Source organism: Limnohabitans sp. WS1 (assembly GCF_003063265.1).
Classification (GTDB): Bacteria; Pseudomonadota; Gammaproteobacteria; order Burkholderiales; family Burkholderiaceae_C; genus Limnohabitans_A.
In genome coordinates, this window is record NZ_NERU01000007.1 from 57,672 (window position 1) to 170,052 (window position 112,381).

Sequence of the window (112,381 nt, forward strand, 5' to 3'; positions counted from 1 at the left end):
GGTTTACCCGTGGGAATGCGCACTTCCACGATTTGTTTGTCGGCAAATAGGCTGAGCGACCCGCCTGCAGCCAGCACCTCGCTCCAGTCAAAATGGGCCCCAGACACGGTGTGCACACTGCGCTCGGTATAGCCCTGAGCGCGGGCGGTGGCGCGAATGGCGTCGGCCGCCTCTTGTTGCATCAATGGCTCGTCGCCATGGAGCACATACAGGCTGCGCAAGCCTTTTTGCAAGTGCGCAGAAAGTTGGGAGTACGCCAGTTGCATGGGGTGCAAATCAGGGCTTGGACAAGGGGGTGGCGAGCGACTTGACAGCGGCCAATCGGCGCATGATTTGCTGCACGATGTCCGACTGCATGTCGCGGTACATCATGCCCTGTTCGATTTCCTTGGACAGTGCAGCGGTCTCGGTGAAGCTCAGGTCGCGCTGCTGGGCCAACTCCACCGGCTCAATGAGGCTCACCCCCTGGGGCGTGCGCAGGCGAAACTTCACTTTCAAACGCAATTGCAATTCACGCACTTGCCCCGAGGTGTTCACACCCACCACCACTTGTTGGCGGTCTTCGCTCAAGATGTCCAGCACCGCATCGGCCCGCAACATCTGGGGCGGATCATTCCACAGCTCAATGCGGCCTGTGCCCAGTAAATTTCGCCGCAACTCGACCCCCAAGGAGGAGGTGCTTGAAAAATTGGCATAAAGGGTTTTGAACGGGTAATCAGCGGCACCGCGCAGCTGAAACCCACACGCCGACAGGCCTGCCGTGAGGGGCAGTCCCAGCATGACCCGAAGGCAAAGTCGGCGCGAAGTGCTCATGGGGCGTGTGCATCCATCCGGTGCGTGCGCTCAAATCACCACGTTGACCAAGCGGCCCGGCACCACAATCACCTTTTTGGGCGCGGCACCTGCGGCCTGCTTGACAAAGGCTTCGTTGGCCAAGGCAGCGGCTTCGATCTGGGCCTTGTCGGCGCTGGCAGGCACCAGGATGGAACCGCGCAGCTTGCCGTTGATTTGCAGCATCAGCTCGATCTGGTCGCGCTCCAAAGCCGACTCGTCCACGGTGGGCCAAGGCGCATCGAGCAACTCGCCTGCAGCTTGGGCAAAACCCAGTTGCTGCCAGATTTCATCGGTGATGTGCGGGCAAGCGGGGTAGAGCATGCGCGTCAAGAGCGAGACGCCTTCGCACAGGGCGGCGGTATCTCCTGCACTGCCATCGGGCTTGAAGTCTTCCAGCGCGTTGAGCAGCTTCATGCAACCAGACACCACGGTGTTGTATTGCATGCGCTCGTAGTCATAACCCACTTGCTTGAGCACCAAGTGCATTTCGCGGCGCAAGGCCTTGGCCGAATCGCCCAAAGCGGCTTGGCTCAGGTCTTGGCTGGTGGCCGAGCGCAGCAATTCGTGGTGCTTGAACGCGAAGTTCCAGACCCGGCGCAAGAAACGGTAGCTGCCTTCGACGGCCGAGTCATTCCACTCCAGCGTGACTTCGGGCGGCGCGGTGAACATGGTGTACAGACGCGCCGTGTCAGCGCCGTAGCGCTCGATCAGGTCCTGCGGGTCCACGCCGTTGTTTTTCGACTTGGACATGGTGCCCACGCCCTCGTAGTCGATGGCCGTTCCCACGGGCAAGCGGCCATCGCCGCTGTCGGCTTCGTTCTTGAGCTTGGCGCCCACCACTTTGCCGGTCTCGTCGAGCACATGCTCGACATCGTGCGGCCAGAAGTAATCCTTGCCGCCTTTGGCGGTGCGGCGAGAGTAGATGTGGTTGAGCACCATACCCTGTGTGAGCAGCTTGCTGAAGGGCTCGTCCACCTTGACCAGGCCCAGGTCGCGCATGACCTTGGTCCAGAAGCGGGCGTACAAGAGGTGCAGGATGGCGTGCTCGATGCCGCCAATGTACTGGTCCATGCCGCTGCCACCAGTGGCATTGTTCTGGTCCCGCATCCAATAGTCCGCACCCTCTGCCACCATCTTCTCGGTGTTGGTCGGGTCGCAGTAGCGCATAAAGTACCAAGACGAATCCACAAAGGTGTCCATGGTGTCGGTCTCGCGGCGGGCCGCTTTGCCGCACACGGGGCAAGTTACGCCTGCGTGGAAACCTTCGTGCTTGTGCAGCGGGTTGCCCGAGCCGTCGGGAATGCAGTCTTGCGGCAGCACCACGGGCAGGTCTTTTTCGGGCACCGGCACCGCGCCGTGCTCCTCGCAATGGATGATCGGGATCGGCGTGCCCCAGTAGCGCTGACGGCTCACGCCCCAGTCGCGCAGACGCCAGGTGGTTTTTTTCTCGCCCAAGCCTTTGGCGGCGAGCAACTCGGCGACTTTGCTCACAGCGGTTTTTTGCGTCAAACCGTCGAGTTCGCCGGAGTTGATGCAGACGCAGCTTTGCTTGTCACCATACCAGTCCTGCCAGACGGTGGCGTCGAAGGCCTGGTCCTTGACGGACACGACCTGCTGTATCGGCAGCGCGTACTTGAGCGCAAACGCAAAGTCACGCTCGTCGTGCGCAGGCACGCCCATCACGGCGCCATCGCCGTAACTCATGAGCACGTAGTTGCCAACCCACACTTCAACTTGTGCACCGGTCAGTGGGTGCGTCACGAACAGACCCGTGGCCATGCCCTTTTTCTCTTGGGTGGCCATTTCGGCCTCGGTCGTGCCGCCGCTCTTGCACTCTTCCAAAAACGCTGCCAAAGCAGGGTTGCTGGCCGCGGCATGCAGCGCCAGCGGGTGTTCTGCAGCCACAGCGCAGAAGGTCACACCCATGATGGTGTCGGCGCGGGTGGTGAACACGTACATCTTGCCGTCGCCGATCAAAGCGCCATCGGCACCTGTGATGGTGTGCGGGAATGCAAAGCGCACGCCTTCGCTCTTGCCGATCCAGTTTTCCTGCATCAGGCGCACTTTGTCCGGCCAGCCGTTCAGCGTGGCTTTGTCGTTGCCGATCTGCACATGGTCCAACAGCTCTTGCGCGTAAGCGGTGATGTTCAGGTAATAACCGGGGATCTCGCGCTTTTCAACCGGAGCGCCCGTGCGCCAACCTTTGCCGTCAATGACCTGTTCGTTGGCCAGCACGGTCTGGTCCACCGGGTCCCAGTTCACGACTTGGGTCTTGCGGTAGGCGATGCCTTTTTCCAGCATCTTCAAGAACAGCCACTGGTTCCACTTGTAATAGGTCGGGTCGCAGGTGGCGACTTCGCGTGACCAGTCGATGGCCAGGCCCATGGCCTGCATCTGCTTTTTCATGTACGCGATGTTCTCGTACGTCCATTTGGCCGGGGGCACGCCGTTCTTCAAAGCAGCGTTTTCGGCGGGCAGACCAAACGCATCCCAGCCCATGGGCATCAGGACATTGAAACCCTTCATGCGCAGGCTGCGCGTGAGCATGTCGTTGATGGTGTAGTTGCGCACATGGCCCATGTGCAGCTTGCCGCTGGGGTAAGGCAACATGGAGCAGGCGTAGAACTTCTTTTTGCTGGCGTCTTCGGTGACGCGGTAGGCATCGCGGGCGGTCCAGCGGGATTGCGCAGCGGGTTCGACTTCGAGGTGGTTGTACTTGTCTTGCATAGGGCTAAATTGTAGGGCTTGGGCGGTGGCGATCCCGCACACCTGACCGTCAGGGTGACCCGGCAGCAAACTCAGGGTGAAACCACCTGGGCCACAAAGCCAATTCGGCTCAAGCCCGCTTTTTGGGCCAGCCCCATGGCCTCGACCACGCGGCCATAAGGCACGGATGCATCGGCCCGAAGCTCTAGCTCGGTCAGGGGATTGCGCTGCGCGGCTGCCCGCAGTTTCAGACGCAATGCGTCGGCAGTGATGACTTGGTCGTTCATGAACATCACCCCTTGGGCATTCACCACCAAGGCCATCGACTGTGGGGCAGCACCCGGCTCACCCGCTTCACTGCTGGGCAAGTCCAGTCGTATGGCACTGCTCATCAAAGGAGCCGTGACGATGAAAATCACCAGCAAAACCAACATCACGTCCACCAAAGGCGTGACATTGATCTCGCTCATGGGCTGATCGGCTTTGTGTGCAGACAGGCGACCAAATGCCATGTTTTCAGCCCGGGGCCTTGTCGGACAACAGTGCGCGAAGATCGTGCGCAAAACCTTCAAGCTCGGCCTCGATCTGACCAATGCGTCGGCCCAGCACGTTGTAGCCCAGCACGGCAGGAATGGCCACCGCCAGGCCGGCAGCGGTCATGATCAGGGCCTCGCCCACAGGGCCGGCCACTTTGTCAATGGTCAAAGCCCCTCCTTCGGCCATGCCGGTCAAGGCATTGAAGATGCCCCAAACCGTTCCCAGCAAGCCCATAAAAGGGGAAATGGACCCCGCTGTGGCCAACAACACCTGGCCCCATTGCAGACGACGCAACACCGTTTGCATGGCGTCCCGCAACACCCGGGTCAATTGGGGGTGGCGTTCGCCCGCCGAGGCCAAAGTTCCGCCCAAGGGCTCCAGGGTGGACTCGAGCAAGGGCAACACACAGGCGTCGCGGTCAAATTGAGCCACCCTTTGTCGGGCATCCTCAAAACCCGTGGACTGCCAAAACGCAGCCACACTGCGAGGAACATCCTGAGCTACTCGGGACAACAAGCGCCACTTCCAGACCATGACCACCCAACTGCCGACCGACAGCGCCAACAACAAAAGCGCCAACACCCGACTGAGCACATCGCTGTGCAACAAAAAGTCGTTCAGGTTCATGGCAACTTTTGATCTGACAGGCAGATCAACGCAGATTTAAGACGTCGAACATGTCAAACAAGCCCCGTTCCTGCCCTGCCAAAAAGCGAACGGCACGCAAACTGCCTTGCGCATAGGTCGATCGACTGGAGGATTTGTGCGTGACCTCAATGCGCTCACCAATGCCCGCAAAAAGCACCGTGTGGTCACCCACAATGTCCCCGCCGCGAATGGTGGAAAAACCGATGGTGGAAGGATCGCGCTCACCGGTATGGCCATAGCGCTCATAAACCGCGCACTCCTTGAGATCCCGGCCAATGGCTTGGGCAATCACCTCACCCATTTTGAGGGCTGTGCCCGAAGGGGCATCGACCTTGTGGCGATGGTGAGCTTCGATGATCTCGATGTCGTAACCGGTGGACATGGCCTGAGCGGCCATTTGCAGCAATTTCAAAGTCACGTTCACCCCCACGCTCATGTTGGGGGCCATGACAATGGCCATGTCTTTGGCCAATTCAGCGATCTCGGCCTTTTGTGCCTCACTGAAGCCTGTGGTTCCAATCACCGCCTTGACCCCGAGTTCACGACAAACCTGAAGGTGTGCCAGCGTGCCTTCGGGGCGTGTGAAATCAATCAAACAGGACGAGCCGCTCAGACCTTGGCGCAAATCAGCGGTCACGGCCGTGCCCGTGACCTGGCCCAAAGAGGCCCCTGCATCCAGACCCAAGGCGGGGCTTGACGCCATGTCCAGCGCACCGGCCAGCCGACAATCATCAGAGGCCAAGATGGCCTCGATCAGCATCTGCCCCATGCGGCCCGAAGCACCGGCAACCGTGATTGGCAATAAATTCAAAGAGGTCATGACTTCAAAACAAGTGAATCTGAAAAAAGAACCGCGCCCAAGCGGTGACTTGGGCTGCGCCACTCAGCGAAGAGCGGGCTCCAAAGGCGGGTATTGGCTGGGCAGAGCAGCTGGCGGCCGCACAGTGTCCATGACAGGCTTGGGTGCCTCAAACTTCTTCAAGGCCTCTTCTGTGGCTTCTAAAACGGGCACCTTGACATTGGCCCTGGGGCCGGCCAATCGACCTGCGAACTCCGACTCGCTGGGCAGCACATCGCTGTCCACTTGTTCAAGCACATCGCCTTTGAAATACACCGTCAGTCTGAAGTTTTGAGCAGGGACACCTTGGCGCTCAATGCTGAACGCATAGTCCCAACGGTCGGCATGAAACAAACTGGCGATCAATGGCGTGCCCAGAATGTCCCGCACCTGCGCACGCTGCATTCCGGGGCGCAGCGCCTGACGTTGCTCTTTGGAGACGAAATTGCCTTGCACCACCTCGGGCACATAAGGCTTGAAAGTGTCGCGGTTGATGTTGCCGGAAAGACCGCCACAAGCGCTCAAACCCACGCTCAAAAAAAGCGCAACAAGAAGAGCAGGTGTGCGAAATGTCATGGAGGCTGTCATGGTTGTGGGCGTACCGATATGATCAGATCATTGTAGCGGCAGCTTTGCACAGCCACGGCAAGCCCTGACCGAACCCTTGAAACCATGAGCCACATCGAAGAACTCAAAAGCAACGGCCTCAAAGCCACTCTGCCCCGCTTGAAAATTCTGGAAGTTTTTCAAAGCGCCCAAATGCGCCACATGACGGCCGAAGATGTGTTTCGTCATTTGCTCCAAGACAACGCCGATATTGGCTTGGCCACGGTTTACCGGGTATTGACCCAATTTGAGCAAGCAGGCATTTTGAGCCGGAACCACTTCGAAAGTGGCAAAGCTGTTTATGAACTCAATGAAGGACAACACCACGACCACATGGTGTGTCTTGATTGCGGTCGGGTTGAGGAGTTTTTTGACCCTGAAATCGAGTCGCGCCAACAAGCCGTTGCACAAGCCAAAGGTTTTGTGATTGCGGACCATGCACTGAGCCTGTATGCCCACTGCATTCAAAACCCCTGCCCTCACCGCAGCCCGGGATGATGAACAGTCAGCCGCCGGGACGCTTCATGTCATGGCGCGGCGTTGGCGTTCAATGAATTCTTGGTAGGTGTCAATACCCCGCATTTGCAAAATGGTATTGCGAACGGCAGCCTCGACCAAAACCGCAATGTTGCGACCTGCCACCACCTGAATCACCACCTTGCGCACCGGAATGCCCAGCACGTCCTGGGTCAAGGGCTCTGATGGCAAACGCTCATAGTCCCGCTCCAGGGTCTCCTTGCGCACCAAATGAACAATCAATTTGAGCCGCATCTTGCGACGCACAGCGGTTTCACCAAAAATGGCACGGATATCGAGCAGACCGATCCCTCGCACTTCCAACAGATTTTGGAGCAAATCAGGGCATCTCGCTTCGATGGTGGTCTGGTTGATGCGGTAAAGATCCACGGCATCGTCGGCCACCAAGCCATTGCCGCGCGAAATCAACTCCAGCCCCAACTCACTCTTGCCCAAACCGGACTCGCCGGTGATGAGCACACCCATGCCCAAAATGTCCATGAACACACCGTGCATGGTGGTGCGATCGGCAAAATGCTTGGACAAATAAGCCCGAAGAACATCGATCACGAACGCCGATGACTGGTCGGTCGAGAACATGGGAATTTGAGCCCGCTCGCACATGGACAGCAAGGCCTCAGGCGCTGACTGTCCATCGGCCAACACCAAGACAGGGGGCTCCAAGGTCACAATACGGGCAATGCGTCGGGCGCAATCTTCAGGGGTGGAGTTTGTCAGGTAGGCCACCTCACGCGGCCCCAAGATCTGCACCCTGTAGGGATGGATGTAATTGAGATAACCCACCAGATCGGCACCAGATCGGGCTTCTCGAACGGCCACATCGTCAAACCGACGCTCTGAAGCGCCCAGTCCCGCCAGCCATTGCCATTTCAACTTTCCCCGGTGATCTTCAAACAGAACATCGGCACTGATGACGGATGGCTTCATCGCAGCAATCTCCCTGGGGGTTGGCGCTTCAGACGGTTTGCGCTGAACGCCACTGGGCTATCAACTGGTGCAAGCCCTCTTGGGCTGAACTGTTCTTGATGTTTTCACGCAAGACAGTGTCGCTGAGCAATTCGGCGATTTCAGACAGAATTTCGAGGTGTTTTTGGGTCGCCGCTTCTGGGACCAACAAAAAAATCAACAAATTAACAGGCTGCTCGTCTGGCGCGTCAAAGCCAATGGGCTGGGCCAAACGGAACACGGCCGCCATGGGCGACTTCAGCCCCTTGATTCGACCGTGAGGAATGGCGACACCGTGACCCAAACCCGTCGAACCAAGCCGTTCACGAGCAAACAAGCTGTCGGTCACCAGTGCACGAGACAATCCATGCAGGTTCTCAAAGAGAAGTCCGGCTTCTTCAAATGCACGTTTCTTGCTGGTGGCTTCCACCCCGACAAGAACTTGGGCAACAGGCAATATGGAGGAAAGGCGATTCATGGTCGAGGCCGGATTATGCACCTGTTCAGCCCTGAGGGTCGGGATACCACGTGTCGCCGCAGTGTCTGAGTTGGACTATTCAGGCCAAAGTGGGGGCCCAAAAACAAAAAAGGGCCGCTTGCTGCGGCCCCTGTTGGCTCCAACTTCGCTTACATCATGCGCTTGGGTGCGCTGTGGTGATGCTCCGTGATGCGGTCCTTGTGCTTGACCACCTGTCGATCCAACTTGTCCACCAATTCATCAACGGCTGCATAAAGATCTTCGTGCGCACTTTCAGCAAACAAGTCGTTGCCTTTGACGTGAATATTGCATTCGGCACGTTGGCGTTTTTCTTTTTCTTTCTGATTCTCAATGCTCAGCAGCACTTTGACGTCGACCACCTGATCGAAATGCCGGGTGATGCGGTCGAGTTTGCCTGTGACGTACTGACGCAGCGCAGGGGTCACGTCCAGATGGTGTCCGCTGATGGTTAAATTCATAGTCGTCGCCTCCATAGATTCAGGATAGAAAAAACCCCATTGAAGCAGGGCTTCAGAACCACTTTTTCGGGTGGTTCGACTTCACTATGCGCCGCCCTGAAATGAAATGCAACAGCCTGAAAACTAAACCTGTAACGGCCGCTGGCAATGCGCCCAAAACCCCTTTTTGGTGCTATCGTTCTACTTGAAACGACACGCTCGTTTCTTCATCAAGCCCTTTGTCCTGCGCCTCATCTGGGCCCACTGCTGGCCACCAACAGCTCACACCATGGCTCTGGCTTGACTCTCGTGCAAGCGCAAGTGCCCTGCCAGCCAGGCACTCATCAAGCTGGCCAATACACCCAACAAACCTGCCATCCAATACCCGGTGAGCTGACCCAGTTCATCACGGCCGATGATCAGCCCCCCCACCAGTGCCGCCAAGCCCATAGAGGCCGATTGAACCGCTGAGTTGAGGGTCATGAAGGTCCCGCGCAAGCGTGGCTCAACAGCCGAAGAGATCATGGCCATGCCCGGAATCATGCGGCCACTCATCATGGCAAACAAGCCCGTGGAGATGGCCAACAAACCCCAAAGCGGCAAGCCCTGAGAGACGGTTGTGGCCATCAGGGGCAGCGTCACCGCCAAAGCCAAGCGTTGAAACACTTTCACCTTGCCCACCCGATCTGTCAGGCGTCCGAAATACCGGGCACTGAGCAAGGTGACCGTGCCACCACACAGGTAAATCCAAGGCACTTCGTGGCTTTGCATGCCCGCATTGGACTGCAGATAAATCGTGATGTAGGGGATGACCGTAAAACCGGCAAACATCATGAGGCCCGACACGCCAAAAGCCTTGAGGTGATTGGGATGCGCCAGGACCTGGCCGATGCCACGCCACACACTCACGCGCTCTGGGTGATGCAAGTGGGCATCCAATCGGGGCAAGCTTTGCCATGCCGCCAACGCCAACAAGCCCACCAACAAGGCAATCCCGAAAAAGGGGGCGTGCCAACTCAAGTGTGTCGCCAGAAACAGGCCCAGAGGAACACCTGCCACGGTCGACACAGAAAATGAGGTCATCACCACGCTCATGGCACGCCCACGGCGCTCAAAAGGAATCACATCGGCCACCACGGTCTGTGACAGCGCCGACAACACCCCACCAAACAAACCCGCAGCCACACGCGCCACCATCAGCCAAACGTAGTCGGGGGCCAGGCCGCAAGACAGTGTGGCCAATCCAAACAAGGTGTACATGGTCAACATCAAGCGCTTGCGGCTGAAGCGGTCAATGTAGGTCGACGCCATCAGGCCAGAAAAGCCTGCCGACAAGGTGTAGGCAGAAACCAGCAAACCAAATTGGGCATTGCTGATGCCAAACAAGGCCGTGAACTGCGGCCCCATCGGCATCATGATCATGAAATCGAGAATGTGGGTGAACTGGATGCCAGCCAGCGTCAAGAGCAACCAGCGCTCGCGCCGTGGGGTCAGGTGGGGGGTCATGAAACAATGCCGGTTAATCCTCTGAATCTAACACCCATCTTCCCCCCGGCCTTGACAGCCTTTTGCAGCCTTGTTCACTCACCCCTGTTGCCATGCCCATTGACAACCTGACCGCCCACTCAGCTTCGTCGCACGCCGATCGAGCACCCACACGTCCAGACCCACGGATTTCAGCCCATGTCAATGGCCTGGTGCTGATGGGGGGTGGCGCACGCACGGCTTACCAAGCAGGTGCTCTGCAGGCGATAGGCCAACTGCTGGACCGTCAAGAAGCCCACCTTCAACGGTTTCCGTTTCAGGTCTTGGCGGGGACATCGGCTGGGGCCTTGAACGCCACATTTCTGGCCAGCAAGGCCATGGATGGCCTGGCCGGTCTGAACGATTTGGCGAATTTTTGGGCCCATATTCGAACCAGCGACGTTTACCACTTGCCCCAGACCCCTTTGGACAAACTCAGCCGTTGGGCAACAGCGCTGGGCCTGCTCAGTTCGGCACGCGAACATGCCGCTGCCATGGACAGCCTGGCCTTGGTGAACACCTTGCACAGGGCGATTGCATTGGAGCGGATCGATCAAGCCTTGCAAAAAGGGGTGTTGCAAGCCTTGGCCGTCACAGCTTCGAGCTATTCCAGCGGGGTACACTGGACTTTTTGCCAAACCCGCGATGGCCAACCCATCCCGTGGAGTCGTCCTGGAAGGCGGGCCGAGCAGCAGCCCATCACCATCGAGCACCTGATGGCATCAAGCGCCATTCCTTTCATCTTTCCGTCCACCCCGCTGTGGGTGGACGGCGGTATGGAATTTTTTGGGGATGGCTCCATGCGCCAGATTTCACCTTTGTCGGCGGCCGTGCATCTGGGCGCTGACCGTATTTTGGCCATCGGTGTGAGCCAGCCCCAAAAGGCAGGGCCAGAGATGGCGCCCCGAAGTGCTGGCCGCCCGTCGCTGGGCACCATCGCAGGGCATGCCATGGCGAGTGTGTTCCATGACACCCTGGAAGCCGATGTGGAGCAAATCACCCACATCAACCGGACGCTGCGCGTTTTACCCGACGCCTTAAGGGCACAACTGCCCCTGCGTGCGGTCGATGTTTTGACCCTGCAACCCAGTGCCTCACTGGACGCCTTGGCCCAAAAGTTTGCTCACACCCTGCCCAAACCCATTCTTCGGGTGCTGCAAGGCTTGGGGGCACTTCAGGGCAGCGGAGCGGCATTGGCCAGTTACTTGCTGTTTGAACCGGAATTTGTGGGTGCACTCATGGCCTTGGGCCGGGCGGACGTCTCGGCCCGAGCGGAGGAAATCGTGACTTTTTTGAATCCAGCACCCCATCATCCGGTGCGATAATCCGCCGATTCATTCTGGAGACCCACTGCCGTGGAAACTACCCCGAGTCGGTAGCTTTCGAACGCGCTGAGCACCCTGCCCATCGTTCGAAAGCTGCTGAAAACCCCCTTCGCCGCCCCTTTGAACTTTTGGCACCTGGCCACTTTTCGGATTCGCCATGCTCAACATCTTCACACTCGCCAATGGCCGCCTCTTTCAGGAAGAGATCGAGTCATTGGAAGAACTCTCGCGCTTCCAACCCATCTGGGTCGACCTGGAGTCGCCCACGCTCGAAGAAAAACGCTGGATCAAGCAGTACTTCGGCCTGTCCATCCCGGAAGACGCGATGGACGAAGACATCGAGGAATCGGCCCGTTTTTACGAAGAAGACAACGGCGAGCTGCACATCCGATCTGACTTTTTGATCGCCGACGAAGACGAGCCGCGCACGGTGCGCTGCGCCTTTATCCTGAACCAGCACAACGCCGAGCTGAAAAGCCAAGGCGTGCTGTTTTCCATCCACGACGAAGATGTGCCGGTGTTTCGCCTGCTGCGCATGCGTGCACGCCGCGCACCTGGCCTGATTGAAGACGCCAAGGAAGTGCTGCTGAAATTGTTTGATGCCGACGCCGAATACTCAGCGGACACGCTTGAAGGCATTTATGACCAGTTGGAAATCGCTGGCAAAAAAGTGTTGTCAGGCGATGTGACAGACGCCATGGCCGGTGAGGTCTTGGGCGCGATTGCACGGCAGGAAGACTTGAACGGCCGCATCCGACGCAATGTGATGGACACCCGCCGCGCCGTGAGCTTCATGATGCGCTCCAAAATGCTCAACGCCGAGCAATTCGAAGAAGCCCGCCAAATTCTGCGCGACATCGACTCGCTCGACTCGCACACGGCCTTTTTGTTCGACAAGATCAACTTCTTGATGGATGCCACCGTCGGCTTCATCAACATCAACCAGAACAAGATCATCAAGATTTTCTCGGTGGCCAGCGTGGCCTTGCTGCCACCCACCTTGATCGCCAGCTTGTACGGCATGAACTTCCAGTACATGCCCGAGCTGTCGCAAAAATGGGGCTACCCCTACGCCCTGGCGCTGATGGCCGCCAGCGCCGTGGTGCCCATGTGGTATTTCCGCCGCCGGGGTTGGCTCAAATAAGGCCTGCTCAAGCGGGCTGGCGACCTGTCAGCCACTGGGACAAAATCGCCAAGCTGTAACGGCTGGCCACCTCTCGGATGAAGCGCTGGAAATCGGTGTGCGCCGTGTCATCCGCCCGGTCCGAGATGGTGCGCACCGCCGCAAAGGGCACGCCGTAATCGTGGCACACCTGCGCCACCGCCGCGCCCTCCATCTCCACTGCCAAGGCCTCGGGCAAGGCCTGCCGCAACGCGTGGCTTTCGGCCGAAGTCGAAACAAAACGGTCACCACTGAGGATCAGGCCCCGATGCACCCGAGGCGCATTCAATTGAAACTCGGTCAAGGTGTCTGTGCCCAAGTGCAAGGCAGCGTCGGCCAACACCTGCTCGCTCGCTTGTGCCAGTTGGAGAGCCAAGTCGACATCGGCCGCAAAACGGGCACGGCCATACAGGGGCACCTCATGGCGTGGGAACAACGGTGATGCGTCCATGTCGTGCTGCACCAAGCCATCGGCCACCACCACATCGCCCACCCGAACCCCGGAGCCAAGCCCACCCGCCACACCCGTAAAGACCAAGGTGTCGACGCCAAATCGCTCCAGCAGCACCGTGGCTGTGGTGGCTGCGGCCACCTTGCCGATGCGCGAGAGCACCGCCACCACCGAGTGGCCTTGCCAATGGCCCACCCAAAAGTCTCGCCCGGCCACCTGCACACCTTGCTCGTCGGGCATGGCAGCCAAGACGGCAGCCAGTTCTTCGTGCATGGCGCTCATGATACCGATCACTGCCATGGATCATCCTTGTTCTGTGTTTCAAAAAAGAAAACGGCCACCTTAAAACAGGTGGCCGCAGGTCTGTGCCCAGGGCTTCAGCCCAGCAGCTGCGCGATCAGACCTTGCTGCGCAATTCGCGCCGCAAAATTTTACCCACGGGCGTTTTGGGCAATTCGTCGCGGAATTCGATCACGCGGGGCTGCTTGTATGCGGTCATGTTCTCGCGGCAATAAGCGATGATCTGCGCCTCGGTCAAGGCCGGGTCTTTCTTGACCACCACCAGCTTCACGGTCTCGCCAGTTTTTTCGTCGGGTACACCGATAGCCGCGCATTCGAGCACGCCCGGGCAAGCCGAGGCCACTTCTTCGACCTCGTTGGGGTAGACGTTGAAGCCGCTGACCAAAATCATGTCTTTCTTGCGGTCCACGATTTTGAAGTAGCCACGCTCGTCCACCGTGCCCACATCACCCGATTTGAAATAACCATCGGCAGTCATGACCTTGGCGGTTTCGTCAGGGCGTTGCCAGTAACCGGCCATGACCTGCGGCCCCTTGATGGCGATCTCGCCAGGCGTGCCGGGGGCGGTGACTTCGTTGCCATCGTCGTCGAGCAGCTTCATCCAGGTGCCGGGGATGGGCACACCGATGGTGCCTGTGAATTCGGTGCTGGTGGTCGGGTTGCAGCTGGCCGACGGGCTGGTTTCGGACAAGCCATAACCTTCACAGATCGGGCAGCCTGTTTTTTCCAGCCAGAGCTTGGCCACGTTGGGCGTCACGGCCGTGCCCCCCCCCAAAGACACCTTCAAATTGGACCAATCCACCGTGCCGAAGTCCGGGTGGTTGGCCAGTCCATTGAACAAGGTGTTCACCGCCGGAAAGCTGTGGAAGGTGTGCTTGGACAACTCTTTGAGGACCGCAGGCAAGTCACGCGGGTTGGGGATCAAGATGGTTTTGCCGCCCATGCGCAGGCCCAGCATCATGTTCACCGTGAAGGCGAAGATGTGGTACAGCGGCAAAGCACACACCGAAGTGGGTTGCTGACCGGCGGGAATGCGCTTCATGACGGGCTCGTTCCAAGCTTCAGACTGCAACACATTGGCCAAGACGTTGCGGTGCAACAGCACGGCCCCTTTGGACACGCCTGTGGTGCCACCGGTGTACTGCAACACCGCAATGTCGTCGGCCGACAATTCGGGTTTGCGAAAAGCCTGCTGCCGCCCCTTGCTCAAGGCATCGTTGAAACGAACGGCTTGTGGCAAGTGAAACGCGGGCACCATTTTTTTGACATTGCGCACCACGTAATTGACCAAGCTGCCTTTGAGCAAGCCCAAACGGTCACCCATGGCCGCCAACACCACATGCTGCACAGGCGTTTGAGCAATGCATTTTTCCAGCGTTGCGGCAAAGTTTTCAATGATCACAATCGCTTTGGCACCTGAGTCCTTGAGCTGATGCTCCAACTCTCGGGCGGTGTACAAAGGATTCACATTGACCACCACAAAACCCGCACGCAAAACGGCCGCCACAGCCACCGGATACTGAGGCACATTGGGCATCATGATGGCGACGCGATCACCCTTGCTCAGACCCAAAGACTGCAAGTACGCCCCCATGGCCAGACTGTCTTGATCGGTCTGCGCAAAGCTCATGTCCTTGCCCATAAAACTGTAGGCGCAACGGTCGGCGTATTTGGCAAAACTCTCTTCAAGCAAACCGACCAAGGAGGTGTATTGGGTCGGATCAATATCGGCTGGGACGCCTTCGGGGTAACTCTTGAGCCAAATCGGATTCGCGTTCATGTGGTGTTCTCCTGCATTTCAGTCTAACCCACAACTGACGACAAACTGACTCTGGAAAATACTGGATTTCCCGAGTACACAGCCCCAAGACTGCGTCCAATGGACCTAGTCCTTTACACGGCGAAAGAACCAAGCATAAAAAATCAAGCCGCCCACCACAACGGACGCCAAAGAAAAGACCGGATCGTAAGTCGCTGAAGTGAAGATGGCCGAGGCGGGCAAAGGTGAGTCTTTGTAGCCAAAGCACATCACCAGAAAAAAGTTGTTGGCCGTGTGCAGGCCAATGGCCAGCTCAAGACCAGCATCTCGCAAAACCAAAAGCGCAAGCAAGAAACCCATGGTGAAGTAAGTGACTGCCAAGATGCCCAAGCCATGCGCCGCCGCTTCAGGGTTGAACAAGTGGGGGGCTGTGAACAAAAGGCTGCTCAGCACAGCGGGCACAAAGGGATGGCGAAAAATGCGTCCCATGGCCTGCAGAAAATAGCCCCTGAAAAACAACTCCTCCGCAGCACACTGCAGCGGCGTCAAGAGCAGCGCCAGCAACAGGAAAAAGAACCAGCTTTGAAACTCCAAACTCCAAACATAACGCCCAGGGTACAGCGCGCTTTCAAGCGACACCGTCGCAAGCATGATCACCCCCCACACGGCAGCCCCCTGAAAAACCCTGCCCCATGCGATCGTCTTGCGGGTGGTCACCAATGCACGCCAAGGCCTGCGGTGCAAAAAACCATGAACGATCAACACCACCAGCAACAACGTCATCAGGCTGGCGTTGGCGGCCAAATATTCACGCGCACTCCCCAAGGGCAGGCTAGCGACCATCCAATGCACCAAGCCGCCGCCCAACATGCCAACCAGCAAAACCAGGGCCACACCCAAGGTGTAGCGCCACCACCCATTGAGCCCACTGTCGGTCAGGGAAAAGAAAGCTGCGGCTGAAGCACGCAGTGTCACAGGATGATGAAACATGAATCAGGTTTCCATTCAAAAAGGTCAGTCGAAGGCGACGCGTCAGTCCGAGTCAACAACCGCCAATTTTATGATTCAAAAATACACACATTCATTGAATCACCTGATCAAACAAACGATTCACACCCTGTTTTTCCAATCCTCAAGTCCATCAAAAAAGGGGCCACAGGGCCCCTTGGTTCAGTCCGTCGAATACCTCAAGCCTTCAAAGCCAGCAAGACCTCGTCCAGCATCTTCTTGGCATCGCCAAACAACATGCGGTTGTTGTCTTTGTAGAAGAGGGGGTTGTCCACACCGGCGTAGCCGCTGGCCATGGAACGCTTCATGACGATGCTGGTGCGGGCCTTCCAGACTTCGAGCACCGGCATGCCGGCGATCGGGCTGGTGGGGTCGTCTTGCGCGGCGGGGTTCACGATGTCGTTGGCACCAATCACGATGGCCACATCGGTGTCCGGGAAGTCGTCGTTGAGTTCGTCCATCTCGAACACGATGTCGTAAGGCACTTTGGCCTCGGCCAACAAAACGTTCATGTGGCCGGGCATGCGGCCCGCCACGGGGTGGATGCCAAAGCGCACGTTCACACCTTTGTCGCGCAGTGTCTTGGTGATTTCAAACACCGTGTGCTGGGCTTGGGCCACGGCCATGCCGTAGCCGGGCACCACGATCACGTTTTTCGCGTCGCGCAGCAACTCGGCGGTCTCGGCCGCCAAGATGGGGCTGACCTCACCTTGCGGCTCGGCTGCTTCGCCCGTGGGCTTGGGCGCGGCGGCCGTGGTGCCAAAGCCCCCGGCGATCACGCTGATGAAGCTGCGGTTCATGGCGTTGCACATGATGTAGGACAAGATCGCACCGCTGGAGCCCACCAAGGCGCCGATCACGATCAGCAAGTCGTTGGAGAGCATGAAGCCCGTGGCCGCTGCGGCCCAGCCAGAGTAGCTGTTGAGCATGGACACCACCACCGGCATGTCGGCGCCGCCAATGGCCATGACCATGTGGATGCCGAACAGCAAGGCGATGACGGTCATGATGACCAAGGGCACCATGCCGTCTTGCACGGTGTGGGCGTTCATAAACTCACGGCCAAAGTAAATGACCGCAATCAAACCCACCAGGTTGAGCCAGTGGCGACCAGGCAGCAACAAGGGGCTGCCGCCAATGCGGCCGGACAACTTGCCAAACGCCGCCACCGAGCCGGAGAAGGTCACCGCGCCGATGAAGATGCCGATGTAGATTTCACCCGCGTGGATGGCGTGCGCCGCGCTGTCCAAATTCTTGGAGGCTTCTGGGTCCACATAGGTGGCGTAACCGACCAGCGCCGCGGCCATGCCGACCATGCTGTGCATGAGCGCCACGAGTTCGGGCATTTGGGTCATCTGCACTTTGCGCGCAGCGTACAGACCGATGAGCGCGCCCACCAGCACCGAGCCCACGATCATGGGAATGCCTTCGGCTGTGACTTGCGGACCAAAGATGGTGGCCAGCACGGCCAGGCTCATGCCGATCATGCCGTAGAGGTTGCCGCGCCGTGCGGTTTCCTGGTTGGACAAACCACCCAGGCTGAGGATGAAAAGAATGGTCGCGCCGATGTAGGCGACCGTGGCCAGACTTGAGTTCATGAGTGTCTCTTTAATCAGTTGGGGACAGAGCTGAAGATCTGTCCCCAAAGTTTTTACTTTCGGAACATGGCCAGCATGCGCTGGGTGACGGCAAAGCCGCCAAACATGTTGATGGCGGTGAGCACCAATGCCAAAGCGGCCAGGATGCCGATCAGGGTGTTGGGGCGTCCGGCTGCGGCCATGGGCGAAATCTGAACCAGCGCACCGATGGCGATGATGGAGCTGATCGCGTTGGTCACACTCATGAGCGGGGTGTGCAGCGCGGGCTTGACGTTCCAGACCACCATGTAGCCCACAAAACAGGCCAGCACAAACACGGTGAAGTGCGACAGGAAAGCAGCTGGCGCATACGCCCCCACCAGCACCAGCAACACAGCGGCCACCGCCGACACGATGAGCAACTGACCCACGGGCATGGGGCCAGACGGCTCGCCGTGGCCGTGGCCTTTTTTGGCGGCAGGGGCTGCGGCAGGCTTGGGTGCAGGCTTGGGGGCCACCACCAAAGGCGGCGCAGGCCAGGTGATTTCACCGTCCTTGATGACCGTCAGGCCCCGAATCGCGTCGTCTTCCATGTTGACGTTGATCACGCCGTCTTTGGTCTTGCACAGCTCTTCGGTCAGGCGGAACAAGTTGGTGCCGTACAGCGTGGACGACTGACGCGCCATGCGCGAAGCCAGATCGGTGTAACCGACGATGGTCACGCCGTGCTTGACCACCGCCTTGCCGGGTTCGGTCAACTCGCAGTTGCCGCCTTGCTCGGCGGCCATGTCCACGATCACGCTGCCGGGCTTCATGCTTTGCACCATCTCGGCGGTGATCAGCTTGGGCGCGGGTTTACCGGGAATGAGCGCGGTGGTGATGATGATGTCGCACTCTTTAGCTTGCTTGGCGTACATCTCACGCTGCGCGGCCTGGAAGCCTTCGCTCATGACTTTGGCGTAACCGCCGCCGCCCGAGCCTTCTTCTTCGTAATCCACCTTGACGAATTCACCGCCGAGCGACACGACCTGGTCGGCCACTTCGGCACGGGTGTCGTTGGCACGCACGATGGCGCCCAGGCTGGCGGCCGCGCCAATGGCGGCCAAACCTGCCACACCGGCACCTGCGATGAACACTTTGGCAGGGGGCACTTTGCCTGCAGCCGTGATCTGGCCGTTGAAGAAGCGGCCAAAGGCATTGGCCGACTCCACCACCGCGCGGTAGCCACTGACGCCAGCCATCGAGGTCAGCGCGTCCATCTTCTGGGCGCGGCTCAATGTGCGGGGCAGTGCGTCAATCGACAGAGCGGTGACCTTTTTGGCCGCCAGCTGCTGCATCAAATCGGGGTTTTGCGCAGGCCACAAGAAGCCAATCAGGGTCTGGCCTTCGTGCATCAGCGCCACTTCGTCGGGCGTAGGGGCACGGACTTTAAAGACGATGTCGCTGCCGCTCCACAGCGCCGCCGCGTTGGGGGCAATGCTCGCGCCAGCTTCCACAAAAGCCGCGTCGGACAGGTCGGCCAGCTCGCCAGCGCCCTGCTCGACCACCACGGCAAAGCCGAGCTTGACCAGTTTGGTCACGGCATCGGGGACTGTGGCCACCCGTTTTTCACCGGGAAAAATCTCTCGCGGCACGCCAATGCGCTGAGGCGTTGGGGCTGTATCGCCAGTTTGCATGTTTGTCTCCTCGCTCAATCCACAAAAAATAATCAATTATTCCAGCTTAACCGATGTCCACCTGAACTGACTCAGTCCAGAAGCGCGCAACACATGTCGCAGCATGAACATTCAAATATCAGCAAGTTCTGATATTAAACACGAACAGGCCTGCCGTTTGCTGACAAAAGAACCCGCATCACACAAACTGACGCACCAACATTGATAATCCAAAAGATGGATACACGCTGGAAACCCAATGTCACCGTCGCCGCCATCATTGAAAAAGAAGGCCGCTACTTGCTGATCGAAGAACAGACCCAAGAGGGCTTGCGACTGAACAACCCCGCAGGCCATTTGGACCCCGGGGAATCACCCGCTGAGGCATGCGCTCGAGAGACTTTGGAGGAGACTGCGCACCTTTTTAACCCCACGGCTTTAGTGGGTATTTACCTCTCCCGTTTTCATCGCCCGGCCACGTCAGAGGACGTGACTTATGTTCGCATGGCGTTTTGTGGTGAATTGGGTGACTTGCAAGAAGGGCGACAACTTGATGAAGGCATTGAACGCACCCTGTGGATGACGCCCGAGGAAATCAGGGCCAGCGCATCCCGTCACCGCAGTCCCCTGGTTTTGCAATGCATAGAAGACCATCTGGCCGGGCAACGCTATCCACTCGGGGTCATTTACACCGACCCGGCGGTCAAAGGCTTGCCGCACCTGAAGGCATGAATTCGGGCTGAGCCAATCGCTACTTGGGTGCAAAAACAGACGCATTCCAGCCCAAATCCTGGGCCATGGATTGGGCCAAGCGCTGGTAGCCCGGCACCGTGAAATGGATCAAATCCTTGGCCATCCAGGCGGGGTTTTGCTGGGCCCATCGGTAAGACCCGCCAGCCCCTCCCATGGCACTGAGCATGCTCCAAAAATAGCACCCATGGGCTTGGGCCACCTGCTTTTGGATGCGCCCAATTTCAGCGTGAACCCGGGTAAATTTGAGAAGATCTGGCAATTTTGCAGGCGCAGGCTTGGTGCCTTGAACTGCACCAGATCGGTTTTTTTGAGACCGCCGCACCAAAATGCCCCGATCCCCTGGTGCCACCAACAAGCAGGCGGCCTGAGGAAAGAGTTGTCGCCAAGCAGCGACCGATGAGCGCAAGCTCTGGGTGTAGGCCGCTGCATCGAAGGGTTGCACATTGCCCTCATTGGTGCCAAAGGCCATGACCACCACATCGTAAGAGGAGGCGCCCCACCACGGTGCCATCGCCGTTGTTTGCAACTGACGCCAGCCAGCCACAGTGGCCCCCGGGTAACCAAACACATCGAGTTGCAAACGGGTTTCCACGGGCAGGGGCAGCTCCAGACCATTCAGCCTGAACGGTCCTTCAAGCACGCGCAGCTCAATGGTGGACATCGCGTCGTCGCCCACAAAATCCAGCACAGCGGGGCCCTCGCGGCCCAGCAAATCCACACGTTTCGCCTCACCCCCATCGATGCGAATGGCCAAACTGATCGGATCCCGGGTTTGCTGATACAACAAGCGCAACTGAGACTTGTCCGCTTGAGCCGAGAGATTGCGCACGTCCAGCGACAGCCACGCATCTTGGCCTGGTGTCCACAAATTGACCAAACCAGGCCCAGGTTCACTGGCACCTGCGGGCACGGCATGCGCCGGCTCATACTGCCAACCCGGCCCCACACAGCTTTTGCGCAAGGGCAAGCGCACACCGGGCCGGTTCATGCTGGCTGGCAAAAAACGGCTGCTCACAGCTTCGGGGGGCAACTGAGACAAACGTGCCCATTCTTGGCTCCAAAAAGCAGCTGCCAAATGACTGTCGCCCCATATGCCCACACGCAAAGGCTGGCCCGACTGGGCTTGCCACAAAGGGCGCTTTTGGGCACGCCCCTCGGCCAATGGGCCGTTGGACAAAACATCGTGAAACTGCTTCAACTGGGTTTGAACGTCCACCTCATCGGGGACTTCTTGAGGGTCCATCTCACGAGGCGCTTTGCCACGAGGTGGGGCCGCTCGCTGAGAGCATTGCAAATCAGGCGCATCACGGCGTGCTTGAACGGGCAAGATGGTTTGCTGCACATCGGCACGCACTGAAGGCAGTGTTTGCGCCACCAAAGCATGGCTCCAAAAAAGCAGCGCCACAGGGGTCAACAAGCCTCCAAGCCAAGACTTTTTCATGGCTGCGCCGCCTTTTGGATGTGTTCGAGCAAGGCTTGCTTGACCAAGCGCAAGGCAGAGGGCGTCATGTGAATACCGTCTTCTGCCCTCAGGTTCATGGGCTGACCGTCTGCGCCCAATTTGAATTTTTGAAATGGCTCAGACAGCACGCCGATGAGAGGCTCAGTGGCCAGGTAATCGGTGCCCCAATTTTGAGCGCGAGCATGAAAAATGTGGTTTTGCAACACTGCGCCATCGCGCACTCGCCCCTCTCGCATCGAGGGCAAACCCATCCAAATCACCCGGACTTGGCGCTCAACCGCTGCGGCCACCACCTCATCCACGCGCAAAGCATAGTTCAGCGCCCAGCCCGGAGAGGGAAACCCGTGACGCTGGCCGTCCACCACCATGTCCCAAGGGTCATTGGGCCCCAAAAACACCACCACCAAGTTCAGACTTTTGGCGTCCATTTCTTCCACGATGCGTTGAGGCCAATCGAAATACCGCCTGACGGTCAGGCCAGTACTTTGACGACTCAGGTCATGCACTTCCCAATCGGGGTGCAAGCGGGCCAGATCACGCATGAGCAAGGGGGCCACACCCTGCATCATGGAATCTCCGGCCAGCAAAATGCGCTGTACACCGGGCTTGAGTTTTTGCTGCGCCAAGCTGGGCAAAAACTGCCCTTTGGGCAAAGGCGAGGGCAAGTCTTGTAACTGTGGCGGCTGAGGAGTCCGGGACACAACAGGTGTTTGTGCCGGGTCCTCGTCGGAAGATGGCCATGCCAAGCGAAACAAAGGCCTCGAACCACCGGCCCGCACCCGGTCATCGAGCCAACGCGAGGGAGCAAACAAGGCATTGGACAGCGCCTCAGGCAGCGCAGCTTCCAAGCTGACGTGGTACCTCACCCCCAAATACCTTTCAAGCGAGGTGAGCCAGCAAAGCGTCACCATCAGGGCGACCGCGGGAAGCATCCAGCTCAATTGACGTGCAGACAAACGATGGGCCATCTCAAAACCGGTAATAAATGAAATTGGGCACCCCTTCGGGCCCATAAAACAGCACCAAGCAAAGCAAGAGTGCCAACACCAACACGCCCCCCCAGAGGGGCAACCGTGCCAAATGCACCGTTGCCTTGTGTTCCCATTGAGCGGCCCATGGGCTGAGCCCGGCCACACACAGCGCGATCAACACCAGGCTCCAGGCCTGTGGGATGTCGTCTGCCCAAAAGCCTTTGGCGTTGAAAAACAAGCCCTGCAGCATTTGTAAAGCCTGAGGCACCGAGTCTGCCCTGAAAAAGACCCAAGCCAAGCTGACAAACACAAAAGTCATCATTTGTGCGGCCCAACGAGGCCAAACAGGCATGCCCAGGCGCTGAGCCCCGTTCACCACCACGACCCCCAAGCCATGCAACAGTCCCCACACCACAAAGGTCCAATTGGCCCCGTGCCACAAACCACTGATGAGCATGCCCAACAACACGTTGAGCTGGGTTCGGCCAAAGCCACGGCGATTGCCCCCCAGGGGAATGTAGATGTAATCGCGGATAAAACTGGACAAAGACACATGCCAGCGGGACCAGAAATCCGACAAATTCCGCGCCAGATAGGGTTGCCTGAAATTCACGGGCAAAGTGAAGCCCAACAACAAGGCCAGGCCAGTCACGATCGATGTGTAGCCTGCAAAATCGAGAAAAATTTGCAGGCTGTAACCCAGCATGGCGGCCATCAAAGCCAAGCTGCTGAATTGCTCGGGAAATTTGTAAACCGGATCGACCCACTGGGCTGACAAATATGAGGCCAACACCACTTTTTGCACCAAACCCAAACTGATGAGGTAGAAGGCCAACCAGGCTTGTTTGGGATGGCCCACCCGAGTTTGAGGATCGCGATCGTCGATTTGGTCGAAAAAATGATCGGCTCGCAAAATGGGGCCCGCAAACAAAGTGGGCCAAAAACTCAAAAACAGCAGCACATCGGCCCATGAGCGGGCCAATCTCGGCTGACGCCCGACCATCACCAAGTAAGTGACGGCCTGAAAAGTGAAAAAAGAAACCCCCACGGGGGCCACCACGTCCAGCACGGGCAACAGTGCGTCAAACCCCATGCCCTGCAACACGGCCTGAAAAGTCTCACGCACAAATTCATAATATTTGAGCGACAACAAAAAAGTACCTGCCAGCCACAATCCCAACCACAAGGGGCGACGGCAGGCGGGCACGCTTTGCATGCGTCTGCCCAGTGCCCACATGGCGGTGCTGTACACGCACAAAAAAACGGCAAACTTGGGCACCCACGTCGCGTAAAGGCCATAGCCCGTCAGGATGAGCAAACCCCGCTGCCAGCCTGGCCTGCTGGCCAATGCCCAATAAACGGGCAAAAACAAGAGGCAAAAAAGCCCGAACTCCGGCGACACAAAACTCATGAACTCAAGCTCATTGAATGGGCACGCTCACACCTGCAGCCACTTGATCAAGACGGGCCTGCTCAGCTTGGACTTTGGCCACATAACCACCATCTTCTGTGACAGCGTCGCCACCGAGATAAAACCGCAAACCATCTTCCAAAGAACCGCCCTTGAGTTTGATCGAATCGGCAAGCACCGACACGCCCACGCGCAAATTGGTGATCGGGTCGAAAGCGGCCAGTTTTCCCCCATAGGCTTCGTAGCGCTTGGCATGAATCGTGGTCATCACCTGCATCAGGCCCTGCGCCCCTGCATGACTTTGCACATAAGGGTGGAAGTTGGACTCGATCGCCATGACTGCCAAAATCAAATGAGGGGCTAATTTATGACGCTTGGCCAAGACATGGGCCTCGGCCACCAAGGCCGCCAAAGGCTCAGGTGCAATTTTGTATTTCTGCCCCAACCAGATCGCCACCGCCGCTTGCGAGCGAGGCAGGTCTTTCAAATCGACTGCCGTGGCACGATCGGCCGTGTTTTGAGGCAACCAGGTAATCAGCACTTGGCGATCACGCAGCCAATTGAACAAGGCTTCTTCGGCCATGTGCAGGCCTTGCGGGTGCCACCACAGGGCCATCACCACCGCAGCCGCACTCAAGCCCACCATGGCCAAACCACTGTGAGTGACAAGAAACAAGCCCTGCGCGATGTCACGCAAGACCGTTCGAATGGGGGGGCACCAAGTGCAGTGGAGGGGCATCAGAATAAGACCAGTCTGCCATTATAAATTTGTGGCCCTTGATGCGCGTCTGCCACCGCCCTTGGCCGCTCACGGGATAATGCCGGCATGTCTCATCTCACCCGTGTGGTCGTCGGTTTGTCCGGCGGCGTCGATTCCGCTGTCACCGCTCACCTGCTCAAGCAACAAGGCCATGAGGTGATCGGCATTTTCATGAAAAACTGGGAAGACGACGATGACAGCGAATACTGCTCGTCCAATGTCGACTTCGTTGATGCAGCGGCCGTGGCCGATGTGCTGGGCATCGAGATCGAGCATGTCAACTTCGCAGCCGATTACAAGGACCGGGTTTTTTCCGAGTTTGTGCGTGAATACCAGGCCGGACGCACGCCCAACCCGGACATCTTGTGCAACGCCGAGATCAAGTTCAAGTCGTTTTTGGACCACGCCATGCGGCTGGGTGCTGAAAAAATCGCCACAGGCCACTATGCCCGCGTGCGACTGAACGCCACTACAGGCCGCCATGAACTACTCAAAGGTCTGGACCCCAGCAAAGATCAAAGCTACTTTTTGCACCGCCTGAACCAGGCGCAGCTGTCCAAAACCCTGTTTCCGGTGGGTGAGTTGCACAAGACCGAAGTGCGCCGCATCGCCGAAGAGATTGGTCTGCCCAATGCCAAAAAGAAAGACTCCACGGGCATTTGCTTCATCGGCGAACGCCCTTTCAGGGAGTTTTTAAACCGCTATATCAGCAAAGAACCCGGCCCCATCAAAGACCCGTCTGGCCGCACGATCGGTCGGCATGTGGGGCTGAGTTTTTACACCTTGGGGCAACGCCAGGGCTTAGGGATCGGCGGCATCAAGGCCAAAGGCGCTGAAATGAAAGCCCTGCAAGCCCAAGGTTTGCGCGGCGCAGGTGAGCACACACCTTGGTTTGTGGCCCGCAAGGACATCCCGAACAACACCTTGTGGGTGGTGCAAGGCCACGACCACCCTTGGCTGCTGTCGCCCCAGCTGCAAGCCACCGATGTGAGCTGGTGCTCAGGCCAGCCCCCTGCACCCGGGGCCTACGCCGCCAAGACGCGTTACCGACAAGCCGATGCGGCCTGCAGCTACCTCCCCCTGCCCATGGTAGAAAGTCAAGTGGGCACTGAACTGGGCTTTGAACTGAACTTTGCACAAGACCAATGGGCCGTCACACCCGGCCAAAGCGCCGTTCTGTATGACGGCGAGGTATGCCTGGGCGGCGGCGTCATTGCCAGCCGAGAAACCGCCCGGACTTGAGTCAGGTGCAGGTCTCCACAGCGGTGTGTCCCCTTTTGCAGGTTTACACCCAGGCCTGGATCACGTAGTCGTAAGCGGCCTGGCCGTTGGTCATGTCCACCCGCTGCAACTGGATCTTCCAGGCCCCCTCTTGCAGCACGAGGCTGTGCCGATAACTGCCCCCAAAATGGCGCACCTGATCACGGCGCATTTCCATCATCTGAAAGCGCGAATACACCTCCAGCGTGGTGGGCGTGGCCGCTTCAATCACGATGTTGCCTACCAGGTGATTGGTGCCCCATTGGGCCGCTTGTGACCAGGCGTTGGGGTGCAGCAACCGGCCCATGCGCACTTCCATCAACAAACGATCCTCTGCAAAAATCGATGCCTCACGTCGCCAATCGGTCTGCAAAGGGGTCGAAGGCATCCAGTAAACGCCTTCTTCGGTGAACAACTCGGTCCATTCACCCCAGGCCTTGTTGTCGAGCAAAGCCGCTTGATGGAACAGCAACTCTTCAACCTGGCGACGCAAGGCCGCATCCACGGCGATGGCTTTGGGAATGTAGCCCTGACTGGGCAGGCGACCACGCCCCATGTGGTCGGGTGCGATGGATTCGGCACCCGACATGGACTGGATGGCTTCGATCACCACGCCCGTGCCCAGGGCCTCTTTGACTTCTTTGGGTTGCATGAATCATGTCTCCTGTTCAGGCCTTGGCCGTGGGTTGAATGGCGGCGCGGATGTACGACTCCCAGGCCTTGAACTGGTTGCGCATCACCACTTCACTGGTGCCGTTGTTCGAATAGAGCACACCGTCTTTTTCGGTGTCGCCCCCGTAATTGCGGTGAAAGCTCACCCATTCACCACCTTTGGATTCGAGCCCCAGCTGGCCCTTGGTCCAGTTTTCGAGGTCATCGGCGTTGATCATGGTGGCGGGTGAATTGACCAGGTTGAAGTACCACAGCGAACGCTCGTAGATCGCCTCAGGTACACCCTTGAGGCGGAAATGCCAGATCTCGGACAGCGTCTTGTTGGGCGCCATCGGGCGCAGGCAGCGCAACTGCTGCAAGGGCGACTGCACCGACAAATAGGGGTAAATCAGCACATGGTGAATGCTGCGCGAGAGGTACTCTTCGCCCTTTTCTTCGCCATAGGCCTGTTTGATCAAGGCCTCGTATTCGACCGTGTCCGGGTCGGTAGGGCGCAGGCCCATATAGGCCTTCAAGATGCCATGGCCGTATTTGAAGTTGACCGTCTGCACCGAATCCCACTGGTCAAAGCTGGAGGCAAAAGTCGACAGGTAATGGAAAAACAAGGGGGCCGAGCCTGTGTCTTTCTTGAGGCGCTGCTCCACTCGGCGGGCCGAGACCCCGGTGGATTGGTGCGTGACGGAGGGGTGCAGGGCATCGAGCTGGTTTTCCATGAAGAACTTCCAGTTCGAATGCTGCACCACACGGTGACACACCGGCACGGCTTCCACCTCACCCACGGGCGAGCGGTCACACATGTCGTCAAACGCTATTTTTGCCTCGCCCAGAAAGTCGACCAAGCTCGGGCCTTCTTTGGACAGGCTGGCAAACACAAAGCCACGGTAGCTGTCCACACGGGCGGCAGGCACCATGCTGCAATCGGCATCGTCGGTGTGCATGCGGGTGCCGTCGTAGCCTTTGACCAGCGGGATGGCCTTGACCTTGCCATTGAGGTGAAAGCTCCAGGCATGGTACGAGCACACAAAACCCTTGCCCGTGTTGCCGCTTTGGTTGCCGCACAACTCCACACCCCGGTGAGGGCAGCGGTTGTAGAGCACGCGCACACTGCGGTCCACATCGCGCACCATGACCATGGGCTGACGCCCGATCTGCATGGTGAAGTAATCACCAACCTCCTTGACCTGCGATTCGTGGCCGCAGTAAACCCAGGCTTTCTCGAAAATATGTTCCATCTCCAGATCAAACAGCGCTTGATCCGTGTAGACACTCTTATGAACACGGTCCGGTTGAACCAGGTTCTCCAAAACGATCGGTTGCATGAAAACTCCTTGGCAGGCTTCAGGGGGGATGACAGGCCTCAAGTTAACAAAGGTCAAGTCCTTGACCTACAACCTGTCATGCTATTTCCATTACCATGGGTTATGGATTACCGAAAAGTTCAACTCTTCTTGGCGGCCGCCCGTTTGGGCAACATGACCGAAGCCGCTGCGTCGCTGGATATTTCCCAACCCGCCTTGTCCAAAAGCATCAAGTCGCTTGAAAAAACCCTGGGCGTGCGCCTGCTGGAACGTGGACGCTTCGGGGTGAGCGTCACCCCCTTTGGCCAGGCCCTGATGCAACACGGCCAGGTGATGGAGGCAGAAATGCGCAATGCGGTGGGCGAAATCCAGGCCATGCGCGGTGCTCAGCGTGGCCATGTGATGATGGGATGCGGGCCCACCGAAGCCACCCGTTTGTTGCCCTTGGCGCTGCAAGCTCTGACCCAAGACAACCCGGACATCAAGGTGACGGTGTTGTACGGTTTGAACGAAGCCCTGATGCCTTGGGTCAAGCAAGGCGAAGTGGACTTTGCCTTGTCATCGGTGCCCGCTCGCGCCACCGACCCTGACCTCAGCCATGAGCGTCTGTTGACCGAAAACGCCACCGTGGTGGCCCGGGCCGGGCACCCCTTGGCACAGCATAAAGTCGTCACGCCCGAGATGCTCACCCCATACCCTTGGGTACTGCCGCGACAGCGCGAACTGGAACGCCTGGCTTTTGACGATTATTTCGTGGCGCATGGACTGGAGCCGCCAACCGCCCAAGTCGAGACCACCTCCACGGTGCTGATGAAATCCATGGTGATGCAAAGCGATGCACTCACCTTCATCCCGGAAGAATTGATTTACTGGGAAGTCCGCGCGGGCCAACTGCAGCCTCTGCAAGCCACAGGCAACCCATGGGTCCGGCATGTGGGTGTCACGCGCAGATGCAAGGGCACCCTCAGCCCAGCCAGCCAGCGGCTGCTGGCGGCAATCAAGTCGGTGGCAAAAAAATTCTGACGCTCAAACACCGAGATAACGGGTCCACAGCTCACGCTGATCCTTGAGCGCTTGAGAATCCCCTGCCCACGCCACTTGCCCGCGCTCAACAATGACATGGTGGTCGGCAATGTCCACCAGGCGGTTGACGTATTTGTCGACCACGATCAGGGTCTGGCCTTCTTCGCGCAGCAAACGCAGGCAACGCCAGATCTCCTCGCGAATCAGCGGGGCCAGACCTTCGGTGGCCTCGTCCAGAATCATCAGCCTCGGGTTGGTGACCAACGCACGGCCAATGGCCAGCATTTGCTGCTCGCCGCCCGACAACTGCGAGCCCATGTTGGCGCGACGCTCGGCCAGGCGCGGAAACAGTTCATAAACCCGTGCAGGCGTCCAGGGCGTGCGGCTTTGGTGGCGGTTGCTGGCAAAAGCCGTCAAGTGCTCGTCCACCGACAAATTGGGAAAGACTTGTCGCCCCTCGGGCACCACGGCCAAGCCCAGCCGCGCCACCCGGTCGGCCGTTTGGTTGGTGATGTCGTGGCCATCAAAGACCACCTGTCCAGACTTGACCGACTTGAGCCCCAAAATGCTGCGGATCAGCGTGGTTTTGCCCATGCCGTTGCGACCCAGCAAACCCATCACCTCGCCCGGCATCAAGCTCAGGCCCATGCCAAACAGAACCTGGCTTTCGCCATACGCGGCCTGCACATCGCGCACTTGCAACAAGCTCATGCGTGCTCCTCACCCAGGTAAGCGGCAATCACCTGGGGGTTGTGCCGAATGGCCTCGGATGAGCCCGTAGCGACCAACGCGCCGTTGACCAGCACCGATATGCGGTCGGCCAATCGGAACACCGCGTCCATGTCGTGCTCGATCAACAAAATGGCCACCTGGCTGCGCAGCTTCAGGATCAGGTTCAAGATCCGCTCGGATTCGACCGGCCCCGCACCGGCCATGGGCTCGTCCAGCAACAACAACTTCGGCCGGGTGGCCACCGCCAAACCCAGCTCCAGAATGCGCTGCTCGCCATGCGACAGCTCGCTGGCCGAATCGTGCGCCCGGTCCTGCAAACCCAATTCCTGAAGCACAGCCATGGCCTGGTCCGTCAAGGCCTTGTCGCTGCGCACCGGACGCCAGAAAGAAAAACTGTTCCCGCTGCGGGCTTGCACCGACAGGGCCACGTTGTCCAACACGGTGAAGGATTTGAACAAACGCGTGATCTGAAAAGACCTGGCCAGTCCGCGGTGCACCCGCTCGTGGGTGGGCATGGCCGTGACGTCGTGGCCATCAAAAAAGATCTGCCCGCTGTCGCTGGGCAAATGGCCCGACAGCTGGGCCACCAGACTGGTCTTGCCCGCCCCGTTCGGGCCAATCAAGGCGTGGATTTCTCCCGGCTGCACATCCAGCGTGACGTGGTCAGTGGCCCGCAAGGCACCAAACTGCTTGACCAGGTCTTTCACCTGAAGCAAGGCCCCGTTGCTCATGCCTTCCCCCCCACGTTGGCCGCCTTGCGACGAATCAAGCCCGCCAGGCCTTTGGGGGCCAGCAAGACCACCGCAAGCAAGAACCAGCCCACATAAAACTGCCAATGCAAGGTGTATTCGGCCAGCACGTCTTCCAGAATCAGCAGCACCAGTGCCCCCCACAAACCGCCTGTGAGTGTGCCCACACCGCCCAAAATGACCATGACCATCAAGATGCCAGACTGCGTCCAGTGCATCAGGTTCGGGCTGACGTAATTTTGGTGGTTGACCATCAAGGCACCCGCCAAGCCACCCAAAGTGCCGGCAATGACAAACAACACCCACTTGTAGCGGTAAGACGGAAAGCCGATGGCATCCACCCGCACATCGTCATCGCGGATCGCCAGGATCACCCGGCCAAAGCGCGAATGCATGATGCGTGAAATCAGCACCAAGGTGACCACCAACACCAGCAGCACCACAAAGTAAAAGGTCACATCGTTCTTCAGGTCCAGGCCCAGCCCAAAATCAGAGCGCTGCTTGATGTTCAGACCCTCATCGCCCCCATAGGCCTTGATGGAGTTGACCAGGTAATAAATCATCTGGGCAAAGGCCAGCGTGATCATGATGAAGTACACCCCTCGGGTGCGCAAAGAAATGGCACCGATGATGCCCGCCACCAACGCCGACAACCCCATGGCGATGGCAAAACCCGTCCAGCCATTGGTGTGGCCCTCGGTGATCAGGATGCCCACGGTGTAGGCCCCAATGCCCACAAACGCGGCATGCCCGAAGGACACCAGACCGCCGTAGCCCAAAATCAGATTCAAGCTGCAGGCAGCAATGCCATAAATCATCATGCGGCTGAGCATGCTGACGTAAAAATCCATGTCCCGGGCATGCAAGAACAATGGCAAGGCGATCGCCCCCGCCAGCACGAGACCCCAAACCCAGACCGGTGTTTTGTGGTTCATCAGACCCATTCCTCAACGGCCGGAAAAAAGTCCCTGAGGACGGACAAACAGCACGACAGCCATCAGCAAGTACACCGCAATCGAGGCCACCGCTGGCCCCGCCGCGCTGGCAAACTGGGGTGAAAAAATTTCGCGAAACAGCCAAGGCAACAAGGTGCGGCCCAAGGTGTCCACAAAGCCCACCAAAATGGCCCCGACAAAAGCGCCCCAGACCGAGCCTATGCCGCCAATCACAATCACCACAAAGGCCAGGATCAGGATGTTTTCACCCATGCCCACCTGCACCGCCAACAACGGCCCCAGCATGGCGCCCGCCACAGCGCACAAAGCGGCCCCCAAGCCAAACACCCCGGTGAACAAGCGCCGGATGTTGATGCCCATGGCCATGGCCATCTCGCGGTTCGACGCCCCGGCGCGTACCCAAGCACCCATACGGGTTCGGGTCACCAGCAGATACAGCACCAGCGCGATCAGCAGGCCCACAGCAATGATCACCAACCGGTAACTGGGATAGCGCAAGCCGGGCAACAGCTCCACCGGACCCGACAAAGCCTGGGGTATGGACAAGGGCATGTCTGTGCCCCAAATCATGCGAACGGACTCGTTGATGATCAAAATCAGGGCAAAAGTGGCCAACACCTGAGACAGGTGGTCACGGGCATACAAGGTTCTGAGCAAAGTGGCTTCCAACAGCATGCCCACCACGGCCGTGAGCATGACCGCCAGCACCACGCCCAGCCAAAAAGACTGCGTCAACTGCACCAACCAGGCCGTCAGAAACGCCCCCACCATGTAGAGGGCGCCATGGGCCAGGTTGATCATGTCCATGATGCCGAAGACCAGCGTGAGCCCGGAGGCCAGCAGGAACAACATCAATCCAAACTGCAGGCCATTCAAGGCCTGCTCCAAAATCAAGATACCAGTCATGAGGTGAGGCGAAAGCCCTTACTTCATGGGGCAGTCTTTGACGTAGGCGTCACCGTGGTTGCTCAGCAAAGGCTGACCCACAATGCGGTTGACCAGACGCCCTTGAGCGTCCTTGACCACCTCGCGCAGGTAGTAGTTCTGAATCGGGTACTGGTTGGTGTTGAACCGGAAATCGCCACGCACCGAGTTGAACTTGACCGTCTTCAGGGTCTTGATCATGGCCTCTTTGTCTTCAATTTTGCCGTTGACCGCACGCACGGCAGCATCGATCAGCAGTGCAGTGTCGTAGCCCTGGGCTGCGTACAAAGTGGGCAGGCGCTTGTATTCTTTCTCGAACTCGGCCACAAATTTCTTGTTGGCTTCATTGGGCAGGTCCAGGCCCCAGTGAGCGGTGTCAAACACGCCCATCATGTCGTTGCCCACCGCGCGGATCACGTCCTGGTCGGCACCAAAGCCAGGCTGAATCAGACGGGTGTCTTTGTTCAGGCCTGCGGCCATGAACTGCTTGATGAAGTTGATGCCCATGCCCCCGGGCAAAAAGGTGTAGACCACCTCGGGCTTGGCGGCACGTATGGCTGCCAGTTCGGCAGAATAATCCAGCTCACCCAGTTTGGTGTAGACCTCGCCCGACACATTGCCTTTGAAGAATCGCTTGAAACCCGCCAAGGAATCCTTGCCCGCCTGGTAATTGGGGGCCAACAAATAGGCCGACTTCACCTTGAGGTTGGTCGCGTACTGGCCAGCTGCCTCGTGGTAGGCATCGTTGGGCCAAGACACGGCAAAGAAATAAGGCGAGCACTGGGCCCCCGCAATGGGCGATGGTGCCGCATTGGGGCTCAGGTAAATGGTTTTGGCGCTGATCGCCTCGGGCAAGCCTGCCAACATGATGTTGGAAAACACCACACCCGTCAGAAAGTCGACCTTGTCACGTTTGACGTAGCGCTCAAACAGCTGCTTGCCCACGTCGGGTTTGAACTGATCGTCTGAGATCGAGACATCGGCGGGCAGGCCACCGAGTTTTCCGCCATTGAGCTTGACCGCCAACATGAAGGCATCACGAATGTCCACCCCCAGCGCCGCAGAGGGCCCCGATAAGGTGCTGACAAAGCCGACTTTGACCTTGTCTGCCGCCCAAGCCGGGGCACCGGCCAAGGCGGCCAAAGTGGAAACGGTCAACAAACTTTTGAGCACCGGAAAACGCATGAATGACTCCTGGCAAAACCATCAAAAGAAATAAATCGTCCAAAGACGGAAAGTCTCATTCTGAGCCGAAAATCACCCCGCCATGAATGGGGGTTTACCCTTTTGCCGTCACTCCCCACCCAGCCCCAAGCGGTTGGGCTGGCGCTTTTCGATGGCAAAACGCAGCAAAGCCGCCGTGCGGAAAACACCGTGCGCAAACTTGCCATAAGGCAAGGTCAAGAACAAAGCCATCACCGCGCCCAGGTGCAGCGCCAGCATCAAAGGCATGACCGCCGTTGGGCCCAGCAGCCACAAGAGCAAACCCGTCACGCTCACCAGGAACAACAAGGCGATGAAGCCCCGGTCCATGGGCTTTTGCGCCGCGTCGCCGTGGTCCGGGTGGCGGCGCAGGTTCAAGCGCCACAAACCGGCCGTGCCCACCGTCAGACTCACCCCGCCAATGACGCCGAGCAGCTTGGGCAAGGTGCTCAGGTCATACGGTGCAGGCCAGCCCAAAACATAGTGATAAAGCGTGGCCACGCTGGTGGCGGCAAAGCACAGCATGAAGCCGTAAAACGTCAGGTGGTGGTAGCGCCTGCGGGCATGCGTCCACGCGTCGTCTTCGTTGTGGCAGCCCTCGCCGTGGCCACCGTCCAGGTATTTCAGGCGCAAGGCGGCGTGCGCGGCCTCGGCAGCGGCGGGTGGCGTCAGGTCGGCTCCGCTGGTGGCGGGCGTCACATCGCGCCAAAAGCGCCGCACGCCCAGGGTGAGCGCCAGCACCGCAAACAAGAAGATGGGGGCGAACAGGCTCACCATCAGGTTGTGTGGGAATACCGCATAAAAGCCCCCTGCCACAGGCGTTGACCACAGCGTGCCCTGGCGCAACATGGCCAGCACCAAAAACAGCGCCAAGCCCAATGCCAAGGCCACCGACAAGGTCAAGCCGTTGCGTTGGTACAAGCTGCCCAAGGCAGGTGGCCAGGCGTAATCGGCATAGGTCTGGCCGCGCACCTGGGCCATGGCCTTGGGCACATTGATGGCAAAGTCGTGCAGCGGCGCGTACTGACAGGCATGCAGGCAAGCGCCGCAGTTGTGGCACAAGTTGGCCATGTAATGGATATCGGCCTTGCCAAACTCCAGCCGCCGCGTCATGGCCGGGAACACCGCACAAAAACCCTCGCAATAGCGGCAGCCATTGCAAATTTGCATTTGACGGGCCACTTCCGCTTCCGGGGCTGTCAACTCACCGCGTGCCAGCGCACGGGCATCGCGCGTCAGGGCTTCAAGCGTTTGCATGCGCCGCTCCTTCTTTTTGAGCCTTAACGGCTTTGGCCGCCTGCTCGCCCGCGATCCGGCCAAAGGCCGTGCCAATCGTCATGCCCACCCCGGCGGTGTAGCCCTTGCCCAGCACATTGCCCGCCATCATCTCGCCCGCCACAAACAGGTTCGGGCTGGGCTGGTCCTTGAATCGCACAGCGGTCGTGTCATCGGTTTTGAGGCCCAGATAAGTGAAAGTGACGCCAGGCCGCACGGCATAGGCGTAATAGGGCGCGGTGTCCAGCGGCCGCGCCCAATGGGTTTTGGCAGGACTCACGCCCTCGGTGTGGCAATCGTCCAGCGCGGTGTGGTCAAACTTGCCTTCTCGGCAAGCGGCGTTGTAATCGTTCAGCGTTTGCATGAAGGTCGCTTCATCCAGGCCCAGTTTGCGGGTCAGCTCAGGCAGGCTGTCGGCCTGCGTGCCTTCAAACACGGGCGGCATGAAGCGGCCCACGGCTTTGGCGTCGATGATGGAATACGCCACCTGCCCCGGCTGCTGCGCCACCAAACGGCCCCAGATCGCGTAGCGCTTGGGCCAAAAATCTTCACCTTCGTCGTAAAAACGCCGCGCTTCGCGGTTGACCACGACGCCCAAAGACACACAGTCAATGCGGGTGCAAATGCCGCCGTCGTACAGCGGTGCACGGGCGTCAATCGCCACCATGTGCGCCTGCGTCGGGTCACCAATGCGGTCAGCGCCTTGTTCCAGCATGTGCTTGAGCAACACACCCTGGTTGAAGCGCGTGCCGCGAATCAAAAATTGGTCCGCCGGGTATTCGCCGCGCTCGTTTTGGCCCCAAGCCTCGCGCAGCCACTCGCGGTTGGACTCAAAGCCACCCGCTGCCAGCACGCAGGTGCGGGCAGCGATGCGCTCACGCCGCACGCTGCCGTCGGCCTGTTTGTGCATGACGGAAGCGGCCACAAAACGGCCATCGTCCAATTCAACGGTGTCGACCTCGGCGTTGTAATGGATCTGCACGCCCAGTTTTTCGGCGCTGCGGTAATAGGCATTGACCAGTGCCTTGCCCCCACCCATGAAAAAAGCGTTGGTGCGGGCCGTGTGCAAAGCGCCCGACAAGGACGGCTGAAAGCGCACGCCGTGCTTGACCATCCAGGGCCTACAAGTGGCCGAATGGCGAATCGCCAAACGGGCCAGGTGCTCGTCGGTCAAGCCGCCCGTGACCTTGAGCAAATCTTGCCAAAACTCTTCTTCCGGGTAGGCATCGACCAGCACGTCTTGGGGCGCGTCGTGCATGCAGCGCAAATTGCGCGTGTGACCCGAATTGCCGCCGCGCCACTCGCGCGGGGCCGACTCCAGCAGCATCACGCTGGCCCCGGCTTCGCGGGCCATCAAGGCCGCGCACAGGGCGGCGTTGCCGCCGCCTATGACCAAAACATCCACACTCATAAACACTTTCAAAGAGGGCGATCAGGACCGCGTCAGAACTGGTACTTGCGCAAACCACCGTCCACCGGAATCACTGCGCCCGTGATGTAACTGGCCAGGGGGGAAGCCAAGAACGTGACCAAATTGGCCATGTCTTCGGGCTCGCCATAGCGGCCCATGGGGATTTCGTTCTCACACTGCCACTGGCGGTACTCGGGCGTGTAGTTGCGGAAAATCTGCTCAGAATGGATACGCCCAGGTGGGACGCAGTTCACGGTGACGCCGTGCTTGCCCACCATGCGCGACAGGCCCTTGGCCCAGCTGTGCATGCCGGCCTTGGCGCAAAACGCCCCATTGGTATGCTCGGGCTCACTCTTGCCGGTGATGTTGATGATGCGCCCCCATTGGCGCGCAATCATCTGGTCAATCAAGGCATCGGCCACTTGGCGCGGGCGGTGAAAGTTCAAGGTGATGGCCTCTTGCCAAGCCTCTTCGCTCACATGCAACTCTTTGAAGCTGCGCGACCCCCCGGCGTTGTTCACCAGAATGTCCACACTGCCCAAACCGGCCAAAGCCGCCTCGGCCAAACGCTTGGCAGCGTCTTCGGCATACAGGTCCGACTCGATGATCACGGGAGCTTGCCCCCCTGCGGCCACGATCTCAGCGGCCAACTCCTGCAGCTTGTCCACACGCCGTGCCGACACCGCCACACGCACGCCCTCAGCGGCCAGGGCTTTGGCGATGCCACGCCCAATGCCCACGCTGGCGCCGGTGACCAAAGCGGTTTTGTTTTTGAGTTGCAAATCCATGACATCTCTCTTCTTGATTTCAAAATCTTGACTGTATGGAAAAGTCTGTGTGCAGTGCAGTCCTGTCAGCACATGGGGTCATCACTTTTTGTGATGCCTCACCCCCAGTGACCCGACCTTCAGGTCAGGGGGCTGAGGGATGCCCCCAACCAAGCGCCGCCTTGCACCAAGGTCCGTGCGCAATCGGAAATGACCACCCTGGCCGCCAAAGCGGCAGGCGACAGTTCATCGTCAGACAAACCACACAAGCAATTGCTGCGCTTGAGTTGGTGGTCGGTGATGTGTGCCATGTGGAAAAACTCCGCCGCATGGGCCTGCCGAGCCACGGCCGAGCCTGGCTGCAAGGTGGCCCCCATGCCAACGCGAACAGCGTCCATCAACATGGACAAAGAATCCACTTCCAGCGCCACCAGGGGCGTGAGCTTGGCACGCATAAAAGCTGCATCCAGCGTGCTGCGCAAACCATGCGGCCCTGTGGGCAAAATCAATGGGTGGTCTTGGAGTTGCGCCAGGCTCAAGGCCTTGGGCCACGCAGGCTTGACGGCATGGCGTGCGCTGATCAAAAAAATATCCTCTTCGATCAGCGGCCACACACTCCAGCGACGGGCTGCCTGCACAGCCTGCGTGCTGCCTGATGGCAGATCAAACAAAATCGCCAGGTCCAGCTGCCGCGCATTGAGCATGGCCGACAAATGCCCCGACAGGCTCTCCACCATGTGCAGGCGCACATCGGGGTAGCGTTCACGCATGGCCTGCATCAAGGGCAGACCCAGCACCGCTGCAGTGGTGGGGGCCAAGCCCACGCTCACTGTGCCACTCAGACGGGCCTGCTGGGCCGAGCGCACCGCCTGTTCGGCGTGCCGCAAAGTCAGCTGAGCCTCCCGAAAAAAGGCCACGCCTGCTTCGGTGGGCGTGACGCCCTGGGGGGTGCGCTGCAACAACCGGGTGCACAGCTCACCCTCCAGGCGCGTGATTTGCTGGCTCAGCGCCGACTGCACCAAATTCAGCGCCAAAGCGGCGCGGCTGATGCTGCCGGCCTCGACCACTTTGACAAAATAGCGCAGCTGTCGAAGCTCCATGGCTCAGTGCTCTGCTTGGTGCAACTTTTCGTGAATCCGCTGCACAGCCTTCCACACCCCCCAAAACACCACGGGCACCAAGACCCCCACGGCCACTTCGGGCTGAAACGGCATGCCCGCGGCCTTCAAGGCCTTGGCCACATAGAGCAAGAGGCTGATCACGTAATAAGAGATCGCCGCGATGGACAGCCCTTCCACCGTACTTTGCAAGCGCAACTGCAAGGCTTGGCCTTTGGTCAGCTTTTCCAGCAGCGTCTGGTTTTGCGCCTCAGTGGCAATGTCCACCCGGGTGCGCAGCAAAGCACTGGTGCGCGAAACCCGCTCGGCCAAAGAGGCCAAGCGCTTTTCGGTGGCCTGCACCGTGGCCATGGCCGGGGACAAACGCCGCTGCATGAACTCACCCAAAGTTTGGGTGCCCGAAATCGGGCGCTCGCGCAACTCGGCCAAGCGCTGGCTGACCAAGGTGTCATAGGCCCGCGTGGCCGAGAACCTGAAACCATTTTCTGCTGTGGCCCGCTCGATGCGAGCGGCCAAAGACACCAGCAAATCCAGCAAGGCCTGATCGGTCTCGCCCTTGCGCTCCAGCAAACCCGTGATGTCGGCCAGTTGCGATTCGGCCTGCGACAACGTGGCCGACAAATTTTTGGCCACGGGCAAACCCCGCAAAGCCATCAAACGGTAAGTTTCCATCTCCAGCAAACGCTGAGAAATGCGGCCAGCCCGTGCTTCGCTCGTTCCCTCAGGGGCCAGCACCAACATGCGTTCAAAGCCATCAGGGCCAATGCGAAAGTGCGTCAGGATGCACGAATGTGGCAAACCTTCAGTGGTATTGCCCATGCGCGACGCCAAAACGGCCCCTTCACCCAACCAGGCCTGCGCTTTGGTCATCAAATCGCTGGCCATCACGTCAGCATGGACCATGCCCAGATGAATCGCCGCCATGGTTTGCCCCGGCAAACCACGCAACCAATCGGTACCTGGTGCCAAATGCGCAGCCAACTCCGGCAGCTCCGACCCCCAGAGGGCATGGGCAGGCAAACTTTGCACAATCGAATACCGCGTGAACTCGGTATGACGTTCCCATTTAACGGTGTAGTGATCACAGCGCAAACGCATGAAATTGCCCTGCATGCGCTCCAGCGACAAATCTGCATGGCCGGGCAAAAGCCGCAAATGGGCCAACTCTTGTTCGCGCGAGACCCCCTCGTTGAGCACCGCCACATAAACAATCAGAGCGGGCAAACGCACTCGGGCCGAGGGTCGTGCGTGGACTTCGTTGTGCAGTTCACGCCGCTGGGCGTCTTCTGGCGGCAAAAAGCGGGAGGTGATTTCGTTCATGGCCTTATTTTGACCGAGCTGGCAGGCCATCCCACCTGACCATTCTTTTTGTCAGGACTTGCCAAGCACGGCAGGCGCAGAAACCGGACCTACAGCGCTCGTGATCGCCACCTCAGGCCCCAACAAATCTCCCCGAAGCAAGCCCCGCACGGTCGCCCCCAGCAAAGCCAATATCGCCAGGGTGACGCCCAAAAGCCAAGCACTGGCCAAGCCCTGTGCCCCACCGTCCACAGGCGTCAACTGCAAGGACAATGACGCCAAAGCTGCCAAGGGAAACGACATGCCCCAAAAAGACATGCCAAAAGGCTGCCTCAAACACCGCACCAGCAAGGTGAAAGACAAGGCTGCGAAAAATGCAGCCACGCCCCAAAGCATGTGCAGCAAGACTTCGGGCCCACCCAGCTGATGGCCAGACAGCGCCAACACCGAAGGCGGCGCAATGGTAATGAACGTCACGGGCAGCATGCGCTCAGGCCACAAACCCCGCATGCCAATGCGCACCATGACCAACACCAGCATGACGGGCCACAGCACCGCAGCCAAGCCATATTGGGCAGCAGCCCACACCGGGTGGCCCAGACTCACCCCCGCCAAAGCGGGCAATACATTGCCCACCACAGGAATGAACAACGCAGGTGTGATGCCAAGCCAAAAATCATCAATGCTCAAGCCCGGCTGTAGCCAACGCCAAAGCACCACCCCAGTGCACAGCAGCAAGCCGATGGCACCCAGCATCCAAAGCGCCTCGATCCACGGGTTGACAACGTGGTGCGCCATCCACACCGTGGCCAACAAAACCAGGGACGAGGGAAATGCGGCCACAAACACATGGCGTACCGGGTGCCGCGCATCTTCTTGCACGGCAGCCGGAAACTTCAGCCATCGCAACCCTTGGGCCAACAACAAAACACCCAAAACACCTGCAGCCAACCAACCCAGACCCTGCGACAAGCGCAAAGCCATGGGCCCCCAATGCGGCACAGCCCGCGACCACGCCAGAGACAGGCCGCACAGACCCATGACCATGGCAAACCATGAAAATCCCAGATACGGCAGCGACGAGCCCCGAGTGCGTTCGGTCATGTCCTGTTGTTTCATAAAAAAACCCGTGACATCGGCCACGGGTTGAGGGTCAAGCCCAGCGCATGATCAGCGCTTGCGAGAAATTTAGAACGGAATATCGTCATCCATGTCGTCAAAGTTGCTGGCGGCGGGCTTGGACGCTGGCGCGGCGGCGGGGCGTTGCGCAGGTGCCGCCGCAGGTCGTGCGGGGGCTTGACGTGGCGCATAGCCGCCACCGCCGTCTTCAGAAGGACCGCCCATGCCTTGGCGGCTGCCCAACATTTGCATGCTGTCAGCACGGATGTCGGTGGCGTATTTTTCAACGCCGTTTTTGTCGGTGTATTTGCGGGTACGCAAACTGCCTTCGACATACACCTGGCTGCCTTTGCGCAGGTATTGGCCTGCGATTTCGGCCAGTTTGGCAAAAAAGCTGATGCTGTGCCACTCGGTGGCCTCTTTCATCTCGCCTGTTTGTTTGTCTTTGTAACGGTCTGTGGTGGCCACACGGATGCTGGTGACCGCATCACCCGAGGGCAAATAACGGGTTTCGGGGTCGGCACCCAAGTTGCCGACGATGATGACTTTGTTGACGGATGCCATAAAAACTCCTCGATGATGTGTCAATTATGCGGCCAATCCGGGCTTCAACCGAGGCCATCCAGACGCCAGGCCATCACCTCAGGCTGTGGGTGGAGGTGCGGCACCACGGCCCGGGGTTTGCATGGGCCAGGCCACCAGCAGCCAGGCCAGCAGGGCCAAAGCGCAGCACAAAAACAAGGCCGGGCTTCCCCAGGACTTGACCAACCAGCCCCCCATCAAGCCCCCCACAAAAAAGCCCAAAGACTGCAAGGTGTTGTAGACCCCCATGGCGGTGCCGCGCAAGGCGCGCGGCGCGATGCGGGAGGCCAAGCTCGGCTGCGTGGCCTCGAGTGCATTGAAACCGCAAAAAAAGACCAACAACAACACCGCCATGGCGCTCAAGCGGGTGGTACCCACCGTTTGCAAGAACAAACCCAGCTCCACCACCGCTATCAGAGCGATGGACAGCAAAAAAACTTTTTTCAGATGGCCGCGCCTCTCCATCGCAAACACCACCCCCAAAAACAAAAACGACACCAGCACCGCAGGCAAATACACCTGCCAGTGCTGCCCGGTCTGCAAGCCTGCCTGAACCAACAATGCAGGCACCGCCACCCACATGGCCAGCTGCACCGCGTGCAAGACAAACACACCCACATTCAATCGCATCAGGTCAGCATGGGCCAGCACATCCCGCAATCGACCCGCTGCTTGGCCCGGCTCGGGCTCTGGGGCAGTGGGTGCCCCCCAAATGACCACCAGCACACCCAACAAGGCCAGAACACCGGTCAGCCCAAACAAGCCTGACAAACCCACCCAGGCCGTCAGCACGGGCGACACCACCAAAGACAAGGCAAACATCAAACCGATGCTGCCCCCCACCAAAGCCATGGCTTTGGTGCGTACCTCGTCGCGCGTCAAGTCGGCCAACAAAGCCGTCACGGCGGCAGACACCGCCCCCGCGCCTTGCAAGCTGCGCCCGACCAGCAAACCGGTTAAATCGGTGGCGGCGGCGGCCCAAAAACTGCCCAAGCCAAAGATCAACAAGCCCAACACAATGACGCGTTTGCGGCCATAACGGTCTGAAGCCATGCCAAAAGGCAGCTGCAACAGGCCTTGCGTCAGGCCATAAATGCCCATGGCCAGGCCCAGCAGCACCGGGTCTTCGCCGCCGGGGTATTGACGTGCCTCCAGGGCAAACACCGGCAAAACCAAAAACAGACCGAGCATGCGCAACGCAAAAATACCGGCCAGCGAGGCACTCGCACGGCGCTCAATGGGCGTCATGGCCAAAGAAGATGAATCAGAAGTAGAAGAATGCACGGAATCGACCGCCATGGAAGGCGCACAAGGCAAAAGTAAAACCCTGATTGTCCTTGATGGGTCTGGCCCCCCAAACAGCGCTGGCGGGGATAATCGAAGGTTTTGCTGATTTGGCCACCCACCGTGAACCTTGTAGACCCCTCTCTCTTGCCCGATGAACCCGATCAAGCGCGGTATCTGGCCTCGGCGCTGCGGCAAAGCCACATCAGCGTGCGGGGGGCACGCACCCACAACCTGAAAAACATCGACCTCGACATCCCGCGCAACCAGCTGGTGGTCATCACCGGGCTGTCGGGCTCGGGCAAGTCCAGCTTGGCTTTTGACACCCTGTACGCCGAAGGCCAGCGCCGCTATGTGGAAAGCCTGTCGGCCTATGCCCGGCAGTTTTTGCAATTGATGGACAAGCCCGATGTGGACCTGATAGAGGGCCTGTCGCCCGCCATTTCCATCGAGCAAAAAGCCACCAGCCACAACCCACGCTCCACCGTGGGCACGGTGACCGAGATCCACGACTACCTGCGCCTGCTGTACGCCCGCGCTGGCACGCCCTACTGCCCCGACCACAACTTGCCCCTGCAAGCGCAAACCGTGAGCCAGATGGTGGACGCCGTGCTGGCCCTGCCCGAAGACACCAAGTTGATGATCCTCGCGCCCATTGCGCGTGAGAAAAAAGGCGAGTTTGAAAAAGTTTTTGAGCAAATGCAGGCCCTGGGCTATGTGCGCTTTCGCATCAATGGCCAGACGGTGGAAGTGGAAGACCTGCCCACACTCAAGAAAACCGAAAAGCACAACATCGACGTGGTGGTGGACCGCATCAAAGTACGATCTGAAGAGGACGCCAAGGCCAGAGACGCCCTGCGCCAGCGCCTGGCCGAAAGCTTTGAAGCCGCGCTGCAACTGGCCGAACACCGCGCCGTGGCACTCGAGATGGACACGGGGAAAGAACACCTGTTCAACGCCAAGTTCTCCTGCCCGGTGTGCACTTATTCCATCAGCGAGCTGGAGCCGAGGTTGTTCTCCTTCAACTCGCCCATGGGCGCTTGCCCGACTTGCGACGGCATTGGCAGCATGGCGTTTTTTGACCCGGAGCGGGTCGTCGCCTTCCCCTCGCTCAGTTTGGCCAGCGGTGCCATCAAAGGCTGGGACCGACGCAACGGCTTTTACTTCAGCATGCTCGAAAGCCTGGCCAAGCATTACCAGTTCGACATCGAAACACCGTTTGAAAAACTTGCGCCCGCACACCAACAGGTTTTGCTGCATGGCTCGGGCGATGAAGAAATCAAGTTCAGCTACACGATGGAGTCAGGCGCCTCTCAAGGCAAAAAGGTCAGCAAGAAGCACCCGTTTGAAGGCATCATCCCCAACATGACGCGCCGCTACCGCGAGACCGACTCGGCTGTGGTGCGCGAAGACCTGGCCCGCTACCGCAACATGCAGGCCTGCACCGATTGCCAAGGCACGCGCTTGCGGCGCGAAGCACGCCATGTGCGCATTGGAGAAGGCGATCAGGCCCGCGCCATTTACGAGATCAGCCACATCACGCTGGGCGATTCGCAACAATACTTTCAGGGCCTGAAAATGCACGGGGCCAAGGCCGAGATCGCCGACAAGGTGGTGCGCGAAATCGCCTTACGGCTGAAGTTCCTGAACGATGTAGGCCTGAATTATTTGAGCCTGGATCGCAGCGCCGACACCTTGTCGGGCGGCGAGTCGCAACGCATTCGCCTGGCCAGCCAGATTGGTTCGGGCCTCATGGGCGTGATGTATGTGCTGGATGAGCCCAGCATCGGACTTCACCAGCGCGACAACGACCGCCTGATCGGCACACTGCAACACCTGCGCGACATCGGCAACAGCGTGCTGGTGGTCGAACACGACGAAGACATGATCCGCGTGGCCGACCATGTGATCGACATGGGCCCCGGCGCAGGCGTGCACGGCGGGCGCGTGATGGCGCAAGGCACTTGCGCCGACATCTTGGCCGCACCCGATTCGGTCACGGGCCAATATATGTCGGGCCGCAAAAAGATCGAGATTCCGAAGCGCCACAAAGCGGGCAAGGACTTCATCGAGATCGTGGGTGCGTCGGGCAACAACCTGAAGCATGTGAACGTGAAGTTTCCAGTCGGACTGCTGACCTGTGTGACAGGCGTATCCGGTTCGGGCAAATCCACCCTGGTGAACGACACGCTGTACACCGCAGCGGCCCACCAGATCCACCGTGCGCACGACGAAGCCGCCGCCCACGAAGAGATCAAAGGCCTGGAGCATTTCGACAAAGTCATCAACGTCGACCAGTCGCCGATTGGCCGCACACCCCGCAGCAACCCCGCCACCTACACAGGCCTGTTCACCCACATCCGCGAGCTGATGGCCGAAGTGCCTGCCGCACGCGAGCGCGGTTACGGCCCGGGGCGTTTTTCCTTCAACGTAACCGGTGGCCGCTGCGAAGCCTGCCAGGGCGACGGCATGGTGAAAGTGGAAATGCACTTTTTGCCCGATGTGTATGTGCCCTGCGATGTGTGCCATGGCATGCGGTACAACCGCGAAACGCTGGAGGTTCAATACAAGGGCCAGAACATCGCGCAGATTTTGAATATGACGGTGGAAGCTGCGCACCAGTTCTTCAGCGCCGTGCCCAACATCGCCCGCAAGTTGCAAACTCTGCTGGATGTGGGCCTGACTTACATTCGCCTGGGCCAAAGCGCCACAACACTCTCGGGCGGCGAGGCGCAGCGCGTCAAGCTCGCGCTGGAACTGTCCAAACGCGATACGGGCCGCACCCTGTACATCTTGGACGAACCCACCACCGGCTTGCACTTTGCCGACATCGACCTGCTGCTGAAAGTCTTGCACCAGCTGCGCGACGCGGGCAACACCATCGTCATCATCGAGCACAACCTCGACGTGATCAAAACCGCCGATTGGTTGATCGACATGGGCCCCGAAGGCGGCGCGGGCGGCGGCACGGTGCTGGGCGAAGGCACGCCCGAGCAACTGGCCAAAAACAAGGCCAGCTTCACGGGGCATTATTTGGCACGATTGCTCAAGGAGTAAAAAATGGACGACATGAAAATGATTTGGCGTGATTCACTCGAATCCGTGGACTGGAGCGAACTGTCTGCCTTGTATCTGGCTGCCCCACTTGGCATCAAGCCAGCCAACAACCTGAAAACTGTGTTCAGCAACAGCATGTTTCGATGCTTTGCATACGACGATGGACGTTTGGTTGGTGCAGGTCGTGTTTTGGCGGACGGGGCAGACTGCGCTTACCTCTGCGATGTGGCAGTTTTACCCAGTCATCAAGGTACGGGGCTCGGCAAAGCCATCGTTCGTCGGCTGGTAGCGCTCTCACAAGGCCACCAAAAAATCATTCTTTACGCAGTCCCCGGAAAAGAAGACTTTTACCGCGGACTGGGCTTTCATTCAATGAATACGGCCATGGCGATTTTCAAAGACGAAGCCGCTGCCATTGCCAAGGGCTACATCGCTGATCGGTAGCACCACATTGAACACCAGCAGTGTGATGTAAGCCGTGTCTTCACCCCGATTCAACCTCTTCTTAAAAAACTTCAAACACCTATGAAAACCGTCATCCGTGCTTTTTTCAGAACCCTGCGCATCGTGCTCGGCCCCGTCATGCTGCTCAAAGAGCGCCTGACGCGGCCCGCTGCCATCCAACGCGCGCCCGCCGCACAAAGCGCCGTGGACCTGCAATGCCAAAGCCTGGTGCTTTACCAATTCAGCACTTGCCCTTTTTGCATCAAGGTGCGCCAGGAAATGCACCGCCTGGCTTTGCCGATTGAGCTGCGCGATTCACAAAACAACAGCACCCACCGCAGCGAACTGCAGCAAGGCAGCGGCGGCACCCAAGTGCCCTGCTTGAAAATCACCGACAGCAACGGCCAAACCCGCTGGCTCAAAGAGTCGTCCGCCATCGTGGCTTATTTTCGCGAGCGCTTTGCGGCCCCTGCGGCTTGAATTCAAAAACCCTGCCACAGAGTGTTGGTTGGTTGCACCTTCAATGCACGGCACCGTCCCTGCCGACGGCCGCCATGTCAACAGCTTGGCCGTCTCGCCGCCCTACGGCCACGACCACCACCAGCACCTGGCTGTCGCGCACTTCATAAACCAGCCGATAGCCCAAAGCCCGCAATTTGATTTTGTACCGGTCTGGGTGTCCGCGCAGCTGCGCTGATGCCACCCTCGGCGTCTGCAGACGCTCCACCAGGCGGGTCTTGAAGAGTTGCCGCGTGTGCGGATCGAGCTTCTTCCACTCCTTGAGTGCCTGAGGCACAAATGCCAGGCCGTAAGGCAGATCAGAGCTCATCGATCGTCAGCCGCACAAGGGGCTCTGCTGCGCGGGCATCGGCAATGGCATTGAGCTCCATGTCCTCCAATCGATCCATCAAAGCCTCATAAGCCCCAGCTGGCACGCAATAAAAAGCAGGTGCATTGCGGTTGAGGATGGCCACTGTCTGGCCCTCTCCTGCCGCAACGGTACCCATTGGGTTTTTCTTGAGTTCGGACACACTGGCCGTGACCGTGGCATAAATCAAATTCGACATGTTGAACCTCATAAAGACCAGTTAATGGTGCTTATTTTGATACCATTAAAAGCACTCGTCAATGCATCGTGTCCATCAACAACGCCATCAGTGAGTCATGCCCATGGAAACCGAACTCAAACTCAGTCTGAACGAAACAGACCTGCCGCGCCTGCTGGGCCACCCCCTGCTGACGCAAACGGGTGCTACGCAGCAACTGCTCAACACCTATTTCGACACCCCCGAGCTGGACCTGCAAAAACGCAGCATGGCGGTGCGCGAGCGGCTGGCGGGTGATCAGTGGCTGCTCACCGTCAAGACGGCGGGACGGAGCCAAAACGGCCTCTCACGAAGGCAAGAGTGGGAAGCGCCAACCACCCCAGGCGCTTTGCAGTTCGATACTTTGGTCGATGACACTGCGCTGGCCACCGAACTGATGGCGATGCGGCCGCGTTTGAAAGCGCTGTTTTGCACCGACTTTGAACGCCAACGCTGGCTCCTCTCGCATGCAGACGCCCAGATCGAAGTCGCACTGGACCAAGGCCGCATCCATGTGCCCGACACAGATCGACAAGAAACACTGCTGGAGCTGGAACTTGAATTGCTCAGCGGCCCCGAATCCGCCTTGATGGCTTTGGCCGATGTGCTGCGCCAGACACCACAAGGCCCCGTGGGCCTCACGCCCAGCGATGCCAGCAAGGCGCAGCGGGGCATGGCGCTTTGGCAGCGGGCCTAATCGGCCAGCGCCGCAGGCGCTGGCACCTCATACCCCGCCAACTGCGCCCATGCCCGATAGATCCAAAACGCTTCCTCATGGATGAGCCCATGGCGCAATGTCTCGGGGCTGAAGCCGGTGATGCGGCGGGTCTCGCGAATGAAATGGCTTTGGTCTGAAAACCCGTTGTCCAGTGCTATTTGAGCCCAATCCAGGCGCTCTTCGAGCATGGCCTCCATCACTGCAAAAAATACGGCTTCGCCCCTGACAGAGCCTTGCAATTTGCGCAAAGACCAGCCCGTCCACTGCTTGATGCGCCGCTCGGACTGTCGCAAACTGCGCCCCCAGCCGGTGGCGGCGGCACGCAAGGCCAGGGCCTGCATCCAAGGCGCAAAGCTCTGCCCCGTCTCAACAGGCTGTTCGCCGTGTTCAGGTAGTGCCAGCACGCGCTGCTGCCAGATGGGCGACAGCTCATCAAAAAACCGCTGCACACCTTGGTGGACATCACCCGCCTCGAACAAACGACTGCACACAGCCAACAAGGCCGCAGGCAAAACGCTGTGCGCATCCACGATCTGATCGCCCAGGGTCTGCGGTGGCACCCCGGTCATGGCCCAAAGGGCATCCGGGTAAAAAATGAGCATCACGCCTTCGGCATCAGGGCCATAAAAAGCACTGCGGGGCGAACTGTGCGGCCCCATCACCGACATGCGCGGCGCGGGCTGACGTTCAGAGAAGGGATCGCTGCCCGCACCTGCCGCAAGCACGTCGATGCTGCCCTGAAGCAGATAGCTGATGGTGCACACGGGGCCAGCAGGGTAATGCCCCCAGCGCTGCAATTCGGTCAATTCCATGCCCACGGTGCTGCGCCACATCACCGCACGCACGCAAGCGCTCAGCCCCCAAGGCGGCAACCAACTACGGACAGGCGAAAACCGATGTGAGGCATGAATTGACGACATGCCCAAAGTATAGGTAAGCGGTCACCCATCTCCAACGGTTACCCCTAAAGTGTCGATTCGATTCAAGACACGACTGCAGCCTGCCGCGCAAGATCGCCCCATGAACACACAAACCCAAGCCTTGCACACATTACCCCCCGGCCCGTCTGCCCCCCTGTGGGGACTGAACCACCTGCGCACCATGAAAGCCGACTACCTGGGCTTTGTGGCTGACTTGCAGCGCCAACACCCGGACATTGCTCATGTGCAGGTTCTGAACGAACACATCCACCACGTCTTTCACCCTGAATGGGTGCGTCAAGTGCTGGTGGACCAAGCCGATGCGCTGATCCGCTGGGAACGCGCCACCGATGTCTTCAGCGTGTCCATGGGACAAAGTGTGCTGGTGACCGAAGGCGTGCAATGGCAGCGCCAGCGTCGCATGATGCAACCCGGCTTCATGCCCAAGCGTGTCGCGGGATATGCCGCACTGATGGCCTCTGCGGCCCAAGACGCACTCCACGCCTTGGCCCAGCGCCCAGCTCATGACAGCGTGGACATGGACGCCTTCATGACGGACATGACGCTGGACGTGATTTTGCGGGCGCTGTTCGGCGCGCACCAGGTCACCGATGCCCGGCCTATCTCGGAAGCCATTCAGACTTTGAGCCATTCGGGTTTCGAGGAGATGTTCAAACCGTTTTCCTGGCCGCTCTGGATGCCCTTACCTTCGGTGCTGAAAGTGCGCCACGCCAAACAAACGCTGGACCGCGTGATCCAGCAGCACATTCAGAACCAGCTAAAAAAGGCGCATGACGACGGCGCAGACCTGCTGACCATGCTGCGGCAAGCCCGCGACCCAGATCACCCCGATCAAGGTCTGAGCGCGCAAGAGCTGCACGACCAGACCATGGTGATGTTTCAGGCCGGTCACGAAACCACGGCCACCGCCATGACATGGTGGTGCGGACTGGTGGCTCGCCACCCCGACGTGGCCCAGCGCATCCACGCCGAAATCGACGCGGTGCTCCAAGGCGCAACCCCAACGCCCGCCACTTTGCAGCAACTGCCGTGGCTGCAAGCCAGCCTCAAAGAAGCCATGCGCCTTTACCCGCCCGCAGCCATCTTGTTCACCCGCCGGGCATGCAGGGATGTGACGGTCGGACCGTGGACATTGCCCAAAGGCCACCTGATGGCCTTCACACCGTATGTCATTCATCGCGATGCGCGCTGGTTCGAATCACCCGATGCATTCAAGCCAGAACGCTTTTTGCCCGGCGCGCCCGACATCCCGCGCGGTGCCTGGATGCCCTTTGGCACCGGCCCCCGAGTCTGCATCGGTCAGCACTTCGCCATGCTTGAAATGGGCCTGATCGGGGCCATGCTGATGCAGCGCTTCAACCTGGTGTGGCCGGAAGGCGCAGCCTGGCCCGAGGGTGATCTGGCCGTGACCTTGCGGCCTGCGCAACCGATCCGGTTAAGGCTTCATGCAAGAAGCAGCCAGGTCACAAGCCCATAAAGATGGCGGGCAGCCTTACTGGTAATGCCCCCGACAGGCGATCACCGTCAACTCCACATCGTCCACGGCGTAGACCAGTCGATGCACGTCGTCGATGCGACGTGACCAATAGCCTGACAGATTGCCCTGCAAAGGCTCGGGTTTACCAATACCTTCAAAGGGGTCGCGTCGAGCGGCATCGATCAACAGATTGATTCGCTTGAGCGTCTTTTTGTCCTGCCATTGCCAGTACAAGTCATCACCCCAAGCATGCGAGGTGAAGGCACTCCCTCGGCTCAGGGGGTAATCAATTCACGGCGCTTGGCTTTGCCAGCTTTGTGCTCGGCAATGGATGCCGCCAAGTGCGCTGCGTTAGCGGGACTCGAAAGCAAGTACAGGGTTTCAGCCATGCTCTGGTAGTGCGCCATGGACATGACCACAGCATCCCCGCCATCACGGCGGGTGATGATGGTGATATCGGCATCGGATTCCACGCCATCCAGCACGGATTTCAGCCCCTTGCGCGCTTCGGAATAACGGATGATTCGCATGGCTGTGACTTGCTCAATAGATTGGACAAATATTGTCGCTTTTTTAAGCCACGGGTGGTGGCGATCACTGAAGTGCATTCACCGCGTTACGTAGGTCACGCGGCAATCACCGTCAGCAGTGTTTGACCATTCGCCACCAGTTTTTCGCCCTCAGCATCCACGGCAAACAAATCGCAGCTGGTGAACACCTGCGCTTTGCCCGGCTTGACCACCCGTGCCCGGGCAATGAACTTCTGCCCCACCGCAGGCCGCAAGCAGTTGACGGAAAAGTTGGCGGCCAACAAATTGGGGCCTGCCACGGTGCCCGCTGCGAAACCGCACGCGGTGTCGATCAGGGTGCCGATCAAGCCCGCATGCAAGAAGCCTGAATACTGCCCGACCTCTGGGCGCCAGGGCATCTGGATTTCCACAAAGCCGGGTTCTGCTACCGTCACTTCGATGCCACACCAGCGGTTGAATTCGGCCATGGCATTGATTTTTTTCAGCATCTCAAGTGGGCTCATTTCATTCTCCTTTGTTGAGTTTCAAACCACCCGATGTGGTCCATCAGTTTTTTGCGAAGTGCTTGTTGCTCGGTCATGAGTTGGTCAATCTCGGCTACGCGCACCAAGATCGCATCGATCATGTCTTGCGCTGACAATTTGCCCGTTTTGAAGCGCGGCAAATACTCGGCGATGAAGGCCAGCGAAAAACCCATCTCCCGGGACATGGCGATGAAAACCACATGCCGGACCGTTTTCTCGTCGTAATCGCGGTAGCCGTTGGACAAGCGCTGGCTCGCAATAAGGCCTGCTTCTTCGTATCGCCGCAATCGATGCACCGACACTTGCGTTTTGGCCGAGAGTTCTGAAATGCGCATGAATTCAGTCTAGCAACGCTCGCACAGCGCCAAGGTTTTCAGAGATGACACATGAGCGACAACACCTGAAATCTGAAACCACGTCAGTTTGGAGTGGCCTGCACCAGCAGCCTATTGATTCAGCCCTGTGAAGTTTTCAATGCTCAAAGATGTTGTAGGTCGGCGATCAAAGACCACGACATGGGTCTGTGCCGAAGCTGCCAAACGTTGGACTCTTCGAGTGCAGACCTACAAGATGACATGCCTCACACATTTCAAACTTCAGCGTGCCAGATCAATAGGCCACCGTGAGGTCACAAAATTCAAGCAGACAAGCACCTCACCCCTCCAAGCCCAACACATGCCAATAGGGCGCAAAGCCCTCGCGCACGCTGTCGGTCACCAGCACCATGAAGTCACGTACATCGCCCGTCACATGGGCTTTGTCCAGCGCCTCGTAATAGGCCAGTCGTTTTTCCACCGGCAGCACGATGGCCGGAAAGCCCGCTTTGAGCAATTCGAGATTGAGCAAGAGACGAGCTGTGCGGCCATTGCCGTCGACAAAAGGGTGAATCTTCACGAAATCCACATGCAAGCGTGCCGCCCGCTCCACCGGGTGAATTTGCCCAGCTTGGGTGTCGTACCAATTCAGCAAGGCCGCCATCTGCTCTGGCACTGCCAGCATGTCTGGCGGCACATGGCGCGCACCCGCAATCGTCACGTTCAGCTGGCGATAACGGCCCGCATTGTCATCATCAATCTGCTTGAGGACCAGGCGATGCAGATTGCGAATTTGCCACTCGCTCAAAGGCTCAGCCCGGCGCACCACGTCTTCCACATACAAAATCGCGTCGCGGTGGTTGATCGCCTCGAAATGCTCGCGCAGCAACTTGCCACCCACCGTGATGCCTTCGAGCACCACCTTCGTTTCCATCAAGGTCAGATTGTTGCCTTCAATGGCGTTGGAGTGGTAGGTCCAACGCAACACCAATTGTTCGTGCAAATTGCGCAGCGCCGCAGGCGGCAATGGACGCAGTTCATCGAGCCGGGCTTTCAGCGCGTCCAGGTCGGCAAAGTCACTCAGGTTCATGTGAAATCTATCAAGGCGGGCAAGGTCAAAGTCGGTGGATGCACCCTTAAACGTGCATGCGTCAATTATGGACGCCTCAGTTGCTTTAGGTGATAAGCCACCGCACCCGGCTGGTGTACAAAACACCCTTCTTCTGGAGCGCCCCATGACCCCACACCCCGCTTTGCCCCACGCCCGACCCGCCGACGTTGGCCTGTGCCCTGACCGCACGCAGCGGCTGATGGACGTGCTGCGCCGCGAAGTGGACAGCGGCAGGCTGCCGGGCGCAGTCGCCATGATCGCCCGACGCGGCCAAATCGCCTTGTTTGAAGCTGTAGGCCAGCAAGACCCTGCCACGGGCACGCCCATGCAAACCGACAGCATTTTCCGCATCTATTCGATGACCAAGCCGGTGGTGTCGGTGGCGGTGTTGATGCTGGTCGAGCGCGGCCAGTTGCTGTTGAGTGATCCGGTCAGCCATTGCTTGCCCGAGTTTGCGAATCAGCAAGTGGCCACGGCCAACGGGCTGGAGCCCGTCAAGCAAGCCGCCACGGTGCAAGACCTGCTGCGCCACACGGCCGGGTTGACCTATGAATTTCTGGGCACATCGCCCGTGCAGCAGCAATACGGCCAAGTGAAGATCGCCTCGCGCGAACGCACCAACGCCGAGTTTTCGCAGACGCTGGCGGCCATGCCTTTGCAGTTTCAGCCCGGCAGCGTGTGGGCCTACAGCCGCGCCACCGATGTGCTGGGCAGGCTGGTCGAGGTGGTCAGCGGGCAAAGCTTGGGCGCGTTCCTGCAAGCCGAAATTTTTGACCCACTGGGCATGGTGGACACGGGCTTTGCCGTGCCACCCGATCAGCAGCACCGCATTGCCGAGCCCTTTGCACACGACCCCGATGGCGGCGTGCCGATGAAGGTTTTGGAGCCCCGCCAAGTGCCCGCCATGGAGGGCGGGGGCGGCGGGCTGATGTCCACCGCCATGGACTACACCCGCTTTTTGCAATGCCTGCGCAACCGGGGTGAGCTGGGCGGCGTGCGTTTGCTGGGCCCGCACACGGTGGACTTCATGACCACCGACCACTTGGGAAGCATCCCGGCCGATGGCACCTTGCTGCCACCCGGCCATGGTTTTGGCCTCGGCTTTGCGGTGCGCACCCACCTGGGCCTGTCGCCCGTGCCCGGCTCGGTGGGCCTGTATTACTGGGGCGGCATCGCAGGCACCACCTTCTTTGTGGACCCGGTGCTGGACATGTACGCCATGTTGATGGTCCAAGCACCCAACCAGCGGGACTACTACCGCCCCCTGTTCAGGGACTTGGTGTACGCGGCATTGGTGTGAGTCAACCCGGGCAGCCCTGCCCTACCCGTGAGAGCGGCATTTGTGCCGTGATGGGCCATCCAAGACCTTCAACGACAAAACGCTGCGACAGCTCGCGGGTAAATCAGGTGTTCTTGGGACAAAACACGGGCTGCCAGCGTATCTGCCGTGTCATCGGCCAGCACCGGAACCACGGCCTGCGCCAGTATGGGCCCATGGTCCAGATCGGCTGTGACTTGGTGCACCGTGGCTCCGGCAAATTGGCAACCGGCGTCAATGGCCCGCTGGTGCGTGTTCAGCCCCGGAAAAGCAGGCAACAAAGAGGGGTGAATGTTGAGCAAGCGCCCGGCATAGTGCGCCACAAAACCCGGTGTCAAGATGCGCATGAAACCCGCCAACACCACCAGACTGGGCGAGAACTGGTCAATCTGAGCCATCAAGGCTGCATCAAACGCCTCACGACTGGCAAACGCCTTGTGGTCCAGCACGGCCGTGGTCACGCCTTGCGCTTGAGCCAAGACCAGGCCTTGGGCATCGGCCTTGTTGCTGATCACGGCGGCCACCCGCAACTTCAAGCGTTCAGCCCATCGCTCCTGCTCGGCAGCACGCAAGATGGCCCCCATGTTGGAGCCCGAGCCGGAAATCAAAATGACAATGTTTTTCATGAGAGGGGGAATTATCCCAGCACACCCCCTGCAAACCCTTGTTTGTCGCTCCAAGGACATGGGCAAGCGCCTGCTGCGTGATAAAAAGCACGATCGTTTGATTTTGTTTGCACAGCGCTTCAAATAACACTGACCCCAACGGAGAATTACCCCCATGGATTTGGCATTTACCCCCGACGAACTCGCGTTCCGCGACGAGATCCGCACCTGGGTCAAGGACAACTTGCCCGCTGATATTTCGCAAAAAGTGCACAACGCCATGCGCCTGACCCGCGAAGACCTGCAGCGCTGGGCCAAGATTTTGGGCAAAAAAGGCTGGCTGGGTTGGGGCTGGCCCACACAGTTTGGCGGCCCGGGCTGGACTGCCGTGCAAAAGCATTTGTTTGAAGAAGAATGCGCCCTGGCCGGTGCCCCCCGCGTGGTGCCTTTTGGCCCGGTGATGGTGGCCCCAGTCATCATGGCCTTTGGCAATGCCGAACAGCAACAACGCTTTTTGCCTGGTATCGCCAGCGGCGAAGTCTGGTGGAGCCAGGGCTACAGCGAGCCGGGCTCTGGCTCGGACTTGGCGTCCCTCAAAACCCGCGCCGAGCGTGTGGGCGACAAATACATCGTCAACGGCCAGAAAACCTGGACCACTCTGGGCCAATACGGCGAGTGGATCTTCTGCCTGGTGCGCACCAGCACCGAAGGTAAACCCCAAACCGGCATCTCGTTCTTGTTGATCGACATGAAGTCGCCCGGCATCACCGTGCGCCCCATCAAACTGCTCGACGGCGAGTGCGAAGTCAACGAAGTCTGGTTTGACAACGTCGAAGTGCCCGCTGAGAACCTGATTGGCGAAGAAAACAAGGGCTGGAACTATGCCAAGCACCTGCTGGCCCACGAGCGCACCAACATCGCCGACGTGAACCGCGCCAAGCGCGAGTTGGAGCGCCTGAAGCGCATTGCCAAAGCCGAAGGCGTGTACGACGACCTGCGCTTCCGCGACGAAATCGCCAAGCTCGAAGTCGACATCGTCGCGCTGGAAATGCTGGTGCTGCGTGTTTTGTCGGCCGAAAAGTCCGGCAAAAACTCGCTCGACATCGCCGGTCTCCTGAAGATCAAGGGCAGCGAAATCCAGCAGCGCTACACCGAGCTGATGATGCAGGCCGCTGGCCCCTTCGCCCTGCCCTTCATCTTCGAAGCCATGGACGCCGGCTGGCAAGGCAACTTCCCTGGTGGTGTGGTGGCCAACGCGCCCCTGGCCGCCAACTACTTCAACATGCGCAAGACCACCATTTACGGCGGCAGCAACGAAGTGCAACGCAACATCGTCGCCCAGACAGTTCTGGGTTAAGGAGACACACATGGATTTCGATTTTTCTGACGACCAAGAACAACTGCGCGACGCGGTGCGCAAATGGGTGGACAAGGGCTATGACTTTGACCGCCGCCGCGCCATCGTCGCTGCGGGCGGTTTTGACCGCGCCGCTTACGGCGAAATGGCCGAACTGGGCCTCACGGGCCTTTACGTGAGCGAAGAGCACGGCGGTATGGGCATGGGCCCGACCGAAGCCATGGTCACCATGGAAGAACTCGGGCGCGGCATCGTGCTCGAGCCCCTGACCCAAACGCTGATCTGCAGCGCCACACTGCAAACACACGCCTCCGCCGAGTTGCAAGCCGCTTGGCTGCCGCGCATGGCGGCAGGCGAAGCCATCGTGGTGCTGGCGCAGCAAGAGCGCGGTGCCCGTTACCAATTGGGCCGATGCGCCGCCCAGGCCAGCGAGTCTGGCGGCGCTTGGACCGTGAGCGGCACCAAGAGCGTGGTGGCCGTGGGCGACCAAGCCGACGCTTTTGTGGTGCCCGCCACCGTGAATGGCCAGATCGCCCTGTTTTTGGTCGAGCGCAGCACCAGCGGCGTGAGCACCCAGGCCTACATCACACAAGACGGTTCACGCGCCGCCGAAGTGATGCTGGACAATGCCTCGGCCCAACTGATCACCCTGAACGGCCTGACCGCCTTGGAAGAAGCCGTGGACATCGGCATTGCCTGCACCTGCGCCGAAGCCGTGGGCGTGATGGACAAGACCTTGGCCATCACCGTGTACTACATGAACACGCGCAAGCAGTTCGGCGTGAACATCGCCAGCTTCCAGGCCCTGCGCCACCGCGTGGCCGACATGAAGATGCAGTTGGAGCTGGGCCGCTCGATGAGCTACTACGCCAGCTTGAAGCTGCACGCCCCTGCCGACGAACGCCGCCGCGCCTTGGCCCGTGCCAAGTACCAGCTGGGCGTGTCCATGCGCTTCATCGGCCAGCAAGCGGTGCAGCTGCACGGCGGCATTGCCGTCACCGACGAGTACATCGTGAGCCACTACTTCAAGAAGTTGACGCAGCTGGACATGACCTTTGGCGACACCTTGCACCAACTGGGCGAAGTTTCGGCCCGCATGCAAGACACGGCAGGCGTGTTCGCCTGAGTCGGTCACCCGCTTTGATGCTCCGACCCAGGTCGGAGCATTGTTCATTCCGGGTCACGCACACGCACAAAACTGGCAAATCGGGGCAATCCTGAAGGCGTGCGGTCTTGGTAGCGGTAGGTCACCCAAGCCCCCACGGGCGGTGGGTCACGGCGCAGGGCGTCACTCAAGCCCGAACCCAAAGCAAATCGCTGGCCTTGGGGGGTCTCCAAAAGCAAGGCCCCCGTTTGGTTTGACAACCGCCCTTTGCCTGTTTGATGTCCCACCACCAAACCCTCTTCATCCAAGTCGGGTTTGAACTTGTACAAAGCATCGGTTCGCCCGGATTGCCACAAGGCATCGGCACGGTGCAGCATCAAACCTTCACCCCCTTGACGCACGGTATCGGCCAGCAAGCTTTGCAAATCCTGCGGGTCCTTGACTGTTTGATGGGCCACCGGCATCAACCAAGGCACACGGGCTGCCGCCAACGCAGACTGCAGCCCACGCACCCTTTCTGCATAAGCCGCGATGTGCCTTGGGGCATCGAAAACCAGGTACTTCACAGCACGCCAGGCCTCGTCGTTCGGCACCGCTTGACGCACCACACCGGAGAGTCGGTCAAAAGTGCCGCGCCCCATCCACAACTCACCGTCCAAGGACTGCCGGGGCAAGGCCGATGTGAACCAAACCGGGGCCGCGATGGGGCGGCCGCTGCGAAAGCGCAAGACCTGGCCATCCCACACGGCTCGCACACCGTCGAATTTTTCACTCACCAAAAAACCATGGGGCGACCGCGTAGGCGACCAAACAAGGGCGAGTTGCACCTCCTTGACGGCGGCTGTGGGTCGGTCAGGAGAAGCGGCCTGTGCCCCCACAGTGGGCAGCCACCACGCCCCAAAGACGCAGGCCATCAAGGCTTGACGGCGGTCAACCCGTGATGGTGCTGACCCATGTTGCAAGTGGGCACCGAGATGAGAATCCTGGCCCTTGTGAAACGGTGGACTGAACCCTGAATGCGCCAAAGAGGGCACAAATTGACGTCTTTGCATGCTGTCTCTCCTGAATACCACCAGATCATGAAATGATACCTTTGGTATTCAAAAAATAGGCAAAGATTTTTCGCATTGGGCCAGCTTGTTTGGCCCTGCCCCACAACACTCAAACCATCAAACGTGAACTCTTGGGCACATGCGCCATCAAAAACGCCATCTGGTCACTCAGGATGCGGCGGTTGCGCAAGATGAAGTCTTCCCACAGGCTGGGCACATAGGGGGCGTACAGCAAAGGCATATGGGCTTGCTCGGGCGTACGGCTGCTTTTGCGGTGATTGCATGAGCGGCAAGCTGTCACCACATTCATCCAGTGGTCAGGGCCGTTTTGGCACAGGGGCACGATGTGTTCACGGGTCAGCACTGACTCGTGAAAATGCCCCCCGCAATAGGCACACACATTGCGATCGCGCACAAACAACTTGGGGTTGGTCAAACCCGAGCGCATGTCAAAGGGGTTGATGCGGGGCACCCCCTGGGTGCCAATGATGCTGTTGACGGTGATGATGGATTGCTGGCCAGTGAGCGCGTTGTGTCCGCCATGGAACACGGCCACCTGCTGGCCCGCTTCCCAGCGCACCTCGTCCGCTGCGTAATGGGTGACGGCTTGCTCCAGTGTGATCCACGATTGCGGCAAGCCTTGGGCCGAGAGTTTCAAAACCTTCACAGACGCCTCCATCCAACAGTTTAAAAAACCACTGACACGAAAAGTTCCGTCTCGATCGCTCCTCATGCCTTGGAGAGCAAGGATGAAGGGATCGGGCTCGGTCACAATATACCCTCTTACATTGACAAATCCGTGAAAGCTGGCGCTTGGGCCCAGCGCACAGGCAGGACATGAGCAGCGACATGAAGGTTTTCCGAGGCTTCCACCACCCCGACTTGGCTCCCGCCTGTGCCCTGACCATTGGCAACTTTGACGGCGTGCACCGCGGGCACCAGGCCATGCTGGCCCTCTTGCGCAGCGAAGCCGCACACCGGGGTGTGCCCAGCTGCGTCATGACCTTCGAGCCCCACCCGCGCGACTACTTTGCCAAGGCCCTGAACAAGCCCGAGTTGGCCCCGGCCCGCATCGCCACGCTGCGCGACAAACTGCAAGAACTCGAGCGCTGCGGCGTCGACCAAGTGGTGGTGCTGCCCTTTGATGCCCGTCTGGCCAGCCAGTCACCCGAAGACTTCATCCAGCAAGTGCTGGTGCAGGGCCTGGGCGTGCGCTATGTGCTGGTGGGCGACGATTTCCGCTTTGGCGCGAAACGCGCGGGCGACTACGCCATGCTCGACGCTGCAGGCCAAAACCTGGGCTTTGATGTGGCACGCATGAACAGCTACGAGGTGCACGGCCTGCGCGTGTCCAGCTCGGCCGTGCGCGATGCGCTGGCCAAAGGCGACCTGCCAGCGGTGCAGGCCCTGCTCGGCCGCCCCTACAGCATCAGCGGCCATGTGGTGCACGGGCGCAAGCTGGGCCGAGAGTTGGCGGCAACGGCCGAAGGCGCGGGCGACGGCTTTCGCACCCTGAATTTGCGTTTTTCGCACTGGAAACCCGCCGCCAGCGGCATCTTTGTGGTGCAGGTGCATGGCCTGGCCGATCAGCCCTTGAAGGGCGTGGCCAACTTGGGCATACGCCCCTCGCTCGACCCGAATGACGTCAACGGCGGGCGTGTGCTGCTGGAGACCCATGCCTTCGACTGGCCAGCCCAACTGGGGGTCGAGGGGGGCTACGGTAAAATCATTCGGGTGGAATTGCTGCATAAATTACACGACGAACTCAAATACGACGGTCTGGACGCCCTGACAAAGGGCATCGCCAAAGACTGCGACGACGCACAGGCGTGGTTTGCTTCGCGCCATGGTGAAACCAGCCGCCAAACCACCCGCGACCGAATTTGACGCTCCGGCCCTCGTTTGCCGCCTTCGACAGGCTCAGGGCAAACGACCTCCACGGCCCACCCCCTCTTGATCTCTCCGAACGGCCCGCCGCTCGGGCTGAGCTTGTCGAAGCCCTCTCGACCCGACGCACCATGACCGACAAAACCCAGAACCCCGATACCCGCATCAACATGATGGACACCCCTTTCCCGATGCGCGGCGACCTGCCCAAGCGCGAGCCGGGTTGGGTGAACGACTGGAACGACGGCGGTTTGTACAAGAAACTGCGCGCCGCCCGTCAAGGCGCCCCGCTGTTTGTGCTGCACGACGGCCCGCCCTACGCCAACGGCAAACTGCACATCGGCCACGCGCTGAACAAAGTGCTGAAAGACATGATCGTCAAGTCCAAGCAGCTCGCTGGCTTTGACGCTCAGTACATCCCCGGCTGGGACTGCCACGGCCTGCCGATCGAAAACGCGATTGAAAAACTGCATGGCCGCAACCTGAGCCGCGACGACATGCAGGCCAAAAGCCGCGCCTTTGCCACCGAGCAAATCGGCCAGCAGCGCGAAGACTTCAAGCGCCTGGGCGTGCTGGGCGACTGGGAACGCCCTTACCGCACCATGGACCCGGCCAACGAAGCCGGTGAAATCCGCGCCTTCAAGCGCGTGATCGAGCGCGGTTTTGTCTACCGCGGCCTCAAGCCCGTGTACTGGTGTTTTGACTGCGGCTCTTCCCTGGCCGAGTTCGAGATCGAATACCAGGACAAGCAAAGCGACACGCTGGACGTGGCCTTTGAAACCGATGACGCGGCCGCGCTGGCTGCAGCCTTTGGCCTGACTGCTTTGCCCGCTGGTCAAAGCGGCTTTGCCGTGATCTGGACCACCACCGCCTGGACCATCCCCGCCAACCAGGCCCTGAACGCCCACCCCGAGCTGACCTATGCGCTGGTTCAAACCGACAAGGGCTGCCTGGTGCTGGCCGAGTCGCTGGTGGACAAATGCCTGGAGCGCTTTGGCCTGCAAGGCGGCACGGTGCTCGCCACTGCCAAGGGCACCGCGCTGGGCGGCCTGAACTTCCGCCACCCCTTGTACGACGTGGACGCGGGCTACAAGCGCCTGTCGCCCGTGTACCTGGCCGAATACGTCAGTGACAGCGACGGCACGGGCTTGGTCCACTCCTCGCCCGCTTATGGCGTGGACGACTTCAACTCCTGCATCGCCAACGGCCTGAAGTACGACGACATCCTGAACCCGGTGCAAGGCAACGGCACCTACGCGGCCGACTTCCCGCTGTTTGGCGGTCTGCACATCTGGAAAGCCATCCCCGTGGTACTCGATGCCCTGCGCAACGCGGGCCGCTTGCTGTCCACCGTGACCATCACCCACAGCTACCCGCACTGCTGGCGTCACAAAACCCCCGTCATCTACCGCGCTGCCGCCCAATGGTTTGTGCGCATGGACGAGGGCGAGGGCGTGTTCACGAAGGACAAAGCCCCCAAGACCCTGCGCCAGCTGGCACTGGACGCCATCGAGCAAACCCAGTTCTATCCAGAAAACGGCAAAACCCGCCTGCGCGACATGATCGCCAACCGCCCCGACTGGTGCATCTCGCGCCAGCGCTCATGGGGCGTGCCCGTGCCCTTCTTCTTGCACAAGGACAGTGGCGAGCTGCACCCCAACACCATGGCCATCCTGGACCAGGCCGCTGACATCGTCGAAAAAGGCGGCATCGAAGCTTGGAGCCGCGTGACGGTGGAAGAGATTCTGGGTGCGGCCGATGCGCCCAGCTACACCAAGAGCACCGACATTCTGGAAGTCTGGTTCGACTCCGGCTCCACCTTCCAGCATGTGCTGCGCACCAGCCACAAAGACGCGTATGGCGTGGCGCCTTTCCACGACCAAGGCCCAGAGGCTGACCTGTACCTCGAAGGCCACGACCAGCACCGCGGTTGGTTCCACAGCTCGCTGCTGCTGGGCTGCGCCTTGTACGACCGTGCGCCCTACCGCGGTTTGCTGACCCACGGCTTTGCCACCGACGGCCAAGGCCGCAAGATGAGCAAAAGCTTGGGCAACACCGTCGAGCCCCAAACCATCAACTCCAAGATGGGCGCGGAAATCGTGCGCCTGTGGGTGGCCAGCACCGACTACTCAGGCGACCTGAACATCGACGACAAGATCCTCGCCCGCGTGGTGGATGCCTACCGCCGCATCCGCAACACCTTGCGCTTCTTGCTGGCCAACGTGAGCGACTTCGACCCGGCCACAGACACCGTGCCCGACGACCAGCTGCTGGAAATCGACCGCTTTGCCCTGGCCCGCGCCGCCGAGTTGCAGGCCGATATCCGCGCCCACTTCGACAAGTACGAGTTCCACCCCGTGGTCTCCAAACTGCAGATCTACTGCTCGGAAGACCTGGGTGCGTTCTATCTGGACGTGCTCAAGGGCCGCCTGTACACCACCGCCCCCAAGAGCCTGGCACGCCGCAGTGCCCAAACCGCTTTGTGGCGCATCACCCACGGCATGCTGCGCTGGATGGCACCTTTCCTGTCCTTCACGGCCGAAGAAGCTTGGAAGACTTTCGGCACCTCCGAATCCATCTTCCTGGAAACCTTCGGCGACTTTGGCGCGGCCGATGAGCAGCTGCTCGCCAAGTGGGCCCGCATCCGCGAAATCCGCGACCTGGCCAACAAGGACATCGAAAACCTGCGCACCGCAGGCCAAGTGGGCGCGTCGCTGCAAGCCGAGATCACGCTGACCGCCCCTGCGGCAGACCACGCCCTGTTGGCCAGCCTGGGCGCTGACATCAAGTTTGTTTTCATCACGTCCAAAGTCACTTTGCAAGCGGGCGAGGCGCTGGCGGTGCAGGTCACGGCCAGCCAAGCCACCAAGTGCGAACGCTGCTGGCACTACGCGGACGACGTGGGCCAAGACGCGGCTCACCCCACCATTTGCGGGCGCTGCGTGAGCAACCTGCATGGCGCTGGCGAAACACGCCACGTTGCCTGACCTTCACGCACAACCCAGACAAGGCAAGTCCATGGCCAGTTCCAAAAAATTCAGCAAAAGCGGTTCGGGCAACCGCTCAGGCATGGCCCTTTGGCTGGGCATCGCCTTGCTGGTGTTGGTGCTCGACCAGTTCACCAAGGTGTTGGTGCTGGGCGTTTTTCAGCTGGGAGACAGCACGCCCATCACCTCGTTTTTTAACTTGGTGCGGGTGCACAACCACGGCGCGGCATTCTCGTTTCTGGCGGGTGCTGGTGGTTGGCAGCGCTGGTTTTTCACGGGCATCGGTGTGGCTGCGGCCATCTTCATGGTCTGGATGCTGCGTGCCCACCCCGGCCAAAAGCTCTTCAGCCTGGCCATTTCGCTCATTCTGGGGGGGGCGATTGGCAACGTGATCGACCGCCTGCTGCATGGCTACGTGGTCGATTTTTTAGACTTTTACTGGGGCGTTTGGCACTTTCCGGCATTCAACGTCGCTGACGCTGGCATCAGCGTGGGCGCCGCACTGCTGATCCTGGACGAAATCCTGCGCGTGCGGCGCGGACGCTGAACTCGGTTAAGCTATTTGACCTGATTGAAAAACGGAGACTCCCATGCCCGGATTGCTGCCCCACATTGACCCCGATGGTCTGCTTGAATTTTCAGTGGTCTACACCGACCGCGCCCTGAACCACATGTCCAAGCGCTTTGGCGGCGTGATGACCGACATCTCACGCATGCTCAAAACCGTGTACGGTGCCCACTCGGTCGCGCTGGTGCCCGGCAGTGGCACTTTCGGCATGGAGTCGGTGGCCCGCCAGTTCGCGACCAACCAGCACGTCATGGTGATCCGCAACGGCTGGTTCAGCTTCCGCTGGACGCAGATTTTTGACATGGGCCAGATTCCCAAGAGCCACAGCGTGCTCAAGGCTCGCCGCATCGCTGCGGGCTCACAAGCAGCTTGGGCGCCTGCCCCCATCGAAGAAGTCAAAGCCGCCATTGCCGCTGAAAAACCCGCTTTGGTGTTCGCGCCGCATGTGGAGACCGCCGCTGGCATGATGCTGCCCGACGATTACCTCAAGGCTGTGTCCGACGCTGTGCACGCGGTGGGCGGTTTGTTTGTGCTGGACTGCATTGCCTCGGGTGCCATGTGGGTCGACATGAAAGCCACGGGTGTGGACTTGCTGATCAGCGCACCACAAAAGGGCTGGAGCAGCTCGCCCTGCTGTGCCATGGTCATGCTGAGCGAACGTGCCCGCCAAGCCATCGACAGCACGACCAGCACCACCTTTGCCATGGACCTGAAAAAATGGTTGCAAGTGATGGAGACCTACGAAAGTGGTGCCCACATGTACCACACCACCTTGCCCACCGATGCGCTGCAACGCCTGCAAGAAGCCATGTTGGAAACCGAAGCCTATGGTTTTGCCAAGGTGCGTGAAGAACAAATGGCACTGGGTCGTCAAGTGCGCTCAATGCTTCTGGAGCACGGTTTCCCCAGTGTGGCCGCGCCCGGTTTCGAAGCGCCCGGCGTGGTGGTGAGCTACACCACCGATCCGGACATCCAAAGCAGCAAGAAGTTCTTGGCCTTGGGCCTGCAAACCGCTGCGGGTGTGCCCTTGCAGTGCGACGAACCTGCGGACTTCCGCACCTTCCGCATGGGCTTGTTTGGCCTGGACAAATGGCACCAAGTGCCCCGCACCCTGCAGATCTTGAGTGATGCGCTCGAGACCATCGCACCCAAGGCCAAGCTGGCGGCCTGATCGGTCTGATGACCACCCTGCCGCTGGGGCAGGGTGATAACCACAAGAAATGGGCGCTCAATTGAGCGCCCATTGACTTTTGCAGGAGCCCCGCCCCCAGGGCGATGACTCGTGGATCACAAAGGGGCTATCGCGACGAGGGCGTCGCTCCTACAGGGTGCAGATCACATCAGATGCCGCGCCCACCGGGTGCCGCGCCCACCGGGTGCCGCGCCCATCAGGCGCCGCCCCCACAGAGCATCACCACACGCCGCCCCCCAACAGCCTCACAAAGTGATGATGGTGCAACCCGTGGTTTTGCGGGCTTCCAGGGCGATGTGGGCATCCTGAATTTGCGCCAGCGGGAAGGTCTGGTCAATGTGGATCTTGACCTTACCGCTGGTCACGGCTTCGAACAAATCATCGGCCATTTCCTGCGTATTTTCGCGGGTGGTGATGTGGCTGAACAAGGTCTGGCGTGTCACATAAATCGAGCCCTTGGGGCCGAGGATGCCCGGCGCAAACGGGGCCACAGGGCCTGAGGCATTGCCAAAGCTGGCCATCAAACCGAAGGGGGCCAAGCAGTCGAGCGACTTGTCCCAGGTGTCCTTGCCCACAGAGTCGTAAACCACCTTCACGCCCTTGCCGCCCGTGATCTCTTTGACCTTGGCCTGGAAATCTTCGGTCGAATAGTTGATGCAGAACTCCGCGCCGTTGGCCAAAGCCAGTGCGCACTTCGCGTCACTGCCCGCAGTGCCGATCAGGCGCAGACCCAAGGCCTTGGCCCACTGGCAGGCGATCAGGCCAACACCACCGGCTGCGGCGTGGAACAGCACAAAGTCACCGGCTTTCAGGCCACCCTGGGGCAGCGTGCGCTTGAGCAAATACTGCGCCGTCAGACCCTTGAGCATCATGGCCGCGCCCGTCTCGAACGAGATCGCATCGGGCAGCTTGCACACGCACTTGGCAGGCATCACACGCACTTCGCAGTAGCTGCCGGGCGGCTGGCTGGCATAGGCCGCGCGGTCGCCCACTTGCAAGTGCGTCACGCCCTCGCCCACGGCTTCGACCACGCCCGAGCCTTCCATGCCCAATTTGAGGGGCATGGGCAGCGGATACAAACCACCGCGCTGGTAAACGTCAATGAAGTTCAGGCCGATGGCTTTGTGGCGGATGCGGATCTCGCCAGGGCCGGGTTCGCCCACGGTCACATCGACCAGTTTCATGACTTCGGGACCGCCGTTCTGGTCGATCTGGACTGCAAGGCTCATGGTGTTCTCCTGTTGGAATGGTGATTTCAAACTGAACACTTTGCCACGAAACATGAGCCCGAGCCGAAAACAGGGGCAGTTGGGGGACAGTTTGGCGACAGCGGGAAAACCCGAGTGCCGATACAGTGACTCATGTCTCAAAAACTCTCGCCCCTGACCGCCTTGCTGCTGACCGTGCCGCCTTTGCTGTGGGCAGGCAACGCAGTGGTGGGCCGCCTGGTCAGCGATCTGGTGCCGCCCATCACACTCAACTTTTTGCGCTGGGCTGTGGCCTTGTTCATTTTGCTGCCTTTGGCGGCCTGGGTCTTGAAGCGCAACAGTGGCCTGTGGCAGCACTGGCGTCGTTTTGCGCTGCTCAGTTTGTTGGGTGTGGGCTGCTACAACGCGCTGCAATACCTGGCCCTGCAAACCTCCACCCCATTGAATGTGACCCTGGTGGCCGCCAGCAGCCCGGTGTGGATGCTGGCCATCGGGGCACTGTTTTTTCAGGCCCCGGTGCGCCGCGCCCAAATCTACGGCGCGGTGTTGTCTATTGTGGGCGTGCTGGTGGTCTTGTCGCGCGGCGACTGGACCCAGCTCATGGCGGTGCGCTTGGTGATCGGTGACCTGTTCATTTTGCTGGCCACGGCCTGCTGGTCTTGGTACAGCTGGCTGCTCAGCCGCAAAGACGAGCCCGAAGCCATCCGAAACGACTGGGCGGCATTCTTGCTCGCACAGGTGGTGTTTGGCCTGGCCTGGTCGGGCCTGTTTGCGGGCATGGAATGGGGCCTGACCGATGCGCACATCACTTGGGGCTGGCCGCTCGTCAGTGCGCTGGCCTTTGTGGCCGTGGGCCCGGCCGTGCTGGCCTACCGCTGCTGGGGCCTGGGCATCCAGCAGGCAGGCCCTGCAGTGGCGGGCTTTTTTGCCAACCTCACCCCGCTGTTTGCGGCCATCTTCTCAGCCGCCTTTTTGGGCGAGTTGCCCCAGCTCTTCCACGGGCTGGCGTTTGCGCTGATCATTGGCGGGATTTGGGTGTCTTCAAGGAAATAAGACGAGCGGTTTTGACCCCGCTGAAGCAGAAATTTCAACCATTGATTTTTGCTGCGAGCACGGACAGAGATTTGACGAAAGACTCGTTTGGAGCAAGTGCTGCCGCCCATTTTTTATTCCCAACTAAAAGCCGAGTCGGAGAGCGGACTTTCACGCGCGACCATCTCGATCAAGACCCATGTCCGGTCCGCAGGGCACTGCCGACATGATAGGCAAAATCAGTAAAATGCATGAAACTTCAATGAAGAGACATTCATGACTGCCGCTGCCTTACTGCACACCCCGTCTTTGAAGGGCGCCACGGCTCACCTGGCGGATGGCTTGCGCCCCGGCCACGTCTACCGGCGCGAGGATTTGGCTTTTCTGAGCAATGCCATTGATCGGCATCTGCACGAACTGGTGGCCATCGGTAAGCTTCAAAAACTGGCCCAAGGGCTTTACCACGCACCCAAACAATCCAGCTTTGGTCCACTCCCGCCTGCCGACGATCAGGTGGTGAAAGGCTTTCTGCGGGACAAGGAATTTCTGGTGTTCTCGCCTTCGGCTTACAACGCAGTGGGTCTGGGCACCACCCAACTCTACAACTGCACGCTGGTCTACAACCACAAGCGCCATGGCGTCTTCCAACTGGGCAATCGACAGTTCGACTTCCGGGTGAAGCCACGCTTTCCCAAAAAGCTGAGCCGGGAGTTCCTCTACGTGGATTTGCTCAACAACCTGAACGAACTGGCCGAAGACCGCGATGTGGTGCTCAGCCAGGCCCGCAGCAAGTTGTCCTCCTTTGATCTCAAGCGCTTGCAGGAGGCTGTCAAAAACTACGGCAACATGGCCACACGCAAACGCTTTCGGGAGTGGATGGGTGCTTGAATTTCTCCACGACCGGCGCGACTTCGACCAATTGCTTGCGGTCGTCGCCAACGACCGGGGACTTGATCCCATGCTGGTCGAAAAAGACTACTGGATCATGCATGGCCTGTGGGGCCTTCAGGCTCAGGGTTTTGTGTTCGAGCTCAAAGGTGGCACGTCCTTATCCAAAGGCTTTGGGGTGATTCATCGGTTTTCGGAAGACATTGACATCCGCATCGAGCCACCAGCTGACTTGGACGTGAAAACCGGTCGCAACCAGGACAAGCCGGCACACATCGCATCGCGGCTGGCCTTTTACGACGAGCTGGCCAAACGCATCCGCATTCCTGGCGTCGACAGCGTCGAGCGGGACACCTTTTTTGATGATGACAAGATGCGCAGTGCCGGCATTCGCCTGAACTATTACCCGCGCACGACCACCTTGTCCGGCGTGAAAGATGGCATCTTGCTGGAGCTGGGCTTTGATGACACGGCGCCCAATCGCGCTGTGACCATTTCTTCGTGGGCTTTGGAGTTTGCCCGGGATCGAGATATTCAGGTCTTGGACAACCGCGCTGTGAATGTCCCTTGTTACGCGCCCACGCACACCTTCGTTGAGAAACTCCAGACCATCTCGACCAAGTACAGGCGGCTTGCCGAAGCCAAGGCCTTCCCCGCCAATTTCCTTCGGCACTATTACGACGTGTACTGCCTTCTTGGGCTTCAGGAGGTGCAAGCGTTCATGCAGACGACCGCCTACCAAGAACGCAAGGTTCAGCGCTTCCGGTCCGGTGATGAGTTGGTCATTGCCAGAAATCCCGCATTCACACTGAATGATCCTGTGCAGCGAGACCTCTTCGCTCGGGAATACCGTCAATCATCTGCACTTTATTACCGAGGTCAGCCGGAATTTGACCAACTGCTTGCCAGGATCAAGGAACATCTGGATTCGATGTGACGCTCGAACTTTGGGTGGGGACCAGGCCACAAGCAGTCATACTCCGGGGTCATTTCAAGTGCCCTTTGAGCTGTGACGGCTGTGGGTTGTAGACCGGTCCCTGGATGCACTGCTTGGCCAGTGACTGCTTATGGCGGATGCAAAAAATCAGTCGAACAACTGTGATGTCCGCTGTCAGCCTAAAGAAGCCCCGCGACCCACGACCTCAACTCTGCGTGACCCTGCAATCCAGCGATAAAGCTGCTGCCATCGCCTGTCAGCGATGGCAGCGCTTCAAAGCAGTCCACTGAACGGCATCAATACGTCCCCGCGTAAGACCCCCCATCGGCCAACACGTTCTGACCCGTCATGTAAGCCGCATGCTGGCTGCACAAGAAGGCGCAGATGGCACCAAACTCTTGTGGGTTGCCGTAGCGCCCGGCCGGGATTTGCGCTTGCTGAATGGCACGCATTTCTTCCACGGTTTTGCCTTGCTTTTGCGCCATGGCGGGCAAGGTCGAGCGGATGCGGTCGGTGTCAAATTTGCCGGGCAGCAGGTTGTTGATGGTCACGCCTTTGGCCGCGATGGCGCTGCGCGATGCGCCCGCCACAAAGCCGGTCAGGCCGCTGCGTGCGCCGTTGGACAGGCCCAGCACGTCGATGGGCGCTTTGACGGCGCTGCTGGTGATGTTGACGATACGGCCAAAGCCGCGTGCGGCCATGCGGTCCACGGTGGCTTTGATGAGTTCGATGGGGGTGAGCATGTTGCCGTCGATGGCCTTGATCCAGGCTTCGCGGTTCCAGTCGCGAAAATCCCCGGGCGGTGGGCCGCCCGCGTTGGTCACCACGATGTCGTAGTCTTTGCCGGGGCCGCCTGCCACGTTCCAGATGGCTTCGCGTCCGGCTTCGGTGGTGATGTCCACCGCCACGCCGATCAGTTGCACTTGGCCACCGGTCTCGGTACGCAAGTCTTCAACGGCCTTGTTCAGCACCTCGGCGCCGCGTGCCACCATGACCACGTTCACGCCTTCCAGGGCCAAGGCCCGTGCGCAACCCCAGCCCAAGCCCTTGCTTGCGCCACCCACCAAAGCCCATTTGCCTGCAATGCCCAAATCCATGTTGATCTCCTGAAGTTGATGATGTTGTGCGGTCTGTTGACCGGCTTAAACGGTGCGGCCTGCTGGCCGCGTGACCCAAAATACGCCCCCTAAAACCAGGGCCGTGCCCGCAATGATCCAGGCATTGAAGGGTTCGCCCAAAATCCACACCCCCATGATCAGGGTGGACATGGGGCCAATCATGCCGATCTGGGAGGTCAAGGCTGGCCCAATGCGCTCAATGGCCATCATGACGATCAAGACCGGCAAGGCCGTGCAGGCCACGGCATTGAGCAAGGACAGCCAAAGCACAGGCTCGGGGGTGTCAGCCCAGACCAAGGGTTTGAGCAAGGCGTATTGCAAGAGGCAAAACACGCAAGCGACCGACGTGGCCCAACCGGCCAGGCGCAAAGAACCCAAGCGTTTCACCAACTCGCCGCTGTAAGTGAGGTAAATCGCGTAGCTGACGGCGCTCAAAAACACCAACACCGCCCCCAAAGCGGCATCGGGGCCTTGCAAGCTGAGCTCGTGCCCGAACACCAACAACACCCCCGAATAACTGATGGCCATGGCCACGCCTTGGCGGGGTGTGATGCGTTTTTTGAACAAAAACCAACCCAGTACCAAGACCAGTGTGGGGTTGAGGTAAAGGATCAGTCTTTCCAGCGAGGCACTGATGTAAGCCAAGCCCAAAAAGTCCAGAAAACTCGACAGGTAGTAGCCGCAAAAGCCCAGCCCTATCACACCCAGCCAGTCGGCACGCGTCAACGGTGCCTTGCCCCGCCCGGCCCACCACGCCATCAACAAAAACATGGGCAGCGCAAACAACATGCGCAGCATGAGCAAGCTGACGGCATCGACACCGTGGCGATAGGCCAGTTTGACGATGATGGCCTTGCCGCTGAAAGCGATGGAGCCTGCCGCAGCCAGCAGCAAGCCCGAGGTGAGCGAAGGGGCGGGCAAGCCCGACATCAAAAGCCCACGGCCTGGCCGTCGCGGCGCGGGTCGCTGGCGGCTTGGTAGCCCTGCACTGCGGGGTCACCCATGCGCCAAATGAACTGGCCTGCACCGAAGTCTTGATACGAGTCGCTGATGACGTCCAACTGGTGGCCGCGTGCGATCAGCTCTTGCACCGTCTGGCCATTCATGGCCGCTTCGACGTTGATGTTCAAGCCCGAGTTGTAGCGCCAGCGCGGTGCGTCACACGCCGCTTGCGGGTTTTGGCCGTAGTCGAGCATGCGCACCAGAGTTTGCATGTGGCCTTGCGGCTGCATATTGCCACCCATCACGCCGTAGCTCATGACCGGCTGGCCATCTTTAGTGACAAAGGCCGGGATGATGGTCTGGAAAGGCCGTTTGCCCGGCAACACCAGGTTGGCGGGGTTTTGGCCCTGCAGGTCGGTGCTGAAGCCGTGGCCCCGGTTTTGCAAGCTGATGCCGTATGTCGGCTCCACCACACCGGAACCAAAGCCCATGTAGTTGCTCTGGATGAAGCTGATCATCATGCCGTTTTCATCGGCGGCCGTGAGGTAAATCGTGCCGCCCTTGACCGGGTTGCCCGCCTTGAAATTTTGCGCCTTGTTCATGTCGATCAGCTTGGCGCGGCTGGCCAGATAAGCCGGGTCCAGCATTTGCTCGGGTGGCAACTCCATGAAACGCGGGTCGGCCACGTAGCGGTAGGTATCGGCAAAGGCGAGCTTCATCGCCTCGATCTGCAGGTGCTGCGAATCAGCACTGTCCACCTTGTGGCTGGCCATGTCGAAGTTGGACAGGATGCCGAGTGCGATCAAGGCCGCAATGCCTTGGCCGTTGGGCGGGATCTCGTGCAGGGTGTAACCCCGGTAGTCTTGCGCCATGGGCTTGACCCATTCGGGTTTGAAGTCGGCCAGGTCTTTGGCGGTGATGCTGCCGCCGTTTTCTTTGGCAAACTTTTCAATGGCTTCAGCGATCTCGCCGCCATACAGCGCTTGGCCCTTGGTGGCGGCGATGGCTTTGAGGCCACGGGCTGCATTCTTGAACTGGAACAACTCACCCACTTGCGGCGCACGACCCCAAGGCAAAAAGCTTTGTGCAAAGCCGGGCTGTGACTGCAGCTCGGGCGTGGCGGCGGCCCACTTTTGCTGCACCACCACCGGGATCAAATAACCACGCTCGGCCACCTCGATGGCGGGCTCCATCAGGTCTGCAAAAGGCAGTTTGCCAAAGCGGTCGCTCAGGGCCACCCAACCGGCCACGGCACCGGGCACGGTGACCGAGTCAAAGCCGCGCTTGGGTGGTGTTTTGGTCTCGGCACCGTATTTGCGGTGAAAGTATTCGGGCGTCCAGGTGGCGGGCGCGGGGCCGGACGAGTTGAGGCCGTGCAGCTCTTTGCCGTCCCACAAAATGGCAAACGCGTCAGAGCCCAGGCCACAGCTCACCGGCTCGGTCAGGGTGATGACGGCGGCAGCGGCAATGGCTGCGTCGACTGCGTTGCCGCCCTTGAGCATCATGCGCAAGCCGGCCTGTGCGGCAAAGGGGTGAGAGGTGGAGACCACATTGCGCGCAAACAGCGGCAAGCGGGTGCTGGTGTAAGGAAATTGGTAATCGAAGTTCATGTCATTCCAAGGTGATCTTGCGGTCGGTGATGATCTTTTTCCACTTGGCCGACTCGCTGGCCAGCATGGTAGTGAACTGGGCGGGCGTGCCGCCTACGGGCTCAATGCCAAAGCGCAAAAGCTTGTCCATCACTTCAGGGTCTTTGAGCACCTGGTTGGCCGCCGTGTTGATGCGGGTAACGACCTCGGCGGGCAGGTTTTTAGGGCCAAAGAAACCAAACCAGGTGTTGGATTCGTAGCCGGGCAACACATCGGCAATGGCGGGGATGCCCGGTGCAAGCGCTGTGGGCTTGAGGGTGGTCACGCCCAAAGCACGCAAGCGGCCGTCGCGCACATGCGGCATGCCGGTGGGCAGGCTGTCAAACAGCACGTCCACTTTGCCGGAAATCAGATCGGGAATGGCCAGTGCCGTGCCCTTGTAGGGGATGTGCACCACAAACACATCGGCCTGGGCCTTGAACAGCTCGGCCGACAACTGCACGATGGTGCCGTTACCACTCGAGGCGTAGTTGAGGCGGCCGGGGTTTTTCTTGGCGTACTCGACCCATTCCTTGACGGTTTTGGCGGGCGAGTTGTTGGGCACTAGCATGATGCTGGGCGCGTTGCCCAAATGGACAATGGGGGTGAAGTCACGCACCGCGTCATAAGGCATGCGCGGGTTCAGGTTGGGGCCGATCGAGTGCGTGCTGGAGGTCGACAGCAGCAGCGTGTAGCCATCGGGGTTGGCCTTGGCCGCCAAGTCAGAGCCCAAAGTGCCGCCAGCGCCGGGGCGGTTTTCAACCACCAAAGATTGACCCAATTTTTCGCTGATTTTTTGCGACAAGGTGCGGGCAAACAAATCGGTCGCACCACCTGCCGGAAAGGGCACCAACAAACGCACCGGTTTGGTGGGGTAACTTTGGGCTTGGGCCACGCTCCAAGTTGCCAAGGTCAATGCCGAAACACACAGACATTTGAGCCAATTTCTTTTTTTCACGGAAACCTTCCTGTTGTGAACACACTGAAAACTTGCCTGCAGAGCATTATTTTCTCAGACGGTGGTCAGGTCTGCCGCACTCAAGCGACAAGACCACAGTGAACCCCATCCCTGTCTGGACTTTGCGTATGCACCAACGACAACGGCCTCCGAAGAGGCCGTTGTCAGTGCGTCAAGTCAAAGCCTTACTCTTCAACAAAAGCCTCTTCACGCTTGGACTTGATCGAGGGCAATGCCACGATGATCAAGAGCAGCAAAGCCGCAGCCAGCAAGCCTGCCGACAAGGGGCGCGTGACAAACACACTCCAGTCACCACGCGACAAGAGCATGGCGCGGCGCAGGTTTTCTTCCATCATGGGCCCCAGGATGAAGCCCAGCAACAGGGGTGCTGGTTCCATGCCCAGTTTGATGAAGGTGTAGCCCACCACACCAAAGCCAGCCACCATCCAGATGTCCCAGGTGTTGTTGTTGGTCGAATACACGCCAATCGCGCAGAACAACACAATGGCCGGGAACAACCAGCGGTAAGGCACCGACAGCAACTTGATCCAGATGCCGATCAAAGGCAGGTTCAAGATGATGAGCATCGCGTTGCCGATCCACATCGAGGCAATCAAGCCCCAGAACAACTCGGGGTTGCTGGTCATCACCTGAGGACCAGGCTGGATGTTGTGGATGGTCATCGCGCCCACCATCAAAGCCATCACGGCGTTGGGCGGAATGCCCAATGTCAGCAAAGGAATGAAGGAAGTTTGCGAGGCCGAGTTGTTGGCCGACTCGGGCGATGCGACACCACGGATGTTGCCTTGACCGAAAGGCACTTCACCTGGACGAAGCTTGGTTTTCTTCTCGATGGTGTAGGCCGCAAAAGCTGCCAACAAGGCACCACCACCGGGCAAGATGCCCAAAGCAGAACCCAAGGCCGTGCCACGCAACACGGCAGGCACCATGTTTTTGAAGTCTTCAGCGCTGGGCATCAAGCCGGTCACTTTGGCCGTGAAAACCTCGCGGTCTTCTTCGGGCTTGGACAGGTTGGAGATGATCTCGCCGTAGCCGAACACGCCCATGGCGATCACGATGAAGCCCACGCCGTCGGTCAACTCAGGGATGTCAAAGCTGAAACGGGCCACACCCGAGTTCACGTCGGTGCCGATCAGGCCCATCAACAGACCCAACACGATCATGCCGACCGCTTTGATGAGGGAGCCTGATGCCAACACCACAGCACCAATCAAACCCAGCACCATGAGCGAGAAATACTCGGCAGGGCCGAATTTGAAAGCGACTTCGGTCAAGGGGCCTGCGAAGGCGGCCAAAATCAAGGTGCCCACGCAACCAGCAAAAAACGAGCCCAAACCAGCGGCCGCCAAAGCGGGACCGGCGCGGCCTTTGCGGGCCATTTGGTAGCCGTCAATCATGGTCACCACCGACGAGGCTTCGCCGGGTAAGTTGACCAAAATCGCGGTGGTGGAGCCGCCGTATTGGGCACCGTAGTAAATACCGGCCAACATGATCAGCGCAGCCACAGGGGGCAGTGCATAGGTGGCGGGCAAAAGCATGGCGATGGTGGCCACAGGACCCACACCTGGCAAGACCCCAATCAAGGTGCCCAGCAAACAGCCGATGAACGCGTAAATCAGGTTTTGAAAGGTGAACGCCACCCCAAAACCGAGAGCCAAGTTGTCAAACAGTTCCATGAATTATTTCTCCTCAACCGGTGATGAAGGTGGGCCAGACCGGAAACTGCAACTTGAGAAGCAGCACAAAAGCGCAATAACTGCCAATGGACAGGATGGTGGCCAAAATCAAGACCTCTTTGAGCTTGAATGTGTCACCCGCCAAGCTGACCACCAAGGTGGTGCCAAAGATGGCCACGATCAAACCCATGGCGGGCACACCGATGCTGGGCAAGCCCCCCAGCAAAATGCCAAACAACAAGTTGCCGGCGATGATGAAGAACAAAGGCTTCCAAGCCCAAGCACCAATCTTTTCACCGTCTTGGGTCTCGACGGTCAGCGCTTTGAACATGACAAAGGCACCGATCACTGCCAACAAAACACCGAGCAACAAGGGAAAGTAACCCGGCCCCATGCGGGCGCCGGTGCCCACGTTGTAATTGGTCGCGCCAATGGCAAAGGCTGCACCTGCTACGGTGTAGAACAGCCCAGCGAAAAAGTCTTTTTGACTTTTGATGATGTTCACAAGATATCTCCTCTGTTTTGAGTTGAGCAGATTCTGCGTGAACATTGCGTCTTTTGTGATGTGGGTTACACCTATGTCCCCGGGGTGACGAAACCATGGTTAACCCGGATGCCAAAGCCCTGTTTTGACCCGTAAGTTTCGAGAAAAAGTTATTTCACCAAGGGTTTGAATACTTTGAGCCACTTGACGGCAGGCCACCCCCATTGGGCCTCGATCTGGCTGGCCGCTGCCAGCAAAGCATCGCGCGATGGACGGCTGGCGGTGCGTTGCGCCAACACGATGGCGTTGCCCTCTCGTGTGGGCTTGAAAGCCCACACTGCATCTTCGCCAAAAGCGGCGCAAATCTTTTCCACGCTCTCGGCATAGCTTGACGAGCGGCCAAACAAGTTCACCGTCATGCAGCCTTGCAGTGTCAACAACTCACGGCAGTTGCGGTAAAAATCGGGCGTGTCCAGCACCGGGGCGGCGGCCTCTTCGTCGTACAAGTCCACTTGCAGCGCATCCACGGTGCCGCGCCACTCGTCCTTCTGAATTTCCTCGGCCGCATCGGCCAGCACCACCTTCAAACGCTCATCATCGGGCGGCAAACGAAACCAGCCTCGGCAGGCGTGCAGCACGCCCGGATTCAACTCCACCGCCGTGCAGGTCATCTTGAGTTTTTTGTAGCAAAACTTGGTGATGGTGCCCGCCCCCAAACCCAGCTGCATGGCGTGTGCGCCCTTGACTTCGGCCGCAGGCATGAACAAGAGCCAGCCAAACATGCGCTGCACATATTCCAGCTCAATGTCAAAGGGCCGGTCCAGAAACATCGAGCCCTGAATCCACTCGGTGCCCAGGTGCAGGTAACGAATTTCGCCGTCTTCAGAAAAGTTGACTTCGGGCAGTTCCACGAGGGAAGCAGAGGATTTTTTTCGGGTCATGGGTTCAGCACCGCCCGCCAGGCGGTGAGTTTTTGATCAAATGTCCAGGACGCATTCGCTGGACTGGTCGATGGTAGGCGATGGACCGAGACTTGCCCGGCCCAACCCGCTTGTGCCAGTGATTTTTCGACCGCTTTCGCGTGACGAAAACTCTCACCGCCGTTGTGGGCGATGACGCTCAGGTGCGGGCAGCGCTGCAACAAGGCCGGAAAATCGTTCAGCTGTGCATGGCGAATGGCGCTGTCCAGGCTGCCCTCACGCTCACACTCGGCATACACATCCCACACCCCCACGCCCAGTGCCTGCAAACACTGGCAACGGCGGGCGTAGTCCTTGTTGGTGGGCCAAGGTGCATCGGGCCACATGGCTTGAACGATGCGCCAAAAATGGTTTTGTGGATGGGCGTAATACTGCTGCAACTGCAAAGACTTGACGCTGGGGAAGCTGCCCAAGACCAGCACGCGGGTGCCCGGCCCCACTATCGGTGGTAAACCCTGCAAACGGGGACTGGCCAAAGACTCTGGCAAGGCCTTGGTCATGACAGCCTTGGTCATGCGGGTACCAGTTTGGGCAAAACCCGCTGTGCGTTATGGGTGCTTGCGGCCGCCAAATCGGCCAGCGACACCCCCCGCAACCCGGCCAGCACCTGCGCGATGCGCGGCAACTCGGCCGGGCTGTTGCGGCCCTGTGCAGCGCCCAGCGCCCGCTGCTCGGCGGTTTGGTAGAGCCACTGCGGCGGGATGTCGGGTGCGTCGGTCTCCAGCACGATGGCGCTCAAGGGCAACTCACAGGCCAGGCGGCGCAGTTGCAAAGACCGCTCATAGGTGAGTGTGCCGCCAAAGCCCAAAGCAAAACCCAGGTCCACAAAAGCCTGCGCCTGTTGATGGCTGCCATTAAAAGCGTGCGCAATGCCTGAGGTGATGCGGCACTGGCGCAAGCCTTTGAGCAAGAGGTCGGCCGAGCGCCTCACATGCAAGATGACGGGCAGGCCGTGCTTTTGGGCCAGCTTCAGTTGCGCGGTGTAAAAAAACCATTGCCGCTCGCGCATGTCAGGCGTGCACAGCTCGGGCACAAAAAAGTCCAGCCCGGTCTCGCCCACGGCCACCAGGCGCGGGTCATCACGCCGCTCGGTCAATGCGCGGTCCAGCGCCAGCAGATCGGCTTCTTGCGCTTGCGGTACATACAAAGGGTGGATGCCCAAGGCATAGGCGTCGCCATGCCGCTCGGCCAATTGCGCCACTTGGGGCCAGTGCCCCGCGTGCACCGCCGGGATCACGCAGCGCGTCACGCCCGCTTGGTGGGCGGCCTCTCGCACCGCGTCCCGGTCGGCATCAAACTCGGCCGCGTCCAGGTGGCAGTGTGTATCGATCCACATTCGGGCTTGAATGTTTCAAACAGGCGCTTGCAACACGCCCTTGACCAAGTGCAGTTGCCGGTCGCAACGCGCTGCCAAGGCTTGGTCGTGCGTGACCACCACAAAGGCGGTGCCGCGCTCGCGGGCCAACTGAAGCATGAGCGCAAACACGCCGTCGGCGGTTTCGCGGTCCAGGTTGCCCGTGGGCTCATCGGCCAGCACGCAGGCCGGGTCGTTCACCAAAGCGCGGGCAAGCGCCACACGCTGGCGCTCGCCGCCCGACAATTCCGAAGGCCTGTGGTGCAGGCGCTCGCCCAGACCCACACGCTGCAACCAGCCTGTGGCCACGGCTGCGGCTTCGGCGCGGTCTTGGCGGCGAATCCACAGCGGCATGGCCACGTTGTCCAGGGCGCTGAATTCGGGCAGCAAATGGTGGAACTGGTAGACAAAGCCCAAATAACGGTTGCGCCACTGGCCTTGCTCGGCGGCACTCAAGGCCGACAGCAACTGGCCCTTCAATTGCACCGTGCCCTGGGTGGGGGCGTCCAGCCCGCCCAGCAAATGCAGCAAGGTGCTCTTGCCCGAGCCCGAAGCACCCACAATCGCCAGCGTCTCGCCCGCGTGCACGGTCAGGTCCACGCCTTGCAGCACCGTCACGTCCAAGCGCCCTTCGGTGAAGCGCTTGGTCAGGCCCTGGGCCTGCAGCACCACCAGGTTTTTCGTGTCATTCATAGCGCAGTGCCTCCGCCGGGTTGACTTGGCTGGCACGCCAGCTGGGGTAGAGCGTGGCCACAAAAGCCAAGACCAAAGAAATGATGGCCACAGGCAGGATGTCGCTGGCCAGAGGCTCGCTGGGCATGCGGCTGATCAGGTAAATGTCGCGTGGCAAAAAGCTGGCGTTGAACAGTGTCTCCAGCGCGGGCACGATCACATCGATGTTGAAGGCCACCAAAAGACCCAGCGCCAAGCCACTCATGGTGCCGATCACGCCCACCGTGGCCCCCTGCACCACAAAAATACCCATGATGCTGCGCGGGCTGGCCCCCAGCGTGCGCAAGATCGCAATGTCGGCGCGTTTGTCGGTCACCGTCATCACCAAAGTGCTGACCAAATTGAAAGCCGCCACCGCCACGATGAGCGTGAGGATGATGAACATCATGCGTTTTTCCACCTGAACGGCGGCAAACCAGGTTTTGTTTTGTTGCGTCCAGTCGCGCACAAAAAAGCCGGGACCCAAGTCCAATTGCAGCTCTCGCGCCACGTCTCTCGCTTGGTGCAAATCGCGCAATTTCAGGCGCACACCGCTGGGGCCTTCCAGCCGGAACATGCGGGCCGCGTCTTCAACGTGAATCAGCGCCAGCGCCGAGTCGTATTCGTAGTGCCCCGAAGAGAACGTGCCCAGCACGCCCATTTGCTTCATGCGCGGCACCACCCCCGCAGGGGTCACCTGGCCAGACGGTGACACCAGCGTCACCGGGTCGCCGCTTTGCAGGCCCAGGTTGTAGGACAAATCGCGCCCAAGCACCAAATTGAACTCGCCGGGTTTGAGCCTTTGCAACACCCCGACTTGGGTGTCGTTCGACAAATCGCTGACCTCGGGCTCCAGCGCCGGGTCGATGCCTCGCACCAACACGCCTTTCATGTCCTCACCCCGGGCCAGCAAGGCCTGCGCGGTGATGAAGGGCGCAGCGCCCAGCACCTGCGGGTTGGCCTTCAGGCGGGCCAGCAAGGCGGGTAAATCGGCCACGGCCGCACCGTCAGCGGCATAGACCTCGATGTGCGAGACCACGCCCAGCATGCGGTCGCGCACCTCTTTTTGAAAGCCGTTCATCACGCTCAGCACAATGATGAGCGCCGCCACCCCCAGGCCAATGCCCATCATGGACACCCCCGAGATGAAGGAAATGAAGCCGTTTCGCCGGGTGGCGCGGCCTGCACGCGTGTAGCGCCAGCCCAGCACCAGCTCGTAGGGGATGTTTTTGAAAAAAGACATAGGCCGCTATTGTGACCAATCGGCCAAGACCACCACGCCATGGGCACAAAGCAAGCGCACCCAAAAGGATGTGCTGCGTTTTGTAAACGCCAGCCCTGTTGGCGATGCGCTTATTTGCCGCTCAGGGATTCGGCCACAGCGGCCATTTACAAGGGCGACAATTTGCCGCCATGGTGTGTGTGCACGATCCACGTCAACATCGCTCAGATCAAGAAAGCCACACTCCGGAAAATGGTCGAAAAAAAACGCCGCGCGTCTTTGGACGGCGGCGTTTCTTCAAGATCGCATCAAGCCAGTGTGTCAGCCCAGATGTTTTGCGCCCAAGCCAGGGCATACACCCCTTCGAGCTCATTGGCAGCACTGGACACCCCCCCCGAGCCGGGCACGGTGAGCATGGTTTTCTTTTCAGCGTCATAGCGGTGGACGCTGGCCACATGGACCACATCTTTGCTGCTGACGAAGCTGTAGCAGGTGTTGTTGTAGATGGGCATAGGGTTGACTTGTTTGCCCATCAACAAGGCGATGACTGCTGCTGCACAGGTTTTGCCGTGTTGGTTGGCCATGTGGCCGGACTTGGGCATGCCAGGCGCAATCTGAATCGAGTCACCCAAGACGTGCACGTTTTTGGCGGCCTTGGATTCGAAGGTGAGGAAGTCCACTTCGCACCAGCGCTTGTTGGCCGTGGCTAGACCGGCGTTGACGGCAATGTCACCGGCACGCATATTGGGGATCACGTTCAACACGCTGGCCTTGATGTCGTCGTTGAACTCGAACTTCAAGGTGTTGGTGGCCGCATCAACGTCGGTCACGTTGTGTTTGCCACGGTACTCCACGATGCCTTTGTAACGCTCAGCCCAAGCTTTTTTGAACAAGGGGCCTTTGGAGGTGACGTCGTCGTTGGCGTCCAGAATCAGCACCTTGCTCTTGGGCTTGGCCTTGCTGAAGTATTCAGCCACCTGGCAAGCACGCTCGTAAGGGCCGGGTGGGCAGCGGTAGGGGGCCAGCGGAATGGACATGGCGAAAACGCCGCCATCGGGCATGGCTTCGAGTTGCTTGCGCAGGGTCACGGTTTGTGCGCCAGCCTTCCAAGCGTGCATGACTTTGTCTTTGGCCCCTGCCTTGTTCATGCCGGGCAAGCTCTCCCACATGAAATCCACGCCGGGCGAAACGATCAGCCGGTCATAGGCCAGCTCAGTGCCGCCAGCCAATTTGACAATGCGCTTGTCTGCATCGATGGTGTTGACACGGTCCTTGATGACCTTGACACCGTGGCGTTTGGTCAGGTTGTCATAAGGGGTGGTGATGTCGGCGATGGTCTTGCTGCCACCGATCACCAAGTTGGAGATGGGGCAAGAGATGAAGGCTTCGCTGGGTTCGACCAGGGTGACCTGGATTTTGTGCTCAGACCACATGCGCAGGTATTTGGCGGCTGTGGCACCGGAGTAGCCACCACCAATGACCACCACCTTGGGGCCGCTGCTGCCGCCCACGGTGGCACAGCCCGAAACCAGTCCCATGGCGCCCAAAGCGGAGCCAGTCTGCAAAAAATGACGACGTTGCATGGCAGTTTTTCCTTAGTTCTTCTGGGCGGCAAAGTAGCCAGCGATGGCGGCGATTTGCTCGTCGGAATAGCCCTTGGCCAGCTGGTGCATGATGGTGGCAGCAGGCACGCGACCGGCTTTGTAGTCCAGCATTTTCTGAATGGTGACTTCTTTGGGCACACCGGCCAATGAAATCATGCCCGGCTGTGCACGGCCATCGGTGCCGTGGCAAGCAGAACAAGAAGCGGCCCAGCTGCGCACCTGCAGCGGATCGACCTGGGCTTGGGCCAGGCCAGACAGGGCGACCAGTGCAGCCGCTGTCAAAGCGTGTTGAATCTTCATGGGTTTTCCTCGAAAAAAACAGACGGGGCGAACGAACGCCTCAATGCCCATCAGGGGCGCAGATAGACAAATTTCTCATTGGCCTGCAGCTTGGCCACTTCGGCCACACCTGAGGGCACCACTTTGGCTTCCATCAGTAGCTTGTCGGCCGAGATTTTGCGCGACACCAAGGTGTTGTTGCACACACGGAACTCCACGCCTTTGCTGACCAGATCACTGACGCTGCCAGAAAATGGCTGGTCCATCTGGTTGGTGGCACCGTCAAGTAAAAAGTCGATGCCCAGCCCATGGGTGACCACCACGATTTTGGCAGTCGGGTCTGCGGCCAAGTGATTTCGGATGTTGCCTATGGCACGCGAAGCTTGGGGGATGCCTTCGCTCAGGTGATAAACCACTTTGATTTCGGCCCAAGACAGGGTGCAGGCCAGTAAACCGGTAACCAGCAACAGATGACGCTTCATTCGTGACTCCTTATGGATGAATATTAGCCGGATCATGATCCAATGCGAGCCCGTGAAAACCCGGCTCCAAACTGACGCCGTTCTTTCAACCGGCTTCGCTGGCGATTTGCACACACACAGCACGGCACAACGTGACCACCCGGTCATTGATGATGCGGTAGTAAATTTGTACCCCTTCTCGACGCTTGCCCAGCACACCGGCTTGGTAGAGTGTGTTCAGGTGTTGCGACATATTGGGCTGGGTGGTGTCGATTTCGGTGAGCAATTCCCCAACGTTTTTTTCGCCATTGCACAGTGAGCTGATGATGCGCAGGCGCATGGGCGCGGACATGACGCGAAACACTTCGGCAGCTTTTTCAAACACCTCTTCCGATTCGGTCAGTGCTTGGTCTTTTGTAGTTTTGGCCATGCTTGTATTTTCTATCGATGTGGACGGTTTTCAGTCAGACTGAGAAATCGAAGGATTGTGACCTTTTTTGTCAAAAGACCAACCATTGATTTGTTCTTTGCTTATGCACAGATCGAACTAAGGCCAGCCCATTGGCCCCGGGCGACGCCCCTGCCCGCATGGCTGTTGACCTGCGCCACGGTCATCAAAGCAACACAAGCCCATGCCCCATGGGCATTGCACAAAAATTGAGCATGTTGCTTGTCCAAAAATCAGGCGCAAGGGTGTGGATTGGGGTGCCCTCAAGCCAACTCAGCACCGCCAGACAGGCCAAGCCAAGTAAAAAACGTTCAAGGCCTCAGTTTTGGCTTAAAGGCATACTATAATAGAGGGCTTGATGTGGGACCATAGCTCAGTTGGTAGAGCAGCGGACTTTTAATCCGTTTGTCGTGGGTTCGACCCCCGCTGGTCCCACCAGTCACAAACTAAAAACACCCAGTGCTCGCGTGCTGGGTGTTTTTTTATGGGTGTTTGAAACCATACGCCCACGCTGCCAGCACTTTGCACACACGCTGAGCCAGCATCCAAAATGAGCAGGCTTGTCAAACAACTGCAGTTGGTGGGCAAGCGACAACCCTCAGCACAACACTGGACTGCAGAACTTGCCGCCGCAAAGCCACAAACCCTCCACTTGCGAGACGGTGAAGTGGTTGTGTATCGTCGCAGCCGCAGCCTGCTGTACCAATGCCGCTACAAACTTGCAGATGGCACTTGGCACCGCCAAACAACAGGCAAAGCCAGCGTGGAACACGCCATTGCCCGTGCGTGTGACTTGTATGACGAAGCCAGATACAGACAGCGGCTGGGATTAGCACACCAAACACACTCGTTTGCACAAATAGCGGCGGTCACACTGGCAGAACTGCGCTTGAAGATTGACGCAAGCACTGGCAGAACTGCATACACAGCATTTGCTTGCGTGTTTTTTTGGCGTTCAGTTTGAGGTTCAAGCTGGCTTCTTTAATGGACTGAATTTTTCAGATGGGCATTACGTCAACCATACATAAATATTACTTATAGATATTTTAATAACATAAATTAGCTATTATTTTGGAAAAAAATTAATTACAACACAAAGTAGTTTAATTAATTGTCATTTTTATTATTTACATGTTTACAAAAATAAAATAAAATTTTCACAATTGTAATAATCAAAGGACAAAAAGTGAAAACAGCTTTCAAATTGACGTTGACAGCAATTGCTGTTGCACTGCTTGTAGCTTGTGGAGGCGGTAGCAATGAAACCAACACAGAGCCTTCTTCGACGAATACGACACCCGTTGCTAATGCTGGACAAATACAAAACATTCTTGTTGGTGCAACTGTGACTTTGAACGGCAGTAACAGCAGCGATCCCAATAATGATGCTTTAACATTTAGCTGGACATTAACAAGCAAACCAGCTGGCAGTACAGCTATATTAAGCAGCGCTACATCGGCAATGCCAACATTCACTGCAGATGTTGCTGGTGCATATGTAGCTTCTCTGTTTGTCAATGACGGAAAAGTAAGCAGCACTGTTTCAACAGTGACGGTGAATGCAACAGTCGAAAACGCAGCACCAGTTGCAAATGCTGGTGTAGCACAAAATATTACGACTGGAAATCTAGTAACTTTAAACGGTAGTAACAGCAGCGATGCAAATGGCGATGCATTGACATACAGCTGGTCATTAACAAGCAAACCAGTTGGCAGTACAGCTATATTAAGCAGTGCTACATCGGCAATGCCAACATTCACTGCAGATGTTGCTGGTGCATACGTAGCTTCTGTAGTTGTCAATGACGGAAAAGTAAGCAGCACTGTTTCAATAGTAACGGTGAATGCAACAGTGGCAAACGCAGCACCAGTTGCAAATGCTGGTGTAGCACAAAATATAACGGCTGGAAATCTAGTAACTTTAAACGGTAGTAACAGCAGCGATGCCAATAATGACGCTTTAACATTTATCTGGACATTAACAAGCAAACCAGCTGGCAGTACAGCTATATTAAGCAGCGCTACATCGGCAATGCCAACATTCACTGCAGATGTTGCTGGTGCATATGTAGCTTCTCTGTTTGTCAATGACGGAAAAGTAAGCAGCACTGTTTCAACAGTGACGGTGAATGCAACAGTCGAAAACGCAGCACCAGTTGCAAATGCTGGTGTAGCACAAAATATAACGGCTGGAAATCTAGTAACTTTAAACGGTAGTAACAGCAGCGATGCCAATAATGACGCTTTAACATTTATCTGGACATTAACAAGCAAACCAGCTGGCAGTACAGCTATATTAAGCAGTGCTACATCGGCAATGCCAACATTCACTGCAGATGTTGCTGGTACATACGTAGCTTCTCTGGTTGTCAATGACGGAAAAGTAAGCAGCACTGTTTCAACAGTAACGGTGAATGCAACAGTCGAAAACGCAGCACCAGTTGCAAATGCTGGTGTAGCACAAAATATAACGGCTGGAAATCTAGTAACTTTAAACGGTAGTAACAGCAGCGATGCAAATGGCGATGCATTGACATACAGCTGGTCATTGACAAGCAAACCAGCTGGCAGTACAGCTATATTAAGCAGTGGTACATCGGCAATGCCAACATTCACTGCAGATGTTGCTGGTGCATACGTAGCTTCTCTGGTTGTCAATGACGGAAAAGTAAGCAGCACTGTTTCAACAGTTTCTGTAAATGCTTCTTCTCCTAACTCAATTACTCTTAAGCAAACGCTCGAAAGTATTTGTTTTTTTAATTGCGTAGATACTTTATTAACTCTTCCATACACAATAAATGCATCTAATTCAAATAATTCAACTTGTTTGGGAAGTGGATGTTCGGCTTTCTTTACAATCACTTCATTTAAACTTATTGCAAGTGGGCAAAATTACACTGTAACGAATTTGCAAGCAATAAATTTAACAACCAGTTCACTAATTACGCCATTTTTTAACGGCCTTAGTAACGGCCAAATAATTACAGCGGGACAAACAGTCTTGTTTAGTCTGCAGACACCTTTCACTCAAGGGGTAACTGTTAATTTGAATTATTCATTTACGATTCAGGAAACTGGTGAAACCTTTAACTATACGGTTGCAACAAGAACAAATTAGTTAAAAAAGCAATACTAGCTTACGTATTTAAAAAACACCCAGTGCTCGCGTGCTGGGTGTTTTTTTATGGGCGTTTGAATCCCACCAAACCGCCACCCCATGGCGGTTTGACGAAACACCAACCCTCAAGAGTAGGTTTCGGTCATCAGGGTTTTGTACCAAGTGTTCATTTTGGTGAAATTGCCTGTGCTGGCGCTGGCCGCTTCTGTAGGGCCGGTCGTGGTGCTGATGTGGTCCCTGGCCACGTATTTCCAGCTGCTGTCAGGCTGTTGTTCATATTGGTAAACGGCCGTGAGCCAAGAGGCCACGGTGCTGCTCAGGGGTGAGTAGCAGGCCGAATTGGCGGTGGGCGTTGCGTAGGGTGCTTGGTTGGACAAGATGCGCAACATCGCATCGGCGCAGATTTTGGCTCCCTGGTTGCCAACGTGACCGGCTTTGGGCAGCGATGTTTTCGCGGCATCCCCAATGACATGAATGCCCGGGCGCAAGGTGCTTTCAAATGAGATCCCGTTTACGGGGGCAAAACCCGTGCTGTCGCAAAGCCCCAGTGCTTGTGCAATCGCGCCGGCTCTTTGCGTCGGAATGATGTTGAGCAAGTCACCCGAATACTCTTCCACAAAACCGGTTCCGACAATGTCTACTGTCACTTTTCCACTGTAAGGACTGATGCCTGAGGTGACATATTTGACTTTTCGACCGGGCAAGTAAACCAGATTAGCGCCATACAGAGTGCTGAAAGCGTTTTTGAAGTTGGCAGGCTCGGCCATGACATCGGGGTTGGCGTCCAGCACAACAATGCGGGCACCCGGCTTGTTGCGCTTCAAATAATCGGCGATCACACAAGCCCTCTCATAAGGGCCAGGGGGGCAGCGATAGGGTGCTGGCGGGATGGTCATGACCAAAGTGCCTGTGGGCGGCAATGCCGCCAGCAAATCGCGCAACTGCGTGGTTTGTGGGCCGGCCTGCCATGCGTGCAAAACAGCCACAGGCTGAGCAATATTGTCCAGCACCGGGTCAAAACTGATGCCCGGTGCCACCACCACGCGATCGCACAGCAAGGGAGCAGCCACACCGGTGACACTCACGCTCCAGCCTGAGCCATTGGCCGTCACCTGACTGACCGAACCCTTGACCAGTTTGATGCCGTGGTTTTTGATCAGGTTGCTCCAGTTGTAATTGAGCAAGGCGGGTGCGTACTGACCCGTCACCACCAAATTGCTCATGATGTTCGACACATATGTCGTTGAGGGCTCAACGATGGTGACCTCGACGGCCTTGTTGCTCCACAAGCGCAGGTATTTGGCAACCGTCGCACCGGCCATGCCGCCACCGATGACCACAATTTTTTGAACGGGTGCGGTCAAACCAAACGCAGGGAATGTGGTGGCACACACAGCTCCAGCGCCCAAGCTGGCCAGAAGATGACGACGAGACAAAGAAAATTCAAATGGGGAGGTCATGGATGCACCTTATTTTTGTTTTGAAAAGTAATCGGCCATCATGTTCAATTGCTCAGAGGTGTAGCCACGCGCGTGAGGCACCATGATGCTGGAGCCTGCTGATTTTTTGCGCATGTCGTTGAGCTTGTTGAGCATGTCCAACTTGCCATCACCTGCCAAAGCGTCGAAAGCGCCACTTTTGCCATTGGTGCCGTGGCACTGAAAACAGCCCGAGGCCAGCAGACGGGCATCGTTGGCCACAAACTGCGCTTGGCCCAGCGCAGGCGTCAGCAACCACCCGGCAGCCATGGCCCCCAACAGCAAGGTTCGTTTGAACATATTTATCCTTTTTGTGAAAATTGTCGTATTGGTTAATTTTCTTAAGTTACAGCTTATATTGATTGATTTGAATCAAGTAAACACCGGAAACCACCGTTCGTCTGCCTGCAAATACCCTGCGCTAGTCTTGCACTGGGATGCAAACTGATGGACTGCGACACTGGAGGTCTGACCATGAATTCACCTGCCTCGCTGCGGCGACGTCTTTTTCAAATCCTGGAAAACCAGAGCCACGAACACCGCCAAGCAGCCTGGCTGTTTTCGTGGGTGTTGACCTTGATCGTGCTGGGCAATGTGGTGGCAGTGGTGCTGGAATCGGTGCCGTCCATCGAAGCGCGGTATGGCCGGGCTTTGGCGATTTTTGATGCGCTGTCGGTGCTTTTTTTCTCTGTGGAATACCTGCTGAGGATCTGGACGGCAGCAGAACGACAACACGCCCATCACAGTGTCCGCCGCCGCCGCATCGGGTATGTGCTGAGTTTTCACGGACTGGTCGATTTGCTGGCCGTCTTGCCCTTCTTTTTACAGGCCTTGGTGCCGGGCCTGGACTTGCGCTTTTTGCGTGTGATGCGGGTCATGCGCATTTTGAAGCTGTCGCATTACTCCACGGCCTTGGAAGATTTGATGGCATCCATCTATGCCGAAAGAGGGGCCTTCATCTCGGCCCTTTATCTGCTGGCCATCACCATCCTCTTTACCGCATGCCTGATGCACTTTGCCGAACACGACTTGCAAGCCGAGCAGTTTGGCACCATTCCACAGGCCATGTGGTGGTCCATCATCACCATCACCACAGTGGGTTATGGCGATGTAACCCCCATCTCGGCGTGGGGCAAGGTCATCGGGTCGTTCACCGCCTTGTCGGGGGTGTTCACCGTGGCCTTGCTCACCGGTATCGTGGCATCGGCTTTTGCCTCACGCGTGCGCACCCAGGAAATCGAGTTCACCACCGAGGTCGAGGAAGTGCTCAAAGACGGGCACCTGGATGAGCAAGAAAAGCGGACCATTGAGCACCTGCGCACCGAATACAACATCACCGAAGACCATGCCCGGGCCATCATCCGGCAAATCATCGAGGAGCAGTCTTTGTACAAACACAGCCCAGCCCCGCCTGATGGGAAGCTGCCTTGACCAAAGGGTGTCCGGCAGCACCTCAAAGCCTTGTGGGGCCACGGTGTGGTTTGGACTCTGGGCCACAAACAGGCGGGTCTTTGGCAAGCCTTCAGCGGGTTTGGCGCAAAGTCCGGCTGAGCAAAATCACCGGAATCAGCCCCACCAGCACCAGCGCCAGCGAGGGCAAGGCCGCTTCGCCCAGGCGCTCGTCGCGGGCCAGCTGGTAGGCCACCACGGCCAGAGTGTCGCTGTTGAAGGGCCGCAACACCATGGTGGCGGGCAGCTCTTTCATCACGTCCACAAACACCAGCAAGGCAGCGGCGATGGTGGTGCGCTGAAGCAGCGGTGCATGCACCCGGCGCATCAGGCCCCAGCCGGTCACGCCCAGCATGCGGGCCGAGTCGTCCAGACTGGCCGGAATGCGGGCATAGCCGCTTTGCACCGACTGCAAAGCCACCGCACAAAAGCGCACCAGGTAAGCCCACACCAAGCCGAGTGATGTGGCAGTGATCCAGGCCCCCGCCGACGAGGCAGGCCAGGTCTGCTGAATCCAGCCCACGGGCAAGAGCAAGCCCACCACCACCACCGCCCCAGGAATGGCATACCCCAAGCCCACCAACTGAATGGCCCCCTGGCTGATGCGGTCGGCCCGCGTGCGCACACTGAAAGCCAGCGCCAGCGCCACGCCCACGGCCAACGCCGCCGTGACCGCACCCAGACGCAAGCTGGTCCAGGCCCACTGGCCAAAGCGCTCCCAAGGCATCTCGGTCGTCTCGCCCACAAAAGCCCGCAGCATGATGAGCACCGGCAGCACAAAGCCCAGCAGCACAGGCAAGCTGCAGACCGTCCACGCCAGCACGCGGCGCGTGCCGTGCAACTGCACCGGCTGCGCCTCGGCCGAGCCCTGACGCGAGCCGCGCCCCTGGTTAAAGCGCATGCGCTTTTGGGCGCGTTGCTCCAGCTGCAGCAAGACCACCACCACCGCCAGCAACACCGTGGCCAGCTGCGCGGCGGCAATGCGGTTGTCCATGGACAGCCAGGCCTTGTAGATGCCCGCCGTGAAGGTCTGGATGCCAAAGTAGCTGGACACACCAAAGTCGGCCAAGGTTTCCATGAGCGCCAGCGCCACACCAGCGGCCACTGCCGGACGGGCCAAGGGCAAAGCAATTTCACGGATGCGGCGTGACAAAGGGGCCCCCAGCAGGCGGGCCGCTTCCATCAAACCCGAGGCCCGCTCGACCAAAGCGGTGCGGGCCAGCAAATACACATAAGGGTAAAGCGACAAAGTGAACACCAGCGCCGCGCCCCAGACGCTGCGCACATCGGGCCACAAGCGGCCCTGCAAGCCCAGCGCCTCGCGCAGGGCCACCTGCAGCGGCCCGCTGAACTGCAAAAAGTCGGTGTAGGCGTACGCCACCACATAGGCCGGCATGGCCAGCGGCAAAAGCAACAACCACTCAAAAACACCACGACCCGGAAAGTCAAACAGGGTGACCAACGCCGCCGTGGCCAGGCCCAGCACCGTCACACCCACCGCCACCATCAGGCACAGGCCCAGGGTGGTCAGCGCGTAATCGGGCAGCACGGTGGCGGCCATCTCGCGCAAGATGCTGGCGCTCTCGCCACTCCACTGCAGCCACGAACCAAGCACAGCCAAAACCGGCAAGGCCAAGCTCAACGCCAGCAGTGCAAAAAACAAGGAGGGGAGACCCGATAAACGGCGGGCCAAGGTCAAAAACATATTCGGCTATTGTAGAAGCGGTCTGCGTTGGCTCAATCCCACTCGGCCGCAAGCGCCCGGTGCGCTGGGGGACGAAGACCGTGCCTGCAAGACCCACGCCTTTTGCAACCTGCCTACAATCGAATCCATGTTTTTAGAACTGCGCCAACTCGACATTCAATACCCGGGCAGCACCACACCCGCCGTCAGGGGGGTGAACTTGGGGCTGCGCTCGGGTGACATCGGGGTGATGATCGGGCCCTCGGGCTGCGGCAAAACCACTTTGCTACGCGCCGTGGCGGGGTTAGAGCCTGTCTCGGGTGGACAAATTTTGCTGTCCAAACGGGTGGTGAGTGAAAAAGACCACACCGAACCGGCCGAGCGCCGCCGCATCGGCATGGTGTTTCAGGACTACGCCCTGTTTCCGCACATGGACGTGGGCCGCAATGTGGGCTTTGGCCTGAGCCATGTGCCCAAATCCGAACGCCAAGCACGCGTGGCTGAAGTGCTGCAACTTGTTGGGCTCGATGGTGCAGAAAAACGTTTTCCGCATGAATTGTCAGGCGGGCAACAACAACGCGTGGCCCTGGCCCGTGCGTTGGCCCCCAAGCCCGACCTGCTGCTGCTGGATGAGCCGTTTTCCAACCTGGACATTGACCTGCGCGAGCGCCTGGCGCACGAAGTGCGCAACATCCTCAAAGCCGCCAAGGCCACCGCGCTGCTGGTCACCCACGACCAACTCGAAGCGTTTGCGATTGGCGACGTGATTGGCGTGATGAACGAAGGCCAGCTGCACCAGTGGGACGATGCCTACAGCCTGTACCACCGCCCGGCCACCCGCTTTGTGGCCGACTTCATTGGGCATGGCGTTTTCACGCCCGCCACACTGCGCGAGGTGGACGGGCACATTTTGGTCAGCACCCCGGTGGGCGAGCTGCGTGATGTGGCCGAATGCCCCCTGCCCTGCGCCTTTGAAGGGGGCGAGTGCGATGTATTGCTGCGAGCGGACGACATCGTGCACGACGACGATGCGCCAGTGAAGGCGCAAATTTTGCGCAAAGCCTTTCGGGGTTCGGAGTTTTTGTACACCCTGCGCCTGGCCAGCGGCGAACAGCTGATGGCCCATGTGCCCAGCCACCACGACCACAAGCTGGGTGAATGGATTGGTATCCGGGCCGAGGTGGACCACGTCGTCACCTTCAACCGCGCCTGCCCGGTCAGCGACCGGGACCTGTGCCAGATGCCCTGCGCCAAAGCCCCTGCGTGTGAACACACCGAACCACAGTACCAACCGGTTAAATTCGTCTCCAACCCGACGCCGTGATCCAAGGCCTCGTTCAACTCTTCCTCTTCCAGGCGCTCGGCGAGCTGCTCTCCAAGTTCGCCCTGCCCTTCATACCCGGGCCCGTGCTGGGCCTGGTTTTGCTGCTGGCATTTTTGGCCCTGCGCGGCCATGTGCCTGCGTCCATGGACCTGGTGGGCAGCGGCATCTTGCAGCACCTGGGGCTGTTGTTCATTCCCGCATCGGTGGGCGTGGTGCTGTATTTGCCGGTTCTGCAGGCCAACGCCTGGGCCATCACGGCGGCGCTGGTGCTGAGCGTGGTGGCCACGGTGGCGGTCACCGCGTTGGTTCTCAAACTGTTCGCCAAAAAGGACAGCGCGCCATGAACAACACCCTGCCGCCCATCTCCGACATTTGGGTCTACCTCTCGGGCAGCCCGCTGCTGGCTTTGGTGCTCACGCTCAGCGCTTACCTGCTGGGCCTGACCGTGTACGAGCGCAGCCAGCGCAACCCGCTGGCCAACCCGGTGTTGATTGCGGTGGTTGTGGTGTGCATCGGCATCAGCGTGATCGACATGCCCTATGCCCAGTACTTTGAAGGCGCGCAGTTTGTGCACTTTTTGCTGGGCACGGCCACGGTGTCGCTGGCCATTCCGATCTACAAAGGTTTTGCCTCGCTCAAGGGGCGCATGGGGGTGTTGCTGCTGTCGCTCATGGCGGGCGGCATCACCTCGGTGCTGACGGCGGTGGGCATGGCGCGTTGGCTGGGGGTGGACGAAGCGCTGGTGCGCGGCTTGGTGGCCAAATCGGTCACCGCGCCGATTGCGATGGGCATTGCCGAACGCGTGCAAGCCTCGCCCACCCTGACGGCCATTTTTGCCGTCAGCACCGGCATCTTGGGCGCGGTGCTGGGCCGCTATGTGCTGGACGCCCTGTGCGTCACGGCCTGGTGGCAACGCGGCTTTGCCCTGGGCGTGGCCGCGCACGGCATTGGCACCTCACGCGCTTTCAGCGTGAACGCCGAGGCCGGGGCTTATGCCAGCCTGGGCATGGGGCTGCATGGCATCGCGGGGGCCATGCTGATTCCTTATGCCGTGGCTTGGTGGTTTTAGAACTCGGATTTCGTAGCGAGTCCGCAGCGTGACAGGACTTGGCAGGCTTGTTTTTATGATGAAGCCCATGAACTACGCTGCTGCTGACCTTTTGGCTTTTGCCGACCAACTATTGCAAACCGCAGGCTTGCCGCCCGACAAGGCACAGGCCGTGGCTGACGTCTTGCTGGAAGGTGACTTGCTGGGCCACACCACCCATGGCCTGGCCTTGCTGGCGCCTTATCTGGCCGAGCTGGAAGCGGGCAAGATGCGCAAAGACGGTCAGCCCCTGGTGGTGTCGGACCACCCAGCTGCTGTGACCTGGGATGGCCAGCGCCTGCCTGGCCCTTGGCTGGTGCTGCAAGCCATCGACTTGGCCACTCAACGCGCACGCACACAAGGCACTTGCACCGTGGTCATTCGGCGCAGCCACCACATTGCCTGCCTGGCCGCCTACCACCAGCGCGTGACGGATCAGGGCTTCATGATGCTGCTGCATTGCTCCGACCCGAACGCTGCCAGCATCGCCCCCTTTGGCGGGCTGGACCCGGTGTTCACGCCCAACCCCATGTCGGTGGGCATTCCCACATCGGGCTTGCCGGTGCTGATCGATGTGTCCACTTCGTCCACCACCAACGGCATGACCAACCGCCTGCACAAAGAAGGCGGTTTGCTGCCTGCCGAGTGGGTGATGGATGGCCACGGCCAGCCCAGCCGCGACCCGGCTGTGCTGTTCAATGAACCCAAGGGCACGATCTTGCCGCTCGGGGGCATGGACTCGGGCCACAAAGGCTATGGCCTGAGCTGGATGGTCGAAGCGCTGACGGGTGGCCTGGCCGGCCACGGCCGCGCCGATGCGCCAGAGGGCTGGGGCGCCACGGTGTTTTTGCAAATCATCGACCCCCGCGCTTTTGCAGGCCAAAGCGCCTTCAACACGCAAATGGACGAGGTCTCACGCCAATGCCATGCTTCGCGGCCCGCACAGCCCGACCGCTGGGTGCGCACGCCAGGTGAACGCGGCCTGAAACTCAAGGCCGACAGCGCCAGCCAAGGCGTGACGCTTTACCCGAACATCATGCCCATGCTGGTGCCTTGGGCCGAGAAGTTCAAAATCGCTGTGCCCTCAGCGGTTTGAAGCGAAGGACCGTGTGGGTCAAAGCCCTGCGTGACTGTGCAGGCATCTCACCATCGGGGCGAAGTGTAGAGGTCCACGAAGCGCTATCGCGGGGGGGGCGCCGCTCCTACAAAGAGAGACAGCGCCAACACTGCGAGTCCAGACCCCTCGCATCAAGCCGCAGGGGCAGGTTTTCGCAGCATGCGAAAGAGCAGGGGTGCAAACCACACCAAAGCGGTGAGAATGGCCAAACCCAGTGCGATGGGTCGGGCAACAAAAGCGGTCAAGTCGCCATTGGACTTGATCATTGAGGTGATGAAGTTTTCTTCCAGCATGCCGCCCAGCACCACGCCCAAAATCGCCGGAGCCACCGGAAATTTATTGGCCTCCAGCAGATAAGCCAGGATGCCTGCGACCAGCATCACACCCACCTGAAACACCGAGTTGTTGATGGCAAACGTGCCGACCACACAAAACAGCAAGATCATCGGCATCAGGATTTCACGCGGCACCCTGAGGATGCGCTTGGCCACCTTGATGCACAAAATGCCCAAGGGAATCATGATGAGGTTGGCCACAATGAACAGCAAAAACACCGCATAAATGTTTTGCGGATTGGTGGTGAACAAAGTCGGGCCGGGGTTCATGTTCTTCATGTACAGCACACCGATCACAATCGCCGTGATCGAGTCACCCGGAATGCCAAACACCAAAGCCGGAATCCAGGCCCCCGCCAAGGCACTGTTGTTGGCCGAGCCCGACTCCACAATGCCTTCCACATGCCCGGTGCCAAATTTCTCGGGCTCTTTGGAGAACTTCTTGCTCATGGCATACGACATCCATGCCGCGATGTCGGCGCCTGCGCCCGGCAAAGCGCCCACGGCGGTGCCCAGCACACTGCCTCGCAAAATCTGCTTGGGATATTTCTTGGCCAAGGCCCATTGGCCCTTGAGCACACCACCCACCTCCTCCACCACCAACTCAGCAGGCGGGCTGGTGTCCACCACGTAGCGGATGATTTCGGAGATGGCAAACATGCCGATCATCATGGCGATCATGCCGATGCCGCCCGACATTTCGGTGTTGCCAAAGGTAAAGCGCGGAAAACCTGCCGGGTTACCCAGCCCCACACAGGCCACCAACAAGCCCAGGAACAACATCATCAGGCCCTTGACCGGCGAACCGGTGGAGATGAAGACCGCGCAAGTCAGGCCCAACAGCACCAGCCAGAAGTATTCGAAGGAACTGAAATTCAGCGCAAAGTCGGCCAAGGCAGGCGCAGCGACGATCAGCACTACCGTGCCAAACAAGCCGCCCACCGCAGAGAACACCAGGCCTGCACCCAGCGCTTTCTCGGCCTGACCTTTGCGGGTCATGGCAAAGGCTTCGTCGGTGTAAGCCGCCGATGCCGGTGTGCCCGGAATTCGCAGCAAACAACCCGGGATGTCTCCCGAAAAAATGGCCATCGCCGTGGCGGTGACCATGGCCGCCACCGCCGGTATGGGCGGCATGAAAAAGGTCACGGGCACCAACAGCGCAGTGGCCATGGTGGCGGTCAAGCCCGGCACCGCTCCGACGAACAAACCATACAAGGAGGCGAGCACCATCACCATCAAGGTGTAGGGTTCAAACACCATCGAAAAAGCTTGGCCAATGGCTGTCCACATGGGATAAGACTCCTCAGACCGACAAAGTCATTAGGGTTGAAAGTGGTGAAAGTCGCCTTACCAGGCCAGCGGCGTCAAGATGCCCCAAGGCAAAGGGACACGAAGCAACTTGTAAAAGGCAAAGTGAACCACCAAAGTAGCCACCACCGCCCAAAAGACCGATCGTCCCCAAGCCACTTGCAAGGATCTGAACAAGGTCACCAGCATCAAAAATGAGGTGATGAAAAATCCCAACTCATCAGACAGCACGATGTAAAAGAGCACCGAGCCCAGCAAGGCGACCAGCGCCTTGGTGTGCCGTGGCGAACGCACCCAGTCTTCCCACTCCAGCCAAGGACCGTGGGCACGGTCTCGCCAGCCTTGCCAGACCAGCAAGGCCCCGCCTGCACACAGACCCACCGCAATCAAGCCCGGAAACAAAGCCGGCCCAACCGGCTGACCGGGGATGTTGGGGTAGCCGCGCACAGCCCAGAGCACCGCAGCGCCCAAGGCCATGAGCAAGACGCCCCAAAAAGCGTCGTTGATTTTCATGGACAGTCTTACTTGACCAGACCCACAGCCTTCATGGTCACGCCCATTTCGGCATCGGACTTGGCCATGAACTTGGCCATGTCATCCGGCCCGCCATAAATCACGCCCAAGCCGCGGCTGGTCATGAAGTCGTTGTACTCTTTGCTGGCCACGGCCTTGCGCACCGCCTCGGCCAATTTGGCTTGCACCGGTGCAGGCAAACCCTTGGGTGCGAGCACACCGCGCCAAGCTGCCATGGTCCAGTTGCTGCCAGTGGCCGATTTCAGGGTGGGCACATTGGGGTACAGCGTAGAAGGCTTGGCATCCATGATGGCCAAGCTCTTGACCTTGCCCGCATCGATCAGCGAACGCGCTTCAGGCAGGGACACTGGTGCCACTTCCACGCCACCGGCCACCATGTCTTGCAAGCCAGGCGCTGCGCCATTGCTGGGCACCCAAGGCAGAGCAGCAGGGTCGATTTTTTGGTCCAGCAACAAACCGGCAATGGCCAAATGCCAGATGCCGCCCTGGCCTGTGCCCGAGGCTTTGAACTTGCCGGGGTTGGCCTTGATGGCGGCGAGCAAATCGTTCACGTTTTTGTAAGGCGAATCGGCGCGCACCTGGATGCCCGCCGGGTCGGCATTGACCAGACCGATGGGGGTGTAAGAAGCGCCTGTTAGCTGTGTCAGGCCCTGCCAATGCATCATGCCAATTTCGACCGTGGCCAGACCGATGGTGTAGCCGTCAGCGGGGGCCGAGGCAATGGCCGCATGGCCCACCACACCGCTGCCGCCGGTGCGGTTGACGACGGTGACGGGTTGGCCGAGGTCTTTTTCGAGCAAGCTGGCCACGATGCGGGCCACCGCATCGGTACCACCACCCGCCCCCCAAGGCACGATCATGGTGATGGGGCGTGCGGGGTAGTTTTGCGCAGCTGCAGGCACAGCGGCTGCCAAACAAGCCAAGCCAGCAACAGCGCTGGCCACCAAAGTACGACGCGAGCGATTGAACATGGGTGTCTCCTTTTGATTTGTACAGCCGGGACCGACTGGCACCCGCCTCGTCAAAATTTATACCCAATGCCTGCACAGACCATTAGGGTCAACCATAGCCTCAGTAACTCTGGCGACTGGAACCCTTGTGAACCCGCCGATTTGAACAACATCGTTTGCCAAGGGCACCCTGCCCTGGCCTGCGCCAGCGGGGGCCAAGGGTTGTGGGGCCTGAACACAGCGATCTCGGTGTTTTCACGCAAAAAGTCACGCCAGTGACGATTTGGCCAAGACTTTTCTTCAAAACTTGCCCCACCTCGTTTGGAGGCATGGCCCTCCATCGACCGGCTTGATGCACGTCTTCATGCCCCCATGGAACCTCACTCAAAGACACATTTCATGAATTTCAAGCACACCGCCCGCACCCTTTGTCTTGGCATCACCGCCGGGCTGGCGCTCAGCGCCTGCCAAACCGCCCCGACACAAGCCCCAGTGCCCCCGACCTCACCCGAAGTGGTGGGCGAGTTCCGCAAGGGCTCGGGCTACCTGAACGGCTACATCGACCGCAAGGAACTGCCCGACAGCCTGGCCTTGGTGCCACCCCCACCCGCCCCCGGCTCGGCCCGCCAGGCGGCCGACTTGCAGCTGCACCAGCAAACCCGCGCCCTGCGCAACACACCGCGTTGGGAATACGCCCTCAAGGACGTGAACCTGAAGTTTCCCGAAGCGGCCGGGGTGTTCTCGTGTGCCCTGGACATGCCGATCTCGCAAGAGGCCACGCCCCACCTGAACATGCTGCTGCGCCGCAGCCTGGTGGACGCGGGCTTTGCCACCTACAAGGCCAAAGACCACTACAACCGCAAGCGCCCCTTTGCCGAGCTGGGTGAAACCACCTGCTCGCCCAAGGAAGAAGCGCACCTGTCCAAAGACGGCGCCTACCCCTCCGGCCACGCCGCTTTGGGCTGGGCCTGGGGCCTGATCCTGGCGGGCCTGGCCCCTGACAAGGCCAACGCCTTGGTGCAACGCGGCCACGCCTTTGGCGACAGCCGCATGGTGTGTGGCGTGCACTGGCAAAGCGACCTGGAAGCCGGACGCGTGGTGGGCGCTGCCGCTGTGGCCCGTCTGCAAGCCGACCCGGTGTTCCAAGCCCAGGCCAAGCTGGCCAAAGCCGAGATTGCCGCCGCCCGGACTAAAGGCCTGAAGTCCGACCGCACCGACTGCGCTGCCGAAGCCGCTGCTTTGAAACGCTGAGGGTGGGCGTTGGGCGCTGCACGCTGAACCGACCCAACTGCCTTTCATGGGGCCTGCGACAATCAGGCCCCATGCACCTGATCATTCCCTATGCGGCCAGCCACGCCTTCACCGGCCCCGAAGTCTGGGACGGTTGGCAGCTGCCCCATTTGCAAACCCTGCTGAGCCTGCTGCAGCGCCAGCAGGTGCTGCAAGACTCCGAAGCCACACCGCTGCACCTGCCCCACGAACGCTTGCAAGCCCAGGCCCTGGGCTGGGCACCTGACGCCCCCACCCTCCCCTGGGCCGCTTGGCACCGGGCGCAGCAAGGCCAGCCCAGCGCCGAGCCCCAAGCCTGGATGACGCCTTGTCACTGGCAAATCGGCATGGACCAAGTGGTGATGGCCGACCCCGCGCATTTGCACCTGTCTGACGATGAGTCGCGGCAACTGCTGCAAGCCATGCAGCCGTTTTTGCAAGAAGACGGTCTGCAAGTGACCTGGCACAGCGCTTTGATGTGGCACGTTCAAGGCGCAATGCTGGCCGACCTGCCCACCGCCTCGCTCGACCGGGTGATCGGCCAGAACGTGAAAGACTGGATGCCCCAGCACCCCGCCGCCCGGCCCCTGCAACGCCTTCAAAGCGAGATGCAGATGCTGCTTTACAACCACCCCGTCAACGACGCCCGTGACGCCCGCAGGCAACACACCGTCAACGCCTTTTGGCTGCACGGTGCGGGCACGCTGCCTGCGGTCACACCTGCCGCTGCGCCGCCCATGACCGAGACAGTGACCGTGTCAGACGCCCTGCGCTCCAGCGCTTTGCATGGCGATCTGCAGACCTGGCGGCAAGCCTGGCAGCAACTCGATGCCACGGCCGTGGCCGAGCTGTTGCAACACCTGAAAGCGACTGGCCAAGGCCAGCTCAGCCTGTGCAGCGAACACACAGCCCACACCTACACCGCCGCACCGGCCGCTTGGCACCAAAGAATCACCCGGCTGTTCAACAAACCCTCTCCTGCAGCGGCCCTCCAAGCCCTCATCACCACCTGATCACCCCATGAATTTGCTCACCCGAGATGTGCCCCCCCGCAGCGCCTGGGCGCTGGAACAAGCGGGCATCCACCCGCTGCTGGCCCGCCTGTATGCCGCACGCGGCGTGTTGTCCAAAGACGAACTCGACGACGCCCTGAACCTGCTGCTGCCCCCGGCCGGCATGTTGGGCACACAAGAAGCGGCCAAGCTGCTGGCCGATGCCATCGCGCAAAACAAGCGCCTGTGCATCGTGGCCGATTACGACTGCGACGGCGCAACCGCCTGCGCCGTGGGTGTGCGCGGCCTGCGCATGCTGGGGGCGCGCAACGTGAGCTACTTGGTGCCCGACCGCGTGGTCGACGGCTACGGCCTGACCCCACCGATTGCCGAGCGGGTGCACGCGCAAGGGGCGGATGTGTTGATCACCGTGGACAACGGCATAGCCAGCGTGGCGGGCGTGCAAGCCGCGCAAGCCCTGGGCCTGCAGGTGCTGGTGACGGACCACCACTTGCCCGGCAATGAACTGCCCAGCGCCGAGGTCATCGTCAACCCCAACCAGCCCGGCTGCAGCTTCACCAGCAAGTCCATCGCCGGTGTGGGCGTGATGTTTTATGTGCTGTTGGCCCTGCGCGCCGAGCTGCGCCAGCGCGGCGTGTTTGACGCCAGCACCCAGCCGCGCTTGGACGCCCTGCTGCCGCTGGTGGCTTTGGGCACCGTGGCCGACGTGGTCAAGCTCGACGCCAACAACCGCCGCTTGGTGGCGCAAGGTCTGCGGCGCGTACGGGCCGGAGCCTTGCCGCCGGGCATGGCCGCGCTGATGCGCGCTGCCAGTCGCGAAACCGCCAAGGCCACGACCTTTGATTTTGGCTTTGCACTGGGCCCACGCATCAACGCGGCCGGCCGCCTGGCCGACATGACGCTGGGCATCGAGTGCCTGCTGACCGACGACGCGGGCCGCGCCGACGAGCTGGCCAAACAGCTGGATGCGATCAACCGCGAACGCCGCGTGATCGAGGGCGACATGCGCGAGATGGCCATGGAGATGGCCGAGTCCCTGTTTGACGAAGGCGACGAGCCGCCGCCCGCCATTTGTGTGTTCGACCCGGATTTTCACGAGGGTGTGGTCGGCATCGTGGCCTCGCGCATCAAGGACAAGCTGCACCGCCCCACGTTCGTTTTCGCGGCCAGCAGCGCCCCGGGCAAAGAGCATGAACTCAAAGGCTCGGGCCGCTCGATTGCGGGTTTTCATTTGCGAGATGCGCTGGACCTGGTGGCCAAACGCGCCCCGGGCGTGCTCCTGCGTTTTGGTGGTCACGCCATGGCGGCGGGTTGCACCATTGCCGAAGAGCATCTGGATGTGTTTGAAGAAACCCTGAACCAAGTGGCCATGGAATGGCTGGACGCCGCCACACTGCAACGCCGCCTGGAAACCGATGGGCCGCTGCCTGCCGAATACCGCCGGGTGGATTTGGTGGACATGCTGCACCACGAGGTTTGGGGCCAGGGCTTTGCACCACCGGTTTTTTGCGAAGAGATCGAGATCGTGTCGCAGCGCTTGGTGGGCGAGAAACACCTGTCGCTCAAGATGAAGCACCAGGGCCAGCCGGTGGACGGCATCTGGTTTGGCCGCACCGAGCCTTTGCCCTCACGGGTCAAACTGGCTTATCGGCTGGACGCCGACGAGTGGCAAGGGCAAAAGCGGGTGCGCTTTTTGGTCGAAGGCGCGGAGCTGTGAATTTGTAGGAGCACCGCCCTCGGTGCGATGGGGGTGGTGGTCTGCGAGGCTCTATCGCGGCGGGGGCGCCGCTCCCACAAGGGGTATGCCTGCATTTTGTAGGGGCCCACCCCTGTGGGGGAAATCTTCGGGGCACGTCCCACGCCTATCGCCCACGGGGTGGGCTCCCACAGAGGGTGTCTCAATGCTTGGTGGCCACTTTGCCCTGCAAGGCATTGAGCACGGGAGCCGACACCAAACCCGACACATCGCCACCCAGCTTGGCAATTTCACGCACCAAGGTGCTGCTGATGTGCTGCACATGGGCGCTGGTGTGCAAAAACACGGTGTCCACTTCCGGTGCCAAGTGGCGGTTCATGCCCGACATTTGCGTTTCGTAGTCGTAATCGGTCACCGAGCGCAGGCCGCGCACGATGACCTGAGCGTTTTGCGAACGCACAAACTCGACGATCAGGCCGTCAAACGGCAGCGCCTTCACGTTCGGGCAGTCGGCCAAAGCCGCTTGCGCCAGGGCCACGCGCTCGTCCAGACTGAACAGGGTTTTTTTGTGATGTGCCACAGCCACGGCAATGATGACCTCGTCAAACATTTGGGCAGCGCGACGGATCGCGTCTTCGTGGCCCAGGGTGAGCGGGTCAAAGGTGCCGGAATAAACAGCTGTCACAGCGGTGTTGGCAGATCGGCTCATGGCGTGTCTCCTTCAGCAGGGGTGGCAATCGAGGTGGGTGCAGATTCAGGGCTGACCCGTTGCAACAAATGGGCGTGCACCGCGCCTGCTTTGAGGTGGCGTTCGCACTGTAGCCCCAAGGCTGTCAATGTCTCTGTGGGCCAAGCCACAGGCGCTTCCAAATAAATCCAGCCCCCCACGGGCACAGCCCGGGTGGCGGCTTTCAGGGCTGGCTCAAACCATGGGCCGTCAAAAGGCGGGTCAATGAACACCAGGTCCACACTGCCCGCAGGCAACCGGCCCAAAGTGCTCACCGCGTCGCCGCGCTGCACACTGACCATGCTGGCTTTGAGGCGGGTGGCGTTGTCTTGTAAATCGCGCACCAAAACCGCGTCTTGCTCGACCATCAGCACATGGGCCGCGCCGCGCGATGCAGCCTCCAGGCCCAGCACGCCCGTGCCCGCAAACGCGTCCACGCAGCGCCAGCCGTTCAGGTCCTGACCCAGCCAGTTGAACAGCGTCTCGCGCACACGGTCGGGCGTGGGGCGCAGACCGGGTTTGTCGATCACCTTCAAGCGGGTGCGCCGCCACTGCCCGCCGATGATGCGGATCTCGTGCGAGGGCGGGCCTTTGGGGGTTTTGGCAACAGGTTTTCGGGCTGCAGGTTTGGAAGCTGCGGCATGGGTCGATGAGCGTGATGTTTTCGATGAGGGCATGGTGCACAAGTGTAAAGGCCGCTGCCCACTGCGAACGCGATCTGACCTGGACATGGACGAGAAACAGCGCAGCTTCCAGCGTCACTGCTGGACACCTGTGGCTCACAACAAAGCCAGACGAAAAAAAACCAGCATCACGCTGGTTTTTTTTCAACAAGGTCAGGGACTCCGCGTGAACGCGGGTCCCGTGTCATCACTTGACAGCCGCCACTTTGGCATCCGCCTTGGCTTGTGCCTTGGCGGCGGCTTTGGCCGCTTTCTTTTCGGCTTTGGCTTTGGCGCGACTTTCCGCCTTCTCTTTTGCAGTGGCCGTCATATCAGCTTTGGCATCTTTGGCTGTGGCCACGGCCGCAGCAGGTGCAGTGACAGCTGTTGCAGCAGTCGCGGCTGCGGCAGGTGCTGCGACAGCAGTCGCGGCTTTGGTTGCAGTCGCGTTCGCGGCAGCAGCAGGTGCTGTAACAGCTGTCGCAGCTTTGGCTGCGGTCGCGTTTGCTGCTGCGGCAGCAGGTGCTGTGACAGCTGTCGCAGGCAAGGCGGGCGCTTGGGCGAATGCACCGACGGCAAAAAAACCGGCAACGAGGGTGGCGAGCAGCTTGTTCATGATCAAAACTCTTTCATCAGGTTTTCAGTCCAACACTTTGTTGAACTTGCAACTACAACGCCCCCTGCGCCAGTCCTGATGACGCGCTGGGCACTCCAGTTGTAACGCCGTGTTTCGTCGCACGGCGAATGCCTGGGCTGTAGCGTTGCCAAGCCAAGTCGTGGTGCTCAATGGCGGGCTCGTGGCCCATGACCAAATCGGTCACCAATTGCCCACTGCCGCAGGCCATGGTCCAACCCAGGGTGCCGTGCGCGGTGTTCAAAAACAGCCCCTGCACCGGGCACGCCCCCACCACCGGGGTGCTGTCCGGCGTCATCGGGCGCAAGCCTGTCCAAAATTGCGCCTTGGATACATCGCCGCCCGGAAAGAGGTCTTGCACCACCATCTCCAGCGTTTGACGGCGGCGCTCATCGAGCGACAGGTCGTAGCCCACCAAGCCAGCCATGCCGCCCACGCGGATGCGTTGGTCAAAACGGGTGATGGCCACTTTGTAGCTTTCATCCAGCACCGTCGAGACCGGTGCCCGCGCCGCATCGACCAAGGGCAAGGTGAGCGAGTAGCCCTTGACCGGGTAGACCGGCAAGTTCATGCCCAAAGGTTGCAACAAGGCCCTTGACTGCACACCCAGCGCCAGCACCACACGGTCGGCAGCCACATGGCGCAGGGGCTGACCCTTCTCCGGCCCAGAAGCTGCTTGCACCCACGCCCCTTGCACACGGCCGCCTTGCACATCAAGCGCGGCGATGTCCTGCCCCCACTCAAAACGCACACCGGCGGCCTCGGCCATGGCCGCCAAGCGGGTGCTGAACAGGTGGCAGTCGCCGGTTTCGTCGTCGGGCAAGCGCAGGCCCCCGGCCAGGCGCGGCAAAGCGTCGGCCAGGCCCGGCTCAACGCCCGCCAACTGTTCTCGGCTGAGCAACTCAAAAGGCACGCCGCAGTCGCGCAACACCGCAATGTCTTTGTGCGCGGCATCGAGCTGGGCCTGGGTGCGAAACAACTGCAAGGTGCCGCCTTGGCGTTCTTCATAGCTCAGCCCCGTGTCGGCCCGCAGCTGGCGCAGCACATCGCGGCTGTAGTTGGACAGGCGCATCATGCGTTCTTTGTTGGTGGCGTAGTCGGCCCCATTGCACTGGGCCAGCATGCTCATCAACCAGCGCAATTGGAACAGGCTGCCGTCCGGACGCAGGCTCAAAGGGGCATGTTTTTGAAACAACCACTTGATCGCCTTCAAAGGAATGCCGGGGGCCGCCCACGGCGTGGAGTAACCCGGCGAGACCTGCCCGGCGTTGGCAAAGCTGGTCTCCATGGCGGGGCCGCTTTGGCGGTCGATCACGGTGACCTCGGCCCCGGCGCGGGCCAGAAAATAGGCGGTGGTGGTGCCAATGACACCCGAACCCAAAACAAGGACTTTCATGGAGATGGCCTCTTAAATCTGCAATGAAATGGATTCTAAGAACCACTTGTCAGTGAATTTCATTGAAAATCAAACTCATGACAGTGAAAGACACCGAACACCCCATTCCCCATGAAGGCCGCGCAGTGAAATGACCGAACTCGACCGCATCGACCTGAAAATCCTGGACGCCCTGCAGGCCCAAGGCCGTCTGAGCATGACCGAGCTGGCCGAACGGGTGGGCCTGTCGGCCTCACCCTGCACCGAGCGGGTGCGCCGCATGGAGCGCGAAGGCGTGATCACCGGTTACCACGCGCACCTGCACCCCCAGGCGCTGGGGCGCACGCTGCTGGTGTTTGTGGAGGTTCGCCTGTCCAGCAAATCGGACGAGGTGTTCGAGAAAGTGCGTGCGGCCATGCAGGCCCTGCCCGAGGTGATGGAGTGCCACTTGGTGTCGGGCAGTTTTGACTACCTGATCAAGGCACGCCTGAAGGGCATGAGCGATTACCGCAGTTTGCTGGGCAAGCTGCTCAAAAACATCCCGGTGCCCGCCGAGTCACACAGCTATGTGGTGATGGAAGAGGTCAAGGAAAGCATGCAGCTGGCTTTGGGGCGGGCTTGAGCGCGGTTGGGCATCAGATCAACTCACGCGATAGGCTTGCCTTGATGCTGCCTTCCGACAGGCCATGCGGCTGAACGCATGTTGTGATTGTGGGAGCTCCGCCCTCGGGGCGATGATCTTTTTGTAGGAGCCCCGCCCTCGGGGCGATGGGAGGTGGTCTGCGAGGGGCGATCGCGACGGGGGCGTCGCTCCTACAGGGAGATGCCCTGCATTTTGTAGCAGCCCCGCCCTCGGGGCGATAGGTCGTGGTCTGTGAAGGTTTTCGCGACGAGGGCGTCGCTCCTACAGGGGCAATGCCCTGCATGTTGGCCACCTGCAGACCTTTCAGGGCGCAGCGCCCACCACCACCGTGACCATGCGCTCGGGCTGCAGCACCCGGGCCATGGCGCGTTGCACATCGGCGGCGCTGACGCGCTCGATCTGCCGCGTCCAGGTGTTCAGGTAGTCCAGCGGCAGCCGGTTCCAGGCGATGTTGGCCACGTTGTCCAGCAGCTTGCGGTTGCTGTCGATGCGCAGGGCAAAGCCGCCCACCAGGTTGGATTTGGCCGCTGTCAGCTCGGCCTCGGTCGGGCCCTGGCGCACAAAGCCTTGCACCACCTCTTGGGCCACTGCCACGGCTTGCTTGGCCTGGTCGGGGCGGGTTTGCAGGCCCACGGTGAAGGCTCCGGCGTGCTGGCCTGGGGCAAAACCGCTGTAGACGCTGTAGCTCAGGCCACGTTTTTCGCGCACCTGCTCGGTCAGGCGCGAAACAAAACCACCCCCGCCCAAAATGTGGTTGCCCACCAGCAGGGCAAAGAAGTCGGGGTCGGTGCGTTTGTAGCCGGGCTGGCCAATCAACACATGGGCCTGGGCCGAGTCAAAAGGCAAGTTCAGGTTTTCCGCAGCGGCCAAAGGGGCCACTTCGGGCACGGGCGGCAAGCTGGCGCAGCCTGACTCACGGGGCCACTGCGCCAGCAGGCGCTGCACCAAGGCATCGGCTTGGGCGCGGGTCAAAGCGCCCACCACACTCACCGTGGCGCGGCAAGCGCGCAGGGCCTGGGCGTGCAGGTTTTTCAGATCTTGCACACCGATGCGCGACAAGCTCTCGGGGGTGGCCCGAAAACCATAGGGGTGCGTGCCATACACGGCTTGTGCAAAGCGTTGCTGCACCACCGTGCCGGGCTTGGTGAGTGATTCCCGGATGGAGGCGCTGATGCGTTCGCGGTCACGCAGCCACATGGCCTCGGGAAAAGCCGGGTGCGCCATTTGCCGGGCCGCCAGTGCCACGGCTTTGTCCAGCAAATCGGGGTAGCTCAGGCTGCGCAGGCCAAAGCTCATGCGGTCACCGCTTGCACTGGCACCAAAGCTGGCACCCAAATCGGCCCAGGCCTCACCGATCTGGTTTTCGTCCAGGGCCTGGGGGTAAGGGCCTTGGCCCTTCCCTTGCACTTGCGGCTCGGCACGGGTGCCGTTGGCCATTTGCCCGGCCATGACCGAGGCCAGGCCAGCCTGCGCCGCCGGGTCACGGCGGCTGCCCGCGTCGATGTCGATCTGCACATCGACCATGGGGATGGCCTGGCTCTCGACCAGGTACACCCGTGCACCGCTGGGCTGGGTCCAGTGCTGGATGGGCAAGGAAGCGTGCGCCCAGCTGGCCGCGGCCCAACAGGCCAGCGTCAAGGCCGTGCGCCGCCAAGCCAGGGCGTTCAAGGAAGGGATGAGGAACATGGGGTTTGAAACTTTCATGAAGCGCTTTAATGGCGGGCACCGGGCAGGGCGCGACGCGCCCGGGGCTGGCCCGACATAGGCTGGGGCAACAAGGTGGCCACAGTGAGGCTGTCGTCACCAAAATACTTTTGCGCCACGGCCTGCACCTGGGCAGGCGTGACCTGCCTCAGCCGGGCGATCAGCTGCGCCCCGTAGTCTGGCGGCAAACCCAGTGTCCAGGCCACGCCCAACTCACGCGCTTGGTTAAACACCGAATCGAGCTTGTAAATTTCGCTGGCCACCCATTGGGTTTTGACGCGCTGCAGCTCGGCCTCGTTCACGCCCTCGGTAGCCACGCGTTGCACCTGGGCCCGCAAGGCCGCTTCCAGCGCTTGCGGCGTTTGGCCTTTGGCGGGCACACCTTCCAGGTAAAAGAACTGCGGCCCACGCCCCATGAGTCCGTTGTAAGCCCCCGCGCTGTCGGCCAGGCGGTTTTCACCTTGGGTCAGGGCGCGGTCCAGACGCGCGCCGCTGTAGCCATCGAGCACAGCGGCCAGCACCGTCAAGGCGAGGGCATCGTCATGTTCGGGCGAGGCCGCGAGGCTCACCAAGCGCGGCACTTTGAAAGCCAAGGCCACATACGACTGCTCGGCCGGGGCTTTGAATTCGAAGCGGCGCAAGCCTTGCTGCGCGGGCTCTTCCCGGGGTTTGCGATCGGGCACGGCGCGGATCGGGATGCTGCCGTAATACTTCTCAGCCAGTGCCTTGACTTGCAGCGGGTCCACATCGCCCGCCACCACCACGGCCGCATTGGCAGGGGTGTACCACTTGCGGTAAAAATCGCGGGCGTCTTGCGCCGTCATGGCCTCCAGGTCGCTCATCCAGCCAACGATGGGGCGGCGGTAGGGCGAGGCCGACAAGGCCGTGGCCGAGAGCATTTCGTGCAATTGGGCGCGGGGGTTGTCGTCGGTGCGCAAGCGGCGCTCTTCTTTCACCACCTCCAGCTCTTTGGCAAATTCGGCATCGGGCCACTGGTTGTTGGCAAAGCGGTCCGACTCCAGACGCATCACGGCTTCAAGCTGGCTGGAGGGAATTTGCTGGTAATAGCCGGTGTAATCCTTGGCGGTGAAGGCGTTTTCGCGTCCGCCCAAAGCGGCCACACGGCGCGAGAACTCTCCCACAGCCAAAGTGGGCGTGCCTTTGAACAGCATGTGCTCCAGCACATGGGCCACACCGCTGGTGCCATCCACCTCGTCCATGGAGCCCACGCGCAGCCAGACCATGTGCACCGCCGTGGGGGCGCGACGGTCGGGTTTGACCCACAGTGTCATGCCATTGGCCAAGGTGAAAGTCTGGACCTGGCTTGGGGCAGCCTGTTCTCGCGGCGGCGGGCTGTTTGATGGTGCTTGCGGTGCCTGCGCCATGGCGCTCAAGCTGCTGCTGAGCAAGGCTGTTGTCAAAGAAAGACCCAAAAGAAAGTTCGGTTTCATAGAATGCATGATCCTTGAAATCCACGCCATGTTCAGCTTCTTCAAAAAAAAATCCCCACCCGCTGAGGTCCCATCGGCTCCAGCGGCCGTTGAACCCCAAGTTTCAGCACCCGTCGCCAGCAAGTCACCATCGCCCGCCAGCACACCCACACAGCCCCCGGGCCCGTCTGCTGCAACCCCTGCCGCCCCTGCCGCCCGCCAAGGCTGGCTGGACCGCCTCAAAGCCGGTCTGCGCAAGACCGGCTCCAGCATCACCACCGTCTTCACCGGCACGCGCATCGACGACGAACTGTACGAAGAGCTGGAAACCGCGTTGCTGGTGGCCGACACGGGGGTCAAGGCCACAGAACATTTGCTGCAAGACCTCAAGCGCCGCGTGAAAGAAGCCAAGGCGACTGACCCATCACAAGTCAAAACGCTGCTGGCCGATGCCATCACCGACTTGCTGACGCCTCTGCAAAAACCCCTGAGCATTGGCGACCACCACCCCACCGTGATCATGGTGGCGGGCGTCAACGGCGCTGGCAAAACCACCTCGATTGGCAAACTGACCAAGCACCTGGCCGACGAAGGCCTGAGCGTGCTGCTGGCCGCAGCCGACACCTTCCGCGCCGCCGCCAAAGAGCAGCTGGCGGTTTGGGCCACCCGCAACACGGTGGAGATCGTCAGCCAGCAAGGCGGTGACCCGGCGGCCGTGAGCTTTGACGCGGTGAGCGCTGGCCGCGCCCGTGGCCGCGACGTGGTCTTGGTCGATACCGCAGGCCGCTTGCCAACACAAACCCACCTGATGGAAGAGCTGAAAAAAATCAAGCGCGTGGTGCAAAAAGCCGACGGCACCGCACCCCACGAGGTGCTGCTGGTAATCGATGGCAACACTGGTCAAAACGCTCTGGCCCAAGTCAAAGCCTTTGACGACACGCTGGGGCTGACGGGCCTGATCGTGACCAAGCTGGACGGCACCGCCAAGGGCGGCGTGCTGTGCGCCATTGCCCGCGAAAAGCCGATTCCGGTCTACTTCATTGGGGTGGGGGAAAAACTGGAAGACCTGGAAACCTTCAACGCCCGTGAGTTTGCCCAAGCCCTGCTGAGCTGAACACCCCGGTATTTCACCGTTCACCAGCGCACAGACACCCCCCCTCTTCACTCACAAAATAGGGGGAAACCCCAGGCCCACAGCCAAGCTGAGGCCGCCCTTTAGCACTCCTCACCAGAGAGTGCTAACATTGGGGTATTCTGAAAGGAGTTCTGGTATGAACATTCAAACTGGTTCCCCCGCCACAGCCATCGCGCTGAGCAATCCTTGGGCGGTCGTGCCCTCGCTCGGCCACTTGGACGCCTACATCTCTGCGGTCAACCGCATGCCCATGCTCACCCTCGAGGAAGAGCAAGAAGCCGCCCGCCAACTCAAAGCCAACGACGACTTGGAAGCCGCCCGCAAGCTGGTGCTCTCGCATCTGCGTTTGGTCGTCTCGGTGTCGCGCCAATACTTGGGTTATGGCCTGCCTCACGGCGACCTGATCCAGGAAGGCAATGTGGGCCTGATGAAGGCGGTCAAGCGATTCGACCCCGAGCAAGGCGTGCGCCTGGTCAGCTATGCGCTGCATTGGATCAAGGCCGAAATTCATGAGTACATCCTGAAAAACTGGCGCATGGTCAAAATGGCCACCACCAAGGCCCAGCGCAAGCTCTTTTTCAACTTGCGCTCGATGAAGCAAGGCTACAAAGCCGACGCCGACGAAGGCACGCACCGCGACACCCTGACGCCCGACCAGGTCGACGCGATGGCCAACAGCCTGAACGTCAAGCGCGAAGAAGTGCGCGAGATGGAAATGCGCATGTCCGGCGGCGATGTGCTGCTGGACCCAGCACCATCGGACGACGGTGAGCAGGCCTTTGGCCCCATTGCCTACCTGGCCGATGTGAACCACGAGCCCACCGCCATGATCGAAGCGCACCAGCGTGATGTGATGGCCAGCGATGGCTTGGCCAGTGCTTTGAGCGTGCTGGACGAGCGAAGCCGCCGCATCGTGGAAGAGCGCTGGCTCAAAGTGAACGACAACGGCTCGGGCGGCATGACGCTGCACGACCTGGCCGACGAGTACGGTGTGAGCGCCGAGCGCATCCGCCAGATCGAAGTCGCGGCCATGAAGAAGATGAAAAAGGCGCTGGTCGAGTTCGCTTGAACTCAGGGCCTGTCGCCTGCTTTGACTTCAATACCCGGCTTCGACCGGGTATTTTTTCGCCTGCTGTGCGCTAAAGTCACGGCAGTTTTGTTTTGAAAGGCTCCGCCATGACCGCTCGCACCCCCACTGTTTTTTCTCGCCGCCATCTGGCCCAAGCCCTTGGCGCTGCTTTGGCTCTGGGACTGACACCTTCATGGGCCACCCCCTCTTCCACTGCATCAACAGCCACTTGGCCCACCCAAACCGTGCGCTTGGTGGTCGGCTTTCCCGCCGGCTCCAGCCCCGACCTGACGGCCCGCGCCCTGGCCGAGCCTTTGTCCAAGGCTCTGGGCCAAAGCGTGATCGTAGAGAACAAAGTGGGTGCAGGTGGCAACATCGCGGCTGACTTCGTGGCCAAATCGACCGACGGCCACACCCTGGGCCTGATGATCAACGGCAACATGACGATTGCCCGCATCCTGAACCCCAAGGTGCCCTATGACCCGCTCAAAGACCTGGCACCCATCAGCCTGATTGGCAAAGCCCCTTTGGTGCTGACTGTTCCCGCGTCAGGACCCGGAGTGGCACCTGGCCAAACCGCAGCCGAATGGTTGAGCCAAGCCCAAAAAGCGGGCGACAAGCTCAGTTATGCCTCGCCCGGTGTAGGCACGGTGGCGCACTTGGGCATGGAGTTGCTCAAGACCAAAGCTGGCATTGCCCCTGTGCATGTGCCCTACCCCGGCAACCCGCAGATCATCACCGCCATGTTGGGTGGACAGGTACAGCTGGCCTTGCTGCCACCGGCCCTGTCGGCCGCGCAGGTGCGCGGCGGCAAACTGCGGGCCATTGGCGCTTCGAGCACCGGACGCAGCCCCGTGGCCGCCGAGGTGCCCAGCCTGTCCGAAATTGGTGTGAAGGATTACCAGCTGGAGATCTGGAACGCGGTCGCCGCGCCCGCCTCAATGCCAGCGGCTGTGGCCAGCAAGTTGTCGGCCATGGTCAGCGACATCGTGCGTGCGCCCGAGATGCGTGCGCGCTTGTTCCAGCAAGGCTGGCAGGTGGTGGGCTCTTCGCCCGAGGGTTTGCGCAACCGGATTCAATCCGACACGAAAGCGCTGGGCGACATCATCCGCAACCAGAAGATCGAGGTGAACTGAGACGTGGCAAGGTGCCACAACCCCCTGCCCATACTTCCCAAGAAATGGCATGCCTCTCAGGCACCTTTTTCTTGAGCTGAGTGATTGAAACCGAAACTTTATTTGCCGCTCAGCAAAATTTTCACATCGGCCGCCAAGGACTCAGCCCCGCTGGCATGGCGGTTGTAAAGCCGAATTCGCCCTTGTGGGTCAAAGGTGAAGCTGCCCGCCGAGTGGTCCATGGTGTAGCTCGTGGGGGTTTTGCCCTCTACCTTTTTGAAATAGATCTTGAAGTCTTTGGTCACTTTGGGCAGTTGTTCAGCCGTAGGGTGCAGGCCCACAAAGTCTGAGCCAAAGTTGGCCATGTAGGCCTTGAGCAACTCGGGTGTATCGCGCTCCGGATCGACGGTGATGAAGACGCCTTGCAATTTATCCGCGTCAGCCCCCAAAAGTTGTTTGGCTTGCACCATTTCCTGCAAAGCGGTAGGGCACACATCGGGGCATTGGGTGTAGCCAAAAAACACCACCACCGCTTTGCCCGCAAAATCCTTGAGCGTGCGCACCTGGCCGTTTTGGTCGCTCAGCTCAAAGCCTTGGGCGTAATCGGCTCCGGTGATGTCCACACCCCGAAAAGCGGGTTTGTCTTGGCCACAAGCGACCAAACCCACAAGGGCTGCGGCCACGCCCATGGCCAAAGCGGCTTTTGCAAAAACTCTGCGCGACATGTTCAGGCCTTAAAAAATGTAATGGTCCAACAGCAAGGCGGCAAACAAAGCGCTCAAGTGGATCAAGGAAAAACGGAATGTCTTGCGGGCCAACTCGTCCGAGTAGGCGCGGTACAGCGCCACCGCATAGCCGATGAAACCGATGCTCAGCACCACTGCCGCGACCAAGTAAAGCCATGAACTCATGCCGTACACAAAGG

110 protein-coding genes and 1 tRNA gene (2 of these 111 only partly in view) are annotated in these 112,381 nt (G+C 59.6%); 35 read left to right on the forward strand and 76 right to left on the reverse strand.

The window, feature by feature from the left end; all coding sequences use genetic code 11:
* The 7 genes from holA to B9Z48_RS10610 form a co-directional block, all read right to left on the reverse strand.
* Positions 1 to 266 carry the 5' portion of a DNA polymerase III subunit delta gene (holA, locus tag B9Z48_RS10580; protein WP_108378419.1) on the reverse strand. 787 nt of this gene lie to the left of the window's left edge, so 266 of the gene's 1,053 nt are visible here — the first part of the coding sequence; the start codon lies at positions 264 to 266; the stop codon falls past the left edge of the window.
* A 10-nt stretch (positions 267 to 276) separates the two neighbouring features.
* Positions 277 to 813: an LPS assembly lipoprotein LptE gene (lptE, locus tag B9Z48_RS10585; RefSeq protein WP_108378283.1), complete on the reverse strand. Its 537-nt coding sequence runs from the start codon at positions 811 to 813 to the stop codon at positions 277 to 279.
* Between the two features lie 30 nt (positions 814 to 843).
* Entirely contained in the window at positions 844 to 3,561 is a 2,718-nt protein-coding gene (gene leuS, locus B9Z48_RS10590; RefSeq protein WP_108378285.1) for a leucine--tRNA ligase, read from the reverse strand.
* A 71-nt stretch (positions 3,562 to 3,632) separates the two neighbouring features.
* Positions 3,633 to 4,052, reverse strand: coding sequence for a biopolymer transporter ExbD (locus B9Z48_RS10595; protein ID WP_089962184.1), 420 nt, complete (start codon positions 4,050 to 4,052; stop codon positions 3,633 to 3,635).
* A 4-nt stretch (positions 4,053 to 4,056) separates the two neighbouring features.
* Positions 4,057 to 4,704, reverse strand: coding sequence for a MotA/TolQ/ExbB proton channel family protein (locus B9Z48_RS10600; protein ID WP_089962188.1), 648 nt, complete (start codon positions 4,702 to 4,704; stop codon positions 4,057 to 4,059).
* A 25-nt stretch (positions 4,705 to 4,729) separates the two neighbouring features.
* Positions 4,730 to 5,545 (reverse strand): 4-hydroxy-tetrahydrodipicolinate reductase, encoded by an 816-nt coding sequence (dapB, locus tag B9Z48_RS10605; protein ID WP_108378287.1) that lies wholly within the window; start codon positions 5,543 to 5,545, stop codon positions 4,730 to 4,732.
* Between the two features lie 63 nt (positions 5,546 to 5,608).
* Positions 5,609 to 6,139, reverse strand: coding sequence for an outer membrane protein assembly factor BamE (locus tag B9Z48_RS10610; protein ID WP_233261091.1), 531 nt, complete (start codon positions 6,137 to 6,139; stop codon positions 5,609 to 5,611).
* Between the two features lie 96 nt (positions 6,140 to 6,235).
* On the opposite strand from B9Z48_RS10610, the gene fur reads away from it, so the two are divergent.
* Complete coding sequence (gene fur, locus B9Z48_RS10615) at positions 6,236 to 6,667, forward strand: ferric iron uptake transcriptional regulator (RefSeq protein ID WP_089962198.1); 432 nt, start codon at positions 6,236 to 6,238, stop codon at positions 6,665 to 6,667.
* Positions 6,668 to 6,691: 24 nt separating this feature from the next.
* On the opposite strand, the gene hprK is transcribed toward fur, so the two are convergent.
* From hprK to B9Z48_RS10635, 4 genes are all read right to left on the reverse strand, one after another.
* Positions 6,692 to 7,633: an HPr(Ser) kinase/phosphatase gene (gene hprK, locus B9Z48_RS10620; protein WP_089962201.1), complete on the reverse strand. Its 942-nt coding sequence runs from the start codon at positions 7,631 to 7,633 to the stop codon at positions 6,692 to 6,694.
* 28 nt (positions 7,634 to 7,661) lie between these two features.
* Positions 7,662 to 8,129 carry a PTS sugar transporter subunit IIA gene (locus B9Z48_RS10625; protein ID WP_089962204.1) on the reverse strand — a complete coding sequence of 156 codons (468 nt, stop codon included), beginning with the start codon at positions 8,127 to 8,129 and terminating at the stop codon, positions 7,662 to 7,664.
* Between the two features lie 149 nt (positions 8,130 to 8,278).
* Positions 8,279 to 8,608, reverse strand: a complete 330-nt coding sequence (gene raiA, locus B9Z48_RS10630) for a ribosome-associated translation inhibitor RaiA (protein WP_089962207.1) — start codon at positions 8,606 to 8,608, stop codon at positions 8,279 to 8,281.
* 261 nt (positions 8,609 to 8,869) lie between these two features.
* A complete protein-coding gene (locus B9Z48_RS10635; RefSeq protein WP_089962210.1) occupies positions 8,870 to 10,093 on the reverse strand; it encodes an MFS transporter in 1,224 nt (407 codons plus the stop codon).
* A 92-nt stretch (positions 10,094 to 10,185) separates the two neighbouring features.
* Between B9Z48_RS10635 and B9Z48_RS10640 the strand changes: the two genes are divergently transcribed.
* Both B9Z48_RS10640 and corA read left to right on the forward strand, forming a co-directional pair.
* Positions 10,186 to 11,436: a patatin-like phospholipase family protein gene (locus tag B9Z48_RS10640; protein ID WP_108378291.1), complete on the forward strand. Its 1,251-nt coding sequence runs from the start codon at positions 10,186 to 10,188 to the stop codon at positions 11,434 to 11,436.
* A gap of 157 nt (positions 11,437 to 11,593) precedes the next feature.
* The gene (gene corA / locus B9Z48_RS10645) at positions 11,594 to 12,580 is read left to right on the forward strand and encodes a magnesium/cobalt transporter CorA (protein ID WP_089962218.1); all 987 of its coding nucleotides are present in this window, start codon (positions 11,594 to 11,596) and stop codon (positions 12,578 to 12,580) included.
* Positions 12,581 to 12,587: 7 nt separating this feature from the next.
* On the opposite strand, the gene B9Z48_RS10650 is transcribed toward corA, so the two are convergent.
* The 5 genes from B9Z48_RS10650 to B9Z48_RS10670 all read right to left on the reverse strand — a co-directional run bounded on the left by B9Z48_RS10650 (position 12,588) and on the right by B9Z48_RS10670 (position 19,369).
* On the reverse strand, positions 12,588 to 13,349 hold the full coding sequence (locus B9Z48_RS10650) for a 5'-methylthioadenosine/adenosylhomocysteine nucleosidase (RefSeq protein ID WP_089962222.1): 762 nt from the start codon (positions 13,347 to 13,349) through the stop codon (positions 12,588 to 12,590).
* Between the two features lie 97 nt (positions 13,350 to 13,446).
* On the reverse strand, positions 13,447 to 15,129 hold the full coding sequence (locus B9Z48_RS10655) for a long-chain-fatty-acid--CoA ligase (protein ID WP_108378293.1): 1,683 nt from the start codon (positions 15,127 to 15,129) through the stop codon (positions 13,447 to 13,449).
* A gap of 105 nt (positions 15,130 to 15,234) precedes the next feature.
* Entirely contained in the window at positions 15,235 to 16,098 is an 864-nt protein-coding gene (locus B9Z48_RS10660; protein WP_108378295.1) for a CPBP family intramembrane glutamic endopeptidase, read from the reverse strand.
* Between the two features lie 197 nt (positions 16,099 to 16,295).
* A complete protein-coding gene (gene pntB / locus B9Z48_RS10665; protein WP_108378297.1) occupies positions 16,296 to 17,714 on the reverse strand; it encodes a Re/Si-specific NAD(P)(+) transhydrogenase subunit beta in 1,419 nt (472 codons plus the stop codon).
* A gap of 53 nt (positions 17,715 to 17,767) precedes the next feature.
* On the reverse strand, positions 17,768 to 19,369 hold the full coding sequence (locus B9Z48_RS10670) for a Re/Si-specific NAD(P)(+) transhydrogenase subunit alpha (protein ID WP_108378299.1): 1,602 nt from the start codon (positions 19,367 to 19,369) through the stop codon (positions 17,768 to 17,770).
* A gap of 216 nt (positions 19,370 to 19,585) precedes the next feature.
* On the opposite strand from B9Z48_RS10670, the gene B9Z48_RS10675 reads away from it, so the two are divergent.
* Positions 19,586 to 20,080 carry an NUDIX hydrolase gene (locus tag B9Z48_RS10675; protein WP_108378301.1) on the forward strand — a complete coding sequence of 165 codons (495 nt, stop codon included), beginning with the start codon at positions 19,586 to 19,588 and terminating at the stop codon, positions 20,078 to 20,080.
* 19 nt (positions 20,081 to 20,099) lie between these two features.
* Here the strand turns inward: B9Z48_RS10675 and B9Z48_RS10680 are convergent, their stop codons facing one another.
* The 4 genes from B9Z48_RS10680 to B9Z48_RS10695 all read right to left on the reverse strand — a co-directional run bounded on the left by B9Z48_RS10680 (position 20,100) and on the right by B9Z48_RS10695 (position 24,621).
* Positions 20,100 to 21,542 (reverse strand): GDSL-type esterase/lipase family protein, encoded by a 1,443-nt coding sequence (locus B9Z48_RS10680; RefSeq protein WP_108378303.1) that lies wholly within the window; start codon positions 21,540 to 21,542, stop codon positions 20,100 to 20,102.
* Entirely contained in the window at positions 21,539 to 22,429 is an 891-nt protein-coding gene (locus B9Z48_RS10685) for a hypothetical protein (RefSeq protein ID WP_233261092.1), read from the reverse strand. The genes B9Z48_RS10680 and B9Z48_RS10685 overlap by 4 nt, the downstream gene beginning before the upstream one ends.
* Positions 22,430 to 22,532: 103 nt before the next feature.
* The gene (locus tag B9Z48_RS10690) at positions 22,533 to 23,945 is read right to left on the reverse strand and encodes an MBOAT family protein (RefSeq protein ID WP_108378307.1); all 1,413 of its coding nucleotides are present in this window, start codon (positions 23,943 to 23,945) and stop codon (positions 22,533 to 22,535) included.
* Positions 23,946 to 23,955: 10 nt separating this feature from the next.
* Positions 23,956 to 24,621: a lytic transglycosylase domain-containing protein gene (locus B9Z48_RS10695; RefSeq protein WP_228769339.1), complete on the reverse strand. Its 666-nt coding sequence runs from the start codon at positions 24,619 to 24,621 to the stop codon at positions 23,956 to 23,958.
* A 150-nt stretch (positions 24,622 to 24,771) separates the two neighbouring features.
* Here B9Z48_RS10695 and mnmA point away from each other — a divergent pair, with 150 nt between their 5' ends.
* Positions 24,772 to 25,947 (forward strand): tRNA 2-thiouridine(34) synthase MnmA, encoded by a 1,176-nt coding sequence (gene mnmA / locus B9Z48_RS10700; protein WP_108378309.1) that lies wholly within the window; start codon positions 24,772 to 24,774, stop codon positions 25,945 to 25,947.
* 43 nt (positions 25,948 to 25,990) lie between these two features.
* On the opposite strand, the gene B9Z48_RS10705 is transcribed toward mnmA, so the two are convergent.
* Both B9Z48_RS10705 and B9Z48_RS10710 read right to left on the reverse strand, forming a co-directional pair.
* Entirely contained in the window at positions 25,991 to 26,617 is a 627-nt protein-coding gene (locus B9Z48_RS10705; RefSeq protein ID WP_108378311.1) for an aromatic-ring-hydroxylating dioxygenase subunit beta, read from the reverse strand.
* Between the two features lie 16 nt (positions 26,618 to 26,633).
* Positions 26,634 to 27,956: a Rieske 2Fe-2S domain-containing protein gene (locus B9Z48_RS10710; protein ID WP_108378313.1), complete on the reverse strand. Its 1,323-nt coding sequence runs from the start codon at positions 27,954 to 27,956 to the stop codon at positions 26,634 to 26,636.
* Positions 27,957 to 28,058: 102 nt separating this feature from the next.
* Here B9Z48_RS10710 and B9Z48_RS21380 point away from each other — a divergent pair, with 102 nt between their 5' ends.
* Positions 28,059 to 28,958, forward strand: coding sequence for a LysR family transcriptional regulator (locus B9Z48_RS21380; protein WP_158273248.1), 900 nt, complete (start codon positions 28,059 to 28,061; stop codon positions 28,956 to 28,958).
* A gap of 3 nt (positions 28,959 to 28,961) precedes the next feature.
* On the opposite strand, the gene B9Z48_RS10725 is transcribed toward B9Z48_RS21380, so the two are convergent.
* From B9Z48_RS10725 to B9Z48_RS10785, 13 genes are all read right to left on the reverse strand, one after another.
* Complete coding sequence (locus B9Z48_RS10725; RefSeq protein ID WP_108378423.1) at positions 28,962 to 29,663, reverse strand: ABC transporter ATP-binding protein; 702 nt, start codon at positions 29,661 to 29,663, stop codon at positions 28,962 to 28,964.
* A 2-nt stretch (positions 29,664 to 29,665) separates the two neighbouring features.
* Complete coding sequence (locus B9Z48_RS10730) at positions 29,666 to 30,421, reverse strand: ABC transporter ATP-binding protein (protein ID WP_108378315.1); 756 nt, start codon at positions 30,419 to 30,421, stop codon at positions 29,666 to 29,668.
* The gene (locus B9Z48_RS10735; RefSeq protein WP_108378425.1) at positions 30,418 to 31,374 is read right to left on the reverse strand and encodes a branched-chain amino acid ABC transporter permease; all 957 of its coding nucleotides are present in this window, start codon (positions 31,372 to 31,374) and stop codon (positions 30,418 to 30,420) included. Before B9Z48_RS10735 ends, B9Z48_RS10730 begins: the two co-directional genes overlap by 4 nt.
* A gap of 12 nt (positions 31,375 to 31,386) precedes the next feature.
* Positions 31,387 to 32,301 carry a branched-chain amino acid ABC transporter permease gene (locus tag B9Z48_RS10740; RefSeq protein ID WP_089962275.1) on the reverse strand — a complete coding sequence of 305 codons (915 nt, stop codon included), beginning with the start codon at positions 32,299 to 32,301 and terminating at the stop codon, positions 31,387 to 31,389.
* 18 nt (positions 32,302 to 32,319) lie between these two features.
* Entirely contained in the window at positions 32,320 to 33,504 is a 1,185-nt protein-coding gene (locus B9Z48_RS10745; protein WP_089962279.1) for an ABC transporter substrate-binding protein, read from the reverse strand.
* A 108-nt stretch (positions 33,505 to 33,612) separates the two neighbouring features.
* Positions 33,613 to 34,779: a tricarballylate utilization 4Fe-4S protein TcuB gene (gene tcuB / locus B9Z48_RS10750; protein ID WP_108378317.1), complete on the reverse strand. Its 1,167-nt coding sequence runs from the start codon at positions 34,777 to 34,779 to the stop codon at positions 33,613 to 33,615.
* Positions 34,766 to 36,208 (reverse strand): FAD-dependent tricarballylate dehydrogenase TcuA, encoded by a 1,443-nt coding sequence (gene tcuA, locus B9Z48_RS10755; protein WP_108378319.1) that lies wholly within the window; start codon positions 36,206 to 36,208, stop codon positions 34,766 to 34,768. Before tcuA ends, tcuB begins: the two co-directional genes overlap by 14 nt.
* A 32-nt stretch (positions 36,209 to 36,240) precedes the next feature.
* Positions 36,241 to 36,996, reverse strand: a complete 756-nt coding sequence (locus B9Z48_RS10760; protein ID WP_108378321.1) for an SDR family NAD(P)-dependent oxidoreductase — start codon at positions 36,994 to 36,996, stop codon at positions 36,241 to 36,243.
* A 119-nt stretch (positions 36,997 to 37,115) separates the two neighbouring features.
* Complete coding sequence (locus tag B9Z48_RS10765) at positions 37,116 to 38,075, reverse strand: LysR substrate-binding domain-containing protein (RefSeq protein WP_108378323.1); 960 nt, start codon at positions 38,073 to 38,075, stop codon at positions 37,116 to 37,118.
* Positions 38,076 to 38,078: 3 nt separating this feature from the next.
* Entirely contained in the window at positions 38,079 to 39,413 is a 1,335-nt protein-coding gene (locus B9Z48_RS10770; RefSeq protein WP_108378427.1) for a DUF3422 family protein, read from the reverse strand.
* Positions 39,414 to 39,464: 51 nt separating this feature from the next.
* Positions 39,465 to 40,496: a C4-dicarboxylate ABC transporter gene (locus tag B9Z48_RS10775; RefSeq protein WP_108378429.1), complete on the reverse strand. Its 1,032-nt coding sequence runs from the start codon at positions 40,494 to 40,496 to the stop codon at positions 39,465 to 39,467.
* Positions 40,497 to 40,580: 84 nt separating this feature from the next.
* Entirely contained in the window at positions 40,581 to 41,075 is a 495-nt protein-coding gene (ssb, locus tag B9Z48_RS10780) for a single-stranded DNA-binding protein (protein WP_089957252.1), read from the reverse strand.
* 78 nt (positions 41,076 to 41,153) lie between these two features.
* Complete coding sequence (locus tag B9Z48_RS10785) at positions 41,154 to 42,341, reverse strand: MFS transporter (protein ID WP_089957513.1); 1,188 nt, start codon at positions 42,339 to 42,341, stop codon at positions 41,154 to 41,156.
* 183 nt (positions 42,342 to 42,524) lie between these two features.
* Between B9Z48_RS10785 and uvrA the strand changes: the two genes are divergently transcribed.
* The 3 genes from uvrA to B9Z48_RS10800 all read left to right on the forward strand — a co-directional run bounded on the left by uvrA (position 42,525) and on the right by B9Z48_RS10800 (position 46,358).
* Complete coding sequence (gene uvrA / locus B9Z48_RS10790) at positions 42,525 to 45,434, forward strand: excinuclease ABC subunit UvrA (RefSeq protein ID WP_199233501.1); 2,910 nt, start codon at positions 42,525 to 42,527, stop codon at positions 45,432 to 45,434.
* A gap of 3 nt (positions 45,435 to 45,437) precedes the next feature.
* Complete coding sequence (locus B9Z48_RS10795) at positions 45,438 to 45,878, forward strand: GNAT family N-acetyltransferase (protein ID WP_368665919.1); 441 nt, start codon at positions 45,438 to 45,440, stop codon at positions 45,876 to 45,878.
* An 81-nt stretch (positions 45,879 to 45,959) separates the two neighbouring features.
* Positions 45,960 to 46,358 (forward strand): glutaredoxin domain-containing protein, encoded by a 399-nt coding sequence (locus B9Z48_RS10800; protein WP_108378325.1) that lies wholly within the window; start codon positions 45,960 to 45,962, stop codon positions 46,356 to 46,358.
* 40 nt (positions 46,359 to 46,398) lie between these two features.
* On the opposite strand, the gene B9Z48_RS10805 is transcribed toward B9Z48_RS10800, so the two are convergent.
* The gene (locus B9Z48_RS10805) at positions 46,399 to 46,695 is read right to left on the reverse strand and encodes a type II toxin-antitoxin system RelE/ParE family toxin (RefSeq protein WP_108378436.1); all 297 of its coding nucleotides are present in this window, start codon (positions 46,693 to 46,695) and stop codon (positions 46,399 to 46,401) included.
* A gap of 1 nt (position 46,696) precedes the next feature.
* A complete protein-coding gene (locus B9Z48_RS10810; RefSeq protein ID WP_108378438.1) occupies positions 46,697 to 46,945 on the reverse strand; it encodes a type II toxin-antitoxin system Phd/YefM family antitoxin in 249 nt (82 codons plus the stop codon).
* 103 nt (positions 46,946 to 47,048) lie between these two features.
* On the opposite strand from B9Z48_RS10810, the gene B9Z48_RS10815 reads away from it, so the two are divergent.
* Positions 47,049 to 47,660: a CYTH domain-containing protein gene (locus B9Z48_RS10815; protein WP_158273249.1), complete on the forward strand. Its 612-nt coding sequence runs from the start codon at positions 47,049 to 47,051 to the stop codon at positions 47,658 to 47,660.
* Here the strand turns inward: B9Z48_RS10815 and B9Z48_RS10820 are convergent.
* Complete coding sequence (locus B9Z48_RS10820) at positions 47,657 to 48,601, reverse strand: AraC family transcriptional regulator (RefSeq protein ID WP_108378329.1); 945 nt, start codon at positions 48,599 to 48,601, stop codon at positions 47,657 to 47,659. The two genes, B9Z48_RS10815 and B9Z48_RS10820, sit on opposite strands and share 4 nt — an antisense overlap.
* A 100-nt stretch (positions 48,602 to 48,701) precedes the next feature.
* Here B9Z48_RS10820 and B9Z48_RS10825 point away from each other — a divergent pair, with 100 nt between their 5' ends.
* Entirely contained in the window at positions 48,702 to 50,099 is a 1,398-nt protein-coding gene (locus tag B9Z48_RS10825) for a cytochrome P450 (protein ID WP_108378331.1), read from the forward strand.
* A gap of 15 nt (positions 50,100 to 50,114) precedes the next feature.
* Here the strand turns inward: B9Z48_RS10825 and B9Z48_RS10830 are convergent, their stop codons facing one another.
* From B9Z48_RS10830 to B9Z48_RS10850, 5 genes are all read right to left on the reverse strand, one after another.
* On the reverse strand, positions 50,115 to 50,378 hold the full coding sequence (locus B9Z48_RS10830; RefSeq protein ID WP_108378333.1) for a Txe/YoeB family addiction module toxin: 264 nt from the start codon (positions 50,376 to 50,378) through the stop codon (positions 50,115 to 50,117).
* Complete coding sequence (locus tag B9Z48_RS10835) at positions 50,375 to 50,629, reverse strand: type II toxin-antitoxin system Phd/YefM family antitoxin (RefSeq protein WP_108378335.1); 255 nt, start codon at positions 50,627 to 50,629, stop codon at positions 50,375 to 50,377. Before B9Z48_RS10835 ends, B9Z48_RS10830 begins: the two co-directional genes overlap by 4 nt.
* 95 nt (positions 50,630 to 50,724) lie before the next feature.
* Positions 50,725 to 51,132, reverse strand: a complete 408-nt coding sequence (locus tag B9Z48_RS10840; protein ID WP_108378337.1) for a PaaI family thioesterase — start codon at positions 51,130 to 51,132, stop codon at positions 50,725 to 50,727.
* On the reverse strand, positions 51,129 to 51,488 hold the full coding sequence (locus B9Z48_RS10845; RefSeq protein ID WP_108378339.1) for a MerR family transcriptional regulator: 360 nt from the start codon (positions 51,486 to 51,488) through the stop codon (positions 51,129 to 51,131). Before B9Z48_RS10845 ends, B9Z48_RS10840 begins: the two co-directional genes overlap by 4 nt.
* A 319-nt stretch (positions 51,489 to 51,807) precedes the next feature.
* On the reverse strand, positions 51,808 to 52,557 hold the full coding sequence (locus B9Z48_RS10850; RefSeq protein ID WP_089957267.1) for a Fic family protein: 750 nt from the start codon (positions 52,555 to 52,557) through the stop codon (positions 51,808 to 51,810).
* Positions 52,558 to 52,702: 145 nt separating this feature from the next.
* Here B9Z48_RS10850 and B9Z48_RS10855 point away from each other — a divergent pair, with 145 nt between their 5' ends.
* Positions 52,703 to 53,878, forward strand: a complete 1,176-nt coding sequence (locus B9Z48_RS10855; protein ID WP_108378341.1) for a serine hydrolase — start codon at positions 52,703 to 52,705, stop codon at positions 53,876 to 53,878.
* A gap of 68 nt (positions 53,879 to 53,946) precedes the next feature.
* On the opposite strand, the gene purN is transcribed toward B9Z48_RS10855, so the two are convergent.
* Entirely contained in the window at positions 53,947 to 54,522 is a 576-nt protein-coding gene (gene purN, locus B9Z48_RS10860) for a phosphoribosylglycinamide formyltransferase (RefSeq protein WP_108378343.1), read from the reverse strand.
* A 154-nt stretch (positions 54,523 to 54,676) separates the two neighbouring features.
* Here purN and B9Z48_RS10865 point away from each other — a divergent pair, with 154 nt between their 5' ends.
* Positions 54,677 to 55,858, forward strand: a complete 1,182-nt coding sequence (locus B9Z48_RS10865; RefSeq protein ID WP_089957276.1) for an acyl-CoA dehydrogenase family protein — start codon at positions 54,677 to 54,679, stop codon at positions 55,856 to 55,858.
* A gap of 10 nt (positions 55,859 to 55,868) precedes the next feature.
* A complete protein-coding gene (locus tag B9Z48_RS10870) occupies positions 55,869 to 56,984 on the forward strand; it encodes an acyl-CoA dehydrogenase family protein (RefSeq protein WP_108378345.1) in 1,116 nt (371 codons plus the stop codon).
* Between the two features lie 44 nt (positions 56,985 to 57,028).
* Here the strand turns inward: B9Z48_RS10870 and B9Z48_RS10875 are convergent, their stop codons facing one another.
* Both B9Z48_RS10875 and B9Z48_RS10880 read right to left on the reverse strand, forming a co-directional pair.
* Positions 57,029 to 58,015: a DNA ligase gene (locus tag B9Z48_RS10875; RefSeq protein ID WP_228769223.1), complete on the reverse strand. Its 987-nt coding sequence runs from the start codon at positions 58,013 to 58,015 to the stop codon at positions 57,029 to 57,031.
* Between the two features lie 109 nt (positions 58,016 to 58,124).
* Complete coding sequence (locus B9Z48_RS10880; RefSeq protein WP_089957522.1) at positions 58,125 to 58,682, reverse strand: HNH endonuclease; 558 nt, start codon at positions 58,680 to 58,682, stop codon at positions 58,125 to 58,127.
* Between the two features lie 182 nt (positions 58,683 to 58,864).
* Here B9Z48_RS10880 and B9Z48_RS10885 point away from each other — a divergent pair, with 182 nt between their 5' ends.
* From B9Z48_RS10885 to B9Z48_RS10900, 4 genes are all read left to right on the forward strand, one after another.
* Positions 58,865 to 59,902: a bifunctional riboflavin kinase/FAD synthetase gene (locus tag B9Z48_RS10885; protein ID WP_108378440.1), complete on the forward strand. Its 1,038-nt coding sequence runs from the start codon at positions 58,865 to 58,867 to the stop codon at positions 59,900 to 59,902.
* A gap of 131 nt (positions 59,903 to 60,033) precedes the next feature.
* Complete coding sequence (gene ileS / locus B9Z48_RS10890) at positions 60,034 to 62,889, forward strand: isoleucine--tRNA ligase (RefSeq protein WP_108378347.1); 2,856 nt, start codon at positions 60,034 to 60,036, stop codon at positions 62,887 to 62,889.
* Positions 62,890 to 62,920: 31 nt separating this feature from the next.
* The gene (gene lspA, locus B9Z48_RS10895; RefSeq protein WP_089957529.1) at positions 62,921 to 63,436 is read left to right on the forward strand and encodes a signal peptidase II; all 516 of its coding nucleotides are present in this window, start codon (positions 62,921 to 62,923) and stop codon (positions 63,434 to 63,436) included.
* Positions 63,437 to 63,479: 43 nt separating this feature from the next.
* Complete coding sequence (locus tag B9Z48_RS10900) at positions 63,480 to 64,628, forward strand: aminotransferase class V-fold PLP-dependent enzyme (protein ID WP_089957284.1); 1,149 nt, start codon at positions 63,480 to 63,482, stop codon at positions 64,626 to 64,628.
* 266 nt (positions 64,629 to 64,894) lie between these two features.
* Here B9Z48_RS10900 and B9Z48_RS10905 read toward each other — a convergent pair whose 3' ends face one another.
* Positions 64,895 to 65,878, reverse strand: coding sequence for a quinone oxidoreductase (locus tag B9Z48_RS10905; protein WP_089957532.1), 984 nt, complete (start codon positions 65,876 to 65,878; stop codon positions 64,895 to 64,897).
* A gap of 132 nt (positions 65,879 to 66,010) precedes the next feature.
* Between B9Z48_RS10905 and B9Z48_RS10910 the strand changes: the two genes are divergently transcribed.
* The 3 genes from B9Z48_RS10910 (at position 66,011) to B9Z48_RS10920 (ending at position 68,714) form a co-directional block, all read left to right on the forward strand.
* The gene (locus B9Z48_RS10910) at positions 66,011 to 66,910 is read left to right on the forward strand and encodes a DMT family transporter (protein ID WP_089957288.1); all 900 of its coding nucleotides are present in this window, start codon (positions 66,011 to 66,013) and stop codon (positions 66,908 to 66,910) included.
* A 255-nt stretch (positions 66,911 to 67,165) separates the two neighbouring features.
* Positions 67,166 to 67,777, forward strand: coding sequence for a hypothetical protein (locus B9Z48_RS10915; protein WP_228769224.1), 612 nt, complete (start codon positions 67,166 to 67,168; stop codon positions 67,775 to 67,777).
* The gene (locus tag B9Z48_RS10920; RefSeq protein WP_089957290.1) at positions 67,770 to 68,714 is read left to right on the forward strand and encodes a nucleotidyl transferase AbiEii/AbiGii toxin family protein; all 945 of its coding nucleotides are present in this window, start codon (positions 67,770 to 67,772) and stop codon (positions 68,712 to 68,714) included. Before B9Z48_RS10915 ends, B9Z48_RS10920 begins: the two co-directional genes overlap by 8 nt.
* A gap of 296 nt (positions 68,715 to 69,010) precedes the next feature.
* Here the strand turns inward: B9Z48_RS10920 and B9Z48_RS10925 are convergent, their stop codons facing one another.
* The 15 genes from B9Z48_RS10925 to B9Z48_RS10995 all read right to left on the reverse strand — a co-directional run bounded on the left by B9Z48_RS10925 (position 69,011) and on the right by B9Z48_RS10995 (position 82,582).
* Complete coding sequence (locus B9Z48_RS10925) at positions 69,011 to 69,811, reverse strand: SDR family oxidoreductase (RefSeq protein WP_089957292.1); 801 nt, start codon at positions 69,809 to 69,811, stop codon at positions 69,011 to 69,013.
* A 45-nt stretch (positions 69,812 to 69,856) separates the two neighbouring features.
* Entirely contained in the window at positions 69,857 to 70,762 is a 906-nt protein-coding gene (locus B9Z48_RS10930; RefSeq protein ID WP_089957294.1) for a DMT family transporter, read from the reverse strand.
* A complete protein-coding gene (locus B9Z48_RS10935) occupies positions 70,762 to 72,384 on the reverse strand; it encodes a gamma-glutamyltransferase family protein (protein ID WP_108378349.1) in 1,623 nt (540 codons plus the stop codon). The genes B9Z48_RS10930 and B9Z48_RS10935 overlap by 1 nt, the downstream gene beginning before the upstream one ends.
* A 1-nt stretch (position 72,385) precedes the next feature.
* On the reverse strand, positions 72,386 to 73,360 hold the full coding sequence (locus B9Z48_RS10940; protein WP_089957298.1) for a tripartite tricarboxylate transporter substrate binding protein: 975 nt from the start codon (positions 73,358 to 73,360) through the stop codon (positions 72,386 to 72,388).
* Between the two features lie 185 nt (positions 73,361 to 73,545).
* Complete coding sequence (locus B9Z48_RS10945; protein WP_089957301.1) at positions 73,546 to 75,057, reverse strand: tripartite tricarboxylate transporter permease; 1,512 nt, start codon at positions 75,055 to 75,057, stop codon at positions 73,546 to 73,548.
* Between the two features lie 13 nt (positions 75,058 to 75,070).
* Positions 75,071 to 75,562: a tripartite tricarboxylate transporter TctB family protein gene (locus B9Z48_RS10950; RefSeq protein WP_228769225.1), complete on the reverse strand. Its 492-nt coding sequence runs from the start codon at positions 75,560 to 75,562 to the stop codon at positions 75,071 to 75,073.
* A gap of 149 nt (positions 75,563 to 75,711) precedes the next feature.
* On the reverse strand, positions 75,712 to 76,482 hold the full coding sequence (locus tag B9Z48_RS10955) for a spermidine synthase (RefSeq protein WP_089957305.1): 771 nt from the start codon (positions 76,480 to 76,482) through the stop codon (positions 75,712 to 75,714).
* Positions 76,479 to 77,036, reverse strand: a complete 558-nt coding sequence (locus tag B9Z48_RS10960) for a DNA-deoxyinosine glycosylase (protein ID WP_228769226.1) — start codon at positions 77,034 to 77,036, stop codon at positions 76,479 to 76,481. The genes B9Z48_RS10955 and B9Z48_RS10960 overlap by 4 nt, the downstream gene beginning before the upstream one ends.
* The gene (locus B9Z48_RS10965; RefSeq protein WP_108378351.1) at positions 77,033 to 77,857 is read right to left on the reverse strand and encodes a TatD family hydrolase; all 825 of its coding nucleotides are present in this window, start codon (positions 77,855 to 77,857) and stop codon (positions 77,033 to 77,035) included. Before B9Z48_RS10965 ends, B9Z48_RS10960 begins: the two co-directional genes overlap by 4 nt.
* 15 nt (positions 77,858 to 77,872) lie before the next feature.
* The gene (gene lolD, locus B9Z48_RS10970; protein ID WP_108378353.1) at positions 77,873 to 78,568 is read right to left on the reverse strand and encodes a lipoprotein-releasing ABC transporter ATP-binding protein LolD; all 696 of its coding nucleotides are present in this window, start codon (positions 78,566 to 78,568) and stop codon (positions 77,873 to 77,875) included.
* Positions 78,561 to 79,829, reverse strand: a complete 1,269-nt coding sequence (locus B9Z48_RS10975; RefSeq protein ID WP_108378355.1) for a lipoprotein-releasing ABC transporter permease subunit — start codon at positions 79,827 to 79,829, stop codon at positions 78,561 to 78,563. Before B9Z48_RS10975 ends, lolD begins: the two co-directional genes overlap by 8 nt.
* A 287-nt stretch (positions 79,830 to 80,116) precedes the next feature.
* Positions 80,117 to 81,391 carry an FCSD flavin-binding domain-containing protein gene (locus tag B9Z48_RS10980; protein WP_108378357.1) on the reverse strand — a complete coding sequence of 425 codons (1,275 nt, stop codon included), beginning with the start codon at positions 81,389 to 81,391 and terminating at the stop codon, positions 80,117 to 80,119.
* Positions 81,392 to 81,403: 12 nt separating this feature from the next.
* Positions 81,404 to 81,712: a c-type cytochrome gene (locus B9Z48_RS10985; RefSeq protein WP_089957315.1), complete on the reverse strand. Its 309-nt coding sequence runs from the start codon at positions 81,710 to 81,712 to the stop codon at positions 81,404 to 81,406.
* A 50-nt stretch (positions 81,713 to 81,762) separates the two neighbouring features.
* The gene (locus B9Z48_RS10990; protein ID WP_108378359.1) at positions 81,763 to 82,173 is read right to left on the reverse strand and encodes a DsrE family protein; all 411 of its coding nucleotides are present in this window, start codon (positions 82,171 to 82,173) and stop codon (positions 81,763 to 81,765) included.
* 85 nt (positions 82,174 to 82,258) lie between these two features.
* Positions 82,259 to 82,582 carry a helix-turn-helix transcriptional regulator gene (locus B9Z48_RS10995; RefSeq protein WP_108378361.1) on the reverse strand — a complete coding sequence of 108 codons (324 nt, stop codon included), beginning with the start codon at positions 82,580 to 82,582 and terminating at the stop codon, positions 82,259 to 82,261.
* Positions 82,583 to 82,962: 380 nt separating this feature from the next.
* Between B9Z48_RS10995 and B9Z48_RS11000 the strand changes: the two genes are divergently transcribed.
* Together B9Z48_RS11000 and B9Z48_RS21385 are read left to right on the forward strand one after the other, a co-directional pair.
* A tRNA-Lys gene (locus B9Z48_RS11000) sits at positions 82,963 to 83,038 on the forward strand.
* Between the two features lie 748 nt (positions 83,039 to 83,786).
* On the forward strand, positions 83,787 to 85,718 hold the full coding sequence (locus B9Z48_RS21385; RefSeq protein WP_146186267.1) for a PKD domain-containing protein: 1,932 nt from the start codon (positions 83,787 to 83,789) through the stop codon (positions 85,716 to 85,718).
* A gap of 125 nt (positions 85,719 to 85,843) precedes the next feature.
* Here B9Z48_RS21385 and B9Z48_RS11010 read toward each other — a convergent pair whose 3' ends face one another.
* Positions 85,844 to 87,178, reverse strand: a complete 1,335-nt coding sequence (locus tag B9Z48_RS11010; protein ID WP_108378363.1) for an FAD-dependent oxidoreductase — start codon at positions 87,176 to 87,178, stop codon at positions 85,844 to 85,846.
* 9 nt (positions 87,179 to 87,187) lie between these two features.
* On the reverse strand, positions 87,188 to 87,496 hold the full coding sequence (locus B9Z48_RS11015; protein ID WP_108378365.1) for a c-type cytochrome: 309 nt from the start codon (positions 87,494 to 87,496) through the stop codon (positions 87,188 to 87,190).
* Positions 87,497 to 87,670: 174 nt separating this feature from the next.
* Here B9Z48_RS11015 and B9Z48_RS11020 point away from each other — a divergent pair, with 174 nt between their 5' ends.
* Positions 87,671 to 88,627 (forward strand): ion transporter, encoded by a 957-nt coding sequence (locus B9Z48_RS11020; protein ID WP_108378442.1) that lies wholly within the window; start codon positions 87,671 to 87,673, stop codon positions 88,625 to 88,627.
* 91 nt (positions 88,628 to 88,718) lie between these two features.
* On the opposite strand, the gene B9Z48_RS11025 is transcribed toward B9Z48_RS11020, so the two are convergent.
* Positions 88,719 to 90,350: an iron ABC transporter permease gene (locus tag B9Z48_RS11025; protein ID WP_108378367.1), complete on the reverse strand. Its 1,632-nt coding sequence runs from the start codon at positions 90,348 to 90,350 to the stop codon at positions 88,719 to 88,721.
* A gap of 127 nt (positions 90,351 to 90,477) precedes the next feature.
* On the opposite strand from B9Z48_RS11025, the gene B9Z48_RS11030 reads away from it, so the two are divergent.
* From B9Z48_RS11030 to B9Z48_RS11045, 4 genes are all read left to right on the forward strand, one after another.
* The gene (locus B9Z48_RS11030; RefSeq protein ID WP_108378369.1) at positions 90,478 to 91,653 is read left to right on the forward strand and encodes an ABC transporter ATP-binding protein; all 1,176 of its coding nucleotides are present in this window, start codon (positions 90,478 to 90,480) and stop codon (positions 91,651 to 91,653) included.
* Positions 91,650 to 91,997: a CidA/LrgA family protein gene (locus tag B9Z48_RS11035; protein ID WP_089957336.1), complete on the forward strand. Its 348-nt coding sequence runs from the start codon at positions 91,650 to 91,652 to the stop codon at positions 91,995 to 91,997. The genes B9Z48_RS11030 and B9Z48_RS11035 overlap by 4 nt, the downstream gene beginning before the upstream one ends.
* Positions 91,994 to 92,722: an LrgB family protein gene (locus B9Z48_RS11040; protein ID WP_089957339.1), complete on the forward strand. Its 729-nt coding sequence runs from the start codon at positions 91,994 to 91,996 to the stop codon at positions 92,720 to 92,722. Before B9Z48_RS11035 ends, B9Z48_RS11040 begins: the two co-directional genes overlap by 4 nt.
* A gap of 67 nt (positions 92,723 to 92,789) precedes the next feature.
* A complete protein-coding gene (locus B9Z48_RS11045; protein WP_108378444.1) occupies positions 92,790 to 93,836 on the forward strand; it encodes an Ldh family oxidoreductase in 1,047 nt (348 codons plus the stop codon).
* Between the two features lie 152 nt (positions 93,837 to 93,988).
* Here B9Z48_RS11045 and B9Z48_RS11050 read toward each other — a convergent pair whose 3' ends face one another.
* The 3 genes from B9Z48_RS11050 to B9Z48_RS11060 are packed head-to-tail and all read right to left on the reverse strand — an operon-like array spanning position 93,989 to position 97,005.
* Entirely contained in the window at positions 93,989 to 95,482 is a 1,494-nt protein-coding gene (locus B9Z48_RS11050; RefSeq protein ID WP_108378371.1) for a tripartite tricarboxylate transporter permease, read from the reverse strand.
* 57 nt (positions 95,483 to 95,539) lie between these two features.
* Positions 95,540 to 96,013, reverse strand: a complete 474-nt coding sequence (locus tag B9Z48_RS11055) for a tripartite tricarboxylate transporter TctB family protein (RefSeq protein WP_108378373.1) — start codon at positions 96,011 to 96,013, stop codon at positions 95,540 to 95,542.
* An 8-nt stretch (positions 96,014 to 96,021) separates the two neighbouring features.
* On the reverse strand, positions 96,022 to 97,005 hold the full coding sequence (locus tag B9Z48_RS11060) for a tripartite tricarboxylate transporter substrate binding protein (RefSeq protein WP_108378375.1): 984 nt from the start codon (positions 97,003 to 97,005) through the stop codon (positions 96,022 to 96,024).
* A 378-nt stretch (positions 97,006 to 97,383) separates the two neighbouring features.
* Between B9Z48_RS11060 and B9Z48_RS11065 the strand changes: the two genes are divergently transcribed.
* The 3 genes from B9Z48_RS11065 to recJ all read left to right on the forward strand — a co-directional run bounded on the left by B9Z48_RS11065 (position 97,384) and on the right by recJ (position 100,983).
* The gene (locus B9Z48_RS11065; RefSeq protein WP_108378377.1) at positions 97,384 to 98,235 is read left to right on the forward strand and encodes a phosphatase PAP2 family protein; all 852 of its coding nucleotides are present in this window, start codon (positions 97,384 to 97,386) and stop codon (positions 98,233 to 98,235) included.
* Positions 98,236 to 98,306: 71 nt separating this feature from the next.
* Positions 98,307 to 99,266 (forward strand): hypothetical protein, encoded by a 960-nt coding sequence (locus B9Z48_RS11070; protein WP_108378379.1) that lies wholly within the window; start codon positions 98,307 to 98,309, stop codon positions 99,264 to 99,266.
* Between the two features lie 7 nt (positions 99,267 to 99,273).
* Entirely contained in the window at positions 99,274 to 100,983 is a 1,710-nt protein-coding gene (gene recJ / locus B9Z48_RS11075; RefSeq protein WP_108378381.1) for a single-stranded-DNA-specific exonuclease RecJ, read from the forward strand.
* Between the two features lie 181 nt (positions 100,984 to 101,164).
* Here recJ and coaD read toward each other — a convergent pair whose 3' ends face one another.
* The 4 genes from coaD to B9Z48_RS11095 all read right to left on the reverse strand — a co-directional run bounded on the left by coaD (position 101,165) and on the right by B9Z48_RS11095 (position 104,381).
* Positions 101,165 to 101,671: a pantetheine-phosphate adenylyltransferase gene (gene coaD / locus B9Z48_RS11080; RefSeq protein ID WP_089957364.1), complete on the reverse strand. Its 507-nt coding sequence runs from the start codon at positions 101,669 to 101,671 to the stop codon at positions 101,165 to 101,167.
* Entirely contained in the window at positions 101,668 to 102,366 is a 699-nt protein-coding gene (gene rsmD, locus B9Z48_RS11085) for a 16S rRNA (guanine(966)-N(2))-methyltransferase RsmD (RefSeq protein WP_108378383.1), read from the reverse strand. Before rsmD ends, coaD begins: the two co-directional genes overlap by 4 nt.
* 193 nt (positions 102,367 to 102,559) lie before the next feature.
* Complete coding sequence (locus B9Z48_RS11090) at positions 102,560 to 102,967, reverse strand: hypothetical protein (RefSeq protein WP_108378385.1); 408 nt, start codon at positions 102,965 to 102,967, stop codon at positions 102,560 to 102,562.
* A 52-nt stretch (positions 102,968 to 103,019) separates the two neighbouring features.
* Positions 103,020 to 104,381: a D-amino acid dehydrogenase gene (locus B9Z48_RS11095; RefSeq protein ID WP_108378387.1), complete on the reverse strand. Its 1,362-nt coding sequence runs from the start codon at positions 104,379 to 104,381 to the stop codon at positions 103,020 to 103,022.
* A gap of 130 nt (positions 104,382 to 104,511) precedes the next feature.
* On the opposite strand from B9Z48_RS11095, the gene B9Z48_RS11100 reads away from it, so the two are divergent.
* Positions 104,512 to 104,982 carry a winged helix-turn-helix transcriptional regulator gene (locus B9Z48_RS11100; protein ID WP_108378389.1) on the forward strand — a complete coding sequence of 157 codons (471 nt, stop codon included), beginning with the start codon at positions 104,512 to 104,514 and terminating at the stop codon, positions 104,980 to 104,982.
* A 324-nt stretch (positions 104,983 to 105,306) separates the two neighbouring features.
* Here B9Z48_RS11100 and B9Z48_RS11105 read toward each other — a convergent pair whose 3' ends face one another.
* Both B9Z48_RS11105 and B9Z48_RS11110 read right to left on the reverse strand, forming a co-directional pair.
* The gene (locus B9Z48_RS11105) at positions 105,307 to 106,707 is read right to left on the reverse strand and encodes a pitrilysin family protein (RefSeq protein ID WP_108378391.1); all 1,401 of its coding nucleotides are present in this window, start codon (positions 106,705 to 106,707) and stop codon (positions 105,307 to 105,309) included.
* Positions 106,708 to 106,715: 8 nt separating this feature from the next.
* Positions 106,716 to 108,158, reverse strand: a complete 1,443-nt coding sequence (locus B9Z48_RS11110) for a pitrilysin family protein (protein ID WP_108378393.1) — start codon at positions 108,156 to 108,158, stop codon at positions 106,716 to 106,718.
* 28 nt (positions 108,159 to 108,186) lie between these two features.
* Between B9Z48_RS11110 and ftsY the strand changes: the two genes are divergently transcribed.
* From ftsY to B9Z48_RS11125, 3 genes are all read left to right on the forward strand, one after another.
* Entirely contained in the window at positions 108,187 to 109,251 is a 1,065-nt protein-coding gene (gene ftsY, locus B9Z48_RS11115) for a signal recognition particle-docking protein FtsY (RefSeq protein ID WP_108378446.1), read from the forward strand.
* A gap of 157 nt (positions 109,252 to 109,408) precedes the next feature.
* Complete coding sequence (gene rpoH / locus B9Z48_RS11120) at positions 109,409 to 110,341, forward strand: RNA polymerase sigma factor RpoH (RefSeq protein WP_089957382.1); 933 nt, start codon at positions 109,409 to 109,411, stop codon at positions 110,339 to 110,341.
* Between the two features lie 107 nt (positions 110,342 to 110,448).
* Positions 110,449 to 111,477, forward strand: coding sequence for a tripartite tricarboxylate transporter substrate binding protein (locus B9Z48_RS11125; protein WP_108378395.1), 1,029 nt, complete (start codon positions 110,449 to 110,451; stop codon positions 111,475 to 111,477).
* 98 nt (positions 111,478 to 111,575) lie between these two features.
* Here the strand turns inward: B9Z48_RS11125 and B9Z48_RS11130 are convergent, their stop codons facing one another.
* The gene (locus B9Z48_RS11130; RefSeq protein ID WP_199233499.1) at positions 111,576 to 112,181 is read right to left on the reverse strand and encodes an SCO family protein; all 606 of its coding nucleotides are present in this window, start codon (positions 112,179 to 112,181) and stop codon (positions 111,576 to 111,578) included.
* A gap of 9 nt (positions 112,182 to 112,190) precedes the next feature.
* Positions 112,191 to 112,381 carry the 3' end of a heme o synthase gene (gene cyoE, locus B9Z48_RS11135; RefSeq protein WP_108378399.1) on the reverse strand. Its footprint extends 706 nt past the window's final position, so the window shows 191 of its 897 coding nt (coding positions 707–897); the start codon falls outside the window, past its right edge; its stop codon occupies positions 112,191 to 112,193.

Excerpts from the sequence above, each read along its gene's own strand:
- lptE (WP_108378283.1), bottom strand. The coding sequence starts at position 813 with ATGAGCACTTCGCGCCGACTTTGCCTTCGGGTCATGCTGGGACTGCCC.
- leuS (WP_108378285.1), bottom strand. The coding sequence starts at position 3,561 with ATGCAAGACAAGTACAACCACCTCGAAGTCGAACCCGCTGCGCAATCC.
- B9Z48_RS10595 (WP_089962184.1), bottom strand. The coding sequence starts at position 4,052 with ATGGCATTTGGTCGCCTGTCTGCACACAAAGCCGATCAGCCCATGAGC.
- B9Z48_RS10600 (WP_089962188.1), bottom strand. The coding sequence starts at position 4,704 with ATGAACCTGAACGACTTTTTGTTGCACAGCGATGTGCTCAGTCGGGTG.
- dapB (WP_108378287.1), bottom strand. The coding sequence starts at position 5,545 with ATGACCTCTTTGAATTTATTGCCAATCACGGTTGCCGGTGCTTCGGGC.
- B9Z48_RS10610 (WP_233261091.1), bottom strand. The coding sequence starts at position 6,139 with ATGACATTTCGCACACCTGCTCTTCTTGTTGCGCTTTTTTTGAGCGTG.
- fur (WP_089962198.1), top strand. The coding sequence starts at position 6,236 with ATGAGCCACATCGAAGAACTCAAAAGCAACGGCCTCAAAGCCACTCTG.
- hprK (WP_089962201.1), bottom strand. The coding sequence starts at position 7,633 with ATGAAGCCATCCGTCATCAGTGCCGATGTTCTGTTTGAAGATCACCGG.
- B9Z48_RS10625 (WP_089962204.1), bottom strand. The coding sequence starts at position 8,129 with ATGAATCGCCTTTCCTCCATATTGCCTGTTGCCCAAGTTCTTGTCGGG.
- raiA (WP_089962207.1), bottom strand. The coding sequence starts at position 8,608 with ATGAATTTAACCATCAGCGGACACCATCTGGACGTGACCCCTGCGCTG.
- B9Z48_RS10635 (WP_089962210.1), bottom strand. The coding sequence starts at position 10,093 with ATGACCCCCCACCTGACCCCACGGCGCGAGCGCTGGTTGCTCTTGACG.
- B9Z48_RS10640 (WP_108378291.1), top strand. The coding sequence starts at position 10,186 with ATGCCCATTGACAACCTGACCGCCCACTCAGCTTCGTCGCACGCCGAT.
- corA (WP_089962218.1), top strand. The coding sequence starts at position 11,594 with ATGCTCAACATCTTCACACTCGCCAATGGCCGCCTCTTTCAGGAAGAG.
- B9Z48_RS10650 (WP_089962222.1), bottom strand. The coding sequence starts at position 13,349 with ATGGCAGTGATCGGTATCATGAGCGCCATGCACGAAGAACTGGCTGCC.
- B9Z48_RS10655 (WP_108378293.1), bottom strand. The coding sequence starts at position 15,129 with ATGAACGCGAATCCGATTTGGCTCAAGAGTTACCCCGAAGGCGTCCCA.
- B9Z48_RS10660 (WP_108378295.1), bottom strand. The coding sequence starts at position 16,098 with ATGTTTCATCATCCTGTGACACTGCGTGCTTCAGCCGCAGCTTTCTTT.
- pntB (WP_108378297.1), bottom strand. The coding sequence starts at position 17,714 with ATGAACTCAAGTCTGGCCACGGTCGCCTACATCGGCGCGACCATTCTT.
- B9Z48_RS10670 (WP_108378299.1), bottom strand. The coding sequence starts at position 19,369 with ATGCAAACTGGCGATACAGCCCCAACGCCTCAGCGCATTGGCGTGCCG.
- B9Z48_RS10675 (WP_108378301.1), top strand. The coding sequence starts at position 19,586 with ATGGATACACGCTGGAAACCCAATGTCACCGTCGCCGCCATCATTGAA.
- B9Z48_RS10680 (WP_108378303.1), bottom strand. The coding sequence starts at position 21,542 with ATGAAAAAGTCTTGGCTTGGAGGCTTGTTGACCCCTGTGGCGCTGCTT.
- B9Z48_RS10690 (WP_108378307.1), bottom strand. The coding sequence starts at position 23,945 with ATGAGTTTTGTGTCGCCGGAGTTCGGGCTTTTTTGCCTCTTGTTTTTG.
- mnmA (WP_108378309.1), top strand. The coding sequence starts at position 24,772 with ATGTCTCATCTCACCCGTGTGGTCGTCGGTTTGTCCGGCGGCGTCGAT.
- B9Z48_RS10705 (WP_108378311.1), bottom strand. The coding sequence starts at position 26,617 with ATGCAACCCAAAGAAGTCAAAGAGGCCCTGGGCACGGGCGTGGTGATC.
- B9Z48_RS10710 (WP_108378313.1), bottom strand. The coding sequence starts at position 27,956 with ATGCAACCGATCGTTTTGGAGAACCTGGTTCAACCGGACCGTGTTCAT.
- B9Z48_RS21380 (WP_158273248.1), top strand. The coding sequence starts at position 28,059 with ATGGATTACCGAAAAGTTCAACTCTTCTTGGCGGCCGCCCGTTTGGGC.
- B9Z48_RS10730 (WP_108378315.1), bottom strand. The coding sequence starts at position 30,421 with ATGAGCAACGGGGCCTTGCTTCAGGTGAAAGACCTGGTCAAGCAGTTT.
- B9Z48_RS10735 (WP_108378425.1), bottom strand. The coding sequence starts at position 31,374 with ATGAACCACAAAACACCGGTCTGGGTTTGGGGTCTCGTGCTGGCGGGG.
- B9Z48_RS10740 (WP_089962275.1), bottom strand. The coding sequence starts at position 32,301 with ATGACTGGTATCTTGATTTTGGAGCAGGCCTTGAATGGCCTGCAGTTT.
- B9Z48_RS10745 (WP_089962279.1), bottom strand. The coding sequence starts at position 33,504 with ATGCGTTTTCCGGTGCTCAAAAGTTTGTTGACCGTTTCCACTTTGGCC.
- tcuB (WP_108378317.1), bottom strand. The coding sequence starts at position 34,779 with ATGCAAACGCTTGAAGCCCTGACGCGCGATGCCCGTGCGCTGGCACGC.
- tcuA (WP_108378319.1), bottom strand. The coding sequence starts at position 36,208 with ATGAGTGTGGATGTTTTGGTCATAGGCGGCGGCAACGCCGCCCTGTGC.
- B9Z48_RS10760 (WP_108378321.1), bottom strand. The coding sequence starts at position 36,996 with ATGGATTTGCAACTCAAAAACAAAACCGCTTTGGTCACCGGCGCCAGC.
- B9Z48_RS10765 (WP_108378323.1), bottom strand. The coding sequence starts at position 38,075 with ATGGAGCTTCGACAGCTGCGCTATTTTGTCAAAGTGGTCGAGGCCGGC.
- B9Z48_RS10770 (WP_108378427.1), bottom strand. The coding sequence starts at position 39,413 with ATGAACGAAATCACCTCCCGCTTTTTGCCGCCAGAAGACGCCCAGCGG.
- B9Z48_RS10775 (WP_108378429.1), bottom strand. The coding sequence starts at position 40,496 with ATGACCGAACGCACTCGGGGCTCGTCGCTGCCGTATCTGGGATTTTCA.
- ssb (WP_089957252.1), bottom strand. The coding sequence starts at position 41,075 with ATGGCATCCGTCAACAAAGTCATCATCGTCGGCAACTTGGGTGCCGAC.
- B9Z48_RS10785 (WP_089957513.1), bottom strand. The coding sequence starts at position 42,341 with ATGACGCCCATTGAGCGCCGTGCGAGTGCCTCGCTGGCCGGTATTTTT.
- B9Z48_RS10795 (WP_368665919.1), top strand. The coding sequence starts at position 45,438 with ATGGACGACATGAAAATGATTTGGCGTGATTCACTCGAATCCGTGGAC.
- B9Z48_RS10800 (WP_108378325.1), top strand. The coding sequence starts at position 45,960 with ATGAAAACCGTCATCCGTGCTTTTTTCAGAACCCTGCGCATCGTGCTC.
- B9Z48_RS10810 (WP_108378438.1), bottom strand. The coding sequence starts at position 46,945 with ATGTCGAATTTGATTTATGCCACGGTCACGGCCAGTGTGTCCGAACTC.
- B9Z48_RS10815 (WP_158273249.1), top strand. The coding sequence starts at position 47,049 with ATGGAAACCGAACTCAAACTCAGTCTGAACGAAACAGACCTGCCGCGC.
- B9Z48_RS10820 (WP_108378329.1), bottom strand. The coding sequence starts at position 48,601 with ATGTCGTCAATTCATGCCTCACATCGGTTTTCGCCTGTCCGTAGTTGG.
- B9Z48_RS10825 (WP_108378331.1), top strand. The coding sequence starts at position 48,702 with ATGAACACACAAACCCAAGCCTTGCACACATTACCCCCCGGCCCGTCT.
- B9Z48_RS10835 (WP_108378335.1), bottom strand. The coding sequence starts at position 50,629 with ATGCGAATCATCCGTTATTCCGAAGCGCGCAAGGGGCTGAAATCCGTG.
- B9Z48_RS10840 (WP_108378337.1), bottom strand. The coding sequence starts at position 51,132 with ATGAGCCCACTTGAGATGCTGAAAAAAATCAATGCCATGGCCGAATTC.
- B9Z48_RS10845 (WP_108378339.1), bottom strand. The coding sequence starts at position 51,488 with ATGCGCATTTCAGAACTCTCGGCCAAAACGCAAGTGTCGGTGCATCGA.
- B9Z48_RS10850 (WP_089957267.1), bottom strand. The coding sequence starts at position 52,557 with ATGAACCTGAGTGACTTTGCCGACCTGGACGCGCTGAAAGCCCGGCTC.
- B9Z48_RS10855 (WP_108378341.1), top strand. The coding sequence starts at position 52,703 with ATGACCCCACACCCCGCTTTGCCCCACGCCCGACCCGCCGACGTTGGC.
- purN (WP_108378343.1), bottom strand. The coding sequence starts at position 54,522 with ATGAAAAACATTGTCATTTTGATTTCCGGCTCGGGCTCCAACATGGGG.
- B9Z48_RS10865 (WP_089957276.1), top strand. The coding sequence starts at position 54,677 with ATGGATTTGGCATTTACCCCCGACGAACTCGCGTTCCGCGACGAGATC.
- B9Z48_RS10870 (WP_108378345.1), top strand. The coding sequence starts at position 55,869 with ATGGATTTCGATTTTTCTGACGACCAAGAACAACTGCGCGACGCGGTG.
- B9Z48_RS10875 (WP_228769223.1), bottom strand. The coding sequence starts at position 58,015 with ATGCAAAGACGTCAATTTGTGCCCTCTTTGGCGCATTCAGGGTTCAGT.
- B9Z48_RS10885 (WP_108378440.1), top strand. The coding sequence starts at position 58,865 with ATGAAGGTTTTCCGAGGCTTCCACCACCCCGACTTGGCTCCCGCCTGT.
- ileS (WP_108378347.1), top strand. The coding sequence starts at position 60,034 with ATGACCGACAAAACCCAGAACCCCGATACCCGCATCAACATGATGGAC.
- lspA (WP_089957529.1), top strand. The coding sequence starts at position 62,921 with ATGGCCAGTTCCAAAAAATTCAGCAAAAGCGGTTCGGGCAACCGCTCA.
- B9Z48_RS10900 (WP_089957284.1), top strand. The coding sequence starts at position 63,480 with ATGCCCGGATTGCTGCCCCACATTGACCCCGATGGTCTGCTTGAATTT.
- B9Z48_RS10905 (WP_089957532.1), bottom strand. The coding sequence starts at position 65,878 with ATGAGCCTTGCAGTCCAGATCGACCAGAACGGCGGTCCCGAAGTCATG.
- B9Z48_RS10910 (WP_089957288.1), top strand. The coding sequence starts at position 66,011 with ATGTCTCAAAAACTCTCGCCCCTGACCGCCTTGCTGCTGACCGTGCCG.
- B9Z48_RS10915 (WP_228769224.1), top strand. The coding sequence starts at position 67,166 with ATGACTGCCGCTGCCTTACTGCACACCCCGTCTTTGAAGGGCGCCACG.
- B9Z48_RS10925 (WP_089957292.1), bottom strand. The coding sequence starts at position 69,811 with ATGGATTTGGGCATTGCAGGCAAATGGGCTTTGGTGGGTGGCGCAAGC.
- B9Z48_RS10930 (WP_089957294.1), bottom strand. The coding sequence starts at position 70,762 with ATGTCGGGCTTGCCCGCCCCTTCGCTCACCTCGGGCTTGCTGCTGGCT.
- B9Z48_RS10935 (WP_108378349.1), bottom strand. The coding sequence starts at position 72,384 with ATGAACTTCGATTACCAATTTCCTTACACCAGCACCCGCTTGCCGCTG.
- B9Z48_RS10945 (WP_089957301.1), bottom strand. The coding sequence starts at position 75,057 with ATGGAACTGTTTGACAACTTGGCTCTCGGTTTTGGGGTGGCGTTCACC.
- B9Z48_RS10955 (WP_089957305.1), bottom strand. The coding sequence starts at position 76,482 with ATGACCCGAAAAAAATCCTCTGCTTCCCTCGTGGAACTGCCCGAAGTC.
- B9Z48_RS10960 (WP_228769226.1), bottom strand. The coding sequence starts at position 77,036 with ATGACCAAGGCTGTCATGACCAAGGCCTTGCCAGAGTCTTTGGCCAGT.
- B9Z48_RS10965 (WP_108378351.1), bottom strand. The coding sequence starts at position 77,857 with ATGTGGATCGATACACACTGCCACCTGGACGCGGCCGAGTTTGATGCC.
- lolD (WP_108378353.1), bottom strand. The coding sequence starts at position 78,568 with ATGAATGACACGAAAAACCTGGTGGTGCTGCAGGCCCAGGGCCTGACC.
- B9Z48_RS10975 (WP_108378355.1), bottom strand. The coding sequence starts at position 79,829 with ATGTCTTTTTTCAAAAACATCCCCTACGAGCTGGTGCTGGGCTGGCGC.
- B9Z48_RS10980 (WP_108378357.1), bottom strand. The coding sequence starts at position 81,391 with ATGCAACGTCGTCATTTTTTGCAGACTGGCTCCGCTTTGGGCGCCATG.
- B9Z48_RS10985 (WP_089957315.1), bottom strand. The coding sequence starts at position 81,712 with ATGAAGATTCAACACGCTTTGACAGCGGCTGCACTGGTCGCCCTGTCT.
- B9Z48_RS10990 (WP_108378359.1), bottom strand. The coding sequence starts at position 82,173 with ATGAAGCGTCATCTGTTGCTGGTTACCGGTTTACTGGCCTGCACCCTG.
- B9Z48_RS10995 (WP_108378361.1), bottom strand. The coding sequence starts at position 82,582 with ATGGCCAAAACTACAAAAGACCAAGCACTGACCGAATCGGAAGAGGTG.
- B9Z48_RS11010 (WP_108378363.1), bottom strand. The coding sequence starts at position 87,178 with ATGACCTCCCCATTTGAATTTTCTTTGTCTCGTCGTCATCTTCTGGCC.
- B9Z48_RS11015 (WP_108378365.1), bottom strand. The coding sequence starts at position 87,496 with ATGTTCAAACGAACCTTGCTGTTGGGGGCCATGGCTGCCGGGTGGTTG.
- B9Z48_RS11020 (WP_108378442.1), top strand. The coding sequence starts at position 87,671 with ATGAATTCACCTGCCTCGCTGCGGCGACGTCTTTTTCAAATCCTGGAA.
- B9Z48_RS11025 (WP_108378367.1), bottom strand. The coding sequence starts at position 90,350 with ATGTTTTTGACCTTGGCCCGCCGTTTATCGGGTCTCCCCTCCTTGTTT.
- B9Z48_RS11030 (WP_108378369.1), top strand. The coding sequence starts at position 90,478 with ATGTTTTTAGAACTGCGCCAACTCGACATTCAATACCCGGGCAGCACC.
- B9Z48_RS11040 (WP_089957339.1), top strand. The coding sequence starts at position 91,994 with ATGAACAACACCCTGCCGCCCATCTCCGACATTTGGGTCTACCTCTCG.
- B9Z48_RS11045 (WP_108378444.1), top strand. The coding sequence starts at position 92,790 with ATGAACTACGCTGCTGCTGACCTTTTGGCTTTTGCCGACCAACTATTG.
- B9Z48_RS11050 (WP_108378371.1), bottom strand. The coding sequence starts at position 95,482 with ATGTGGACAGCCATTGGCCAAGCTTTTTCGATGGTGTTTGAACCCTAC.
- B9Z48_RS11055 (WP_108378373.1), bottom strand. The coding sequence starts at position 96,013 with ATGAAAATCAACGACGCTTTTTGGGGCGTCTTGCTCATGGCCTTGGGC.
- B9Z48_RS11060 (WP_108378375.1), bottom strand. The coding sequence starts at position 97,005 with ATGTTCAATCGCTCGCGTCGTACTTTGGTGGCCAGCGCTGTTGCTGGC.
- B9Z48_RS11065 (WP_108378377.1), top strand. The coding sequence starts at position 97,384 with ATGAATTTCAAGCACACCGCCCGCACCCTTTGTCTTGGCATCACCGCC.
- B9Z48_RS11070 (WP_108378379.1), top strand. The coding sequence starts at position 98,307 with ATGCACCTGATCATTCCCTATGCGGCCAGCCACGCCTTCACCGGCCCC.
- recJ (WP_108378381.1), top strand. The coding sequence starts at position 99,274 with ATGAATTTGCTCACCCGAGATGTGCCCCCCCGCAGCGCCTGGGCGCTG.
- coaD (WP_089957364.1), bottom strand. The coding sequence starts at position 101,671 with ATGAGCCGATCTGCCAACACCGCTGTGACAGCTGTTTATTCCGGCACC.
- rsmD (WP_108378383.1), bottom strand. The coding sequence starts at position 102,366 with ATGCCCTCATCGAAAACATCACGCTCATCGACCCATGCCGCAGCTTCC.
- B9Z48_RS11090 (WP_108378385.1), bottom strand. The coding sequence starts at position 102,967 with ATGAACAAGCTGCTCGCCACCCTCGTTGCCGGTTTTTTTGCCGTCGGT.
- B9Z48_RS11095 (WP_108378387.1), bottom strand. The coding sequence starts at position 104,381 with ATGAAAGTCCTTGTTTTGGGTTCGGGTGTCATTGGCACCACCACCGCC.
- B9Z48_RS11100 (WP_108378389.1), top strand. The coding sequence starts at position 104,512 with ATGACCGAACTCGACCGCATCGACCTGAAAATCCTGGACGCCCTGCAG.
- B9Z48_RS11105 (WP_108378391.1), bottom strand. The coding sequence starts at position 106,707 with ATGAAAGTTTCAAACCCCATGTTCCTCATCCCTTCCTTGAACGCCCTG.
- B9Z48_RS11110 (WP_108378393.1), bottom strand. The coding sequence starts at position 108,158 with ATGAAACCGAACTTTCTTTTGGGTCTTTCTTTGACAACAGCCTTGCTC.
- ftsY (WP_108378446.1), top strand. The coding sequence starts at position 108,187 with ATGTTCAGCTTCTTCAAAAAAAAATCCCCACCCGCTGAGGTCCCATCG.
- rpoH (WP_089957382.1), top strand. The coding sequence starts at position 109,409 with ATGAACATTCAAACTGGTTCCCCCGCCACAGCCATCGCGCTGAGCAAT.
- B9Z48_RS11125 (WP_108378395.1), top strand. The coding sequence starts at position 110,449 with ATGACCGCTCGCACCCCCACTGTTTTTTCTCGCCGCCATCTGGCCCAA.
- B9Z48_RS11130 (WP_199233499.1), bottom strand. The coding sequence starts at position 112,181 with ATGTCGCGCAGAGTTTTTGCAAAAGCCGCTTTGGCCATGGGCGTGGCC.